The sequence below is a fragment of the Acinetobacter sp. NIPH 2699 genome, from assembly GCF_022549355.1.
Lineage (GTDB): Bacteria > Pseudomonadota > Gammaproteobacteria > Pseudomonadales > Moraxellaceae > Acinetobacter.
In genome coordinates this window covers 115,343-230,685 of record NZ_JAKZGL010000005.1, presented here as the reverse complement: position 1 = coordinate 230,685, position 115,343 = coordinate 115,343, and the positions used below count along the sequence as shown (strand labels likewise).

Annotated in this window: 107 protein-coding genes, 6 tRNA genes, 2 other RNA genes and 1 riboswitch (1 of these 116 cut by a window edge); of the genes, 46 read left to right on the top strand and 69 right to left on the bottom strand. The window is 40.7% G+C overall.

Features of this window, described 5'->3' with window-relative positions:
- The 7 genes from MMP72_RS07575 to MMP72_RS07545 form a co-directional block, all read right to left on the bottom strand.
- On the bottom strand, positions 1–1,490 hold the beginning of the coding sequence (locus MMP72_RS07575; RefSeq protein WP_277606345.1) for a TonB-dependent receptor. 1,684 nt of this gene lie to the left of the window's left edge; 1,490 of the gene's 3,174 nt are visible here — the first part of the coding sequence; it begins with the start codon at positions 1,488–1,490; its stop codon lies off the left edge, out of view.
- Between the two features lie 127 nt (positions 1,491–1,617).
- Positions 1,618–2,631, bottom strand: coding sequence for a FecR domain-containing protein (locus MMP72_RS07570; RefSeq protein ID WP_241316008.1), 1,014 nt, complete (start codon positions 2,629–2,631; stop codon positions 1,618–1,620).
- A complete protein-coding gene (locus MMP72_RS07565; protein ID WP_241316006.1) occupies positions 2,632–3,153 on the bottom strand; it encodes a sigma-70 family RNA polymerase sigma factor in 522 nt (173 codons plus the stop codon). It lies immediately after the preceding gene.
- 78 nt (positions 3,154–3,231) lie between these two features.
- Positions 3,232–4,647: an efflux transporter outer membrane subunit gene (locus tag MMP72_RS07560; RefSeq protein ID WP_241316004.1), complete on the bottom strand. Its 1,416-nt coding sequence runs from the start codon at positions 4,645–4,647 to the stop codon at positions 3,232–3,234.
- Between the two features lie 9 nt (positions 4,648–4,656).
- Positions 4,657–7,764, bottom strand: a complete 3,108-nt coding sequence (locus tag MMP72_RS07555) for an efflux RND transporter permease subunit (protein WP_241316002.1) — start codon at positions 7,762–7,764, stop codon at positions 4,657–4,659.
- Positions 7,761–10,847 carry a multidrug efflux RND transporter permease subunit gene (locus MMP72_RS07550; protein WP_241316000.1) on the bottom strand — a complete coding sequence of 1,029 codons (3,087 nt, stop codon included), beginning with the start codon at positions 10,845–10,847 and terminating at the stop codon, positions 7,761–7,763. The genes MMP72_RS07555 and MMP72_RS07550 overlap by 4 nt, the downstream gene beginning before the upstream one ends.
- Positions 10,848–10,851: 4 nt before the next feature.
- Positions 10,852–12,063, bottom strand: a complete 1,212-nt coding sequence (locus MMP72_RS07545; protein ID WP_241315998.1) for an efflux RND transporter periplasmic adaptor subunit — start codon at positions 12,061–12,063, stop codon at positions 10,852–10,854.
- A gap of 238 nt (positions 12,064–12,301) precedes the next feature.
- On the opposite strand from MMP72_RS07545, the gene MMP72_RS07540 reads away from it, so the two are divergent.
- The 3 genes from MMP72_RS07540 (at position 12,302) to MMP72_RS07530 (ending at position 16,410) form a co-directional block, all read left to right on the top strand.
- A complete protein-coding gene (locus tag MMP72_RS07540) occupies positions 12,302–12,817 on the top strand; it encodes a sigma-70 family RNA polymerase sigma factor (protein ID WP_241315996.1) in 516 nt (171 codons plus the stop codon).
- 23 nt (positions 12,818–12,840) lie between these two features.
- Positions 12,841–13,797 (top strand): FecR domain-containing protein, encoded by a 957-nt coding sequence (locus tag MMP72_RS07535; RefSeq protein ID WP_241315994.1) that lies wholly within the window; start codon positions 12,841–12,843, stop codon positions 13,795–13,797.
- Positions 13,798–13,863: 66 nt separating this feature from the next.
- Positions 13,864–16,410: a TonB-dependent receptor gene (locus tag MMP72_RS07530; protein WP_241315992.1), complete on the top strand. Its 2,547-nt coding sequence runs from the start codon at positions 13,864–13,866 to the stop codon at positions 16,408–16,410.
- Between the two features lie 85 nt (positions 16,411–16,495).
- On the opposite strand, the gene MMP72_RS07525 is transcribed toward MMP72_RS07530, so the two are convergent.
- The 6 genes from MMP72_RS07525 to MMP72_RS07500 all read right to left on the bottom strand — a co-directional run bounded on the left by MMP72_RS07525 (position 16,496) and on the right by MMP72_RS07500 (position 20,947).
- Positions 16,496–16,831 carry a DUF3325 domain-containing protein gene (locus MMP72_RS07525; RefSeq protein WP_241315990.1) on the bottom strand — a complete coding sequence of 112 codons (336 nt, stop codon included), beginning with the start codon at positions 16,829–16,831 and terminating at the stop codon, positions 16,496–16,498.
- Positions 16,831–18,525, bottom strand: coding sequence for a PepSY-associated TM helix domain-containing protein (locus MMP72_RS07520; protein WP_241315988.1), 1,695 nt, complete (start codon positions 18,523–18,525; stop codon positions 16,831–16,833). Before MMP72_RS07520 ends, MMP72_RS07525 begins: the two co-directional genes overlap by 1 nt.
- A gap of 4 nt (positions 18,526–18,529) precedes the next feature.
- The gene (locus MMP72_RS07515; RefSeq protein WP_241315986.1) at positions 18,530–18,877 is read right to left on the bottom strand and encodes an iron transporter; all 348 of its coding nucleotides are present in this window, start codon (positions 18,875–18,877) and stop codon (positions 18,530–18,532) included.
- Positions 18,878–19,300: 423 nt separating this feature from the next.
- Positions 19,301–19,501, bottom strand: a complete 201-nt coding sequence (locus MMP72_RS07510; protein WP_241315984.1) for a WHG domain-containing protein — start codon at positions 19,499–19,501, stop codon at positions 19,301–19,303.
- Positions 19,502–19,898: 397 nt separating this feature from the next.
- Positions 19,899–20,257, bottom strand: a transfer-messenger RNA (tmRNA) gene (ssrA, locus tag MMP72_RS07505).
- Between the two features lie 192 nt (positions 20,258–20,449).
- The gene (locus MMP72_RS07500; RefSeq protein ID WP_241315982.1) at positions 20,450–20,947 is read right to left on the bottom strand and encodes a thioesterase family protein; all 498 of its coding nucleotides are present in this window, start codon (positions 20,945–20,947) and stop codon (positions 20,450–20,452) included.
- A gap of 172 nt (positions 20,948–21,119) precedes the next feature.
- Here MMP72_RS07500 and hemB point away from each other — a divergent pair, with 172 nt between their 5' ends.
- Together hemB and thiO are read left to right on the top strand one after the other, a co-directional pair.
- Positions 21,120–22,133 (top strand): porphobilinogen synthase, encoded by a 1,014-nt coding sequence (gene hemB / locus MMP72_RS07495; RefSeq protein ID WP_241315980.1) that lies wholly within the window; start codon positions 21,120–21,122, stop codon positions 22,131–22,133.
- Between the two features lie 222 nt (positions 22,134–22,355).
- The gene (gene thiO, locus MMP72_RS07490; RefSeq protein ID WP_241315978.1) at positions 22,356–23,477 is read left to right on the top strand and encodes a glycine oxidase ThiO; all 1,122 of its coding nucleotides are present in this window, start codon (positions 22,356–22,358) and stop codon (positions 23,475–23,477) included.
- Here thiO and MMP72_RS07485 read toward each other — a convergent pair.
- Positions 23,463–24,371: a TIGR01777 family oxidoreductase gene (locus MMP72_RS07485; RefSeq protein WP_241315976.1), complete on the bottom strand. Its 909-nt coding sequence runs from the start codon at positions 24,369–24,371 to the stop codon at positions 23,463–23,465. The genes thiO and MMP72_RS07485 overlap by 15 nt on opposite strands.
- A 74-nt stretch (positions 24,372–24,445) precedes the next feature.
- On the bottom strand, positions 24,446–24,892 hold the full coding sequence (locus tag MMP72_RS07480; RefSeq protein ID WP_241315974.1) for an ABZJ_00895 family protein: 447 nt from the start codon (positions 24,890–24,892) through the stop codon (positions 24,446–24,448).
- 535 nt (positions 24,893–25,427) lie between these two features.
- Here MMP72_RS07480 and MMP72_RS07475 point away from each other — a divergent pair.
- The gene (locus MMP72_RS07475; RefSeq protein WP_241315972.1) at positions 25,428–25,805 is read left to right on the top strand and encodes a VOC family protein; all 378 of its coding nucleotides are present in this window, start codon (positions 25,428–25,430) and stop codon (positions 25,803–25,805) included.
- Between the two features lie 97 nt (positions 25,806–25,902).
- Here MMP72_RS07475 and MMP72_RS07470 read toward each other — a convergent pair whose 3' ends face one another.
- Positions 25,903–26,685 carry a crotonase/enoyl-CoA hydratase family protein gene (locus MMP72_RS07470; RefSeq protein ID WP_241315970.1) on the bottom strand — a complete coding sequence of 261 codons (783 nt, stop codon included), beginning with the start codon at positions 26,683–26,685 and terminating at the stop codon, positions 25,903–25,905.
- A gap of 165 nt (positions 26,686–26,850) precedes the next feature.
- Here MMP72_RS07470 and MMP72_RS07465 point away from each other — a divergent pair, with 165 nt between their 5' ends.
- The gene (locus tag MMP72_RS07465) at positions 26,851–28,101 is read left to right on the top strand and encodes an exonuclease SbcCD subunit D (protein WP_241315967.1); all 1,251 of its coding nucleotides are present in this window, start codon (positions 26,851–26,853) and stop codon (positions 28,099–28,101) included.
- Between the two features lie 9 nt (positions 28,102–28,110).
- The gene (locus MMP72_RS07460; RefSeq protein WP_241315966.1) at positions 28,111–31,707 is read left to right on the top strand and encodes an AAA family ATPase; all 3,597 of its coding nucleotides are present in this window, start codon (positions 28,111–28,113) and stop codon (positions 31,705–31,707) included.
- Between the two features lie 207 nt (positions 31,708–31,914).
- On the opposite strand, the gene MMP72_RS07455 is transcribed toward MMP72_RS07460, so the two are convergent.
- Complete coding sequence (locus MMP72_RS07455) at positions 31,915–32,607, bottom strand: YggS family pyridoxal phosphate-dependent enzyme (protein WP_241315963.1); 693 nt, start codon at positions 32,605–32,607, stop codon at positions 31,915–31,917.
- Between the two features lie 127 nt (positions 32,608–32,734).
- Between MMP72_RS07455 and MMP72_RS07450 the strand changes: the two genes are divergently transcribed.
- Together MMP72_RS07450 and MMP72_RS07445 are read left to right on the top strand one after the other, a co-directional pair.
- The gene (locus MMP72_RS07450) at positions 32,735–33,772 is read left to right on the top strand and encodes a type IV pilus twitching motility protein PilT (RefSeq protein WP_241315961.1); all 1,038 of its coding nucleotides are present in this window, start codon (positions 32,735–32,737) and stop codon (positions 33,770–33,772) included.
- A gap of 27 nt (positions 33,773–33,799) precedes the next feature.
- The gene (locus tag MMP72_RS07445; protein ID WP_241315959.1) at positions 33,800–34,918 is read left to right on the top strand and encodes a PilT/PilU family type 4a pilus ATPase; all 1,119 of its coding nucleotides are present in this window, start codon (positions 33,800–33,802) and stop codon (positions 34,916–34,918) included.
- A gap of 95 nt (positions 34,919–35,013) precedes the next feature.
- On the opposite strand, the gene fur is transcribed toward MMP72_RS07445, so the two are convergent.
- Positions 35,014–35,451: a ferric iron uptake transcriptional regulator gene (fur, locus tag MMP72_RS07440; RefSeq protein WP_241315957.1), complete on the bottom strand. Its 438-nt coding sequence runs from the start codon at positions 35,449–35,451 to the stop codon at positions 35,014–35,016.
- 111 nt (positions 35,452–35,562) lie between these two features.
- Here fur and bamE point away from each other — a divergent pair, with 111 nt between their 5' ends.
- The gene (bamE, locus tag MMP72_RS07435) at positions 35,563–35,961 is read left to right on the top strand and encodes an outer membrane protein assembly factor BamE (RefSeq protein ID WP_241315956.1); all 399 of its coding nucleotides are present in this window, start codon (positions 35,563–35,565) and stop codon (positions 35,959–35,961) included.
- 62 nt (positions 35,962–36,023) lie between these two features.
- Here bamE and MMP72_RS07430 read toward each other — a convergent pair whose 3' ends face one another.
- From MMP72_RS07430 to MMP72_RS07385, 10 genes are all read right to left on the bottom strand, one after another.
- Entirely contained in the window at positions 36,024–36,338 is a 315-nt protein-coding gene (locus MMP72_RS07430; RefSeq protein ID WP_241315955.1) for an RnfH family protein, read from the bottom strand.
- A complete protein-coding gene (locus MMP72_RS07425; RefSeq protein WP_241315954.1) occupies positions 36,338–37,420 on the bottom strand; it encodes a hypothetical protein in 1,083 nt (360 codons plus the stop codon). The genes MMP72_RS07430 and MMP72_RS07425 overlap by 1 nt, the downstream gene beginning before the upstream one ends.
- Positions 37,421–37,665: 245 nt before the next feature.
- Positions 37,666–38,121 (bottom strand): bacteriohemerythrin, encoded by a 456-nt coding sequence (locus tag MMP72_RS07420; RefSeq protein ID WP_241315953.1) that lies wholly within the window; start codon positions 38,119–38,121, stop codon positions 37,666–37,668.
- Positions 38,122–38,402: 281 nt separating this feature from the next.
- Entirely contained in the window at positions 38,403–39,251 is an 849-nt protein-coding gene (locus MMP72_RS07415) for a class II glutamine amidotransferase (protein WP_241315952.1), read from the bottom strand.
- Positions 39,252–39,348: 97 nt separating this feature from the next.
- Positions 39,349–40,125 (bottom strand): GNAT family N-acetyltransferase, encoded by a 777-nt coding sequence (locus MMP72_RS07410; RefSeq protein ID WP_241315951.1) that lies wholly within the window; start codon positions 40,123–40,125, stop codon positions 39,349–39,351.
- A 125-nt stretch (positions 40,126–40,250) separates the two neighbouring features.
- Positions 40,251–41,153 (bottom strand): acetylglutamate kinase, encoded by a 903-nt coding sequence (gene argB, locus MMP72_RS07405; RefSeq protein ID WP_241315950.1) that lies wholly within the window; start codon positions 41,151–41,153, stop codon positions 40,251–40,253.
- Positions 41,154–41,166: 13 nt separating this feature from the next.
- Positions 41,167–42,588 (bottom strand): phosphomannomutase/phosphoglucomutase, encoded by a 1,422-nt coding sequence (locus MMP72_RS07400; RefSeq protein ID WP_241315949.1) that lies wholly within the window; start codon positions 42,586–42,588, stop codon positions 41,167–41,169.
- 192 nt (positions 42,589–42,780) lie between these two features.
- Positions 42,781–43,233 carry a dUTP diphosphatase gene (gene dut / locus MMP72_RS07395; protein ID WP_241315947.1) on the bottom strand — a complete coding sequence of 151 codons (453 nt, stop codon included), beginning with the start codon at positions 43,231–43,233 and terminating at the stop codon, positions 42,781–42,783.
- Between the two features lie 23 nt (positions 43,234–43,256).
- The gene (locus MMP72_RS07390) at positions 43,257–45,296 is read right to left on the bottom strand and encodes a UvrD-helicase domain-containing protein (protein ID WP_241315945.1); all 2,040 of its coding nucleotides are present in this window, start codon (positions 45,294–45,296) and stop codon (positions 43,257–43,259) included.
- A gap of 451 nt (positions 45,297–45,747) precedes the next feature.
- The gene (locus MMP72_RS07385; protein ID WP_241315943.1) at positions 45,748–46,401 is read right to left on the bottom strand and encodes an OmpA family protein; all 654 of its coding nucleotides are present in this window, start codon (positions 46,399–46,401) and stop codon (positions 45,748–45,750) included.
- A gap of 396 nt (positions 46,402–46,797) precedes the next feature.
- Here MMP72_RS07385 and MMP72_RS07380 point away from each other — a divergent pair, with 396 nt between their 5' ends.
- The 6 genes from MMP72_RS07380 (at position 46,798) to MMP72_RS07355 (ending at position 51,175) form a co-directional block, all read left to right on the top strand.
- Entirely contained in the window at positions 46,798–47,730 is a 933-nt protein-coding gene (locus tag MMP72_RS07380; protein WP_241315941.1) for an acyltransferase, read from the top strand.
- Positions 47,731–47,734: 4 nt separating this feature from the next.
- Positions 47,735–48,793, top strand: coding sequence for a preprotein translocase subunit SecA (locus MMP72_RS07375; RefSeq protein ID WP_241315938.1), 1,059 nt, complete (start codon positions 47,735–47,737; stop codon positions 48,791–48,793).
- A 106-nt stretch (positions 48,794–48,899) separates the two neighbouring features.
- Positions 48,900–49,619, top strand: coding sequence for a septum site-determining protein MinC (gene minC, locus MMP72_RS07370; RefSeq protein ID WP_241315936.1), 720 nt, complete (start codon positions 48,900–48,902; stop codon positions 49,617–49,619).
- A 59-nt stretch (positions 49,620–49,678) separates the two neighbouring features.
- Positions 49,679–50,491 (top strand): septum site-determining protein MinD, encoded by an 813-nt coding sequence (minD, locus tag MMP72_RS07365; RefSeq protein WP_241315934.1) that lies wholly within the window; start codon positions 49,679–49,681, stop codon positions 50,489–50,491.
- A 2-nt stretch (positions 50,492–50,493) separates the two neighbouring features.
- Complete coding sequence (gene minE / locus MMP72_RS07360) at positions 50,494–50,766, top strand: cell division topological specificity factor MinE (RefSeq protein ID WP_004670120.1); 273 nt, start codon at positions 50,494–50,496, stop codon at positions 50,764–50,766.
- Between the two features lie 121 nt (positions 50,767–50,887).
- On the top strand, positions 50,888–51,175 hold the full coding sequence (locus tag MMP72_RS07355) for a PA4642 family protein (RefSeq protein ID WP_005150979.1): 288 nt from the start codon (positions 50,888–50,890) through the stop codon (positions 51,173–51,175).
- 34 nt (positions 51,176–51,209) lie between these two features.
- Here MMP72_RS07355 and rhtC read toward each other — a convergent pair whose 3' ends face one another.
- Positions 51,210–51,827, bottom strand: a complete 618-nt coding sequence (rhtC, locus tag MMP72_RS07350; protein ID WP_241315932.1) for a threonine export protein RhtC — start codon at positions 51,825–51,827, stop codon at positions 51,210–51,212.
- Positions 51,828–51,954: 127 nt separating this feature from the next.
- Positions 51,955–54,996, bottom strand: a complete 3,042-nt coding sequence (locus MMP72_RS07345) for a DNA translocase FtsK 4TM domain-containing protein (RefSeq protein ID WP_241315931.1) — start codon at positions 54,994–54,996, stop codon at positions 51,955–51,957.
- Positions 54,997–55,298: 302 nt separating this feature from the next.
- Between MMP72_RS07345 and trxB the strand changes: the two genes are divergently transcribed.
- The 4 genes from trxB (at position 55,299) to MMP72_RS07325 (ending at position 59,580) form a co-directional block, all read left to right on the top strand.
- The gene (gene trxB / locus MMP72_RS07340) at positions 55,299–56,249 is read left to right on the top strand and encodes a thioredoxin-disulfide reductase (RefSeq protein ID WP_241315929.1); all 951 of its coding nucleotides are present in this window, start codon (positions 55,299–55,301) and stop codon (positions 56,247–56,249) included.
- Positions 56,250–56,361: 112 nt separating this feature from the next.
- Positions 56,362–57,918 carry a class I SAM-dependent methyltransferase gene (locus MMP72_RS07335; protein WP_241315927.1) on the top strand — a complete coding sequence of 519 codons (1,557 nt, stop codon included), beginning with the start codon at positions 56,362–56,364 and terminating at the stop codon, positions 57,916–57,918.
- Between the two features lie 86 nt (positions 57,919–58,004).
- Positions 58,005–58,736, top strand: a complete 732-nt coding sequence (gene aat / locus MMP72_RS07330) for a leucyl/phenylalanyl-tRNA--protein transferase (RefSeq protein ID WP_241315925.1) — start codon at positions 58,005–58,007, stop codon at positions 58,734–58,736.
- 28 nt (positions 58,737–58,764) lie between these two features.
- The gene (locus MMP72_RS07325) at positions 58,765–59,580 is read left to right on the top strand and encodes an arginyltransferase (protein ID WP_241315923.1); all 816 of its coding nucleotides are present in this window, start codon (positions 58,765–58,767) and stop codon (positions 59,578–59,580) included.
- A gap of 292 nt (positions 59,581–59,872) precedes the next feature.
- Here MMP72_RS07325 and rimI read toward each other — a convergent pair whose 3' ends face one another.
- From rimI to MMP72_RS07285, 8 genes are all read right to left on the bottom strand, one after another.
- The gene (gene rimI / locus MMP72_RS07320; RefSeq protein ID WP_241315921.1) at positions 59,873–60,331 is read right to left on the bottom strand and encodes a ribosomal protein S18-alanine N-acetyltransferase; all 459 of its coding nucleotides are present in this window, start codon (positions 60,329–60,331) and stop codon (positions 59,873–59,875) included.
- A 93-nt stretch (positions 60,332–60,424) separates the two neighbouring features.
- Positions 60,425–61,309 (bottom strand): metal-dependent hydrolase, encoded by an 885-nt coding sequence (locus MMP72_RS07315; protein ID WP_241315919.1) that lies wholly within the window; start codon positions 61,307–61,309, stop codon positions 60,425–60,427.
- A 304-nt stretch (positions 61,310–61,613) separates the two neighbouring features.
- Positions 61,614–62,495, bottom strand: coding sequence for a metal-dependent hydrolase (locus MMP72_RS07310; RefSeq protein ID WP_241315917.1), 882 nt, complete (start codon positions 62,493–62,495; stop codon positions 61,614–61,616).
- 267 nt (positions 62,496–62,762) lie between these two features.
- Positions 62,763–63,953, bottom strand: coding sequence for an elongation factor Tu (gene tuf, locus MMP72_RS07305; RefSeq protein ID WP_241315915.1), 1,191 nt, complete (start codon positions 63,951–63,953; stop codon positions 62,763–62,765).
- A gap of 92 nt (positions 63,954–64,045) precedes the next feature.
- Positions 64,046–66,184, bottom strand: coding sequence for an elongation factor G (fusA, locus tag MMP72_RS07300; protein ID WP_241315913.1), 2,139 nt, complete (start codon positions 66,182–66,184; stop codon positions 64,046–64,048).
- Between the two features lie 178 nt (positions 66,185–66,362).
- Positions 66,363–66,833: a 30S ribosomal protein S7 gene (rpsG, locus tag MMP72_RS07295; RefSeq protein ID WP_003653285.1), complete on the bottom strand. Its 471-nt coding sequence runs from the start codon at positions 66,831–66,833 to the stop codon at positions 66,363–66,365.
- A gap of 160 nt (positions 66,834–66,993) precedes the next feature.
- Positions 66,994–67,368 carry a 30S ribosomal protein S12 gene (gene rpsL, locus MMP72_RS07290; protein WP_004648013.1) on the bottom strand — a complete coding sequence of 125 codons (375 nt, stop codon included), beginning with the start codon at positions 67,366–67,368 and terminating at the stop codon, positions 66,994–66,996.
- A gap of 170 nt (positions 67,369–67,538) precedes the next feature.
- Positions 67,539–68,888, bottom strand: a complete 1,350-nt coding sequence (locus MMP72_RS07285; protein ID WP_241315911.1) for an EcsC family protein — start codon at positions 68,886–68,888, stop codon at positions 67,539–67,541.
- A 290-nt stretch (positions 68,889–69,178) separates the two neighbouring features.
- Here MMP72_RS07285 and MMP72_RS07280 point away from each other — a divergent pair, with 290 nt between their 5' ends.
- Positions 69,179–70,408, top strand: coding sequence for a beta-ketoacyl synthase N-terminal-like domain-containing protein (locus MMP72_RS07280; protein WP_241315909.1), 1,230 nt, complete (start codon positions 69,179–69,181; stop codon positions 70,406–70,408).
- A gap of 18 nt (positions 70,409–70,426) precedes the next feature.
- Positions 70,427–70,879 (top strand): protoporphyrinogen oxidase HemJ, encoded by a 453-nt coding sequence (gene hemJ, locus MMP72_RS07275; protein ID WP_241315907.1) that lies wholly within the window; start codon positions 70,427–70,429, stop codon positions 70,877–70,879.
- 17 nt (positions 70,880–70,896) lie between these two features.
- On the opposite strand, the gene MMP72_RS07270 is transcribed toward hemJ, so the two are convergent.
- Positions 70,897–72,210 carry a hypothetical protein gene (locus MMP72_RS07270; RefSeq protein ID WP_241315905.1) on the bottom strand — a complete coding sequence of 438 codons (1,314 nt, stop codon included), beginning with the start codon at positions 72,208–72,210 and terminating at the stop codon, positions 70,897–70,899.
- Between the two features lie 129 nt (positions 72,211–72,339).
- On the opposite strand from MMP72_RS07270, the gene MMP72_RS07265 reads away from it, so the two are divergent.
- Entirely contained in the window at positions 72,340–72,852 is a 513-nt protein-coding gene (locus MMP72_RS07265) for a hypothetical protein (RefSeq protein ID WP_241316081.1), read from the top strand.
- A gap of 55 nt (positions 72,853–72,907) precedes the next feature.
- Here the strand turns inward: MMP72_RS07265 and MMP72_RS07260 are convergent, their stop codons facing one another.
- Positions 72,908–73,072, bottom strand: coding sequence for a hypothetical protein (locus MMP72_RS07260; protein WP_241315903.1), 165 nt, complete (start codon positions 73,070–73,072; stop codon positions 72,908–72,910).
- A gap of 867 nt (positions 73,073–73,939) precedes the next feature.
- On the opposite strand from MMP72_RS07260, the gene MMP72_RS07255 reads away from it, so the two are divergent.
- Both MMP72_RS07255 and MMP72_RS07250 read left to right on the top strand, forming a co-directional pair.
- The gene (locus MMP72_RS07255) at positions 73,940–75,565 is read left to right on the top strand and encodes an NAD+ synthase (protein WP_241315901.1); all 1,626 of its coding nucleotides are present in this window, start codon (positions 73,940–73,942) and stop codon (positions 75,563–75,565) included.
- Positions 75,558–76,589, top strand: a complete 1,032-nt coding sequence (locus MMP72_RS07250; RefSeq protein ID WP_241315899.1) for a hypothetical protein — start codon at positions 75,558–75,560, stop codon at positions 76,587–76,589. Before MMP72_RS07255 ends, MMP72_RS07250 begins: the two co-directional genes overlap by 8 nt.
- 112 nt (positions 76,590–76,701) lie before the next feature.
- Here MMP72_RS07250 and MMP72_RS07245 read toward each other — a convergent pair.
- The 5 genes from MMP72_RS07245 to coaD all read right to left on the bottom strand — a co-directional run bounded on the left by MMP72_RS07245 (position 76,702) and on the right by coaD (position 78,317).
- A tRNA-Met gene (locus tag MMP72_RS07245) sits at positions 76,702–76,778 on the bottom strand.
- A 261-nt stretch (positions 76,779–77,039) separates the two neighbouring features.
- Positions 77,040–77,116, bottom strand: a tRNA-Met gene (locus MMP72_RS07240).
- A gap of 62 nt (positions 77,117–77,178) precedes the next feature.
- Positions 77,179–77,534, bottom strand: an RNA gene (rnpB, locus tag MMP72_RS07235) — RNase P RNA component class A.
- 26 nt (positions 77,535–77,560) lie between these two features.
- On the bottom strand, positions 77,561–77,824 hold the full coding sequence (locus MMP72_RS07230) for a YfhL family 4Fe-4S dicluster ferredoxin (protein ID WP_241315897.1): 264 nt from the start codon (positions 77,822–77,824) through the stop codon (positions 77,561–77,563).
- Position 77,825: 1 nt separating this feature from the next.
- On the bottom strand, positions 77,826–78,317 hold the full coding sequence (gene coaD / locus MMP72_RS07225) for a pantetheine-phosphate adenylyltransferase (RefSeq protein WP_004670066.1): 492 nt from the start codon (positions 78,315–78,317) through the stop codon (positions 77,826–77,828).
- A 130-nt stretch (positions 78,318–78,447) separates the two neighbouring features.
- Between coaD and smpB the strand changes: the two genes are divergently transcribed.
- A complete protein-coding gene (smpB, locus tag MMP72_RS07220; RefSeq protein ID WP_241315895.1) occupies positions 78,448–78,924 on the top strand; it encodes an SsrA-binding protein SmpB in 477 nt (158 codons plus the stop codon).
- Between the two features lie 57 nt (positions 78,925–78,981).
- Here the strand turns inward: smpB and MMP72_RS07215 are convergent, their stop codons facing one another.
- The 3 genes from MMP72_RS07215 to rluD form a co-directional block, all read right to left on the bottom strand.
- Positions 78,982–79,548: a flavodoxin family protein gene (locus MMP72_RS07215; RefSeq protein WP_241315893.1), complete on the bottom strand. Its 567-nt coding sequence runs from the start codon at positions 79,546–79,548 to the stop codon at positions 78,982–78,984.
- 83 nt (positions 79,549–79,631) lie between these two features.
- Complete coding sequence (gene pgeF, locus MMP72_RS07210) at positions 79,632–80,372, bottom strand: peptidoglycan editing factor PgeF (protein ID WP_241315892.1); 741 nt, start codon at positions 80,370–80,372, stop codon at positions 79,632–79,634.
- Positions 80,373–80,396: 24 nt separating this feature from the next.
- Positions 80,397–81,446, bottom strand: coding sequence for a 23S rRNA pseudouridine(1911/1915/1917) synthase RluD (gene rluD, locus MMP72_RS07205; RefSeq protein WP_241316079.1), 1,050 nt, complete (start codon positions 81,444–81,446; stop codon positions 80,397–80,399).
- Positions 81,447–81,517: 71 nt separating this feature from the next.
- Between rluD and MMP72_RS07200 the strand changes: the two genes are divergently transcribed.
- Positions 81,518–82,507: an outer membrane protein assembly factor BamD gene (locus tag MMP72_RS07200; RefSeq protein ID WP_241315890.1), complete on the top strand. Its 990-nt coding sequence runs from the start codon at positions 81,518–81,520 to the stop codon at positions 82,505–82,507.
- Positions 82,508–82,640: 133 nt separating this feature from the next.
- A complete protein-coding gene (locus MMP72_RS07195; RefSeq protein WP_241315887.1) occupies positions 82,641–84,521 on the top strand; it encodes a CHC2 zinc finger domain-containing protein in 1,881 nt (626 codons plus the stop codon).
- Between the two features lie 9 nt (positions 84,522–84,530).
- Here MMP72_RS07195 and hemA read toward each other — a convergent pair whose 3' ends face one another.
- Positions 84,531–85,814, bottom strand: a complete 1,284-nt coding sequence (hemA, locus tag MMP72_RS07190; RefSeq protein ID WP_241315886.1) for a glutamyl-tRNA reductase — start codon at positions 85,812–85,814, stop codon at positions 84,531–84,533.
- 79 nt (positions 85,815–85,893) lie between these two features.
- On the opposite strand from hemA, the gene MMP72_RS07185 reads away from it, so the two are divergent.
- From MMP72_RS07185 to MMP72_RS07130, 12 genes are all read left to right on the top strand, one after another.
- The gene (locus MMP72_RS07185) at positions 85,894–87,612 is read left to right on the top strand and encodes a tetratricopeptide repeat protein (RefSeq protein ID WP_241315883.1); all 1,719 of its coding nucleotides are present in this window, start codon (positions 85,894–85,896) and stop codon (positions 87,610–87,612) included.
- 4 nt (positions 87,613–87,616) lie between these two features.
- Positions 87,617–88,201, top strand: coding sequence for a lipoprotein insertase outer membrane protein LolB (gene lolB / locus MMP72_RS07180; protein ID WP_241315879.1), 585 nt, complete (start codon positions 87,617–87,619; stop codon positions 88,199–88,201).
- A 16-nt stretch (positions 88,202–88,217) separates the two neighbouring features.
- Complete coding sequence (ispE, locus tag MMP72_RS07175) at positions 88,218–89,051, top strand: 4-(cytidine 5'-diphospho)-2-C-methyl-D-erythritol kinase (protein ID WP_241316077.1); 834 nt, start codon at positions 88,218–88,220, stop codon at positions 89,049–89,051.
- Positions 89,050–89,124, top strand: a tRNA-Gln gene (locus tag MMP72_RS07170). The genes ispE and MMP72_RS07170 overlap by 2 nt, the downstream gene beginning before the upstream one ends.
- Positions 89,125–89,154: 30 nt before the next feature.
- A tRNA-Gln gene (locus tag MMP72_RS07165) sits at positions 89,155–89,229 on the top strand.
- Positions 89,230–89,245: 16 nt separating this feature from the next.
- Positions 89,246–89,320: transfer RNA gene (locus tag MMP72_RS07160), tRNA-Gln, on the top strand.
- An 84-nt stretch (positions 89,321–89,404) separates the two neighbouring features.
- A tRNA-Gln gene (locus MMP72_RS07155) sits at positions 89,405–89,479 on the top strand.
- A gap of 157 nt (positions 89,480–89,636) precedes the next feature.
- Positions 89,637–90,590, top strand: coding sequence for a ribose-phosphate pyrophosphokinase (locus MMP72_RS07150; RefSeq protein WP_004670043.1), 954 nt, complete (start codon positions 89,637–89,639; stop codon positions 90,588–90,590).
- A gap of 97 nt (positions 90,591–90,687) precedes the next feature.
- Entirely contained in the window at positions 90,688–90,984 is a 297-nt protein-coding gene (gene rplY / locus MMP72_RS07145) for a 50S ribosomal protein L25 (RefSeq protein ID WP_241315877.1), read from the top strand.
- A 17-nt stretch (positions 90,985–91,001) separates the two neighbouring features.
- Positions 91,002–91,583 carry an aminoacyl-tRNA hydrolase gene (pth, locus tag MMP72_RS07140; protein ID WP_241315876.1) on the top strand — a complete coding sequence of 194 codons (582 nt, stop codon included), beginning with the start codon at positions 91,002–91,004 and terminating at the stop codon, positions 91,581–91,583.
- A gap of 147 nt (positions 91,584–91,730) precedes the next feature.
- Positions 91,731–92,111, top strand: coding sequence for an aspartate 1-decarboxylase (panD, locus tag MMP72_RS07135; RefSeq protein WP_004670039.1), 381 nt, complete (start codon positions 91,731–91,733; stop codon positions 92,109–92,111).
- A gap of 185 nt (positions 92,112–92,296) precedes the next feature.
- Positions 92,297–94,081 carry a patatin-like phospholipase family protein gene (locus MMP72_RS07130; protein ID WP_241315875.1) on the top strand — a complete coding sequence of 595 codons (1,785 nt, stop codon included), beginning with the start codon at positions 92,297–92,299 and terminating at the stop codon, positions 94,079–94,081.
- 3 nt (positions 94,082–94,084) lie between these two features.
- On the opposite strand, the gene MMP72_RS07125 is transcribed toward MMP72_RS07130, so the two are convergent.
- Together MMP72_RS07125 and MMP72_RS07120 are read right to left on the bottom strand one after the other, a co-directional pair.
- Positions 94,085–95,263: a hypothetical protein gene (locus MMP72_RS07125; RefSeq protein ID WP_241315873.1), complete on the bottom strand. Its 1,179-nt coding sequence runs from the start codon at positions 95,261–95,263 to the stop codon at positions 94,085–94,087.
- 6 nt (positions 95,264–95,269) lie between these two features.
- Entirely contained in the window at positions 95,270–95,491 is a 222-nt protein-coding gene (locus tag MMP72_RS07120; protein WP_241315870.1) for a hypothetical protein, read from the bottom strand.
- 183 nt (positions 95,492–95,674) lie between these two features.
- A riboswitch (FMN riboswitch) is annotated at positions 95,675–95,852 on the top strand.
- Positions 95,853–95,946: 94 nt separating this feature from the next.
- Here MMP72_RS07120 and ribB point away from each other — a divergent pair.
- On the top strand, positions 95,947–96,606 hold the full coding sequence (gene ribB, locus MMP72_RS07115) for a 3,4-dihydroxy-2-butanone-4-phosphate synthase (protein WP_241315868.1): 660 nt from the start codon (positions 95,947–95,949) through the stop codon (positions 96,604–96,606).
- A gap of 47 nt (positions 96,607–96,653) precedes the next feature.
- On the opposite strand, the gene MMP72_RS07110 is transcribed toward ribB, so the two are convergent.
- Positions 96,654–97,328: an HAD-IA family hydrolase gene (locus MMP72_RS07110; protein WP_241315866.1), complete on the bottom strand. Its 675-nt coding sequence runs from the start codon at positions 97,326–97,328 to the stop codon at positions 96,654–96,656.
- A gap of 99 nt (positions 97,329–97,427) precedes the next feature.
- Here MMP72_RS07110 and MMP72_RS07105 point away from each other — a divergent pair, with 99 nt between their 5' ends.
- Complete coding sequence (locus MMP72_RS07105; RefSeq protein WP_241315865.1) at positions 97,428–98,195, top strand: hydroxymethylpyrimidine/phosphomethylpyrimidine kinase; 768 nt, start codon at positions 97,428–97,430, stop codon at positions 98,193–98,195.
- An 81-nt stretch (positions 98,196–98,276) separates the two neighbouring features.
- On the opposite strand, the gene lysM is transcribed toward MMP72_RS07105, so the two are convergent.
- The 7 genes from lysM to MMP72_RS07070 all read right to left on the bottom strand — a co-directional run bounded on the left by lysM (position 98,277) and on the right by MMP72_RS07070 (position 102,441).
- The gene (gene lysM, locus MMP72_RS07100; RefSeq protein WP_241315863.1) at positions 98,277–98,750 is read right to left on the bottom strand and encodes a peptidoglycan-binding protein LysM; all 474 of its coding nucleotides are present in this window, start codon (positions 98,748–98,750) and stop codon (positions 98,277–98,279) included.
- Positions 98,751–98,948: 198 nt separating this feature from the next.
- Positions 98,949–99,194 carry an acyl carrier protein gene (acpP, locus tag MMP72_RS07095; protein ID WP_241315861.1) on the bottom strand — a complete coding sequence of 82 codons (246 nt, stop codon included), beginning with the start codon at positions 99,192–99,194 and terminating at the stop codon, positions 98,949–98,951.
- Positions 99,195–99,382: 188 nt separating this feature from the next.
- Positions 99,383–99,619, bottom strand: a complete 237-nt coding sequence (gene acpP, locus MMP72_RS07090; RefSeq protein WP_004655272.1) for an acyl carrier protein — start codon at positions 99,617–99,619, stop codon at positions 99,383–99,385.
- Between the two features lie 86 nt (positions 99,620–99,705).
- On the bottom strand, positions 99,706–100,440 hold the full coding sequence (gene fabG, locus MMP72_RS07085) for a 3-oxoacyl-ACP reductase FabG (protein ID WP_241315859.1): 735 nt from the start codon (positions 100,438–100,440) through the stop codon (positions 99,706–99,708).
- Complete coding sequence (gene fabD, locus MMP72_RS07080) at positions 100,437–101,423, bottom strand: ACP S-malonyltransferase (protein ID WP_241315857.1); 987 nt, start codon at positions 101,421–101,423, stop codon at positions 100,437–100,439. Before fabD ends, fabG begins: the two co-directional genes overlap by 4 nt.
- A gap of 197 nt (positions 101,424–101,620) precedes the next feature.
- The gene (rpmF, locus tag MMP72_RS07075) at positions 101,621–101,806 is read right to left on the bottom strand and encodes a 50S ribosomal protein L32 (protein WP_004638135.1); all 186 of its coding nucleotides are present in this window, start codon (positions 101,804–101,806) and stop codon (positions 101,621–101,623) included.
- Between the two features lie 74 nt (positions 101,807–101,880).
- On the bottom strand, positions 101,881–102,441 hold the full coding sequence (locus MMP72_RS07070) for a YceD family protein (protein WP_241315855.1): 561 nt from the start codon (positions 102,439–102,441) through the stop codon (positions 101,881–101,883).
- A 95-nt stretch (positions 102,442–102,536) separates the two neighbouring features.
- On the opposite strand from MMP72_RS07070, the gene MMP72_RS07065 reads away from it, so the two are divergent.
- The 3 genes from MMP72_RS07065 to MMP72_RS07055 all read left to right on the top strand — a co-directional run bounded on the left by MMP72_RS07065 (position 102,537) and on the right by MMP72_RS07055 (position 105,569).
- Complete coding sequence (locus MMP72_RS07065; protein WP_241315853.1) at positions 102,537–103,199, top strand: elongation factor P hydroxylase; 663 nt, start codon at positions 102,537–102,539, stop codon at positions 103,197–103,199.
- Between the two features lie 88 nt (positions 103,200–103,287).
- Positions 103,288–103,905, top strand: a complete 618-nt coding sequence (locus MMP72_RS07060; RefSeq protein WP_241315851.1) for an L-threonylcarbamoyladenylate synthase — start codon at positions 103,288–103,290, stop codon at positions 103,903–103,905.
- Positions 103,906–104,432: 527 nt separating this feature from the next.
- Positions 104,433–105,569 carry a sigma-54 dependent transcriptional regulator gene (locus MMP72_RS07055; RefSeq protein WP_241315849.1) on the top strand — a complete coding sequence of 379 codons (1,137 nt, stop codon included), beginning with the start codon at positions 104,433–104,435 and terminating at the stop codon, positions 105,567–105,569.
- A 49-nt stretch (positions 105,570–105,618) separates the two neighbouring features.
- Here MMP72_RS07055 and MMP72_RS07050 read toward each other — a convergent pair whose 3' ends face one another.
- The 10 genes from MMP72_RS07050 to MMP72_RS07005 all read right to left on the bottom strand — a co-directional run bounded on the left by MMP72_RS07050 (position 105,619) and on the right by MMP72_RS07005 (position 115,328).
- Positions 105,619–106,440, bottom strand: coding sequence for an ABC transporter ATP-binding protein (locus MMP72_RS07050; protein WP_241315847.1), 822 nt, complete (start codon positions 106,438–106,440; stop codon positions 105,619–105,621).
- 46 nt (positions 106,441–106,486) lie between these two features.
- Complete coding sequence (locus tag MMP72_RS07045; protein ID WP_241315844.1) at positions 106,487–106,702, bottom strand: TOBE domain-containing protein; 216 nt, start codon at positions 106,700–106,702, stop codon at positions 106,487–106,489.
- Between the two features lie 198 nt (positions 106,703–106,900).
- The gene (locus tag MMP72_RS07040) at positions 106,901–107,956 is read right to left on the bottom strand and encodes an ABC transporter substrate-binding protein (RefSeq protein WP_241315842.1); all 1,056 of its coding nucleotides are present in this window, start codon (positions 107,954–107,956) and stop codon (positions 106,901–106,903) included.
- A gap of 2 nt (positions 107,957–107,958) precedes the next feature.
- A complete protein-coding gene (locus MMP72_RS07035; protein WP_241315839.1) occupies positions 107,959–108,798 on the bottom strand; it encodes an ABC transporter permease in 840 nt (279 codons plus the stop codon).
- Positions 108,799–108,825: 27 nt separating this feature from the next.
- On the bottom strand, positions 108,826–109,653 hold the full coding sequence (locus tag MMP72_RS07030; RefSeq protein ID WP_241315837.1) for an ABC transporter ATP-binding protein: 828 nt from the start codon (positions 109,651–109,653) through the stop codon (positions 108,826–108,828).
- 94 nt (positions 109,654–109,747) lie between these two features.
- Positions 109,748–110,518 (bottom strand): ABC transporter permease, encoded by a 771-nt coding sequence (locus MMP72_RS07025; protein ID WP_241315835.1) that lies wholly within the window; start codon positions 110,516–110,518, stop codon positions 109,748–109,750.
- Between the two features lie 9 nt (positions 110,519–110,527).
- The gene (locus MMP72_RS07020) at positions 110,528–111,391 is read right to left on the bottom strand and encodes an ABC transporter permease (protein WP_241315833.1); all 864 of its coding nucleotides are present in this window, start codon (positions 111,389–111,391) and stop codon (positions 110,528–110,530) included.
- A gap of 1 nt (position 111,392) precedes the next feature.
- Positions 111,393–112,646 (bottom strand): MFS transporter, encoded by a 1,254-nt coding sequence (locus MMP72_RS07015; protein WP_241315831.1) that lies wholly within the window; start codon positions 112,644–112,646, stop codon positions 111,393–111,395.
- Positions 112,647–112,744: 98 nt separating this feature from the next.
- Entirely contained in the window at positions 112,745–113,833 is a 1,089-nt protein-coding gene (locus MMP72_RS07010) for an ABC transporter substrate-binding protein (protein ID WP_241315829.1), read from the bottom strand.
- A 25-nt stretch (positions 113,834–113,858) separates the two neighbouring features.
- Positions 113,859–115,328, bottom strand: a complete 1,470-nt coding sequence (locus tag MMP72_RS07005) for a DUF3138 domain-containing protein (RefSeq protein ID WP_241315826.1) — start codon at positions 115,326–115,328, stop codon at positions 113,859–113,861.
- Positions 115,329–115,343: the final 15 nt, after the last annotated feature.

Here is a 115,343-nt window from a genome sequence, read left to right as displayed (position 1 = left end):
TTGGTCTCAGGCTTAAGTTTGTATTCCAAACTATATGCTTTGGAGCGTATATCACTGAGTGGCCATTGAGGTACACCTAGATCGGGTGTTAATCCCCAATCAATTCTTGAAGGCATGATTTCGCCGAATCTATTTTTGGTGTCTCGATAAGTCAGCTTTAGGGCTTGGTCATCAGTTGGTCGATAGTTTGCTTTAAATAACCAAGACTCCATTTGACTTGAGGTATTTGGTACTTCATCACCAGGCTTATAGGCATGTGCAAAGTAAGGAATAAAATCTAGACTACCACTCGGCTCCGCTCGTTTATAATAGCCAGCCCCATGTGTACCTGAAAAATAATTTCCACGTTCACGTACAGCATAAACAGCCAATAAATCAAATTTATCCTGTTTCATTGCAAGTGCAAGTCGCCCTGCTAAATCATCCCCTGAAAAATTAGAATTATCATTTCTGGTTCTATTCTTTTTATAAATATCAGGATCATACTTTGCACCATTCACATCAATCCATGGTGTTGTGTCATTATAATTCTTACCGATTTTACTCATATCAGGTAATGATGGATCAATCGAGTTGGTTGAGCCTTCTACTTTTAACTCTGCCCCAAAGGTTTTACCCGGACGAACAATATCATCCGCCTCTAAAGTCTTGACCACCACACCACCGCCCACCGAAGTTGTGGTATTGCGTTCCAGTGATGGTCCTTTAATGACTTCAATACCAGCAATCAGGTTTGGGTCAATATAATTTCGGTTATTCACCCCATTGTAGCCACGCCACACCGCAATCGACTGTTCGGTTCCATCGATGGTCAAAGGCACTCGACCTACGCCCTGCACTCCTCGTACACTTGGATCTAATGCCCCACTATTTCGGGCATCGCCACTGTAGACACCCACCATACCTTGTAATACATCGGCTGGATTCGTCCCTTTAAAACGTTCTACATATTCTTTTCCAGCATAAACGGAGGAATGGTTTGCATCATAAACCTTGTTATATCCTTGCGTATCACGGTCTTCTTGACCATAGACCACAAGCGGGGTCAAACGGACAGAGACCTCATCCATTGGCGCTCGAGATGTATCCGCAATTACAGAACGATTAGGCTGAGTCATCGCAGGTTGTGATGTTTTCTTAGCCAACATATAGCCCTGCCCGACTTTCACAGCATAAAACGCTGTGTTCATCAAAATATGCTGAAAACCTGACTCGACAGAATAATTGCCTGTTAGACCTGAACTATTTTTTCCTTTTAATTGCTGCGCATCGATTGCAATTGAAGTTCCTGACTGCTCGGCAAATTGATTTAAAACATTGGCAAGCGTAGCTGATGAAATATTATAGGATTTAACAGTTAGCGTTTCGGCATAAGCATGCTGCAAAGGTAATGTCAGTCCACCAATACCCATGCTATATATCGCAAGTGCGAGCTTTGAGAGCTGAAATAGATTTCGATTCTGCTTTTGACCATGTCCTAACTTTTCCATCACACCCACCCCAGTAAATAAAAATAAGAATCATTCAATATGCTTGCTTAAAATGATCCAAATTTATTGCTTCTATTTACTATGACGAACAGGAATCGAAAAAGTGGAACCAAAATTTTTAATTTTTTTATTTCTTTGAAGTCACAATCACAAGATAGGGCGTAATTTGATATATCTTTAGCTTTGGAAATGCACTTGCAAGTAGTTTTAGTGCATCTTGTGTTTGATCAAGTGGCAATACCGCATTGACTTGGATATCACGTAGTGCTGAATCATTAAAAATAATTTTTCCTTTATAATTCTGATCCAATTCTTTCAATACCTGATTGAGTGGCAAATTTTCGACCATGAGTTGGTGCTTGGTCCATTTTTGTTGTTCATTATAAATATTAAGCGTTGAAAGCCGTTCTAAACCATTCTGATCTATTCTCATCGCTTGCCCAGCGTCCACAATGGCTTGGCTTGCTCTGTTCTGATGATTCGTTTTCAGATGCGTTGCTTGCACTTTGACCTTGGAATGCAGCATTTTCAACTCAGTTGCAGAAGGTGTATAAGCAACGCTAAACGCTGTACCAAGAGCCTGTATTTGTCCATGGGATGTTTTTACAATAAAAGACCTATTTGGGTCTTTGGCAACATCGACATACACTTGTCCCTGTACCAATTCAACGATTCTTTGGTTTGCTTTAAAATCAATATTGACTGCACTTTTGCCACGGAGAATGATATGGGAACCATCTGGTAATGTTTGGGCTGTCCATTGAGCAGAATCACTCCGAATATCAGCGCTTATGTAGTGCACAGAGGTATCTGATAAGAATAAAACGCCCCCGCCCAATGCCATGAATACAATCGCAAAAGCACTACCAGCCCTTATATTTTTATAGACCTTTCCAGACCCAAGTCCTGCTTTAAGCGCAGATTTTGCAATTTTTTTATGCGGGTTACTATGTGATAACTTTTGAATTGATCCGATGCATCGTTCAATATCTGTCGCGATTTGCTGGTGCTGCGGACTATTTTTCTTCCACTGATTAAACTGTAGCTCAGCGTTGTGCCGAGTATCGTCATCGTCAGAGCTTAGCTGAACAATCCATTGCGCAGCTTCTTCCACAAGCTGATGATTATTATCTGTCGCCATTTATACAAGAACATCCATATCCATACGGGTTTGATAGCATTGCACTAAGCAACTGGCGAGATATTTCTGAATCATCTTTGTAGAAACGCCTAATTTCTCAGCCGTTTCCTTATGTGTATACCCTTCTAGATAATGTAAGATAAAAGCCTGCTGTGCTTTTTCAGATACTGCTTCCAAAGCTTTGCATAGTTGATTAATCGCTTGAATGATCTGCATTTGATCTTCTGGAGATGCAACTGCATCTAACATATATTCCATTTCACTTAAACCATCGAGATAGGCTTGCTCGATTCTTCTTCGTCGGACTTGATCAATCAGTAAATTTTTTGCAATCGAAGTGATATAAGCACGTGGTTCTTTGATCCCAAGCAGTTCATCACGTGTTTGTAAGATTTTAATAAATGTATCTTGAACTAAATCAGCAGCTTGCTCAGAGTTTCCTATCTTTTTTCGTAGCCAATGGTGTAGCCAACCTCTATGGTTTCTGTATAACTCATCAACTAACATAGAGGATTTGTTCACGATCATTCGACTCAAAAACAAGATATGCATAAATGATAATAATTATCATTTATAAAATCAAGAAAGAATAACAGAATCTTATCTCGCTGTGGGTAAATCATGGGCTACAACTCCTCCCCCCAATGCGGCCACCAACTGAGCAGAATTTTTGATATGAGATTGTTGTAGCTCCAATAAGCGCTCTTCAGCACCTAATCGCAAATTCTGTGCGGTTGCCACTTCCAGATAACTGACCAAACCTGCTTTATAGCGTTGGGTTGCAACACGCTCATTTTCAATTGAAAGCTTTAAAAGCTGCTGTTGTTCTTCAAGCTGTAATTGAAAGTTCGTTGCCTGAATCAATCCATCTTCGACTTCTTTCCAACCCGTCAAAACAGCATGTTTATAGGCTGCAAGTTTTTCCTCATAATTGGCTTGTGCCTGTTTAAGCGCTGCGTTGCGTTTGCCACCATCATATATCGTACCCATGGCTTTGATACCAATCGACCATACCGACTGAGGCGATTGAAATAGCGTACTAAATACCTGACTATTCAGTGCAGTATCCAGACCAATGCTAATATCGGGCAACCATGCGGTTTGGGCTAACCCAAGCTGGGCATGGGTCAAAGCGAGTTCCCGTTCACTACGGATCACATCGGGGCGTTGGCTCAAGAGACGACTTGGAATCTGTGTGGGGATCTTCGGCGTATTAAATTGATAAGCAGCTTTATTCAAATTAAACTCAGCCACACTTTTCCCAAGTAAAACAGCCAAGATATTTTCTTGTAAATAGCGGTTACGCTGTACTTCTAGTTGCTGAGTCACCACTTGCTTAAGCTGGGTTTCTGCTTGGATCACATCGGCACGTGCAATCAGGCCAGCTTGATACTGTTGTTGTAAAATGCGTACTGAACGTTCATAACTCTGTTGCGTCTGTTTAAGCACATCAAGTTTTGAATCGTACAAGCGAATATTCCAATAACTATCCGCTGCTAGTAACTGTTGGCTCAGCTTTATTGCAGCCAAATCCGCAGCCGAAGCCTGCACATTAGCCTGTTGCCCCTCAACTGCTTTGGCAACACGTCCCCACAGATCAGGTATCCAACTGGCGGTTAAATTGCTACTAAACTGGCGATTTGTCCCAAGATTTTTGGTTTCACCACGATTTGCAGCAGCCGCCAGATTCAACGTTGGCGAATAAGCTGCACCTTGTTCATCTAGCAACGCAATTGCATGTCGATATCGTGCTTCAGCTTGTTGTACGGTTAGATTCTGCTGATTGAGTTGCTGTACCAATCCTGACAATATTGGGTCATGGTAAATTTCCCACCATGCCTGCTTTTCGGTTGAAAGTGTTGATATCTCAACCCATTTCAAATCTGCATATTTATATTGCTCTGCACTCTGAATCGCTGGGTTTTCATAGATCGTAGGCCTGAGTGTTGAGTGACAAGCGGTCAAGAACATGATGCAACTGAGGCTTATAGAAAGTGTAAATACCATTTTTTTCATAAAGACTTCCTATTTGCTCCAATGAAAAACATTAATTTTCATCATCAAGTTTTTAAACAACTGAGCGATTTTTTCCAAAATTAAATACATCACAGGTGTGGTATACAAGGTTAAAAGTTGTCCCAAAGCCAGTCCACCGACAATGGCAATACCTAAAGGCTGGCGCATTTCAGCACCCTCTCCCCAACCTAATGCCAGTGGAATTGCCCCCAATAAAGCAGCCGTGTTGGTCATCAGGATAGGACGAAAACGTAACGTCGCTGCCGCAATAACGGCATCCATCGCTGTATGACCTTGACGACGCTGTTGGATGGTAAAATCAATCAATAATATGGCATTCTTCACCACAATCCCGATCAGTAAAAACAGGCCTAATAAAGCAATCAGACTAAACGAAATGTTAAACAGCCATAAGCTGAATAAAGCCCCCAAAGCAGCCGTTGGAATGGTCGATAGAATCGTAAATGGATGCACAACACTTTCATAGGTCACACCAAGAACAATAAAAATCAGCATGATCACTGCAACAATCAAAGCAGGTGTACTGAGTCCTGCCTGTAGGCTTTCACTTTCTACATCCCGATCTGTGGTTATAAAAATCTCTTTAGGCAACATAATCTTGGGCAATACGCTCCGAATCGCGGCATCAGCCTGTTCATAGCTATAACCGTTCTTCACCACATACCCAACACCCATTGCTGCATATTGATTACGACGATAAATACGGTCATTACTGATCCCATAAGACCATGTGGTGAAATTACTTAAAGGCACGGACTCACCTTGCTGATTGGGTACTTTGACATCTGCCAATGCTTCGGGATGTTCGGTAAAACGACGATCTACTTCCATCACCACATGAAACTGATCATTCTGATCATAAATGGTGGAAATCTGACGCTGTGAAAAGGAGTTATTGAGTACACTGGCAATACCGTCAATATCGACACCTAAACGCTTTGCTGCTTCACGATCAATATCCAGCGTGACATGCTGTGCTCCCTCATCGCCCTGTGTCTCGACTTCGTCTAATTCAGGCAGTTTTTTCATGGCTTCGGCAACTTTAGGCGCCCATTCACGCAGCAAGCTCACATTATCCGATTGCAGCAAGAGTAAATATTCCTGAGCATTGCCACTGGCAAAAGGATCATCCAACTGTAAATCCTGTTCTACACTGGCAGAAAAAACGGCACCTGCCTGCCAAGGTGCATTGCGCTTTAACCGTTCGACAACTTCTTTGGAGCTTAATCCATCTCGTTCGGCTTTCGGTTTAAGACTCACCATCAGGAATGAGTTGGTCATCCCGCCACCGCCACCCGAGGTACCCACCACATCCTGAACCGCAGGATCAGCAATCAGGGCTTGAGTAAAAGCAGCGATTTTGGGCTGCATAACTTGAAAAGAGAAACCATCATCACCTCGAATAAATGCCCCAACACGCCCTGTATCTTGTTCGGGTAACACACGTTTGGGCAGTAAATCATATAAATAGACCGAGGCAATGATTGCGCCTAACCACAACACCACGATGAGATAGCCATGCTTTAACACCCACCTTAAAGAACCAATATAAGACTGGGTTAGCTTTTGAATAAGGTCATGACTATAGCGATAAAGTTTTTGCGGTTGATGCTTGCTTAAAGGCTTTAAACAACGTGCCGATAAGCTCGGGGTTAAAACAAGAGAAACAAATACAGAGAGCACAATCACAAAGACCAAGGTCAGTGAAAATTCTCTAAACAAACGTTCAATCACACCACCCATGAACAAAACAGAAAGGAAAATCACCATCAATGCCAAGTTCATGGCGATCAAGGTAAAACCAACTTCCTGAATACCTTTTACAGCCGCTTGGAGTGGAGCACACCCCTGTTCGATATACCTTTCAATATTTTCCAGTACCACAATGGCATCATCTACGACCAAACCAATCGCGACAATCATCGCCATAATCGAAAGATTATTGAGAGAAAAACCAGCCAGATAAATCAGACTACAAACACCAACCAAGGTGACCAGCAATGCCATCGCTGGAATCACGGCACTTTGCAATCGGCCTAACATCAATACCACCACGATCACAACCAACAACATGGAGAAAATCAAGGTATCCCGTGCTTCACTCAAACTGGCACGAACAATATTCGAGCCATCCATCACCACGGTTAATTTCGTATCACTGGGAATTAACTGGCTTAATGCAGGCAATCTGGCCTTAATCTGATCAATGGTAGCAATGGTATTGGCATTCGGTTGACGACTGATTTTTAAAATAACAGCAGGTTGACCATTATGAAAACCACTGACATAACGGTTTTCAACTGAGTCCGTCACCTCCGCAATATCTTTTAAACGTACCACGCCAGCATCAGTTTGCTTAATCACCAGATTGGCAAAATCCTGAGCTGTTTTTAACTGGGTTGAGAGCGCCACTTGCCAACGCAATTGTTGTTGCTCAACCACACCCAATGCTTGCACCACATTACTGTTCGCAACCGCCTGTCGCACCTGCTCTAAAGAAACGCCCATAGAGATCAGGGCATTTGGATTAATGGTAATACGCACGGCAGGCATGGAGGCGCCATCAATCTCCACTTCACCGACACCACTGATCTGTGCCAGATTAGGCTGTAATTGATTGGATGCAATCTCATATAGCTTACCCGCTGAAAGCTGTGGTGAACTCAGCGCCAAATAGAAAATGGGGCTTTGGCTCGGGTTAATTTTGAAATATTCGGGCGGGCTTGGCATACCTGACGGTAACTGCGACATTGCCACATTAATCGCAGCCTGAACCTCACGTGCCGCTTCATTGATATCGGTATTTAAATCAAAATGTAAAACCACCTGTGTCGAGCTTTGATTACTGGATGAATTAATTGCTTTTACCCCAGATACCCCCATCATGGCACGTTCCAAAGGGGTCGCCACCGTTGCGGACATACTTTCGGGGCTTGCGCCTGGTAAATTAGCCCGTACCACAATCGTTGGAATATCTGCCTGTGGTAATGCTGCAACAGGCAAGCGCCAATAAGCCAATACCCCAAGTAAAATAATGGCAGTTGCAAGCAAGATACTGGCAACAGGGCGATGAATAAAAATAGACAGCAGGTTCATTCGAATGTGCCTGCCTGACCTGATACAACAGGTTCATCTTGATTCTGCTTTAGACCATCAAAGAACAGGTACACCACAGGCGTAGTAAATAAGGTGAGAACCTGACTCACCAATAAACCGCCTACCATCACAATCCCTAAAGGCTGGCGTAACTCAGCGCCTGAACCTGAAGCCAACATCAACGGAATTGCACCAACCAATGCGGCCAGTGTGGTCATTAGGATGGGGCGAAAGCGTAATAGTGCAGCCTGATAAATCGCCTGTTCAGCAGATAGGCCCTGATTGCGCTGGGCAGCCAAGGCAAAATCAACCATCATAATGCCGTTCTTCTTGACCAGACCAATCAATAAAATAATCCCAATCAGGGCAATCATATCCAGCGGTTGATTGACCATAAACAGTGCCAGCAAAGCACCAATCGCCGCGGAGGGCAAAGTAGAAAGAATAGTAATCGGGTGAATAAAACTCTCGTAAAGCATTCCCAAAACAATGTACATGGTCACAATCGCGGCAATCACTAACCATAAGGTATGTTGCTGAGAATTTTTAAATGCTGCTGCCGCGCCTTGTAATTGCAAATCTAGCTCAGGAGGCAAATCAAGACTTTGCTGAACCTGCTCAATCGCCTGAATTGCCTCACCTAAGGAGACATCCTTGGCCAAATTAAACGAAATCCCAACCGTAGGAAATTGAGACTGGTACTGTAAAATAATCGGTGCATGTTGTTGCGCAATAGTCGCAACCGAACTCAACAAGATTGCCTGTCCCTGTTTGTTATGAATATAGGTTTGATTAAGCGCTTCAATGCCTTGAGTTAATTTAGGGTCTAGTTCCAGTACAATTCGATATTGATTTGACTGGGTATATAAAGTCGCTATTTGGCGCTGCGCAAATAAATTCTGCAAAGCCAAACTAATGTCTTCAACGCTGAGACCTAGACGTGCTGCTGCATCACGATTGACCTCAATATAAGCTTGTAAACCCTGCCCCGAATCTTCACTGGTGACCTCTACAAATGCAGTATGTTGTGTCAATGCCTGTACCAGTTTAGGTGTCCACTGCTCTAATAGCTGGGCTTTCGGTGCAGTCAAACTCAGTTGATATTGGGTACGGCTAATTTTGTCTTCAATACTCAACTCTTGTACAGGTTGCATCCAACCTTTGATCCCCTGAACTTGAACAAAGTCTTCACGTAACCGAGCAATCACTTCAGCGGCTTGATCACGTTCAGCATGCGGTTTTAAATTGATCAGAATACGTCCATTACTTAACTTGGGATTATTGGCATCTACACCAATAAATGAGGACAAACTGGCCACCGCAGGATCTTTTAGAATGACCTCTGCCAACGCATGTTGACGTTCACTCATCGCCTGAAAAGAAATCTGATCTGGTGCTTCAGTTACCACTTGAATCACACCATTGTCCTGCACAGGGAAAAAGCCTTTAGGGATAAACCAGTATAGAAGTCCTGCCAAAACCACCGTTGCAAACATTACCATTAGGGTCAAGGCTTGATGTCGCAACACCCATTGCAGTAATTTTGCATAGTGCCCAATCACACGATCAAGATTCCATCGACTCGTTTTCTCTGTATGCTTTGCCGAGTCTTTGAGTAGATAGGCGCACATCATTGGGGTGAGTGTCAGGGAAACCACCAGCGAAATCGCAATCGCAACGGCCAATGTCACGGCAAATTCATGAAACAGCCGACCAACCACATCACTCATAAACAATAAAGGAATCAAAACTGCAATCAGGGAAATCGTGAGTGAAATCAGGGTAAAACCAATTTCTTTAGCGCCTTTTAAAGCCGCCTGTAACATACTCTCCCCTGACTCCCGATGTCGTGCAATGTTCTCTAGCATCACAATGGCATCATCTACAACAAAGCCTGTGGCAATGGTCAGCGCCATTAAAGTCAAATTATTGACCGAGAAACCGAGGAAATACATCAGCACAAAAGTGCCGATAATCGACAGTGGCACGGCAACACTGGGAATCAGGGTTGCGGCAAAATTGCGTAAGAATAAGAATGTAACCAGCACCACCAAACAAACGGCGAAAACCAATTCTTTTTGTACGTCTTTAATGGAGCTACGAATGCTTTCGGTGCGGTCAGTCAGCACACGGATATGCACGTTATCTGGGAGGTTTTGTTGCAGCTCGGGCAATATTTTTTTAATTTGATCTGCCACTTCGATCACATTGGCATTCGGCTGGCGCTGTATATTCACCAAAATCGCAGATTGGCTATCTGCCCATGCCGCCATATAACGATCTTCACTGCCCTCAATCACTTGCGCAACATCTTTTAAGCGAATCGGTGCGCCATTATTCCAACGTAAAATTAAATTCTCATAGTCTGCAACGGAACGCATCTGATCATTGGCATCGAGCATGGTAGAACGATAAGGCCCATCAAAACTGCCTTTGGGTTGATTGGCATTGGCTGCCGAAATCGCAGCACGGACATCTTCTGCACTCAGCTTAAATGCTGCCAATGCACTCGGATTCATCTGTACCCGAATCGCTGGACGCTGCCCGCCAGCCAAACTGACCATGCCCACACCTGAAAGTTGTGACAGCTTTTGCGCCACTCGGGTATCAACCATGTCGTAGACTGTGGTTAATGGCAATGTATCTGAACTAATCGCCAATGTAATGACAGGCACATCGGCAGGATTGACCTTGCGATAAATCGGCGGTGTCGGTAAATCATTTGGCAATTTGCTGCTGGCGGTACTTAGAGCCGATTGCACTTCTTGCTCAACAATGCCCAGTTCAGCACTCAGCTCAAATTGCAGGGTAATCACCGATGCACCGACTGAACTACTGGATGACATTTGCTTTAAGCCAGCGATCTTGCCCATTTCCCGTTCTAAAGGTGAGGTCATTGTGCGCTGGACGGTGTCTGGGTTTGCCCCAGGTTGAAAGGTATAAATCTGAATAATGGGATAATCGACCTGCGGCAAGGCAGACACAGGTAATAAACGCCAGACCAATAAGCCACTGAAAAACAGTGCCAACATCAATAATGTGGTGGCTACGGGTCGCAGGATAAAGAATCTTGAGATATTCATTTGATTATCCAGTCACAGTTTTTGCTAGCGCTGGATTTGCATGATCATCCTGAACAACTTGGACTTCCTGCCCCTCTGAAAGTCGATCAATGCCTTCTAAGACAACACGCTCATTGCCTTGTAAGCCCTCAAAAATTTCCGTTTGTCCTTGTGAAACCATACCCAGCTTGAGCATCCGAACTTCGGCTTTATTTTCTTTATTGATAATATAAACATAAGTCCCTTTTGCCCCATACTGAATGGCATCACTCGGCAAATGCACAGCATTATGCAGTGTCTTGGCATTTAAACGGACATTGACGAATTGATTCGGAAATAACGCATCATCAGCATTGGCAAAGACGGCTTTAACTTTAAGCGTCCCTGTATTGAGATCAATTTGATTATCCAATGCCTGTACCGAACCTGTCGCCAACTGTTTTTGTTCTGCACGATCCCAAGCACTCACACGGATACTTTGTTTATTTTTAGACGCTTCACGAACAATATCAAGATAGTTTTCAGCTACGGCGAACTGAATATAGATGGGATGAACCTGAGTAATACTCAACAAACCTGTTGCGTCATTGGCCTGTATCAAATTACCTGCGTCTTTCAGACGAAATCCGACTCGACCATCAATCGGCGCATAAATTTGAGTGTAAGACAGTTGCAATTTGGCTGCATCGACCTGTGCCTGATTGGCCTGTATTTGTCCTTTGAGCTGATTCACTAAAGCTTGTTGTTGATCAACCTGTTGCTTGGCAATCGAGTCCTGTTTATATAGCAATTGATAACGTGCCAATTCAGTTTGGGCATTGTGTAACTGGGCTAAGTTTTGTTGTTGTGTACCCTGAGCTTGAGCCAATGCGACCTGAAATGGTATAGGGTCAATCTGTGCCAGTAACTGCCCTTTCTTAATGTATTGCCCCTCTTGAAAATAGATTTTTTGCAGTACACCTGAAACTTGGCTTTGCACATTGACCATATTGGCAGGAACAACCGTACCAATCGCTTTAATCTCAAGTTGCAGGTCACCCCGCTGTACACCCACCACACGCACAGGAACAGGTTGACGCCACTGACTAAACGATTCTTGTTTTTCAGCTTGAGATTTTTTCCAATAATTCCATCCCCATGCCATCAGGATCATCAAGAGGATGAACCCAATCAACCATTTGATTTTGTTACGCTGAGAATGTGGTTTCGGTTCTAAATTAATGTGTTGTTCACTCATTACATTCTCTACTTGGTCAAACGAAAAGCATCGATAAGGTGGAATCGGGTATAGAAAACAAAAAATGTTCCCTTATATTTGGATAGTCGAATGGCAATCAAAATCAGCTCATCTCTTTATGTAAAAGTTTGTATACAATTTTATTGATATTAAGAACAATTATCATTATTATTTAAACTTATTTTTAAATATTTCCTTTTAATTGCACATCTCCTATCCAATTTGTGGACTTCCTGCTATGAACCTGAATGTAGAAAAACAGTTATGGTTTAGTGAAATTTATCGGTCTCAACAAACGACGCTCTTGTCATGGTTTAAACATAAACTCCAACACCACCATCAGTCCGAAGACCTGAGTCAGGAAGTTTTTTATCGCGCCTTAAAAAGTGAATATTGCTTTGAAAAAATTAAGGAGCCTCAAGCGTGGCTAATGGGGATTGCCAAACATGTGATTATTGATCATTGGCGACGTCAGCATGTGGAGCATCTTTATCTAGATGCCGTGGCACAACTGCCCGAGGAATACTTTCCATCTGCTGAACATGAAGTGTGTATCAGAGAAACCTTGTATCAGGTTCATTTAATGTTAGAAAAACTTCCAACCCGTACAGCGCAAGTCTTTTTAATGTCGCAACTGGATGGGATGACTTATCGGGCAATCGGTGAAAAAATGAATATTTCTGAAGCGACCGTTAAAAGAGATATGAAACAAGCTTTCTTGGCCTGCATAAGCCTTTATAATCAGGTCAGTTAAACGCACTGAAATTGCTGCCCCTTATGTCTCACCCATCTAAAATTCCTCCTCATGTCTTAGATGCAGCCGCAGATTGGCTGGTGTTATTGCATTCAGGAGAAATGACAGAAATCCAGCAGCAACAATTTGAACAATGGAAAATAGAAAAAAAACAACACGCTTTAGCCATTCAGCAGATTGAAAAATTCACCCAAGGCTTAACAGGGCTTGCAAATAACTTCCCCGCTGAATCTTTAGTCCAGTCCAATCAAAAATTTAACCAGATGACAAAACGGAATATGCTGTTCGGTCTTTCAGGACTATGTGTACTGGGTTTTGCTGTTTATTTGATGCCTTGGACAAAATGGCAATCTGATTATCATACTGAGGTCGGTGAAATTAAAACCATTCCATTAAAAGATGGTTCCCAACTGATTCTGGCAAGTGATAGTTATATTCAGGTGAATTTTTCCCAGCAGCTTCGACAAATTAAACTGATTGAAGGTGAAATTTATATTCAAACTGCAAAAGACCCTCAGCATCGTCCATTTATGGTTGAAACCAAAGATGGTTCTGTTGAAGCATTAGGCACCCAGTTTACCGTTCGCCAAGAGCATAATGACCAAACCAAAGTAAAAGTATATCAACATGCTATCGCCATCCAGCCACACACTTCTCCCCAACGTCAGATTCTGCAACAGGGTCAACGTGCGTTCTTTAATGGAAATAGAATTTCAAAGCCAATCCCACTTGAAAATGATCAACCTTATTGGACGCAACAATTGTTAGTCGTCGAACAGTGGCCGTTGCAAAAAGTGCTGGATGAACTGTATCGTTATAAAAAAGGAACCTATCTCATAGATTCTGAGTTGAAAAACATCCATATTTCTGGGGTATTTTCACTGAATAATACTCAACAAAGCCTCGAAACACTTGCTTATACCCATCAACTTGAACTGAGCTATTACAGCCCTTATCTGTTAAAAATAAAAAAAAGATAAAAACTTGATCCTTTTTTCGATCTTATCCGACTTATAGAGAAACACACTCCCAGTTGAGAAGACCACATGAAGGATTATCAGGCAAAAAGTAGATTGGCTTTGGCGATACGTGCAATATTATGGGGGATGCCTCTCGTTGTCAGCAGTATCGCAACAAGCGCTACCTACGCTGCAAGTGTACACAGTATTAGCATTGCACAAACCACGCTGGATCAGGCACTGAAGCAGTTAGCCATTCAGACAGGTACAACGATTAGTTATGACACTGCTGCGCTCTCAAAAATAAAGAGTGTTTCACTCAAAGGAAATTACGCTGTAGATGAGGCTCTGGCAATACTGCTTAAACCATCTACATTTGAAGCAGTCAAAGTTGACAATGCTGGATATAGCATTCAAGCCAAAGAAACTGTGGCTGCTGTTGAACCTAAAGTGGTTCAATTAGAGACGATTCGTACCAAGGCAAATGCGACCGAAGCGAATACCAACAATCAATCTGGCGCAGCGCAATTACCAACCATTCATTTGAGTGCTGATAAAGGTAACAACCTCACCACAGAGGGTTCTGGATCATATACAGCACAAGCAACAACAGCTTCTACGGGTTTAGCCTTGAGCTTAAAAGAAACACCACAATTGGTCAGCGTGATCACCAATCAACAAATGAGAGATCAGAATCTCACGCAACTGACCGATGTCATTACACAAGCTGCAGGTTTAACCATTAACCAAATGGGGAACATCGGCAGTGATAACTCACCTGTTTATGCACGCGGCCAAACGGTTGATAACTATTTGCTCGATGGCGTAAAGCTTATGAGTTCGTATACCAGTATTTTTCAAAGTCAGGATACTGCTTTATTTGACCGTGTTGAAGTGGTACGTGGCGCCAATGGTTTAATGACGGGGGCAGGCTCTGCCAGTGCCAGTATCAACATGGTGCGAAAGAAACCGTTACAAGATTTTAAAGCATCTGTGAGCGCAAGTGCTGGTTCATGGGATACTTATCGTACTGATGTCGATGTCTCAGCGCCATTAAATGCCTCGGGCAGTGTTCGTGGTCGTACCATTTTAGCCTATCAAACAGGTGACTCTTATCTTGATCGTTATAGTGAAGAGCGTGAAATTGCCTATGGTGTTGTTGAAGCAGACCTCACAGAAAAAACCAAAGCCAGTTTAGGAGTCAGCTATCAAAAAATGGATATTTCAGGTATTGCCCGCGGTGGTTTACCTTCATTTTACACAGATGGCAGTCTAATTGATTGGTCACGTTCGGATTCAAATGCTGCTGACTGGACCTATTCAAATCGTACAACAACTGCATATTTTGCAGATGTAGAGCATCAATTTAACCAGCACTGGAAACTCAAAGGTACTGCCTCAAGAACAGTTACAGCCTCTGATGAAGTCGTCGGTTATATCTATTCAAACGGTATTGATAAACAAACGGGCGCGGGAGCTTTGATCTATGCAACCCGCTGGGATTATAAACCAACGCAAGATCTATTTAACTTAACTTTAAATGGTTCTTTTGACTTATTTAGCCAAACACATGAAATGGTTTTAGGTACAACTTACGCTAAAAGTAAAAATAAACGTCCAACCTATTCTGGCTGGAACAATGGCATGACATGGGATGGCGATCTAGATAATATTTTTGCTTGGGATGGACATAATCCAACTCGCCCAGCGACCATAATTGATGGCGCTTACAGTGGTGATGATCAGAGCCAATCCGTATTCGGTGCATTACGTCTAAAACTGACTGATCCACTGGCGGTGATTTTGGGTACTCGCGTAGAAAACTGGCAACGCGTTACTCGCAACTTTAATACCGCAGATGAAGTCACATCATATAAAAAACAGCAAGAAAATGGCGAAGTCATTCCATATTTCGGTATCACTTATGACTTCACAGACCAATGGACAGGCTATGCCAGCTATACCACCATTTTCTCTCCACAAGATAAAGTAGATATTCAAGCAAACTATTTAGAGCCTCTGATCGGGAATAGTACCGAACTGGGGATTAAAGGTGCTTTCTTTGACAATCAGTTAAATATTGGAGCTGCCATTTATCAAACCCAAGAAGACAACAAAGCGGTAGAAGTTATTGACGCCAATGGCAATAAAGTAAAAATCATCGGTCCAAGCGGCAGTGAAGTTCAAGCTTATCGTACCGAATCTGGAACAAAAAGCCGTGGTTTTGAAATCGAAAGTACAGGAAAACTGACAGATGTATGGCAAGTCTCTGCAAGTTTTTCACGTAATCTCTCTCAGGACAACAAGGGCAAAAATTTAAATACCAGCATCCCGAATAATACGGCCAAACTATTTACCACTTATACCCTGCCTTATCTCGATGAAGCACTGACAATTGGCGGTGGCCTTCGTTGGCAAAGTGAAATTTATCAAGATGGCGGACCAAATGGTGCTCGGTTCACACAAGACAGCTATGCTTTAGTTGATTTAATGGCACGTTATAAAATCAATGAAAACCTGTTGGTTAACTTCAATTTAAATAACCTCTTTAATGAGAAATATCATTTGGCTACGACCAATAGCTATTATGGTGCGCCAACCAATTTTAGAGTGGGTTTGAAATATGATTGGTAAGCCAAACTAGCCTTATATTTCATTCACAAATAAAAAGAGGAAACTTTCGTTTCCTCTTTTTATTTAACGTCGATATAACGAAAGCTTAAATCAAAGTCACAATCAACAGCAGCCCAAATAAAACAGTCACAATCACATTCGCCTGAAAAAGTTTTTTAGGTTGATACGTTAATAATAACCCCACCGCCAAAGCAGCAAAGGTGATACACCCCAACCACTCAGATAAACCGACCGAAGCACCTTTAAAATAAATAGTGACCACCGCAGAAATAAATAGAATCACCCAGCCTGCAATTTCAAAGCGTCGGCTGTTTTTAGCAGAGATTTGAACAGTAAAAATATCGCGCTGATGCTTACTCATTCCACAAGCCAAACTCGACAAGGCCGCCACAACAACACACCACAACATCAATGCTGCCATTATGCTTGCTCCTGTGTAATCTGTGCTTTAGGCTGTTTTTTCTGCTTCACAGCTAAACCTTGGTAACGCTTTAACTTGTAGTAAGAATAGATAAAAATCAGACCCAAAATAATACACACCAGATCAAAACTGGCGATCATCCATTGTCCATGATAGATACTCATCCAAAGTGCCTGCCCGCCTGTAAGGAAATTGAGAATCGGCATAAACAGGAACAGTACGGCTGCTAAAGCCAGTTGTTCCAGCCATGCAGGACGATGGGCTCGGATAGCCGCATGAATTAAACACACAAGCCATACGATAAAGAACACATTAATCTCTAGCGGAGAACGTTCTGCGAGTTGGGCTGGGATAAAACGATTGGCAATAAAATAAGCTGCACAGGCAATCGGTAAACCTGTGATTGCCGTAATATTTAGCGCCTCAACCACACGGTGACCAAAAGGCTTATAACCAAGTTTTTGTACATCTGGAATCCGTTTTACGACCCATAAGATCAGACCAGAAGCCACCATCATGGTGCCCAGCACCCCTGATAAAAATAATAACCAACGCAATACCGAATCTACCCCATGTGCCATATGTAACCATGTCACTAAGGTATAAATGGCCTTCGATGTTGAATTAACAGGTTTGGCTTCATCAATCAGTTGTCCTGTCACAGCATTAAACTTTAATGAAGGAATACTTTCTCGATCAAGCAATGTGGTGGTACGGGTTGCATTAAATTGCACGTCTGCTTCAACCGTATTTGGTTTATTCACTCGAATCGATGCAATCGGATTATCTCCCCAACCTTGCTGAACCTGTTGACTCAATGTCACCAAATTCACCATTGGTGCGGCTGTAAGCACTGGCACTGATTGTTCAGATTCACCGCGACGGCCACCGCCTCGATTGCCACGCCCTTCTGCTGCTTCTTTTTGTTTTTGCTCTGCGAGTAGACGTGCTTGCTCAGGCGTTTTGGCAACAGGTTCATTCAGCATTTGATAGAAATTCTGACCATTTCCATAATGACTGTTCATCGCCCATGGCATAAACATAAACATCAACAGCAACAAGCCACTAAAGGTGATCATAATATGGAAAGGTAAGGCAAACACTGCTGTTGCATTATGTGCATCGAGCCATGAGCGCTGACCTTTGGCTGGACGGAAGGTAAAGAAATCTTTGAAAATCTTTTTATGGGTGATAATACCGCTGATAATCGCCACAAACATGAATAAAGTTGCGATACCAACGATCCAACGTCCCCAAATACGAGGCATACCATACAACTCAAAATGGAAGCGATATAGGAAGCCTCCGCCACGCGTTTCACGGGCTTTAATTTCCTGCCCGGTTTGTGCATCTAAATATATTTCACCACCACGACGGCGACCTTCACCTGGCTTACGAATATTGAGCATAATGGCGGGTTGGCGTTCATTGGCAAAACGGATATTCCAGCTTTCGGCAGGTTGTCCATTTTGATGCAAATACTGTAATGCATAGCCCAGTTGTTGTTGCTGTGAAGTACTATTCACAGACTGATGCAATTCAGGTTTCATCCAAACCGTAATTTCATTTTGGAAAAAACTAAGCGTACCCGTAAGAAAAACCGCGTAAAGCAACCATCCTAAGAGCAAACTGATCCATGTATGCAACCATGACATCGACTGGCGTGGACCTTCATTTTTACCATCAACACGCATCACATTACCCTTTTAAAAACCAATAGATCACAGTCATCAATACACTTGGAAAAATGATCCCTAACCAGACTTTCAAAGTCGAGTTGACCAGAAATACCCAAATGAACACGGCACAATGAATCACAAAAGCCAGCATGGTTGCAGCAAAGACGGCATTGGCTTTGGATGGTTCAGTTGAGAACAAGAAACCAATCAACGTTGCAGCAATCGCAGCAAAGTAATAGCCACCAAAAATTGCCAAGATAAAACGTGAAAAAATCATCAATCGATATTTAATCAATGATGATTGTTCAACCTTCTTTTTCGCGACCCTTTTGGCGGAAGCCAAGGGCACAGACGCTTCAATATTCATAGAAATACCGAGAGAAATGATGATTAGAGAGAATAGTCATTTCTATTTAAGGGAGAGATTTGAAAGAAGACTTAAGACAGAAATAAGATTGATAACCACAAACATCACTAATTTTTTAAGTCATCTCCTCTTTGACTATGATCAATTCTCAATTGTTAGAGAACCTAAGAGATAAATTTCGCGCTTAAACATGAAAACCTTAATTCATTATTAAAAACTCTGTGAATAATATATAAAAATAGCATCAATAACAATAATGATAATTATTATCAGGTTTAATCTGATTAAAAAGTTAGCAAAGTAGCTTAGGCAAGCTAAACCAGCCAAAATCACATTGGAGGATATTTGAAATATCGACAGTTATAAAATATCAATTACGCACTTCACATCTCTGCTAATCGTTACAACTAACAATTTTATTACTCAAACCAAAGTCATTTGATTTTTAAAAATAGAATCAATCAATTCACCAACATTTTCAGTAATATGCTGAAACTGTCCATTTAATAACAACACACTCACGCCATGCACCAGACTCCATGCTTGGGCAGAAAATGTAATGACACGAACATCATCGATCCCAACATCTGATCTCGGTTTAAAAATTGTTGCTTCAAGCTCCATTGCTCCTCGAAGTACAGAGAATGGAAGTGGTAAACCGCGGTCAAGTTTAAAACTAAACTCTTAGCTCAGCTTTTACAGAGATTTCTGACACCTGATCGATGACTTTATTCTGAATCATATTTTTCACTCACTGCCCCATCTTCATTCCGAATGCGGTACTAACTCGCTTTTTGGGTATTGAGATTCTGAACATCCGCCTTAAACCCTGCTTCCGTACTCTTTTCATCAAACTGCTTGGCTAGGGTATACGCGTATAACATACGTATAACAAGTATATTTGATTAGGTGTGATCAATTTTACTGAGTTATAGGCAACAAAAAAGCCTTGAAACTATTACGTTTCAAGGCTTTCATGCTTAAACTTCATCTAACTTTGATTAAGTTTAATTTACAATTTTGGTGGAGATGGCGGGAGTTGAACCCGCGTCCGCCAGCACTACACTCGAGAATACTACATGCTTAGATATCGTCTACTATTTTAACTCTTTGTGACCCGACGAACAGGGTACAAATCGCGATCCTCTTAGTTTGGTATAAAGCCCCGAGGCTTGGCTCTATACGGACTTGTGTGCGTGCGCTACAGTCGGGTTCACTAACCACAAGTATTCAGTGAAGCGGACAAGCTGCCCTTAGGCAGCTAGAGCGTAAGTTTCGTCGTTTGCGACTAAAAAATGCAAATTTGATTTACGAGAGAAAATGCGCTCTCGGCATGCATCTATAAGTTTCATCACCAGCGTCGAAGCCAATAACATCCCCATAGTTGAGCGCACATCATAGCATAGATGATTGAAATTAAAATCCTAATTTCTAACCAATCAGCAAAATATACACTCGCTCCTTGTATATAGTGTCTTAAGTAACGATTTCAAGCCTAAAACCCAATTTTATATTGCGTCAGATTCCGACACGTTAAAAAGCAGCTCAGAAATTTAGTATTCAGCAGATGAATTAAAATGCATAAGATGCGATTGCGGTTGCGATGGGTTTATCTTCATCATTGACCATAGTCATTCGCATGGTACAGCCCTTGCGCCCTAAACGAAGCGTTTCTGCACGTGCGATAAAGAATTTCCCTCGACCAGGTGCAAGATAATCAACACGCATATCAACTGTTGCCAAGCGAGAGACTTTTTTAATGGTATCTGGGAGATCTTCTGGTGTTGCACGACGATACAATTGTTCCATCGCCACCACACCACCAATACTATCCAATAAGGTTGCTGCAACACCACCATGTAAAATCTGAAATGCTACATTCCCCACCAATTCTGGCTGCATTTCAAAATAGCCTTCAATTTGATCATCAACAACACGCATGACCATGCCGCAGTATTTAAAAAAAGGACAGGCATTAAATGCTTTACAAAGTTGTTTCAAGACCACGTCATGGTCTGCTTTCGCACCTAACTGAATATTACCCGTCCAGTTTCTCTTTACATCATTCATACGCTGCCAACATCCAAAGGAACGATAAACATCCCATTATTTTGTACAAATCTAAAAATATGGGGCTACAATAGCGAGGTTCTTTAATTGACCTAAGCTGCTAAGTTCTCCCCTAGCATGACTTAATTCGTTCAATTATCCCTATAGTGTAATACTGAACACCGAGATTGTTATGACTTATACGTTCAATCGTCCAGCTTTTCCTGCGACTCGCATGCGCCGTATCCGTAAAAATGACCAACTTCGTGCGATGGTCAGTGAAACACAACTCACCGCTAATCATTTGATTTATCCAGTATTTGTATTACCGGGACAACAACAAACTCAAGACATTCCAAGCATGCCAAATGTGCAGCGCTTATCTGCTGATTTATTACTCAAAAAAGCCGAAAGCTTATTAGAACTGGGCGTATCAAAACTTGCTTTATTCCCTGTTACCCCACAACAAGATAAAAGTTTAACGGCAGAAGCGGCATGGCATGAAGATGGTTTAGTTCAAACAACTTGCCGCCTGCTCAAAAAAGAATTACCAGAAATGGTGCTCATTACCGATGGCGCACTTGATCCTTATACCACGCATGGTCAGGATGGCATTATTGATGATACAGGTTATGTCTTAAACGATGAAACGGTTGAATGCTTAATTAAACAAGCCCTCAGTCATGCAGCAGCAGGTGCAGATGTGGTTGCACCAAGTGACATGATGGATGGACGTATTGGGGCGATTCGTCAAGCACTTGAACAAAATGGTTTCATTTACACCAATATCATGGCCTATTCAGCGAAATACGCATCGAGCTTCTATGGCCCATTCCGTGATGCAGTCGGCTCAGCAAGCAACCTCAAAGGTGGCAATAAATACAACTACCAAATGGATGTTGGCAATCGTGCCGAAGCCTTACATGAAATTGCACTGGATATTCAGGAAGGTGCAGATATGGTGATTGTAAAACCAGGAATGCCTTATCTGGATGTGGTCCGTGAAGTGAAAGATACTTTTGGCGTTCCAACTTTTGTTTATCAAGTTAGTGGTGAATATGCCATGCTGGCGGGTGCAATTCAGAATGGCTGGTTATCTGATAGTGTAATTTTAGAATCATTGATGTGCTGCCGTCGTGCTGGCGCAGATGGGATCTGGACCTATTTTGCTGAAGAAGCAGCACGTAAACTGAAAGAGATGAGATAGGATTTCTCCTGACAAGTCCCTTTAATAAAGGTAAGACTGTCAAGCTTAACCTCTCCCTAACCCTCTCCTAAAAATAGAGGGAAATTTAAAAATCCTATTAAGGTATTGAATTTGTCGAAGTCTCTCTACTCTTAAGAGGGGGATTTAGAGAGAGGTAAAATAACAACTTGACGACCCTACTTTTTTAAAGGGAAATTAAAAATATACTGGTTTAACTTTATTATGCATATTGCCATCATTGGTGCAGGGATTAGCGGCTTAATGACTGCACTTGAGCTTGCTGAACAAGGCTGTTCTGTCGATATTTTTGATCAACAACAAGCGGGTCAAGCCGCTTCGTGGGCGGGTGGTGGTATCCTCTCCCCGATGTATCCTTGGCGATATGCGCCTGAAGTCAATCAACTTGCTCAATATGGCAAATCTCTATATCAGATGTGGAATGAAAAACTATACCCCATCACAGGGATTGATTTTCAAATCCACGATACAGGTATGTTGATTTTTGATCAGGATGACTTCCAAATAGGTTTGGAATATGCTGAAAAATATCATGAGCCGATGCAACGTTGTGAATACTTAACAGGCGATGACATCCAACAGGTAAATCAGCATATCTCTGCGGACTTCGAACAAGCAATCTATTTCCCAGAACTGTCTAATATCCGCAATCCTCGCTTACTCCAATCACTGATCAGCTATTTAAAACAACACCCTTCAGTTCAATTCTTTGAACATTGTCCAATTGAAAAACTGATCATTAAAAATAAAAAGATCCAAGGTGTACAAACAGAAGATGGTCAAAGCTTTTTTGCTGATCATGTGGTGCTTAGCTCAGGTGCATGGAGCCAGCACTGGGCTGAACAAATACAGCGAAAAATTCCTGTGCACCCTGTACAAGGTCAGATGCTACTGTTTAAAACCCCTGAAAATTGGCTACCCACCATGTGCATGAATCAAGTGATGTATCTGATTCCGAGACAAGATGGGCATATCGTTTGTGGTTCAAGTATGGCGGAGTGTGGATTTAGTACCGCTATTGATCAACACACGCAACACGATATTTTAACGGCTTGTTTAGAAATGGTTCCTGAGTTGGAACAGTTCCCAATTGTAAAACGTTGGGCAGGTTTACGCCCAAGTTCACCACATGGTATCCCTTATATTGGTGCGATGCCTGACATAGAAAATCTATGGGCTAACTTCGGACATTTTCGTAATGGACTATGTATGGGCGCTGGATCAGCGCAACTTTTACGCCAGTTGATTTTAGGGCAAGAAACCATTGCCAATCCAACTGCTTATTCTCCTCAACGATTACAGAATCTAGCCTTAGTCACGCATTAAAATTTGTTGTAATGCCGATTCCAGATTGGGATAACTAAATTCAAAACCATGTTCTAACAACGCGCTTGGTTGTACATATTGTCCATTTAAGATCAGTTGTGACTGTTCACCTAAGCCCCATTCAAAGATACATTTTGGCATATGCATAAATGGTTTACGTTTTAAAACGTAAGCCGCAATACGGGCAAACCGCTGTTGATTGGATTGCTCAGGAGCAACAAAATTATAAACCTTTTGCACACTTTCCAATTTCAATAAAAACAAAATGGCGCGCAGCACATCCTCAATATGAATCCAGACTACAGGTTGCAGCCCAGTGCCAATTTTACCGACCATATTCAATTTAATCGGTAAAAGCATCTGCGGTAAAATCCCACCATCACCCGCAAAAACAACACCTAAACGAATGATCTTGGTGTTTTGATTGGAAAATTTTAATGCTGCCTGTTCCCATGCTTGGCATAGTTCCGACATAAAAATATCCTGCGGAGGTGAATTTTCATCAGACACAGTCGCCCATTGTTCAGTCGGATCAATCCCGTAATAACCGATCGCTGAACCTGAAATAATACATTTAGGATAAATCTGTTTGCGCTCTAACCATTCATAGAGCTTTTCAGTCATGCCAACTCGGCTTTCAATGAGTTGCCTTTTGCGTTGCTCGCTCCAGCGTTTTTGTCCAATATTTTCCCCAGCCAGATTAATCACATAGTCTATTTCTAAGCGCTGAATCTGTTCTAAATCACTCACCCAAGTTAAATGTGGGTGCTGAGAATGCTTTTGTTTTTGTCGAGTTAAGGCAATGACTTGATATTGTTGTTCTAATAGGAACGGTAAAAGATGAGAGCCAATGAAACCACTCGCTCCAGTGACCAGTACAGTCAATTTTTGCATGGCGCTACCTATCAAAAACGATATGTATAAGTAGCTATAACAGAATAAAAATGAATTACAAGATAACTGTTAAACTATCCAAACATCTTATATGCCATTCGCTGTGCTTGCTTGCCATAAAACCAATAGGTAATTAAAAATAATGGAATCGCCAGCATTAGCCACATCGCTAGGACAGTCAGCAAAAATTTAGGCTGTTGCAAATACAAGAGGAAGTTCTGCCAGACCTCAGGATCTTTACGGGCAAAGAAGAATAGACCCAACAACAAGCCCAATACGTTATATCCCCAAAAAATCAGGGTAAAAGCGAGTGTTAAACGTTTTTTCTCTTGAGCAGTTGGTGCACGTTGTTGTTGTTTTAAAAATTTGAATAATACAAAAATGATTGCAATCAAATAAGGGAGTGCTGTGAGTATACCTCCTATACTATTTGGTAAAATCGCAGCCAGCACACCAGCCAATAAAGTCGAAACGAGGCAAATGACAAAAAACCATAAATAATACAAACGCAATGAAATCATAAACATATAACCAATCAAGTCGACCCTAATAAATGATTATAGATTTTTTTTACTTTTTTTTCATTTTTATGTCAACCAATCTGCATTTAGTCTCGTTATATAGAGTACAAGGTCGCAGCAACCGAATCTACATTGCACGGCATCCGCAACGTTCGGTGACCTTTCATTATGACTTTCCTCTTCGGAATTGGTTTTGTTAGCAGCCAAAACTTATGATGAAGATTTGACCGACGATTTATCATCACTCGAATCGTCGGTTTTTATTTGCCTAAAATTTGTGTTTTAAATCGCATCGACAACGTAGATTTTAATCTGTTCAGCATCACCGCTTTGCTCTTAGAGTTCTAGTTTATTCGCTAATTTGATTACTTCATCAATTTTCAATACGTTTATCTGAACATCATTAAGCTAATAAAATTCACTTTTTCAATCAAGTGATACTCAGCCACAGAACATACTTACATAAACCGTTATGTTTACATCACGAGATATATTTAGAATGATTCAACCAAAATAAAGACAAAGGAATAAAGACATGAATGCAATTATTTATTTTGAAATCCAATCTTCAAATCCACAACGAGATACAGCTTTTTATGAATCGACTTTTGGCTGGAAGTTTGAAAAAGTAGAGGATTTACCGATTGAATATTATCGTATCGAAACCGATGGCATTCATGGCAGTTTATTACAGCGTCCTGTAGCAACGCCACCCACTGAGTGTGGCACCAATGCTTTTACCTGCACCATCGAAGTAGCGAACTTCGACGAAACTGCCGCCAAAATTTTAAGCCTAGGCGGTATCATCGCTATGGATAAATTTGCTATTCCAAACCGTTGTTGGCAAGGCTATTTTTTGGATTTAGACAACAATGTTTTTGGGATTTGTGAAATGGATGAGAATGCGCAATAATTTTTCCAATACCGTCTCAAATTGGGTTTATTGATACAAAAACCCTTAATAAAAATTTCAACCGACGACTTGAATTGGAATCGTCGGTTTGTATTTTCTAATGACCTTTAAATTGAGGTGGACGTTTTTCTAACATGGCACGCACACCTTCTTGTGCATCTTGCGATACAAATAGTGGCATGAGATAGCTGTTCATTTTTCCAAATGCAAATGTCTGGCCTTGTGTAACGGCATCTGTAGCAGAAGCCAATAAAGCTTGTACTGCAAGTGGTGCGGATGTACAAATCTCTGTGGCAATTTCGATTGCACGTTCAAGCTGTTTGCCTTGTTCAACGATCTCAGAAATAAGATTCAGTTCATACGCGATTTTGCTATCAAAGGTCTTACCTGTTAACAAATATGGCATGGCTTTTTGCCAACCAGCAGCCTGCACAAATCGCACAGTTGCCCCACCAAAAGGCATGATGCCGCGTTGAACTTCGAGCTGTCCAAATACGCTATTGTCACTGGCAATCACCACATCAGCATTGAGCATCAACTCCACCCCTGCGGTATAACAGATCCCTTGTACAGCCACCACTACAGGCTTGGTTCGTTGTCTGCCCCCCGTTCCCCAAGGGTTAATTTGATTTTCATCAAAATTGAAAATTCCCTGTGAAATTTTTGACTGTAATTCAACGAGATCTAAACCTGCGGTAAAGTGATCACCATGGGCAAAAATCACGGCGCAGCGTAATTCAGGATCATTTTCATATTCAGTTAAGGCTTGTGATAAATCTGAAATCAGATGGCTGTCAAAGGCATTGCGTTTTGCTGCTCGGTCTAGCCCAATTAATATGATATGGCCAATAATTTCGCGGCTTACTTTACCTAAGCTCATTTTCTATTTCCTCATTTTTATATGATTGCCTGATTACCAAACTAGATGATCGCTTAAAGATGATCAATGATTATCTTGTACAGCATTTTCTGCTCCGTAAAGACTCTACTTTCACATTGAATACGTGCTACCTTATTCTGGTTAATTTCATCTTTAGACTCATTTATGACTGTGCGTTTTTTTCATACTTCTGACTGGCATTTGGGGCAGTTTTTTTATAACCATTCCCGCCATTACGAACATGAACAGTTTCTGACATGGTTACTTGAACAAATCAAACTAAAACAGCCACATGCTTTGTTGATTGCAGGTGATATTTTTGATGTGATCAATCCAAGTTCACAAGCACAAAAACAACTCTATCAATTCCTAGCCGATGCACATGAAATTGCACCTCAGATGCAAACCTTGATGATCGCAGGCAACCATGATTCAGGTTATCGCATCGAGCAAGTTGAACCCCTTTTAGAAAAATACAATGCCAAAACAGTCGGGGTGATCCGTTGGAATGATGATAAAACACTTGATCTAGAACGTTTAATTTTGCCAATTTTTGATGAGCAAAAACAGATTGTGGCATGGTGCATTGCATTGCCCTTTTTACGTTCCGCTGAAATCACAGGCTTTAATGAACACACCACGCAGAGTCAAAGTGCGATTGCCTACCTACATCAACAGTTAATCGCTGAGGCAAAACGCAGAAAAACCGATGAGCAAGCCTTAATCCTGATGTCACATGCACATATGCAAGGCGGCGAAACCTCAGATTCAGAACGCCCGATTATCATTGGAAATGAAGAAGCCCTTTCCACCACACTTTTTGATGACGTGATTGATTATGTGGCGCTCGGACATTTGCATAAACCACAAAAAGTACAACATCCACATATCCGTTATAGCGGTTCCCCAATTCCACTTTCTTTCAGTGAAATCAACTATAAACATCAAGTGGTTGAAGTAACCCTTGACCCATCTAAAGATGAAAATAAATTTGAGTTTGAAGCCATCGCCATCCCGCGATCCATACAACTACACAAGATTAAAGGCGAACTCACGGAAGTAATGCAACGACTTAAAAATCTGCCCAATGCAGTCATCAAAAATATTGACCACCGAGAATATGTCGATATTGAATATCACACTGCTACCCCGCCTCAACCCAATTTAAGACAACAATTTGAAGATGCCTTACCCAAAGATCGCTATCGTTTGGTAAGGATTTCAAGACAATATTTATCCAATGAAAATAGTGCTGAGCACAAACAAAATATTAGCCTTGAGCCGCCCACACCTGAAAAGCTATTCCAGCAAATCTGGGAGAAAAAAGGTTATAGCACTGATAATGATGTCACCCAAGACTTTTTGTGTTTGGTTGCCGAAGCACAAAAACAACTTGAAGATGATCACCAAAATTAAAGAGCTGCCATGAAAATTTTATCGATCCGACTTAAAAATTTGGCATCTCTTGCAGGTGAACATTTTATTGATTTTGAAACTGAGCCTCTAGCCAATGCTGGACTGATTGCCATTATAGGTAAAACAGGCGCTGGTAAATCCACCATTTTAGATGCGATGTGTCTTGCGCTATTCAATAAAATTCCACGTCTCAAAGACAGTGATGGAAAATTATTGGATGTCGATGGTTCAGAACTTCTTACCAACTCCCCACTTACGGTTTTGCGTCGTGGTACAGGACATGGCTTTGCTGAACTTTGTTTTGTGGCACAAGATCAAAAGCATTATCTAGCGCGGTGGGAAATCAAACGTGCCCGTGAAAATGCCCATGGTAAACTGCAAAGCGTACAGCGCTCGCTGAAATGCCTCACCGATGGTGTGGTGATTGCCGATAAAACCAAAGCAGTCGAAAACCATATTCAGCAAATCACGCAACTCAGTTTTGAGCAATTCACACGTGCGGTACTTTTGGCACAATCAGAGGTCACCGCCTTTCTCAAAGCACGGGATAATGAGCGTGGTGAATTGCTTGAGTATCTGACCAATTCCAGTATCTTCGCAAAAATTGGGCAATTGGCATTTGAGAAAACCAAAGAAATTACCAATCAACGCAAACAGTTGGAAAACGTTTTAGGTCATATTGAAATCCGTTCAGATGAAGAAATCGCAGCACTACACGGCCAATTTCTAGAAGTGCAAAAACAATATCAACAGCTTGAAACAGAAAAAAACCAACTCAAACAACAACAGCAATGGTTTGAACAGCAACATAAGCTGGAAAGTGAGATTGTCTTAAAACAGCAATATCACGACATTCAATTCAAAGCCCATGCAAGCTTAGCCGCAGATCGTCAACGGCTGGTACAACTTGAGACGTTCTCTGGTATACGCCCAGTGATCTTTCAACAGCAGCAAATTCAAAAAAATCAACAGCAGCTCGAACCACAGATTCAGCAAAAGCAAAATAGCTTCACTGCTTTGACGACTCAATTCCAACAAGAGAAAACGCTTTATACCCAAGCAGAAACAGCACTACAGCAGTTCCAAGCCTTTGAACAAATGCATCAAAATGAACTGACTCAATTGCGTAAATATATACAAGAGCGTGAGTATATCGGTGAAGAATATAAAAAGACCAAAAGCAGATTAATCCAAATTGAAAACCAGCAACAACCGTTACAGGCTCAGCAGCAACAGTTTGAGCAAAACATTCAAAACCTAGTACAACAACAAAGCATTTGCACTGAGCAACTACAACAAAGCACGCAATTTTCGGCTTTAGATAAAGGTTTAAATGCACATATCCAACAGCTCCAACAATTTATTCAGCAATACCAAAAAGCCGAAAATACGTTAGGCAATATTCAACGAGCGCAGACCAAACTCGATCAAGACAAAATTGTGCTAAATGATTTAGTTCAACAATTCGGAACAACACAGCAAATCGAAATGCAACTTGAGCAAAAACAAAAATTAAGAGAACAACAACAGATTCGACTGAACCAGCTCGACCTTATTCAGCAAAAACTACAGCACTATTTTGAGGTGAAAAATGAAGTTGTAGGGTTGAATCACAAACTCAATACCACACAACAGCAATATCAGCAGTTTGAGAAAAATACGCAAAAATCAGAAATTGAGTTTCAAACTGCGAAAATTGAACGTGAAAAACTACAGCTAATCTTGCAACAACAACGTTTATTACATGCTGAAAATATTGAGCATTTACGTGCTGAGTTAAAGCAAGGAGAAGCATGTCTCGTCTGTGGTAGTACCGAACACCCTTATCGCGATGATGAAAGCCAAGTTTCTAAAGCATTGTATGAATTACAACAACAGCAAGAGCAACAAGCGATTCAACACGAACAACAATGCTTCCAACTTTGGCAAAATGCACAACAGCAATTGACTCAGACTCGGGCTGAACAAATACAGCTACAAAACACTTTGCAACAACTCAGTGAAAAATTAAAAACTCAGGATCATCAATTACAGCAACATTTAGTACAATCAAACATTCAACTGGATTTCAATTTAGCTCAGAATGAAATCACCGCATCAGTGCAACTTTTAGTTGCCGAATCGACACAGTCCAAACAACAAATTGAAATAGAGTTACAACGACTCGGACAAGCCAATAAAGATCAACATAACTTAACACAGATCATTCAAAATACACGCCATCAACTTGAATCAATACAGCAATTACAACAACAAATTCAGCATATTATTGCTTGCCTGAATCCTGATGAGAAAATATCGTGGTCTACACAAACCTTGTCATTTTCACAGCATATCTTGCAAAGTTTGCAGCAACGTCAGCAGCAACTCGATCAAGCTGAAAATACAATCAAGCTGAAGGACAATGCTGATCAACAACTGAATTTATTAAAATCAAATTTGGCTGGATTAACCACACAACACACCGAATTGAAGCAACAATTACAAGATACCGAAGCCAAAGGTAAACAAAATACTGAAGCAGCAAACCAACTCATTGTGATCATGACGGGCTTAACTGAGCTAAAAGCCAACGAATGGTTAAATCAACACGATCAACAGCGTCAGCAATTGCAAAGTCAATATCAGAAAATTAAACACAGTTTTGAACAAGCTCGTCAGCACTTCGAACAACAGAAAAATGAACTCGAACTACTCAAAGCTCAATATCAGCAGAATCTAGACTCACTTAAACAATGTAACGCTGAAGTAGCAACATGGTTAAATCAACATCAACATTTTGAAGAAAAGCAGCTCAGTGAACTGCTGGCAATTTCATCGACACAAGAACAGCAGATTCGTTCAGCGATACAAAATGCAGATCGTGGATTAAATGAAGCCACTTCAGCGCTTAAGACGATTCAAGAACAGCTAAATGTACATCTACAACAGCAACCGACTATTCTAGCTGAGCAACTGATTGAGTCGATTCGTTTCAATCAAGAAAATTTACAGCAATGCACGGAACAGCGGGATCAATACAAAGTTCAACTGGAGTTGCACCAGCAAAATCTTGCCAAGCAAAAACAGTTTGCAGATCAAATTCAACAAATTCAGCAACAAGAACATCGCTGGAATAAGATTTCCAGTTTAATTGGTGATTCTAAAGGGAAAGATTTTCGTGATTTAGCCCAGCAATATAATCTCGATATCTTACTGGAATATGCCAATCAACAATTGGCGATGCTATCGCAACGTTATACTCTCAAACGTTTGGATAACTCACTGAGCCTTGCCATTATTGATCATGATATGGACGGTGAAACTCGATCTGTTGCATCACTTTCTGGCGGAGAATCCTTCCTCACTGCCCTTGCGATTTCTTTAGCGATCGCCAATATGGCTTCTGGTTCGATGAAAATCGAATCATTATTTATTGATGAAGGTTTTGGAACACTCGATGCCTCATCTTTGCATATGGTGATGAATGCATTGGACCAATTACAAAGTCAGGGTCGTAAAGTCGTCTTGATCTCGCATATTCAGGAAATGCATGAGCGTATTCCTGTACAAATTCAAGTACAACCAATTGGATCGGGTTCAAGTCGGATTGAAGTGGTGGGATAAACACTAAAAAGCCCCGACATCCTGTCGAGGCTTTTTTAGATTCTGCTAAGGTAAAACTCCTGTCGTACCTGATTCCATTCAACACTCATTATTGTTCTTATACGAAACATCCTGTTCCTGATAAAGCCATATTAGGTTAAAAACTAAAATGTACATAGCCGCTAAATGGAGCATCTCTCGTAAGCCAAAACCTACAAAAGTAGATATTCAACTTTTTGCAGAATAGTCTCGTTCCCCAAATAACGCCGTACCAACTCTGACCATGGTTGAACCTGCTGCAATCGCAGCCTCTAAATCAGCAGACATCCCCATACTCAAAGTATCCCAATCTTCTGGACGAACATGTTGAGATTGCACCTGTTCAAATAAGATTTTCGCATCAGCAAACGCTGCATGATTTTCAGGTGCTGGAATCACCATCAGACCACGTAAACGCACATTTGGAAGTTGGCTGATCTGTTGCACCAACTCAGCAACTTCATCAGGCTGACAACCATCTTTAGAATCTTGACCATCAATATTCACTTGAATACAAATATTTAAAGGGGGTTGACCTTCTAAACGTTGATTGGATAAACGCTCAGCAATAATGAAACGATCTACCCCATGTACCCAGTCAAACTTTTCAGCTAAGTGTTTGGTTTTATTGCGCTGTACATGCCCAATGAAATGCCATTCTATTTCCAAATCTTGTAATTCATCGATTTTCGCTAAGGCTTCCTGTAAATAGTTCTCCCCAAAACTGCGTTGTCCAGCCGTATACATTTCTCGGAGAGTACTACTCGGATGCGTTTTGGAGACAGCCAATAATTGTACAGATGCTGCCGTTCGATTAACCCGCTGACAAACCTGTTCAATTTGGTTAAATACATGTTGGCGCTGCTGTTGGAGTAAATTCATTGACACAGTTCTCATTCACGACATCTTTTTTTGTATATCAACAATCAGAGGTCTTGGTAAGCTTCGGGGAAAGTCTTATATTATTCTACAAAATAATGAATTACTTTTTAATTGTTTCGGGGATATTATGGATATCACAGAGTTACTCGCCTTTTCAGTAAAAAATGGTGCTTCGGATTTGCACCTTTCGGCGGGAATGCCACCGATGATTCGTGTAGATGGTGAGGTTCGCCGCATTAATCTACCAGCCTTAGAGCACAAAGATGTCCATCGTCTAGTCTATGACATCATGAATGATAAACAACGTCGTGATTTTGAAGAAGACCTTGAAACCGACTTTTCATTTGAAGTCCCAAATATTGCTCGTTTCCGTGTTAACGCATTTAACCAAAACCGTGGTGCTGGTGCTGTCTTTCGTACCATTCCATCCAAAGTGTTAACGATGGAAGACTTAGGTTTAGGCACCATTTTTAAGCAAATTTGTGATTACCCACGTGGTATTGTACTGGTAACAGGGCCAACAGGTTCAGGTAAATCCACTACCCTTGCGGCGATGATCGACTATATCAACGAAAATCGTTATGACCATATTTTAACTGTTGAAGACCCAATCGAATTTGTACACCAGTCTAAAAAGTGTCTGATCAACCAGCGTGAAGTACACCGTGATACGCATGGCTTTAATGAAGCACTACGTTCTGCACTGCGTGAAGATCCTGATATTATTCTGGTCGGTGAGATGCGTGACTTAGAAACCATTCGTCTTGCATTAACCGCAGCGGAAACAGGTCACTTGGTTTTTGGTACGCTGCATACCACCTCTGCTGCCAAAACCATTGACCGTGTGATCGACGTGTTCCCTGCTGAAGAAAAAGACATGGTTCGTGCGATGTTATCCGAATCATTACAAGCGGTTATTTCCCAGACCCTATTGAAAAAGAATGGCGGTGGTCGTGTGGCTGCGCACGAGATCATGATCGGGATTCCTGCAATCCGTAACCTTGTCCGTGAAAATAAAGTGGCGCAAATGTACTCTGCGATTCAGACTGGCGCTAACTACGGCATGACGACACTCGATCAAAGTCTGAAAACACTGGTTGCTAAAGGCATGATTAGCCCTCAAACGGCACGTACGGCCGCTAAACAACCAGAATCATTCCTATAAAAAATACAAAAGGATTAGAGAAATCTCATGGACTTTAATGACTTGCTCAATTTGATGATTCAGCAAAATGCATCGGACTTATTTGTCACTGATGATGTAGAACCATCAATGAAAATTAACGGACAAATTATCCCTGTAGCCAAAACAAAATTATCAGGTGAAATCGTCGGTCAGTTGCTACATTCAATTATGAGTGATAAACAACGTAGAGAATTTGCTGAAACACGTGAATGTAACTTCGCGATTATGAACCGTGAAAAAACAGCGCGATTCCGTGTCAGTGCTTTTCAACAACGTGATATGCCAGGGATGGTATTACGTCGCATTGAAACCGTCATTCCAACGATGGATGAGCTAAAACTTCCGACCGTACTCAAAGATCTTGCCATGACCAAACGCGGCATTATTATCTTTGTCGGCGCAACAGGAACAGGTAAGTCAACTTCTTTGGCTTCGATGATTGGCTTCCGTAATCATAATTCAAAAGGTCATATTATTACCATCGAGGATCCAATTGAATTTGTACATCAACATGCAGGCTGTATCGTGACTCAACGCGAAGTCGGTATTGATACAGACTCATTTGAGGTTGCCTTAAAAAATACTCTACGTCAGGCACCTGATGTTATTTTGATTGGTGAGATTCGTTCTCGTGAGACCATGGACTATGCGATTGCCTTCGCAGAAACGGGACACTTAGTACTCGCAACCTTGCATGCGAACAATGCCAACCAAGCACTAGATCGTATCATTCACTTTTTTGAAGCTGATCGTCATACGCAGTTATATATGGATTTGTCGCTGAATTTAAAAGCCATGGTTGCGCAACAATTGATTCCAACACCAGATGGCAATTCACGCCGCGCGGCAATTGAAGTATTAATCAATACACCATTATTGGCTGACTATATCCGTAAAGGTGAAATTCATGAGATTAAAGATCTGATGAAACGTTCACGTGAGCTCGGCATGCAAACCTTTGACCAAGCATTATTTGACCTCTATAAAGCAGGTGAAATTACCTATAAAGATGCACTCAAACATGCAGACTCACCAAACGATTTGCGCCTCACCATTAAACTTTCCGAAGAAGGTGCAGATCAACTCTTAAATGCCAGCAAAAATATTACCTTTGATGGTCAATAGTTTTCTGAAGCCCATGAAAAAAGGAAGGTTTTTGTAACCTTCCTTTTTTTAATTGTTCATTTTTAGTGAACTCATCAATTTTAACCGAATAAAACTTATTTTTTACGATAAGCCTCTTGGCATTCAGTATCTTTGCAATAGCCATATAGATTCAGAGAGTGTCCAGTTAAAGTAAAACCATGATTTTCTGCAACTAAATGCTGCTCTCTTTCAATAATATCATTTGTAAATTCAATCACTTTATTACAGTTCAAGCAAACTAAATGATCGTGATGATCTTCTTGCATGATTTCAAAAACGGAATGATTATTTTCAAAATGATGGCGCTGAATGATACCTGCAGCTTCGAATTGTGTTAACACACGGTAAACAGTCGCTAAGCCTACATCTTCACCTTGTTCAAGCAAAGTTTTATAAATATCTTCTGCACTTAAATGGTGTTGTTTTGAATTTTCTAATAATTCCAAAATCTTAATACGAGGAAGGGTAACTTTAAGTCCAGCTTTGCGTAAGTCTTGATTGGAAATAGGCATGAAAAAAGGTCTCTCAACAAATTTTAAGTTGGAATAGGAAATAGAGTTTAGATGCAGTATGATCTATCCTCGGATCAAATGCATCATCATTTATCAGGATAGTGTAGCAAAATGCAAAAAATCATGCTGACGTTATTCGTCACTTCAGTACTAAGCGGTTGTTCTGTCTTTGGTGTTTATAAAGTCGACATTCCACAAGGAACGCCCTTAACCAAGGCACAAGCAACTCAGGTACAAGTCGGCATGAGTTTCCAGCAAGTCCGTTTCTTGCTCGGAAGCCCGACCGTTTCAGATCCACTGAATCCTCAACGTTGGGACTATATTTACAACTATATCCCAGGCACTTATGCAAAAAAAGCAAAAATACCTGCAGCACACGGTCAACATCTAAAAATTTACTTTGATGCAAATGGAAATGTAGAACGTATCGAAGGTTTAGATACGATTCCAGAATCACAACCGGGTTTACCCGCATCAAAAGAAGCGATTTTGACTGCACCGCCACTATAGTCACTTTGCTATAAAATAAAACCCCTCATCGAAGCATTCCTGAGGGGTTTTATTTATTAAGCTCATAGTTTGAAACGATTACCTTTGGCAAAACGTCCTACTGGGTTTTTAGCCGCTCGTTTACGTCGAATATCGTTTGGATTAATCGTCAACGCACGGTAAATTTCAACCCGATCGCCAACTTGCAATACGGTTTCAGCTTCAATCTTTGTCCCAAAGATACCTAGCTGTAAAGGTTCAGGTAAATTGACTTGATCTGCTAAACCACTGTTCTGAATGGCTTGTAATGCCGTCATTCCTTCAACAAATGCAACCGCAATATGAAACTGTTGCTCAGGGTTGCTAAAGGCAACCCAAACTTGCTTCACCTGTTCCATTAAAGACTCTGTCCGATCACAGCGATGGCAGCAACAAGAATTGAAAGCGGTAAGACTACACGTACAGCAATACGCCATAAGTTATAAAACAACTCATTGCTAAAACCCATCGCTTTACGTAAATGACTGATCTTCATAATCCAGCCAGCGAAAACAGCATAAATCAAGCAAATTGCTAAGCCCCATAGCATCAACAGTGTATTAAAGATTTGCTCAACTTGTGGCAGCGCCCACACTGCGATCGCAGCAACAATAACCGCCCATTGGATGACAGGTGCGAGTTGACGTTGTGCTAACTGTTCTCTTGTCAGTTGAATCAGCAATGCCGCTGTCATGATCGCAGCGAAGACCCATGCCAATGCTGGCAACTGAACCTGAACAGAGAAGAAACCAAAAGCAATCACTGCAACTAACTGAGCAACCCAGATAGGTAATACTGCTGTGGTTGCTGCTGTTTGATTTTTCACCGCAGATAAACTGCTCTGCCAATACAAACCCAGGCCTAAACCACTTGCGACTAACGCAAGAACAGTGGCATTGCCCCACTCTTTGAATTCAACACCAGTCCAATGCCATGCTTGCAACTCAGTTCCCAGTACATTGGCAAGTACAAAAGCAGCGATAACACCCAGTGTAGTCAGACCAATGAGGAACTGGCGAGGAATAAAAGACAATCCAAGCGCGACCACAGCAAATATCGCAAATAAGATTTGGTTAGGCGTATCTAAAACAAGTTGTTGCTTCACAATCCCTGTGACTGTGCTTAAAACACTACCAGCAAAAAATGGGACAAAAACAACAGCCAACCAACCCACAATTCGCCATCTTGGCGATGCATCAGCATCACGTGTCAGCGTGGACAGTGCCTGCAATGCAGTGGTCTGTGAACGCTTTGCTAAAGCAATTTCAAGATAAGCAATGGGTAATGCCAATAAAAACATTGTGCCTAACCATAACAACCAAAAATCCAATTGACGGTCAATTTGGACTCCAACTGTAGGGGCTAAAGTGGTAATCATGACAAAAGATAAGCAAAACGCCATCACTGGAGCCAACCAGCGTGACAGAGTTGTGTCCTGCATAATGCATTCCTTGAAAAATCTTTGAACTCATTGCACTTTATGGTGTTTGCAATGAAATATTCAATCTATTTTGCCTTTCTCAAGCCTGAAAATCAAAATAAAAGATAGCAAAAGAAAAAGGCAAACCACCAGCGAGATGATTTGCCGCGCATGAATTATTATTTTACTCATTAGACCCCTTATTTACACTGATACTCACCTTATTATTTTTCTATGATAAAGGGTCTTTTTTTATTATCTTATTTTTATGAGAAAAATCTAGAAAACCAGTTTTTCCCTTTTTTCTTTTCATTGTCTTTAATGATACCAAGCATATTTTCTTTGACTGCTCCTACATAATCAGCATCATCATGACGGATATGATTAATGAGCCATTTCGAGAGTGCTTCATGCAACTCATTATCTATTTCCTGTCCCAATTCAAAGCGTTCTCGATATACTTCTATCTTTTTGATAAATAAGTCATGTACACGTTTATGAGGTACACGATATTTATAGTTCGCTTCTTCTTGTAAGCTTTCTTCAAAGGTAAAATGTGATTGGGTATAATCAATAATATTATCCAAAACACCTTTCATTTTTACCCGATCATTGCCATGTTTTAACTCATTTATTTCATTAATATAATCTAGAATACGACGATGTTGATCATCAATAACCTCGATACCTGTATTATATTCAACAGACCATTTCATCCCCAAAAATCCCCCAAGATCAATATTATTTATTGAATAAGAGAATACTAGCGAGAAAATAAACAAATAAAAACAAAGTGTTTTTGTCAGATTTTACATATTTTTCAAACAAATAAATTAACCTATTGTTTTATCTTTATTTTAATTTCTTTACCTATCAAAACACTCAAGTATTTTTTAACCAATTAGAAAAATTAACCCTATAATTTAATTAAAATATAGCTGAGATATACACCTTTAAATTTAAAAAAGTGTCTATTTTCGTCAAGTATTCTTTTATTTAGAGATTAATACTGATCAGCTTTAGTCACACGTTTTAGGGCAGGGTTTTCAGCTTCACGAATAAGGCGTTCAACTCGCGTTAAGGCATGCTTAATCGGCTTACCATGCTGAAATAAAATCATTTCACCCGCTTGGTATGCTGTCCATGCTTCATTATGCGTCAGCGGCTCTGTAGTGATCACAGCAACACGATCCTCTGGTGTGGTGACCTCACTGAAATCAACCGCAACATCTAGGTCAATGAGATGTGCATTTTGAAATGGGTACTCTCGTACCAACCAATGCAGCTTCGTCGTGGCATAACTAAATAATGCTTGACCATTGGATAAGCAGAAATTAAATGTGCCATGTTCAGCAATTTGTGGCGCAACACGCTCTAACAGAGAAAAAATATCTTCTAGACTCGGCTCTGTATATCCAAACGCTTCGACCATTTGATCTAATAAATAGCAAAATGCACGTTCGCTATCGGTATTCCCGACTGGCTCAAACCGTCCGCTTAGCTCAGGTTTAAACTCATGCAAATCGCCATTATGAGCAAAAATCCAATGTCTTCCCCATAACTCGCGCAAAAAGGGATGAGAATTTTCGAGATTGATTTTACCTTGCGTGGCTTTTCGAATATGTGCAATCACATTACGAGATTTAATCGGATAGTTACGAATCAAATCTGCAATTGGAGATTCCACTGCTGATTGGTTATCGACAAATAAGCGGCAAGCTTTATCTTCAAAAAAAGCGATGCCAAAACCATCACAATGATCAGACGTGACCCCTGCTCGTTGTGAAAAACCACGAAAAGAAAACGTAATATCTGTCGGGGTAGCGCAATTCATTCCTAATAGCTGGCACATATCTTTTAACTATCTAACATCTGCACCTATTGTGCATGAGGTATTGATCGCTTGTAAATCTTAATATGTGCTCACTATTGGATTAAGAATGATATAACTAACGCTGAACCATCTTGTTCATCACAAAAGAAGTTGCAATTTTATTCACTTCTAAAAATACAAAATAATCTAGGCACTTAAAATCTTCATCATAAAACGCTTGTTTGGATAACTTCGACTGCATCCCTAAATAAGTCTGAAATAGTTTAGGCATACGTTCGTCTTGCGGAAAACTATAGTCAGGACGTTCTGGTTCAAAGGCACGTTTTGAACGAATATCAATGCTCTGATGTTCAGCAAGTTGTTGAACTTGACGGTGCGTATAATAGGCACGAGCCAAATTATCTTCAAGATGAATACTGACGCAACCCATTAAATACTTGGCACGCATTGACCAAAGGACTTTTGGGGCTAAATTCAGCCATAACATTGATAAAGCTTTACCTGAGCGAAATTGTGGATGAACACAGGTCCGTCCGATTTCTAATACATTCGGTAAATGCGAAAAATGTGGAACCACATCAAACTCTTTTGCACTATAACTTTGTCCGATTTCATGACCTTGGAACAATTTAAGACGTGTATAAGCTACGATCTCTCCTGTCCATTTCTCACGTAACACGGCATGTTCACAACCAAAATCATAAAGATCTTGATCAAGTCCATCTTCAAAAGTCATCCCAAATTGATGACTAAATTGTGTTGCTCTAAAGCGTTGTACTTGTTGTAATTCTTTTAGATTATCCACCCATTCAAAACGGAATTGGGTTTGTGAAGGTTTCTGGCGTAAAGGTAAAGTCAAATTTTGACGATATTGGTTTAATTTTTCTAGCATAATGAAAGCTCCTTATGACTAGAATTACCTTAAATCTCTTAAATGACATTGCCATGACTAAAACATGAACAGGTGATGACAAAAAAGAGACCTACATGAGGTCTCTTTGATCTTTGTTTGAATATTTAATGCTTAGCCCGATTGGTAATCAACGTCCCAACCCCATGATCGGTAAAGATTTCCAATAAAGTTGCATGTGGTACACGACCATCGACGATATGCGCACTGACAACACCACCTTTTACCGCATCCAGCGCACAACCGACTTTAGGAATCATACCACCATAAATCACACCTGTTTCGATTAAACGATCAACTTCTTGCGTACTTAACCCAGTCAACAAGTTTTTGTTTTCGTCTAATACACCAGTGATATTGGTGAGTAAAATAAGCTTCTCAGCACCTAAGGCTTCTGCCACTTTGCCTGCAACAAGGTCAGCATTGATATTATAAGTATTACCTGCGTCATCAACACCCAACGGCGCAATCACAGGAATAAAATCACCTTGGGTAAACATCTCAAGCACGTCAGTTTTAACACCAGTGACTTCACCAACCATGCCCAAATCAATTTGAGAAATTGAACCATCCGCTTCTTGCTTTTCCATTAACAATTTACGCGCGCGAAGTAGATTACCATCTTTACCTGTTAAACCGATTGCACGACCACCATGTTGATTAATCAAATTCACGATCGATTTGTTAACACTTCCACCCAAAACCATTTCTACAACTTCCATCGTCGCTTGGTCGGTTACACGCATCCCATCAATACGATCGGACTCTTGTCCTAAACGCTTTAATAATGAGTCAACTTGAGGGCCACCACCATGTACTACAATTGGATTCAAACCGACTGTTTTTAATAGCACGATGTCACGAGCAAATGAACTTTCCAACTCTGGATCAGTCATGGCATTGCCACCATATTTCACCACCAAGGTTTTACCAGCAAAACGTTGGATGTACGGCAAAGCTTCAATTAAAATTTTAGCCTTATCAACGCCGATATGCTCGTGAGGTGGCATGTATCTCTCCTTATTAAGCCTGTGCGAGTTCTTGTGCAATTAAAGGATATTGGTCTTGCAACATAGAAACAAATTCTTGGCGAATTTCAATTAATCGATCTGGATGATCTGCATCAAAACGAACAGTAAAATATTCACCCGTATTGGATGCTCGAATAATGCCAAAACCATCGTCAAAATCAAGTCTTACACCATCAATTTTACTTAAACGGGCATCTAAACCACGGCTTAAAATCTCAATATCATTTAAAACCTGTTTAGGATTCGCCTCGTGCGTACTAATATAAGTATCTTCTGTACAATATCGTTCAGGATAAATGGCGAATAATTCCGAAAGGCTGATGGCATTGGATTGGATAAAATATTCCATCACACGGAGTGCAGCATATAAACCATCGTCATAACCAAAACCACGACCATCATTGAAGACATAGTGACCCGCAAACTCCCCGCCAAATACAGCTTCACCTTGTGATTGCGATAAATAGGCACGTAAAAAACTACTGCCAGTACGAATCATTTTGGCGTGTCCATCGAGTTGCTGCACAGTATCAGCCACCATACGAGAACACTTCACATCAAATACGATTTCTTTATGCGGATGCTGTAACAAGCACATTTGTGCAAATAAAGACAGTAACCGATCAGGGCTAATAATATGCGCATGTTCATCTAGCAGAACCACACGATCCCCATCCCCATCTAAAGCGATCCCGATATCTGCTTTTTCAGAAATAATTGTGGTTTGTAATTGTGTTAAATGTGCTGCATGTGATGGATCAGGTGCATGATCTGGAAAATGTCCATTTGCCTCACAACGTAATGCGATCACTTCACAACCTAACTTTTCTAAGACCCGCTTTGCACAACGACCTGCCGAACCATGTAAAGCATCTAATACCACTTTTAAAGGACGTGATAACTGAATATCACTTAATAATGATTGCTGGTATTGCAAACAATATTCAGGCATAAATTCATGTAAAACATCCTCTAAATCATGCGCTTGTTGCAAGCTAGGCAAAGAGACTTCAGCCAATTGGGCAATATGTTGTATTGCATCTGGATTTGGTGGTTCACCTGTTAAAATCCACTTAATCCCATTATCCGACTTTGGATTATGACTTGCAGTAACCATAATGCCATTGCCACCATAATCACGAGCAAGATAGTACATCATCGGTGATGAACAACAACCAATATTGGTAACGCTAAAGCCTTGTTGTTCAAATATTTGCTGAATAATATTGGCATAAGTTGGACTGGTTAAACGCGCATCGTACCCTATTACGATTTGGTTTTGTTCAGCTTTTTTATACTGTAGTACTAAAGCGTGGGCGATTGAATGAATAATATGAGGTGTAAGATTACTCAGTTTGCCACGGATATCATAAGCACGAAAAATATTCAGAGGAAATGTATGTTTTATATTCACAGTAAGCCCCTATTTTTTATAATCGCAAGACTATTCAAAAAATAATACTATTAAGAAATTAACGCACCTTTATTGAGAAAAATTAAAATAAATCGTCAGCTGCTTTTTAATATAAATTTAAGTAACAATCAACATGAGAAATGCAATGTTTTTCAGCAAAACATTGCATTTAAAGTGATAATTACCGAAAAATTACTGTTGCCCTGTATGCCCAAAACCACCAGCACCACGCTCAGTTGCAACAAATTCACTTACTTGCTCAAACGCTGCTTGGACCACTGGTACAAGCACATATTGTGCTAAACGCTCACCTGGCTCTAAACGGAATGTATTCTGTCCACGATTCCAAACAGACACCATCAACTCACCTTGGTAGTCAGAGTCAATTAAACCAACCAAGTTACCCAATACAATACCATGCTTATGACCTAGACCTGAACGCGGTAAAATCAAACCTGCAAAATTTGGATCTTCAATATAAATCGCCAAACCAGTTTTGACTAAAACCGTTTCACCCGCGGCAATGTCAATGGCTTCATCTAAACAAGCACGTAAATCTAAACCTGCTGAACCCGTCGTTGCATAAGCAGGCAATGCCCACTCTTGACCTAAACGTGCATCTAATACTTTAACTTGGACTTTCATTCCGACTTCCTACTTACAATTTCTTAACGTTTCAATAAAGCTTTTAAATTGGCGAGATAATGTTGTGCCTGTTCTTTCGGATCAACATTTGGCGCAAGCTTCTTCTTGCGACCATGCCATTCCAACTCATCTTGCGGTAACTCATCCAAGAAACGACTTGGTGTCATTTGACGCATTTGTCCACCATTTTTACGCTGCTCTGCAAGTGTCAGCGTCAAACCTTGACGAGCACGAGTAATTCCCACGTACATCAAACGGCGTTCTTCTTCGATGGTTTCGGCTGCAATTGAGTTTTTATGTGGCAGTAACTCTTCTTCCAAACCAATCATATAGACATAAGGAAATTCCAAACCTTTTGCTGCATGTAGCGTCAATAGGTTCACTTTATCTGTATCTTCTTCCTCTTGTTGCTGTTCCAGCATATCCAACAAGACCAGTTTACGAATCACGCTTTCGATATTTTTCTCATCGACATCGTCAGCACGATTGATCAGGTTTTGGATACTGGTGTAGAGCGTCTCAATATTATCGATCTTGGTTTTTTCTTGTGCAGGTGTTGCCGCTTGTTCACGTACATAATCAATATAGCCAGCTTCATTGATCATCTGACGAACCTTCGGTACAGGTTCATCATCATCTAACAGTTCACGCGTGAATGTTGCAATAAAATCTGCGAATTCATGTAATTGTGTTGTTGCTTTCTTTGGCAATACCATCGACAGACGTTGATCTGATGATGCTGTCAGCAATGACAAGGTATTTTCTTGCGCAAATAATCCGAGCTTTTCTAAGGTGACAGGACCAATGGCGCGTTTGGGCGTATTAATAATCCGTAAAAAAGCACTGTCGTCTTCAGGATTGATGATTAACCGTAAATAGCTCATCACATCTTTGATTTCAGCACGCGCAAAGAAGGATTGACCACCTGATAATTTATACGGAATTTGTAGCTGACGCAGTTGTGTTTCTAAGACACGTGCTTGGAAATTTCCACGATAGAGCACCGCATAATCTTTCCAGCTTTTACCATTCATGAGCTTATGTGTGATTAAGTCTTTCACCACACGCTCGGCTTCATCATCATCATTTAAACAGGTAATAATACGAATGGTTTCGCCATGGCCTTTATCACTCCACAGTTTCTTGTCAAAAATGTGTGGATTATTTTCAATCACGGCATTGGCCGCTTTTAAAATACGGCTGGTTGAGCGATAGTTTTGCTCAAGCTTAATCACTTTTAAGTTATGAAAATCCTCTTTGAGTAAAGCCATGTTCTCAGGCTTTGCTCCACGCCATGCATAAATGGACTGATCATCATCCCCCACCGCAGTGAACTGTCCCATCACCCCGACCAAGAGCTTGACTAAAGTATATTGCGCTGTGTTGGTATCTTGATATTCATCCACCAATAAATAACGGACACGGTTTTGCCACTTATCTCTCACCTCAGCATTTTCCTGAAGTAAGCGGGTTGGCATCACAATCAAATCATCAAAATCAACCGCATTATAAGCACGCAAGTTTCGCTCATACAGTTGGTATAAATGTGCAAGCTGAACATCATCCACCGTTTCACAGGTTGAATGCGCATGTTCAGGCAAAACCAGATCATTTTTCCAATCTGAAATTTTTCTCATGGCCTTTGCGATCAAATCTTTGCTTTCAGCACCGGATAAATTGTCACGCTGCATCAAATCCATCAAAATTCGTTTACAGTCATCTGCATCTAAGATCGAGAAATTGGCTTTAAGCGGCAAATTTTTTAATTCTAAACGTAACAAATTTAAGCCAAAGGTATGGAAAGTCGAAACAGAAAGTCCTTTTGCTTCTTCACGAGAAAGTAGCTTACTCACACGCTCTTTCATTTCACGTGCAGCTTTATTGGTAAAAGTCATTGCCGTGATACGGTAGGCAGGAATACCACACTGCTGTACCAAAAAAGCAACTTTCCTCGTAATTACTGAGGTTTTACCTGAACCTGCACCTGCAAGTACCAACAAAGGCCCTTGAACATATTTCATGGCTTCAAGTTGCTTGTCATTCAATTGACTGGCAGATGACATCGTTGTAATACCTCTCACGTTTCCGAGCATGATTATAGACATCTCTGTTTTATAATCCCAATAATAAATCTTGGGATATGTATAAATTATGATGTCTTGCCTGAGGGTCTGTTGACATTTCAGCCATGCATTGCGTTATCGACTAAAACGACTCAAACAAGGCATGAAACGCAGACAATGGCGATCCCCTTGTCAAGTTTCATAACGAAGTTTGGGGAAGTTTTAGCCATAACCCTGCGGGACAGGGACATTTTTTGCCGCTACTTCGTTATGCTTTGCTCATTTAGAATAGCTAAATCTCGCAAAGCATGTCTTGCATCGTCTAAAAAATGGCCTCTGTCGCAAGCATCTGTGAAATGCCAACAGCCCCTCTATTACGCCACAGCTTGTCGCAAGAATTGTAGGCAATAAAAAAACCACCCGAAGGTGGTTCTTTAAAAATCAGTAGAAATTACTGTTTTGCATAAATGCTGATTTCAACACGACGGTTTTGTTCACGACCTGAAGCAGTACTGTTGTCTGCAATCGGATTTGATGAACCATAACCTTGTGCATCAATACGACCACCCGAAACACCTTGACCAGCTAAATAGTTTTTAACTGATTGAGCACGTGCTTGAGATAAAGGAATATTGATAGAATCATTACCTGTGTTATCTGTATAACCTGTTACCAAAATTGCGCTTTGGTTATCTTCACCTAAAACTTGTGCAACTTTGTTTAAAGTCGCATAGAAGTTTGGCTTGATATTTGATTTATTGGTATCAAAAGTGATGCTACCAGGCATAATCAATTGAACAGAACCATCTGGATTACGACCAACGTCTACACCAGTACCCTGCATTTGTTGACGTAGTTTTTTCTCTTTATTGTCAAGGTATAAACCGCCTGCACCACCAAGCACCGCACCAATCGCCGCTGCACGGTTGTTTTGTGAAGATTTGTTTGCATTACCTTTTGATACGCCATAACCTGCTGCTGCACCAATCAATGCACCTAGAGCAGCTTTATCGTACTCTACGCCGCCAATGTTATTACCAGTAGTTTGGCAACCAGAAAGTACCAATCCAGCCCCTACGAGTGTTGAAATCATTAATGCACGCATTGCGTAGCTCCTGTCTATGTATTTTGTTGTCTTGATGAATAATGAATGAGAAAACGATGCCATACCATTGCTATTTTGTTAATAATAAACAGTTTATTTATATTTTTGTAATACTTTGATGCACTTTACTTGAATAAAGCAACACATTTCCTTCATCGTTATAACGTCACTGCTACTCTCAAAAAAGAATATCACCATTTTCATTGTTAAGTTTACTGCATACCCATGTTTCATTCCTAAGTAAAAGCTTTAATATTTTGTAGCAACACACTCAACTCAATTCATCTAAATATATAAAAATTGTCAAGATCCTCAATTATACGGTTGTATTTCAATTTCTGTTGTTTATAGTTGGATCATCTATTTTTTTTAAACATTTGCACTCAAGGTTTGATTATGTCTACCGCCAAAAAAAAAGCATCTTTATTGCAAAAAATTAGTAAAGGATTAACCGTTAGTTCAGTCATTACTGGAAGTACCTTTTTACATGGTCCTCCAGTGCTTGCGTTAGGTTTGACAAAATTATTCAAAAAATCTGCAAAAGTTGATGAAACCAACATTCAACTTGCAAATAGCTGGATCGGTATTAATAACCAGTTAATTGAACATGTACTACCAAATTTAAAATGGGACATCAGTATTGATGAAAAACTCAATCTGACGTTACAAGGTCGCTATTTGATGATGTGTAATCATCAAAGCTGGGTCGATACCACTGTGAATCAATATTTTGGTTTAACCCGTATGCCACTCACCCGCTTCTTCACCAAGTGGGAGCTGATCTTTATTCCTTTTGTTGGTCAAGCCTTTAAAATTTTAGGCTTCCCAATGATGAAGCGTCATACCAAAGAACAAATTGCTAAAAATCCTGAGCTTAAATCTCGCGATATGCTCGAAGCACGCAAAGCCTGTGAACAATTATTGAGTCAACCTTTTACTTTATTAAATTATTTAGAAGGTACACGTTTTACACCTGAGAAACACGCTCAACAGCAATCACCCTATAAAAATCTTCTTAAGCCTAAAGCAGGTGGTTTAGCATTGGCGTTAAATATCTTGGGTGATAAAGTAGATGCCTTTGTTGATATGACCATTGTTTATCCTGATGGTCCGCCCGAATATAGTGATTTTTGGTTGGGTGATGTTTCACGGATTGCCGTCGATTTACGTAAAATTGAGATACCTGACTGGGTGCTTGGCGGCAACTATGAAGATGATGCAGAATTTCGTGAGCGCTTCCAAAAATGGGTCGATCAGATCTGGACTGAAAAAGATCAGCTCATTCAGCAAATGAAAGAAAAATATACAACGACATCGGACATTAAGTAAGTTTATGACTCAGCAGAATAATAAACCAAAATCTAAATATCACAGCGTTGATCGAAATAGTTGGCCCTTTCGACTATTTTTGATTTATGACGCTTTTATGGTGTTTATTATTGTATTTAATTTATTCTGTCTGGGAATGAACCTATTCCTGATGAGCTCTCTTGGGGAATGGTTATTTCAACAAATTCATCTCCTCAGCGTTCTTGATTTCTATCGAACTCACTTACATCCTTGGGTCATCACCACTGAAGCTTGGTTTATTATTTTTCTGATCTCCGAACTGATTGTGCGTTGGATCTTTGCGATTATCAACAAACATCATGCGCGGTGGTGGTGGTTCCCATTTGTCCATTTTTATGAAATTCTAGCCATTATTCCTTATTTACGTTTCCTACGTTTATTTCGGGCTGGGATTATCGCCTACCGCTTATATGAAATGGGCTATCAGGTCATTCCAGAAAAGATACAGCGCACGCTTTTATTTTATTATCGTGTGGTGATGGAGGAACTCTCTGATCGAGTGGTACTGACTGTTCTTGATGGTTTAAAGCATGAGTTAAAAACCAATAATAGTCATCAACAAACCATTCATAATTTGGTTGATCATCACCGTCAGTTATTTGTGACTACACTCTCCTCGCTATTGCAAGAGTCTTTGGCCACCGCGTTACAACAACAACGACCTGCTATCACACAAAAAGTGGGGATTATTGTCAACCAAGCCATCGAAGATACACCTGAACTGACTCAGCTCTTACGCCTTATTCCAATTGTCGGTGGGCGGATTGAGCAACAAATTCAAAGTATCGGTCAACGCTTAGGGGAAAATATTAGCGCGGGTTTAATCGAACCTTTTACAGCAGGTTCACCTCAGCAACCCAATGAAAATTTTCAACTGATTGCGCAAAAAATCAGTGAGCTAAATATTGACAATCAATATTTGGAAGAGCTGGTTAAATCTGTCGTATTTGAAAGCATTGAAGCCATAAGCAAACAAGTCCGAGTCAAGCAATGGCAAGAAATGCTGGATGAAAATGGTCAATTGAACAAAAAAGCAGAATGATTACAAGAAAATTTACTATTCAAGCTAGAGAATTGATGTAATTTGTTCTAGCATTTGCTTTTATTTATAACACACTAGAGTGCTTAAAAGCCCTGAAGGATACATTATGGCTGATATACGGATTACGGGCAGAATGGTGAATTTTAGTCGATTAACTTTCGACACAAATGACCATAATGCAATCCGACAGCAATTGACGAGCACACTCAATGAAGGTTCTTATTTAGGAACTTTGGTAATTATAGACAGTACCGTTGAACAAGAACTTATCGCTTTGATTCAAGTGCTAATCGATTTAGGCCTGCAACCTATGGCTGTGATTGATGGCCTGTTAGGTGATGAGGCTAGAGCGATTCAATTCCCTGTTTTACCTGCAGATCAACCCTTACAGCGAATTAAAGCCTCTAAAGAACAAGTGGTGGCTCACCCAACTGCAGATCAAACCAAAACTACTGCAATACAAACACCACAAAAAAACACATCGCATACGCATATCACCTCTTATCATGATGAGATTTTGCGTACTGGACAATGTTTGGTACAAGATCTGGGCGATATCATCTTAAATGCAGGTATGAACAGCGGCTCTGAAGTGATTGCATCTGGAAATATTCACATTTATGGTAATGCACGTGGTAGAGTCATTGCAGGTGCAGGTGGACATACTTCAGCACGCATTTTTTGCAATTCTCTCGAAGCAGAATTGGTCTCTATTGCTGGGACATATTGTGTTGCAGATGATATTCCTAAAGATCTGATCAAGAAACCTGTACATATTTATTTAAACACCAAGCAAGAGCTTGAATTTGAAACCTTGCAGTTTTAATTTATAAACACCAAAAAAGCCCTTTTAGGGGCGTATGACCATAAATAGGAGTGGATTCGGTGGCCAAAATTGTTGTCGTAACGTCAGGCAAAGGTGGTGTAGGTAAAACTACGACCAGCGCATCTTTTGCAACAGGATTAGCCCAACGTGGTCATAAAACTGTTGTGATCGATTTCGATGTAGGTTTACGTAATCTTGACTTGATCATGGGCTGCGAACGCCGCGTCGTCTATGACTTTGTAAATGTCATCAATAACGAAGCTCGCTTACAACAAGCACTCATTCGTGACAAAGAAATTGAGAACTTATACATCCTACCTGCATCACAAACCCGTGATAAAGATGCCTTGAGTGATGAAGGTGTTCAACGCGTGATTGATGAACTATCACAAGAGTTTGATTACATCATTTGTGACTCACCCGCAGGGATTGAGCGTGGTGCAATTTTAGCGATGTATCATGCAGATGAAGCAATCATTGTAACAAACCCTGAAATCTCGTCTGTTCGCGACTCAGACCGTATCATTGGTATGCTAGATAGCAAAACTAAAAAAGTTGAACAAAACGAAGGTCGTATCCGTAAGCACTTGTGTATCACACGTTTCAACCCTGAGCGTGCAGATCGACAAGAAATGCTAACGATTGATGACATTTCTAAAGATATTTTACGTGTTCCGACTTTGGGTGTTATTCCTGAGTGTCCGAGCGTACTTCAAGCATCGAACGAAGGTAAGCCAGTTATTCTTTATTCAGAAGAAAAAGCGGGTCAAGCCTATGATGATTTAGTGGCTCGTTTTCTTGGTGAAGAACGTCCTTATCGACACATTGTGGTACAGCCAAGAGGTTGGTTAGCTAGACTATTTGGAGCGTAATGATGGCAGGATTCTGGAGTAAACTATTTAGCAGTGATGAGAAGTCATCAAGTGCACAAACTGCCAAAGATCGTCTAAAGGTAATTGTTGCATCTGAACAAGGCTTAGGTCGTCGTTTAAGCCAAGACAAAATTGACCAAATGAAAAAAGAAATCATGCAGGTCGTTAGTCGTTACGTTCGAGGTGTGGATGAACAGCATATTCAAATGCAAGTTCGTTCAGAGGCAAATATCGAAATGTTAGAAATGAATATCAATTTACCTGAAGATCGATAGTAGTTTTTTCATTAGCGATTTTTCGCAAATAAAGGCAAAATACGCGAGTGGATTCGGAAAGCATGGCTTTCCCCCACTTCAAGGATTTTGCCTTTATTATTTTAAGACTGAGGAGACTGTCATGGCATTATCACAGCCAGCAACTTTCAATGAAGAATGGTCAGATGAGCGTGTTTTTGCCTACCTCAACCAGCTTCCACCTACAGGTGTCAACGCGGACTTTCATGTCCTCTACCATGCATTTAAACACATGCGTCCAAATGACTATGAGCGATTGATTACTCAGTTTTTGGCTGATGGTCGTGACTTGAATGCAACTAATCCTGAAGGACAGCGTATTCATGACGTGATTGCACAGTTTCCACGTCAGAAAGATGGTTTCTTAGAAGTCTTAGCAAAATTTGCATAAAAAAATGCCTGCATGATGCAGGCATTTTTTTCGACTATCGACTACCAATCAAATAAACACCTAACAAGGTGAAAATTCCGCCTGAAACACCATCAATCCATTTTGCAAAGTTTTGATAAGCATTGCGAAATGTAGGTAAAGAAAATACAAATGCGACCAAGGTAAACCACAAAGCAGTTTCAACTGAAACAATAATAAAAAGTAATGAATGATGCTGATCAAATAAAGGATTGGTTAAAAATAGAGAAAATACACTACCAAAATAGATAATAGCTTTAGGATTAGAAAGATTGGTTAGCAATCCTTTCATAAAGAATAAATAAGGTGACTGAGGTAAGACAATAGAGTTTACCGTCTGATCCCCTTTGGAGAAAGCCGAGCGCAGCATTTGAAAACCAAGCCAGCACAAATATAAGCCACCTGCAATCAAAAGTCCTTGTTTAAGCCAAGCCATTTTCTCAAAAATGATATTGAGTCCCATCAAAGCCAAAAGTGACCAAAGCATTGCACCGATGCAAATTCCTAAAACCACTAATACCGCTTCTTTACGAGAACGACTAATCGCCGTTTGCGAGACCAAAAAGAAATCTGGTCCGGGTGTAATTAATGCACAAAAATGAATAAAGATTAGCGTACTCAATGCGACTAACATAGCTCACCCTAGCAATGGGATTCCAAAGCGTAAGCTTAAATAAAAAATGTGATTATTACCATATAAAAATAGAGAAATATAAATAGAAAAGCCTCAAGATAGAGGCTTTCTTATTACACTTTTATCGTTAAACGAGAATATCTCGTTTGCCATTTGCACCCATGGCACTGACGATGCCATTTTCTTCCATCTGGTCGATAATACGTGCAGCTCGGTTATAACCTAAGCTGAATTTACGCTGTAAAGAGGAGGTTGAAGCTTTGCGTGTTTCCAAAACAAAGGCGACACATTGATCATAAAGCGCATCACGATTTGGATCACCATCTCCATCTTCAAAACCACGTGAAGAAGACTCCTCATCAAAAGGTGTCAAGATCTCATCAACATAGTCAGGCTCACCACGTTCGCGCCATGCATCACAAATACGATTGACCTCATCATCACTAATAAATGCACCATGAACACGTTCAGGCTCAATTTTACCCGGCCCTAAGAACAACATATCACCATGACCAAGCAAGTCTTCTGCCCCACCCGCATCCAAGATCGTACGAGAGTCAATCTTACTGTTTACACGTAATGCGACACGCGTTGGGATATTGGCTTTAATCAAACCAGTGATCACATCTACAGATGGACGTTGCGTTGCGAGGAGTAAATGAATCCCAGCCGCACGAGATTTTTGTGCTAAACGCGTAATCATTTCTTCCGCTTTTTTACCGACCTGCATGATCATATCGGCAAACTCATCCGCAACAATCACAATCGAAGGTAACGGCGTCAAACGAGATGCACGTTCTTGTGTTGCAGAATCACTTGGCTTCCACGTTGGATCGATTAAATCCTCACCATTGGCAATCGCCTCTTCAACTTTGCGGTTGTAGTCACTGAGCTTACGAATTTTCAGAAATGACATCAGTTTATAACGACGTTCCATTTCATTGACACACCAATTCAATGCGCTCACTGCATCTTTCATGTCGGTTACAACAGGCGTTAATAAGTGCGGGATATCATTATAATTGGCTAATTCAAGCTGTTTCGGATCAATTAAGATCAAACGCAATTGGTCAGGCGTATATTTAAGCAACATCGACAAAATCATCGAGTTGACCGCAACTGATTTACCTGAACCAGTCGTCCCTGCGACCAACATGTGTGGTGCTTTACCCAAATCTGCAATAACAGGATTACCTGAAATATCTTTCCCCATAGCCATAGAAAGAATGCTACTTGGATCGGTAAAAGCAGGAATGGTCAATAACTCAATCAAACGCACCATTTCACGCGTGCTGTTTGGAACTTCAATACCAATATAAGGTTTGCCCGGAATGACTTCTACCACCCGTACAGATGCCATCGACATTGAACGCGCTAAATCACGCGAAATATTGGTCACTTTAGATGCTTTAACACCAGGGGCAAGATCAAGTTCAAAACGCGTAACCACAGGTCCAGGTTGAGCTTCAACCACCTGTGCTTTTACATTGAATTCTTGTAGCTTAATTTCCAACAATTCAGAAAGTCGCGCCAATTGCTCCGCTGTAAAATTTACCTTTTTGTTTGGATCAACCTTATCCAACAACTCTAAGCCCGGCAACGTTGGCAAGTCACGGCGTTTCTGCGCAACTTGCATCGCACGTGACATTGGACGCCCAAATGTATCGGTTAATGGCGCATCCAAATCAAAATCTTCGTCTAGATCTAAATCTGTTTCTGCCTTACCTGCTGTTTCTTGCCATGCTTCAATAAAGGCTTCTTTGGACAGCTTTTCTTTTTGCATCTCGGCTGAGGCATTAACAGTAGCCGCTTGTAAATGAGAGGTACTGCTCGTTGGCGTTATTATTTTGTCTTGCTCACTTTCAACTAAAAGATCATTAAAATGATCGAAATCATCTTGTGCATCTAGATTTGTATTTTGGCTAGATGGTGTAGGCGAATAAAGATTTTTTGTCGCTGTTGATTCACTTACAACTGAACCGACGTCCGTATCCACTTCCACTGTGCGATGAGCAGTTTGTTGGATCTCATGCGTAAATGGCGTGTGTAAATCCGTCGCTGTCTTGGTATTCGGTACTGCGGCCAATAGCTCGTCAAAAATTTGATCATCATTCCAATCTAAATGGCTATGATTACTTTTCTGCGTCACAGATTCTGGTTGCGAATGCTGTACTGCTGTAGAAGAATTTACATCATCCGCAGCTCTGAGCAGTGCATCAATTTCCTGCTTATGATTGGCATCATCACTTTGTAGTGCACGCCATACCTCACCTGTTTGGACTAAGCGCTGACTTTCTGTCTCAAATTGATGTGCTCGTTGTAAAGTTTGCTCAAAATCTTCGGTTTGCGAAGTCTGTTGTGGTTGAATACTTTGTTGCTCTTTCGCAACTACATCTGCAAATAACTTTTCAGCCAAAAACTGGTGATGTGAGTCATCGACTTTTGCTGTTTTAGCCTGAACATCATCTGCCATTTGACTGGCTATATTTGCTTGCTGAGCTTCAGATTCGGCCTGTGCTGCGACTTTATTTTTGATTACAGGTATTTCTGATACCGCCAATTGCTCGGTACGGTCATAAGCAGACTCATGCTGTGGCACATTTCTATAAAATAAATCTTGTAAATAAGCCGGTGTCTTTTTCAACATCAACCATGTTTTATTCCATTGAATACCAAAAGCCAAAGTAATCAATAAAATACTAAACGCCAGTAAAAACAAGGTCGCACCATAAATGGTAAGCAAATGAGATAAACTTTGTCCTAACTCATAACCAATAATGCCGCCAGCAGCATTATCAAGCGTGTCCGCAGGCGTATTCCAGTGTAAATACAATAAACTCGAGATCGATAAAATCAGAAAGAATTGCGCAGCATAACGAAAAGGTAAGTTTAGGAAGCTTCTTGGCCACCAAACCTGTACTGCCTCTATAAATAAAAATAAAGGAATAAGTAAGCTTGCCCAGCCCAAGAAACCAAATAATAAATCTGCGATCCAAGCGCCAGCGACCCCACTTGCATTTGAAACATGCTGGGTATCACTGGAAATATGCATCCAACCCGGATCAAAAGGTGTGTAGGTCACTGTGGCAAGAAATAGATAAATGCCAAAAGAAATTAAAAATAATGTCATTAAAAAGCGTTGTGCATAAACACTTGACACCGCAGTCATATACAGTCCTGTAACCCAATTCGTTATTTGTTAGTATCTTTTAAGGTCTAACTTACCTTAATCAATAAGTTTTATATTATGCACTCGTTATAAAAAAAAAGATGCACGATTGTTTACTGTTGTTGTTAACATCGACGGGCTATTGCCATTTCCAACACATGATTTTTGGAACAATCAATTCACCAAACATGATATAGCCTATTTCGATTGAACTTATCAATATTATCCACACGGATTTGCCCCCAATTTGTGCGGATTCACGTATAATTTTAGCATTTTCAATATAAGAAGGATGTTCTTGAATGAGCGCTCGTCACTCACGATTAATTATTCTGGGTTCTGGTCCTGCAGGTTACAGCGCTGCAGTTTATGCTGCACGTGCTAACCTCAAACCAACGCTCATCGCTGGTTTACAACTGGGTGGTCAATTGACCACGACCACTGAAGTAGATAACTGGCCGGGTGATCCTGAAGGATTGACTGGCCCAGTACTGATGGATCGCATGCAAGCCCATGCAGAACGTTTCGGTACAGAACTTGTCTATGATCATATTAATGAAGTTGATCTTAAAACTCGCCCATTCGTGTTAAAGGGCGACATGGGTGAATACACCTGTGATGCGCTTATTATTGCGACAGGTGCGACTGCACAATATTTAGGTCTTGAATCTGAAACTGCATTTATGGGTCAAGGTGTGAGTGCCTGTGCAACATGTGATGGCTTCTTCTATAAGAACCAAAATGTGATGGTTGTCGGTGGTGGTAATACCGCTGTAGAAGAAGCACTTTATCTTTCTAACATCGCTGCACATGTCACTTTAGTTCATCGTCGTGACAGCTTACGTTCAGAAAAGATTTTACAAGACCATCTTTTCGCAAAAGAAAAAGAAGGCAAAATCAGTATTATCTGGAACCATCAGATCGACGAAGTTCTTGGTGATAAAACAGGTGTTACCGCTGTTCGTATCAAATCAACTCAAGACTCAAATACCCAAGATGTTCAAGTTCAAGGTCTATTCGTTGCAATTGGCCATAAGCCGAATACAAGTATGTTTGACGGTCAATTGAACTTACGTGATGGCTATATCCAAGTTCATAGTGGCACCGCTGGTAACGCGACTGCGGCATCGATCGAAGGTGTATTCGCAGCGGGTGATGTAGCAGACAGTATTTATCGTCAAGCGATTACTTCGGCTGGTTCAGGCTGTATGGCAGCTTTAGATGCTGAGAAATATCTCGACAATTTGAACTAATTTACAATTCATGAAAAAACCACCAATTTTTTGGTGGTTTTTTTTATAAACCATCAATACAATCAAAAACATGAGGAATTTTTAAACAAAAATTGATGAGTGGATTATATAAATGACAACAACATGGACCAATGGCTATCAAACTGAAGTAAATTACACCTATGGTTACTATCGAGACCTAAGCCCAAACTTTCAAAAGTTCTGCTTACTACTCAATGGCATTGCAAGTCCTGATTTTCAGGAAAACCACAACCATTGCGAACTCGGTTTTGGACAAGGGGTTAGTATAAATATCCATGCCACAAGTAACGAAGCTAAGTTCTACGGTACTGACTTTAACCCTGCTCATGCAGCACATGCCAATCAATTAGCAGAACAAAGCCATGTGGAACATTTTTTTTACGATGATAGCTTTGAAGAGCTTCTTAATCGCCATGATTTACCGATGTTTGACTCTATCAGCTTACATGGCATTTGGAGCTGGATTAGTTATGAAAATCAACATATTATTTTAAAATTTATACGCAAATTTTTAAAGCCAAACGGCATTGTATATATCAGTTATAACTGTGTAACGGGTTGGGCTGCCAATATGCCGATTCGCGAGCTATTCCATAGCCATTTTAAGTTTAATAGTAAAAGCACGAATCCAATTCAAAAAGTGAATGAAGCATTAAATTTTAGTGATGAGTTACTTAAACAAAATCCTGTTTTTGCTCAACGTAATCCTAATGCATTACAAAAAGTTGCAGAATTAAAGCAACAAAATCCAAACTACTTAATTCATGAATATTTAAACCAAGATTGGCAATGTTTTTCATTCCAACAAATCGTTCGTATACTTGATGAAATCAAACTGTCCTACGCTGGTTCTACTGATCTAGGTTCTCATTTAGACAATATTAATTTCTCTGACGAACATCAACAGTTTTTAAATGCAATTGAACATCCAGTATTTAAAGAACAATGTCGAGACTATTTCGCAAATACACAATTTAGACGTGACCTATTTATTCGAGGAAAAAATAATTTAACGCCATTACAAGTCCAAGAAAAATTGCGTAAAACAGCTTTTGTTCTGCTTACTGCGAAAGAGCAATTGCCAGCCAGTATCAATGGGCTATTAGGCACATTCAATTTAATTGAAGAAATATATCAACCTATTGGTAATAAATTTGCTGAAAGTCATTATCAACCATTAACAATTGCTGACTTAGAATCAAGTTTTCCTGAATTAAACTACGCAAAAATTTTAAATGCATTGGTTATTTTGTGTCATCTTGGACTGGCTCAACCATGTCAGAATCTTGAACCAACTGAAAAAACAATCTTACATTGCCAAAATTTAAATCACTATATTTTAAAACAAGCAAGTTTTCATCAAAACTATAGTGTTTTAATCAGCCCAATCACTGGAATTGGTATTCCTACAGAACACTTCCATCAATTATTTTATCGTGCACATTTTATTGATGGCTTAGAAACTGCAAGTGATTTTGCCAATTATGTTCAAAGTGTTATTGCTCAACTCGGATGGCTCGTTTTAGATAAAAATGGTGCGACAGTCTCTGATAAAGTAAAAAGTCTTGAAATTATTCAAGCTAAAGCACAAGTCTTTATCGACAGTAAAAAAATAGAAATTGCTAAACAACTTCGTTTATTTAAATAATCTATTACTTGAATGGTAGTCTTCAATGATTGCCATTCTATTTCACTTACGTTAGTTTAGAATCATTCTTATTTGCTTTTTTGATCATGCAACTGCTCCCCTTATCTCAATACACTTTTCCAGATCCAATAGAAGCAGATCCTGACGGACATGGATTTATCTGTATTGGCGCAGATCTATCCCCTTCTACTTTATTCGAAGCATATACCCACGGATTGTTTCCTTGGTTCAATGAAGATGAGCCAATTTGCTGGTGGAGTCCCGATCCCCGCTGCATTATCGAACCACAAGCATACAAGCCCAGCAAATCCTTAATCCGTAATATGAAAAAGCATGATTATCGGATTACCGTTAACCATGCTTTTGAAGATGTCATCCGCTCTTGTTCAATGCCTCGTAGCTATGCCAATGAAACGTGGATTAGCGAAGATATTATTCAAGGCTATTGTACTTTATTCGAAGCGGGCTATGCTTATAGTGTGGAAGTCTGGAATCAACAACAACTTGTAGGTGGCTTATATGGCGTCAGCATTGGCAACGGCTGTTTTGGTGAATCCATGTTTAGCACTGAAACCGATGTCTCTAAAATGGCATTTTATGCACTGATGTTGATTGGACAAGAAAATCAGTTGCCTTGGATTGACTGTCAACTGGTCAACGAACACCTGATAAGTTTAGGCGCGCGTACACTTTCTCGCCAAATATATCTAAAATCGTTACAAGATGTAATTATTGCCCCCCCTATCAATTGGAAAAGCTATCAAGAACGTGTATTTTCAAGTAAAACAATAGCAGTTAATGCAAAATTAGACGGTTAACGGATGAACACCTTGGAGGGACAGATTCATGAAATCATACCAACCCAAGTCCCTTTTAAATGACTTACAGTATTACATCACGCCACCGCATGACTGTAGCTATTTAGATAGCAAATCTGCTCGGATGGTATTTTTAGATCCAATTCACCGTATTGACGTGGTGACTTTGTCAGAACTTTCTCGCGTCGGTTTTCGTCGTAGTGGTGATTTTGTGTATCGCCCTGAATGTCACTTGTGTCGCCAATGTTTATCTTGTCGCGTTCCTATTCAAGAATTTCAAATGAATAGCAGCCAGAAAAAAGCATGGAAACGCAACCAAGATTTACAAATGAGTATTTTGCCTACCTCTCAGGCCACGCAACAACATTACGATTTATATGAGCGCTATATCAATGAACGTCATGCAGATGGTGATATGTATCCAGCCAACCTTGACCAGTTTGAAAAATTCCTTGTACATAGCTGTACTGAAAGCTTCTTTCTTGAACTATGGAAAGATCAAAAGCTGATTGGTGTTTCAACCTGCGATCTAATGGATGATGGGCTATCTGCCGTTTATACTTTTTTTGATCCAAATGAACAACGCCGCTCTTTGGGTGTCTTTGCGATCCTTAAACAAATTGAATATGTCCGCACCCTGAACCTCGATTATCTCTATCTCGGTTACTGGGTCCCACATTCACAAAAAATGAATTATAAATCGCAATATACACCACTCGAATTATTACTCGATGGACAATGGCGTAGACTCAACCGCCCCCTTTCAGATAATGAAATTCAACAACTTGGAAATTCGTTAATGAGCACACTGCCATCTGAATGGAATAACCTGATTATTAAATAATCCAAGTTCGATATAAAATCCTTGATGAAACATGATACTAGGAAACGTCATTCGCAATTGTTTAAGACAGGACTTGATTAATAAAGTGCTGTTTCTGCGATGAATTAAACGAAGTGATGGTAGTCAACGAGTTTTGCGGATGACAATGGATTTGCTTACTTTTGCCGAAACAAAAGTAAGTCCAGCTGAAAGCTTATCCTGAAATTGGATGAGAACTCAGCAAGACTCCGTCAAGATAATTATTTTTCAATAAGTTAAAGAAATATTTAAGTCGAACTCAGGTTAAATAGCCTTATTGAAATAAAGCTGCAAAATCATCAGTGCATGTTTTGACCATAATCACAGCATGCTCTCTTGAACCATCACCATTTGGATAATAATTTTTGCGTAAATCAATTTGATGGAATTGCGCTTTTTCATATAAACTAATCGCGGCGGTATTACTTTCTCTTACTTCTAAGAAAATCTGAATCGGATTGTTTTTTAATTGTTCAATTGAATGATCCAATAATTCATAGCCCAGCCCCTTCCCTTGCTGACTTGGGTGAATGGCCATCAGTAATAAATTTGCTTCATCCAACACAGGCTGTAAGATGCAAAAGCCCACAATTTGGTGTGCCTGCTCATATACAGTGCATTGATAAGAAGCTAATGATTCTTGAAACTGTTGCTTAGACCATGGATGTGTTTGTACCAAACGCTCAATTGCAACCACACTATCCAAATCGCTTTCTTGCATCAAACGGATCAAGATGTACTACTCTATAAATATGATGCTGTGATTATCAGCAATTTAATACAAAATTTGAATAAAAAAATGGACAGTTTTCACTGTCCGTTGAAGTTAACTGGGATTAAAACCTAATTCAGTACGCCATTTATTCAATAGCTCAGTGGTATCATCATCATTCGGATGAAACCGAGGTCTTAGGAAATCGAGTAAAGTCGGAATCTGACGCGATATAAAGCCTTTGTAACCATACATAAATTTGATCATGTATTTGGTATCACGCCAAGTGAGCTTGCCATCCGTTTTCAGTAATTTTGCTGTGAAATAAGATTGAGTAATAAAGATTAAGCCCATTGCAATCACCAAAGCCAGTGAACGCATGAAATAAGCTTTTGGACCTCGCCCATACATGGCTTCATATACATCAAAAGCAACCGCCTTATGTTCATTTTCCTCTACTGCATGCCACATCCAAAGGTGATACATGGTTTCATCTTGGAACATTGCCTGAATATTTGGGTTGCTCAAGAGTTCTTCTGCAATCGTCGAAGTAAAATGTTCTAAGGCACATGTTCCTGTCAAACCAATCATTTCTTTACTAAAACCAAAAGGTTTAAGCAATTTGGTGGTGATACCAATGGTACGGTTAATCAAACGTCCAGTCTGCGCTTCCATTTTCCGCACATCATATCCATACGATTGAGCAGATGCATTAAAAGCCAAATGTTCTTTAGAATGCATAGCCTCTTGGCCGATAAAAGCACTAATTTCTTTTTGTAGTTGAGGATCAGATAATTTAGGATCATTTCTCACGGCACGCGTACTATTAACAAAGAATTGCTCACCTTCTGGAAACAACGCGGATAATGCCGTCATAAAATGAGTCAAAGCAGCATCACCATTTGCCCAATAGCGCGGTACTTCACCAAACTCAAAATCCATTCGGCGTACAGGAAAACTGGCACCAGCTCGGTTTGAAATATTGACTTTAGCATTCATACCTTGTTCTCCTATAATGTGAATATTCTTTTTAATCGTTCTCTATTTATTAGTTATACTCGCTTTTATATGCATTAAATAAGTGCTGATAAGGTCATAAAAGCATCATCTTAGGACATGAGGAGGAAAAATTAATTAAGTATTAATTTTTCCGACGCAAGGGAAATAAAGCATCGCTTTTTTTCCAACGCAAGGAAAACTTGTCTAATAAGAATATAAAATCCAGTTTTCATGAAATAAAAAACAAGAAAGGACAATAAAAATTGTCCTTTCTTAACATACAGTTAATAGGTGAAACTAGAAATTACAAGCCCAGCTTTGCTTTCCAATCTTTAAGTAACTGCACAGTATCCAAGTCATTCGGATGGAAACCTGGTTTCAAATAGGCGAGCATTTCCCCGACCATACCTGCAATAATTCCTTTTGATGGACTATAACCATATTTATAAATCATACCCAATTCTTTTAGATTCAATTTGCCATCTTCTTTAAGCAAGCGGAATACAAATGATGATTGAGCCAAGAAAATAAGTACCATTGCCACCACTAAAGCGCTATTACGCAATGCATAGGCTTTGATACCACGACCAAAAATACCCTCATAAACATCATAAGCCACTGCTTTATGTTCATTTTCTTCAACTGCGTGCCAAAACCACATATATGACATGGTGTCATCTGTCATCAATTCTTGAATATGTGGATTACGCAATAACTCCGAAGCAATGGTCGCTGTAAAATGTTCTAACGCTGTCGTTGCAGTTAGATCAACCATTTCCTGCGTCATGCCAAATGGCTTAACCACTCTAGCAAAATTCTTACGCGTAAATTGAATCAGTTTAGCTGTACGTTTTTCCAAAGTCGTCACATCATGACCATATTTCTGTGCAGACTGGTTAAAGCCAACATGCTCTTGCGTATGCATGGCTTCTTGACCAATAAAAGCACTGATTTCTTTTTGTAGTGCTTCATTATCTTTGATTGCAGGATGATGGCGAACTGCACGAACAGAATCAATGAACAGCTTTTCACCATCTGGAAATAATGCAGATAGAGCTGTCATAAAATGAGTTAAACCTGCTGAACCACTCATCCAATATTCAGGAACTTGGTCAAAATCAAAATTCATGCGACGTACAGGAAAACTCGCACCTGCGCGATTAGAAATATTTACTTTAGCATTCATACAGCCTACTCCTTTTAAGTGAAATATCTCACTGAGTACTTTTGTTCATTTTCTTGAGTTTTATCTTACTGTTTTATTGGTATCAATTAAGTGCAGTTTAGGACAGTGAGGTATCAGTTTGGGACATGAGAAGAAATAAAGCATCGCTTTATTTCGAAGCAAGAGGAAAAAATAATCAAATATAAATTTCCGGACACAAGAAAATAAAGATTAGACAATAGGCATAAAAAAACACCCCAGCGGGGTGTTTTTTTTTACTCTAGATGATTAGAGAGTTACTTTCGCAACAACACCAGCACCTACAGTACGACCACCTTCACGGATCGCAAAACGTAGACCTGGGTCCATTGCGATTGGGTGAATTAATTCTACTGACATTTCAACGTTATCACCTGGCATAACCATTTCAACGCCGTCTTGTAATTGGATTGCGCCAGTTACGTCAGTTGTACGGAAATAGAACTGTGGACGGTAACCATTTAAGAATGGAGTATGACGACCACCTTCTTCTTTAGAAAGTACGTATACTTCTGCGTCGAATTTAGTGTGCGGCTTGATTGTACCTGGCTTAGCAAGTACTTGACCACGTTGTACGTCTTCACGCTTAGTACCACGAAGAAGAACACCACAGTTCTCGCCAGCACGACCTTCGTCAAGCAATTTACGGAACATTTCAACGCCAGTTACAGTCGTCACAACAGTGTCACGAATACCAACGATTTCAACTGATTCGCCAACTTTAACGATACCAGATTCTACACGACCAGTTACAACTGTACCACGGCCTGAGATAGAGAATACATCTTCGATTGGCATTAAGAATGCTTTGTCGATTGCGCGTTCTGGCTCTGGAATGTAAGAGTCAAGCGCAGCAACTAATTCGATTACAGCAGATTCACCATAAGGACCTGCATCGCCTTCCAACGCTTTAAGCGCAGAACCACGGATCACTGGAGTATCATCACCTGGGAAGTCATAAGTAGAAAGAAGTTCACGAACTTCCATTTCTACTAATTCAAGTAATTCTTCATCATCAACAAGGTCACACTTGTTTAAGAATACGATGATGTACGGTACACCAACCTGACGTGAAAGTAGGATGTGTTCACGAGTTTGTGGCATAGGACCATCAGTCGCAGCACATACAAGGATCGCGCCGTCCATCTGAGCAGCACCAGTAATCATGTTTTTAACATAATCGGCGTGGCCCGGGCAGTCTACGTGAGCGTAGTGACGGATTGGTGAATCGTATTCTACGTGTGATGTATTAATGGTAATACCACGTGCTTTTTCTTCAGGTGCTGAGTCGATTTGTGAGTAATCTTTCGCTTCACCGCCGTAAGTTTTTGCACAAATAGTTGCAATCGCAGCAGTTAAAGTTGTTTTACCATGGTCAACGTGACCAATTGTACCCACGTTTACGTGTGGTTTATTACGTTCAAACTTGGCTTTAGCCATGATGATCTTCCTTTATAAACTGCTCATGAGGGTCACCCATGAGCACTTGGTTTTTAACTAAATTTTAGTTGGGTAATATAATAATCGAAAGATTACTCGTCGTCACCTTTTTTACCGCCAGTCTGGAACTTAGCGATGATGCCTTCAGCCACGTTACGTGGGGTTTCAGCGTATTTAGCGAATTCCATAGAGTAAGTCGCACGACCTTGAGACATAGAACGCATTTGAGTCGCGTAACCAAACATCTCAGCAAGAGGAACTTCTGCTTTAATTGCTTTTGTTCCACCAGGAAGATCGTCCATACCTTGAACCATACCACGACGACGGTTTAAGTCACCCATGATATCGCCCATGTAGTCTTCTGGAGTTTCAACTTCAACTTTCATGATTGGTTCAAGAAGGATCGGATCAGCTTTCATGAAACCATCACGGAAAGCGTAAGAACCCGCCATTTTGAACGACAATTCATCAGAATCGACATCATGGTAAGAACCATCGAATAATGTCGCTTTGATACCCACAACAGGGTAACCAGCCAAGACACCATTCTTCATACGTTCTTGAATACCTTTATCAACTGCGCCGAAGAATTCTTTAGGTACTACACCACCAACAACTTCTTCAACGAATTGGTATTCTTTACCAGCTTCTTCAACATCAAGCGGTTCAAGACGGACATATACATGACCGAACTTACCTTTACCACCCGTTTGACGTACGAATTTACCTTCTTGCTCAACAGTCTTTTTGATTGTTTCGCGGTAAGCAACCATTGGTTTACCAATGTTCGCTTCAACGTTAAATTCACGCTTCATACGATCAACAAGAATATCAAGGTGAAGCTCACCCATCCCGGCAATAATGGTTTGACCAGATTCTTCATCTGTACGAACGCGGAATGATGGATCTTCCTTCGCCAAACGACCTAAAGCGATTGACATTTTTTCTTGGTCAGCTTTAGTTTTTGGTTCAACAGCCAATGAAATTACTGGCTCTGGGAATTCCATACGCTCAAGTGTAATGATGTTTTTCTCATCACATAGTGTATCACCCGTAGTCACGTCTTTAAGACCTACACACGCTGCGATATCACCTGCACGAATTTCATCAAGATCTTGACGTTCGTTCGCATGCATTTGCACGATACGACCGATACGTTCACGCTTAGATTTAACTGGGTTATAAACCGGATCACCTTGTTTAAGCACACCAGAGTAAACACGTACGAATGTTAAGTTACCTACGAACTTATCGTTCATGATTTTGAACGCAAGTGCAGAGAACGGAACATCATCAGATGCTTCACGAGTCGCTTTAGTTTCAGCTTTGTCGTCAAGAATACCTTCAATTGCTTTAACTTCTGTTGGAGAAGGTAAGAATTGAATGACAGCATCCAACATACGTTGAACACCTTTGTTCTTGAACGCTGAACCACAAAGCATCACTTGGATTTCAGATGCCAATGTACGAGCACGAAGACCAGCGATGACTTCTTCTTTAGAAAGATCACCTTCTTCTAAGTACTTGTCCATTAACTCTTCAGATGCTTCAGCCGCAGCTTCAACCATCTTAGTACGCCATTCGTTTGCAGTATCAACGAGGTCAGCAGGAATCTCACCGTATTCAAACTTCATACCTTGAGATGCTTCATCCCAGATAATCGCTTTCATTTCGATAAGATCAACAACACCTGCAAACGTATCTTCTGCACCAATTGGTACAACGATAGGCACAGGATTACCGCCTAAACGAGTTTTAACTTGCTCAACAGCACGGAAGAAGTTTGCACCAGTACGGTCCATCTTGTTCACGAATGCTAAACGAGGCACTTTATATTTGTTTGCTTGACGCCATACAGTTTCAGACTGAGGTTGTACACCACCAACTGCACAGTAAACCATACATGCACCGTCAAGAACACGCATAGAACGTTCAACTTCAATTGTGAAGTCAACGTGTCCCGGGGTGTCAATTACGTTAATACGGTGTTGTGGAAATTGGCTACTCATACCTGACCAGAAACAAGTCGTTGCAGCAGAAGTAATGGTAATACCACGCTCTTGCTCTTGTTCCATCCAGTCCATTGTTGCTGCACCATCGTGTACTTCACCAATTTTGTGAGATACACCTGTGTAGAACAAAATACGTTCTGTTGTAGTTGTTTTACCTGCGTCAATGTGCGCAGAAATACCAATGTTACGGTAATTACTAATTGGAGTTTGGCGAGCCATGATGTCTTACATTCCTAAATGTTATATTTAAAACAGGGCGCATCAATGAAATTGATGCGCACGAATATCCAAGCAGGCAACTTAAATACCCGCAAAGCCCCCACTTTGATAGAGAGCGATGTTGAATCGAGCTGCTGTACGCATGAATATTCTCCTGATAAGGGACTGTTTTATCCGTTTAGAAACGGTAGTGAGAGAAGGCTTTGTTGGCTTCAGCCATACGATGCACGTCTTCACGTTTTTTGATCGCAGAACCTTTACCTTCAGCTGCATCAAGCAACTCACCAGCAAGACGTAAAGCCATCGTTTTTTCAGAACGCTTAGCAGCAGCATCTACTAACCAACGCATTGCTAAGGCAGTACGACGGGATGGGCGTACTTCCATAGGTACTTGATAAGTAGCACCACCAACACGGCGTGCTTTTACTTCGACCATAGGACGAACTTTCTCAAGAGTAGTCTCGAAAAACTCAACTGGGTCTACTTTGTTTTTTTCTTGAACACGTTCTAAAGCACCGTAAACGATACCTTCAGCAACAGATTTTTTACCATCTTGCATTACGTGGTTCATGAATTTAGCGATTGTTTGGCTGCTAAATTTTGGATCTGGAAGGATCTCACGAGCAGCGACTACGCGACGTCTTGGCATTTTAATACACCTAATAATATGACACTTCAGGATAATCCAGCAGTTTGTACAAGTGTCATGTACTCTACGCTGGCCTTACTATACGTCGCTTGAATTACAAATCTATGAAGAATTCAAACAAGCGAAACGCTAAAGGATTGCTTGTGCGAGTTTCCTAGAATTACTTCTTAGGACGTTTCGTACCATATTTAGAACGTGACTGGTTACGATCTTTAACGCCAGCACAGTCTAAAGAACCACGAACGGTATGGTAACGTACACCTGGTAAGTCTTTAACACGACCACCACGGATAAGAACAACACTGTGCTCTTGTAAGTTATGACCTTCACCACCGATATAGCTAGATACTTCAAAACCTGAAGTCAAGCGAACACGGCAAACCTTACGCATTGCTGAGTTTGGTTTTTTAGGTGTAGTCGTGTAAACACGTGTACATACACCACGACGTTGTGGACAAGCCTTCAACGCAGGAACTTTTGATTTTTCAATCAAAGTTGTACGACCCTTACGGATCAACTGATTTGTTGTTGCCATTTGGCAATTCTCCCGTTATTAAACAACCTCAAAAAGAAAAACACCTCTTTTCAAGGGCACATAATTGTAAGCTAAGAAGCACAAATGGTCAACATTGCAATACACAGCAAATGTTGACCATTCTTAGAATTAAATTGTTTTTTGAGCCTATAAATACGCGATCAAAAAAATTAACTGTGTTTCGTAGAAGCAGGCTCTATATCAATGGTTTTTTTCTCACCCACAACCTCTTGATCTTCATCCGTAAACGACTCATTTTGCTCTACTTTTAAAGCTGGCTGTTGCTCAGTATGCTCATGTTCTACAACATATTGCTCAGCAAGCTGCTGAATGCCGTGCTCTACTTTGTCATTAGTTTGTGCTTGCGTCGGCACGTCTTCTTTCAATTGAACAGTTACGTTGGTAATCACATTATTTTTCACATCATCCGATACGATTGCTTGATGTGATTCCCCCCCTGTAGCGTTCAGCAATTTTGGACTGGCCTTTCTCAACAAAGCTTCAGCCTTATAATAAGCCTCTAATGGTGAAATCTTTTCCGTTGGATGTTCAGTTAGATAGAAACGCGCTGCACCAAACACCGATTGAGATTTATGTCCAACATCTTCCAAAAATCTCCAACTATAAAAACCGCCCAATACGGCACCAGCAACTGGAGTCAATTTACCAATGACCGACACTTGAGGAATATGATTCAACCAGCCCCATTTAAATTGCCCTTGTTCATCCACCAACCATTTCTTGACGAGTTCAATATCATTATTTGAACCCAATAGTTGTTGAAATTGCTGCAAATCATGAGTTTCCAGCATAGATTTAAGTGCTTTTAAAGCGAGTAATAATGTCTGTTTCTCGGCAACGATGCCCAAATCAATTTCTTTAAAAATAAAAGCAACAACGTCTTGATCAATTTCCTCTGTCAGGTCAAACCCATGAGAACGGCCTGTTTGATAAATTGTTCTAAGTGCCAAAACGATTGAAGCAGGAATATCAATGGCTGCACCCCATATACCAGTAGCCCCGGTTACGAAACCCTGAGCAGTAGCCAACAATTTATTTTGTTCAATCAATGCCTGACTTAAACGCTGTGAGCGACCCGTATCCTTCGTCAACTCCGCGACTTCTGTTACTCCAGCTTCCTCAAGGATTTTTTCAGTCATTGAGCTATTTGAACTAAATTCATTTAACCACTGAAACAAATAGTCTGAAACTTTTTCACTTAAATCAGGGGAGATAAAAGAGGCCACATTGTTGACCTTGGTGTAATGACGGCCCAACAATTGATGCGATAACTTGGGAAATTGTTGACGCAACATTTGTTGTGGACTTTCATATTTTTCCACCTCAAACGGACTCTTCAAACGTGCATTTCCTTCAATCACCTTGGATGAATCAAGACCTGCCGTACCAGAAGTCGTTGGGGCAACTTGTAATTTTTGCAATTCCGAACTGAGCTTTTTAGCCACTCCAAAGGCTTGTGCAAATAAACCCGAAGATGGTTTGTTTTTAGATTTTGTCATCAAGTACCTCTGTTCTATATTCTGTGCATTTCTAGGTAAATACTAGGTTGAATACAGATTTATCTCAATGTTTATCTGTATACTTTCATCATGTTTCTGTTCAACATCCCTGACCATTACGAATATTTACACAATCGAAAATAGACATAAAATTTGCCATAAGAAATAAAAAACCTTTCTGTTATCATGATGTCATTCACTCATAAGCCGTTTTAATCATTATATTCTCCTCGTTATTGTTCATAGCGATGATAGACAAGGCTTAGTATTACCATAAAAGGGATCAGTAAATGAAACGTGTTGTAATCACTGGTATGGGCATCAATTCATGCATCGGTAACTCTTTAGAAGAGGTCACTCATTCGTTAAAAAATGGAATCTCTGGGACACGTTTTAACCCAACTTATGCCGAACTAAACTTTAAAAGCCATGTCAGCGCAGCCGCAGAACAAGATTTTGATGGTATTGACCGTAAAGTAAAACGCTTTATGGGCGTTTGTGCGATGTATGCCTACAATGCCGCTGTGGCAGCAGTAGAACATGCAGGACTTAAACAAGAAGATTTAGCCAACAACCCTCGCTATGGTATTGCGGGTGGTAGTGGTGGCAACTCAACAGCATCTGTTGTTGAAATGACAGAACTGCTTAAAGAAAAAGGTGCTCGTAAAATTGGTCCGTTCTTCGTACCACGTAATATGAGTAACACCATCACAGCCAATGTCGGCGTTGCATTTAAATTACAAGGTGTTGCCCACTCAATTACCAGTGCATGTGCAACATCTGCTGATGCAATTGGTTATGCCTACAACCTCATTCAATTGGGTAAACAAGATCTGATGCTTGCTGGTGGTGGTGAAGAAGATCACTGGTCACAAAGTTTACTCTTTGATGCAATGGGTGCGCTGTGTTCAAAATACAATGACACACCTGAAACTGCTTCACGCCCCTACTCAAAAGATCGTGATGGCTTCGTGATCGCGGGTGGTGGTGGTTTTGTAATATTAGAGTCACTCGAACACGCCCAAGCACGCGGTGCAAAAATCTTAGCTGAAGTCGTTGCTTATGCCGCAAATAGTGATGGTGCAGACATGGTTGCGCCAAGTGGTGAAGGTGCAACGCGTTGTATTTTGATGGCACTTGAAGAAGCAAAACAACATGGCGTAGATCAAGTGAATTACGTCAATACCCACGGTACCTCTACCCCAGCGGGTGATGTCACGGAACTTAAAGCTATGGAACGTGCTTTTGGCGCAGGGCAAGTTCCACCATTAAGTTCAACCAAGTCGATGACAGGTCATAGCTTAGGTGCGGCTGGCGTTCAGGAAGCAATTTATTCGGTATTGATGATGCAAAATGACTTTATTGCACCAAACATCAATGTCACAGAGCTTGATGAAGGCGCTCAAGGTTTCGATATTGTACTTGAAAAACGTGATGCAAAACTGAATACTGTAATGAGTAACAGTTTTGGTTTTGGCGGCGTTAATGCTTGCCTTATTTTCAAGAAGTGGGATGCATAATCCCACCTAGGATTATCGATGGATGCACCTTCTGATGCTTTCTTGTGGGTAAAAGCATTACATATTATTGCTGTGGTATGTTGGTTCGCTGCTTTGTTCTACTTACCACGTCTTTATGTTTATCATGCCATGAGTGAAGATGCGATCAGTCACCAGCGCTTTGAAGTGATGGAGCGCAAGTTATATCGTGGCATTATGTGGCCCTCTATGATTGCCACATTAATCACTGCCCATTTCCTTGTGGATTGGGGAGATGCAACCAGACATTACCATGAGGCATTATGGTTTTATCTGAAAGTAGGTTTGGTTGGTTTATTGGTGATTTACCATTTTGTGTGTGGTTATTACCGCAAAAAGCTGATTGGCAATGCTCACTACAAATCGCATAAGTTTTGGCGCGTCTTTAATGAGATGCCAACCCTACTTTTATTTGCGATCATCATTTTAGTTGTTGTAAAACCTCAGTTCTAACTGAGGTTTTTTTTGCTTCATTGAATAGTGAGGCAACTATCCTGATTCCAATCTATCTTCTTCAAATAAGGACTACGGATACAAAGTTCATGCTGCGTTTGATAAAACGTATACCCATCCTTATTTAAATTTAATTGCTCTAAATCCCACTCTTTTCCGCCATGTAATACATTAAAAACACGTATTTTATGATCTAGAAGTCTTGATCTCACAATATAGTCAACAAAACTTGGACTCCCGATATTCACAAGAATATTGCCGATATAGTTTTTGAGCTTAAATAGCTGTTGCTGATCCTGTTCTTGCTTCCCAATTAAATTCACTTCTGCTTTAAATTTCAGATACGGAGACTCAGACAATGCAATATAAGGTTGATATTGACGAGCAAACTGATTGATCGTCATGTTTGGTAGAAAAAATAAATTTGATTTTCCAATGAAACCCATAGCGGATGAATTATCAATAACCTCACTATGACTAGAAGCATTTTTTATATCATTTTCATAGCTCGGTAAACCTGTTGTTATGAACCGTAGCTCACCAGCAAAGACCTTTCGATAAGAAAATTGCTGCTTCGTCATTGGCATCACATTCACCTGAGAATCGACTTCATCCACTAAAAAATGAAGGAGTGTAAGTGATGAATCAATCATTCTGTATAATAGCATTTTATAAATCAAACTTGTGGTATCTGCATAGATCAACATCAACTGATCAATATAGCTTTTTAACAATACTGCATCCCGATCCATCGCTAATTTTGAAATATATAGGTAATGAATATTCATCATATTCGAATAATCCAGCAGGGCTGAGTTTGCTGGCAATGACAAATCACGATAATTCTTTTGATGTATCAAATTTAGATATCTTTGAACCAAATATTGATTCTTTTCAAAGCTTAAATTCAATTGCTGTTTATTCTTCGCTAATAATTCTAGATCAATCCCCTTATCTCGATCCTTAGACAAATTTGCTAACAGTTCTTTGCTATGCCCATCAATACCTGAACCTTTAAATTTTTGAGCAATGTTTAATTCCAGACGATTCTGAGCATCCCATTCACTCAAAGGCGCTGTAAAATAATATGCCCAATACTGATGATAACGCAGCCGCCCCAAAAGCATAGGATCAATATTCTGTTTTGCATCAAGTCCCAAAGCAAGAAAATATGGATGCTCCGTCAAATCAGATTGATAATCCTGCTGTAAAGCAAACAACTCATGAGTGGTATCATTGAGTGGTTCATCATGTTGCAACCACAGTATGAAAATAGTAATGAACAATACCCCAATCATAGCAACAAATAAAAATGGCTTTAATTTTTTCAAAGAATCCCCCATATTGAATAATCGTCATTGCATTTCGCAAACGCTAAGAAATAATTTTTATGAATATTTTAATAATATCATAGGCATATAAAATATATAGGAGATGAGTAAAAGACCATGTTCAACAAAATGTATCGCTTTACTCAAGACCTATATTTTCAATTCATCTTCTATATGGCTAAAATCCTGAAAGTAGATCAATTTCAATATCGTGGATTGACGCAAGCTGAGATCGAGATGGCACGACCGATCTTTGGCAATCTCATCGACTATTCACAAATTAAAATCTTTAATATCCCCTACCTGCCTTGGCAACCCATCAATATTTTTATTGCGCCAAATGGCAACTTATTTGTACATCAACAATATTTTTATCCTGATTATTCAAACTGCCCTATTCATTTACAGGCAATCTTTATCCACGAACTTACCCACATCTTACAACATCAACAACATACCAATGTCATCGTTAAAGGTGCAATTTTACAATTGGGCTATTATTTAAGCTTTAAAAAATACAATCCCTACCGCTACCAATTTATATCAGGCAAAGACTTTAGTGATTACAACATTGAACAACAAGGTGATATTGCCCGCGATATTTTTCTGAAGAAAATCCCCAATATTATTCTGACAAAATAAAAAGCCCTGTCATTTTATCTACAGGGCTTTTTATTTGAGTAAATCGCAATCAACGTTATGCAATAGAGCCTTTGCGAGTTTCAGATTTGAGTTCATGACTATCATCCATTTCAGTCGTAAAATCCACACGCATAGCATCTTTAACAATTGTGCCTACACGTCCTATACCAATTGCTAATCCAAACGCAACGACAGGAAATAAAATTACTGGAACTATCATTGTTGTTACCTCTCTAATTTAATTTATAGGTGACAGCTAAAATCGTATTAATTCGATTCATCTTGCTTTTGCAATATAACTGTCCCGACACGCCCAACAACAATTGCTAAAGTTGCTGCCACGACTGGAAATAATATAATTGACATACTCGTCTCCTTAAAAATGGTTAAACAAGATCAAACTTGTTGTTCTTTAGATTGCAATAAAATCGTACCTAAACGCCCAACAACAATCGCTAGAACTGCTGCGATGATCAGAAAAAATAAAATTGACATATGTGTTACCTCTCTTTTGTTTATTCACCACATGCTAGGACTTTCATCACAGTGTACATGTGTTCACATTAATTGGGATAATAGCAGTGCACGGATGTACACTCAAGTGTCGCAAAGAGATTCCCGACGAACGGTATAAAAAATAAACACAAACCAATAAAGCATTGAATAAATTAAATTAATAATTTTATAAACTTACATATAAATAATAATTACACTCATTTTCTTATCATTTTTTATTTTTAAAAGAATTTAAAGCTGATTTTTTCTCGTCATTGATATGTCATTTGCACCTGAGAAAATGGCATGAAAAAACTCAAGGTGCATAATTAAAGCAATTCACAATCACACGGCATAATCACAAAAACGCTCAAAAATGCGAAAATCCACCAATATATCTTCGTATTTTATACAGAAAAACTTGTTATTTTTACGCAGAAAAATGTGCATTTAGTATATATTAGTGAACTTATGATTTCTCTTTTAGATATAGAATGTTTGGCGCTATGATATGCACATGTTTTTAAAACTATACTTATATAAATCAAAAACTTGTATATCAGCATCTGTTAAGACTCAGGATTAGGTTTGAATGAAAAATTTTAAAATTGCCCTTGCTCAATTCTCTCCGCATATTGGCAATATTGACGCAAATACTCAAAAGATGGTTGAGCAAGCTCATTTAGCGAAACAACAACAGGCTGATTTAATCATCTTCCCTGAACTATCAACACTCGGTTACCCTGCCGAAGATTTGATACTTCGCCCAAATCTACAAAAACGCACCCAAAAAGCATTTGCTCAATTAAGTGAAGTCAAAGATATCGTGATGGTATTCGGTTTTGTACATCAAACTGAAGACGGCCATCGTTATAACTCTGCCGCAGTCATGAAGAATGGACAAGTTTTAGGCATCTACAATAAACACAATCTCCCAAATTACGGTGTGTTTGATGAGCGTCGCTACTTCCAAGAAGGTCATCAACATCTGGTGTTTGAATATCTGGGACATAAATTTGGTGTCCTGATCTGTGAAGATGTATGGTCATTGAATACAGTAAAGCAACTCAGCCAACTCAATGTTGAAACTGTACTCATCCTCAATGCCTCTCCTTATGAAGTCGGTAAACCACAACATCGCATTCAAACCTTGAATGAGCTTGCAAAACAATTAAGCTTAAATATTGTTTATGTAAACCAAGTTGGCGGACAAGATGACTTGATTTTTGATGGTTCAAGTTTTGTTAGCAATAACAATGGACAACTGGCACTACAAGTTCCAAGTTTCCAAGAAACCGTTGCTTTTGCCGAATACGATGCGGAACAAAAGCAATTTAAAACCACAGATGCGATTCCTGCATTAGAAACTTTTGCTGAGATTTATCAGGCTTTGGTCATGGCAACCCGTGACTATGTGCAACGTTCAGGCTTCCCAGGTGTGATTTTAGGTTTATCGGGTGGAATTGATTCTGCGTTAACGCTTGCCATTGCGGTGGATGCGATTGGTGCCGATAAAGTTCAGGCAGTGATGATGCCTTATACCTACACCTCACAAATGAGTGTAGAAGATGCAACAGAACAAGCGCGTCGTATGGGTGTGACATTTGGTATCGCTGAAATTCACCCAATTGTAAACAGCTTCATGCAAACCTTATTTCCATTCTTTGGCAACTCACCTGCCGATGCAACCGAAGAAAATCTACAAGCCCGTACTCGAGGTACCTTGTTGATGGGCTTATCCAATAAATTTGGTAATCTCGTCCTTTCTACAGGTAACAAATCTGAAATTTCAGTCGGTTATTGTACCTTGTATGGCGACATGGTTGGGGGCTTCTCTGTACTAAAAGACGTCTATAAAACCATCGTATTTGAACTTGCAAAATATCGTAATACATTAAGCGAAACACCTGTTATTCCAGAACGTGTGATCACTCGCCCACCATCAGCAGAGTTACGTCCAGATCAAAAAGATCAGGATTCATTGCCTGCCTATGATGTACTTGATGCAATCTTATATGCTTATATAGAAGAAGATCTCAGCCAAGCAGACATTATTGCGAAAGGCTATAAAGCCGAAGTGGTAGAACAAGTCATTCGCTTGGTCGATCGTAATGAATATAAACGTCGTCAAGGCGCGATTGGACCACGTATTAGTTCGCGTGCTTTCAATCGTGAACGACGCTACCCTATCGTCAACGGATGGACCGCGAATGACTGAACAAATTGTTTCTGAAAAGTCACAATTACTTGCTCAAGCGCTTTTGCTTGAGCAAGTTACATTTTATAAAACCCAACTCACCACGCAACTGTCTGCTGATTTCTTTCAGCAATTCATTCAACTATTTTTACAACATGCACCCAATATTCAACTCAAAGAAGTCATTGAGTTAGAACAAATCCAAGCAGTTGTTAAACGCTACGCCTTTGAAATGCAGTTGGGTGCGGGTTTATTAGAATTTATTGGGGAAATCGCACAAAAACTTCATGTTTTTTCGCTACAGTCATCCGCACAATTGCAGGATGTATTTTCTGATCAACAATTTGAGATCTGGCTCTCTAAATTTCTAGAACTTGAAAATATTCGCCATTATCTGAATCACTTCTTAAAAGAAAGTCCATCTATTCAACAGCTATGCCAATACATCGCAACCACCACACTGCAAAATAAATTACCGAAACTCTTTACGCATACTGACGATGAAAATATCTCAGAAAGTAAATATGAATGGCAACAAAAACTTAAAATCTTCTCTCATCGTCAACAACAACGCATCGAGCATAAAATAGAAGAAAGTATTGCTCGTTTCATTCAAGAGCAACTTGTCGATCTAAGCCTCCTTTCAAATGATGATTTAGAAAGCCTTGCGCGTAATATTTGGGATGACAACAAAGCTAAACCGCTATCAGAGTATACCAAGCAAGTCACACCACTCGATGTCGAAGAATTCTTTGTCATGATCTATGAATATTGGAAAGAATTACGTCAATCCTCATTCCTTCAAGATCTCATTTTATATGGTGTAAAAGTCTTTTATGACTTCTATAAAGATGAAAGCTTAGCAGATGTTTTCATTGCGATTGGACTAGAAGAAAGCGATCTTCAAAATGAGGCTGTTCGTTTTTATCCAAAGGTCGTGGCTGCTTTAGACGAACATGGTGTTTTGGAACCGATCATCACCATGATTTTAAAACCTTTCTATGAAAATCCTCAAACTTTAGCCAGCATCGAAAAACATCTATAAAATTAAAGCCTGTTAATAAATCGCTTATTAACAGGCTTTTTACACAACGCATTCATCGTCTGTATATAAAATAATAGATAAAAAAAACCACGCAGGAGCGTGGTTTATAAAATGGTGGCTATGACGAGACTTGAACTTGTGACCCCCGCATTATGAGTGCGGTGCTCTAACCAACTGAGCTACATAGCCGTAAACTGTGAGCGCATTATCTAGTGTTCCTTATAGCTGGTCAAGCCTATGATCTTGAAAATACGAAGTATATGCACATTTTTTACGCGCTTAATTTTCAATTGTTCATTTTTCAGCAGATGCAGCAACCCATATTAAAATTCAGTCAATATTTCAAATAGATTGATTTAAAAAAACAAGAAATTAACGATTAGAATAACGGATTAAATCTTACAAAAGCAGCAGATAAAAAGAGACCACGCAGGAGCGTGGTCTATAAAATGGTGGCTATGACGAGACTTGAACTTGTGACCCCCGCATTATGAGTGCGGTGCTCTAACCAACTGAGCTACATAGCCGAAAACTGTGCGCGCATTATCTAAACTTTTACTACACACGTCAAGCACATTTTTCAAAAAATCTGGGAAGTGGGCCTGTAAGCCGGGTTCTGTCGAGGACGATCATTCCTCTAGGCGTACAATCACTCATACGCTCAAGCGACCTACCCGAATCCAGCACGGGCCGTGCCTCAGGATTCCTATTTGGTCTTGCTTCTGGTGGGGTTTACCTTGCCGTGAACTGTTACCAGACACGCGGTGCGCTCTTACCGCACCCTTTCACCCTTACCTCACGAATGAGGCGGTCTACTCTCTGCTGCACTTGCCGTCGGTTTTCACCGCCCAGGCGTTACCTGGCACCCTGCCCTATGAAGCCCGGACTTTCCTCCCCTGTTTCAGTCACGGAGACCTCCACAGCAGCGACCGTCCAGCCCACTTCGTCGCGCATATTATCAAAGTTCGAACTTAATTGCTCGATTTTTTTTGCGCTGTTAATTTTTTATATTTCTGCATGAGATCATCATGTGATTCGACATGCTGAGGATCCAATGGAATGCAATCCACTGGACAAAATAATTGACACTGTGGCTGATCAAAATGACCAATACACTCTGTACAAAGTGCAGGATCAATCTCATAAATCAGCTCGCCCATATAAATTGCTTCATTGGGACACACAGGTTCACAGACATCACAGTTAATACATTCATCTGTAATATATAAGGACACGTTACCAGCCTTGTTGATGTTTACGTTCAAAAGCCTCGACTACGACAGGAGGCACAAATTTAGCCACATCACCTTTTAAACGCGCAATCTCTCTGACCAAGGTCGACGAAATAAATGAATATTGCTCAGAAGGCGTTAAAAATACGGATTCAAATTGCGGATCAAGTTGACGATTCATATTTGCCAACTGAAACTCATATTCAAAGTCTGAAATTGCTCTTAAACCACGCAGTACCGCTGTCGCACGCTGTTCACGGAAAAAATTCACCAACAAACCATCAAAACCCACAAACTCCACATTATTTAAGTGACTTAATGATGTTTTGGCTAATGCCACACGCTCTTCTAAGCTAAACACTGGATTTTTATGATGACCAATCGCAATTGCAACAACCACTTCATCAAACATTTTTGATGCTCTTGCAACCAAATCAACATGTCCATTGGTAATTGGATCAAACGTCCCTGGATAAATCACACGTGTTTTAGACATGCGTTGTACTCTGCGTCAATGAGATAAGTTGGGTATTTTAACAAAAGTTCAGCATAAACGCGAAATTCCTAAATGATGGAAAAAGATTACGTTTTACGGCACAATAAGCACAATTGTGGAAGTTTGAATTATGGCGAAAGCAACAGTTGTAAAAAAACATAATGGTGGCACGATTGCTCAAAACAAAAGAGCACGCCACGATTACTTTATTGAAGAAAAATTTGAAGCAGGTATGTCTCTACAAGGCTGGGAGGTAAAATCTCTCCGCGCTGGTCGTATGAGCTTAACTGAAAGTTATGTGATTTTTAAAAATGGTGAAGCATTTTTATTTGGTGCACAAATTCAGCCGTTATTGTCTGCATCAACGCATGTCGTTCCAGAAGCAACACGTACGCGTAAGTTGCTCCTGTCTCGTCGTCAATTAGAACACCTCTTAGGTGCAGTCAACCAAAAAGGTTATACCTGTGTTCCTTTAGCCTGTTATTGGAAAGGTCATTTGGTCAAGCTAGAAATTGCACTGGTAAAAGGTAAGCAATTGCATGACAAACGTGCCACGGAAAAAGACCGTGACTGGCAACGTGATAAATCGAGAATGCTGCATAAGTAATAAAAAAGCCTTCAAATCATAATGATTGGAGGCTTTTTTATTACTTAAAAATTAAATTTATAAATGCTTTAACTTCACTTCCACTAAGTATTTTCCAAACTTTCGTGCCGTTTCCAAGTCACCTTCGGGTGGTGTGATTTCTACACTGGCATTATCCGACTGCGTCATTAACCCTAAGAAACTGGACATACGGTTAATATCTAATGGACTTCTTCCTGTTGGCATAAACGGTAGACCCGCCCATAACATGCCATGCTGCATCGCAAATAAATTAATTTGTTGTAAAACAGCTAACTTATCGCCACTCAGTCCACCACCATTGGTAAAGCCCGCAGCAAGTTTGCCCTGCCATGACCGTGCCAACCAACGCTTAGAAGAATCTTCCATAAACTGTTTTAATGCAGAGGTCAGACTCCCCATATAAGTCGGACAGCCCATGACCAGAATATCTGCTTGATCAAGCAATTCCCATTGTGGAGCAGCAACAGAAATCAGATGCACTTCTGCACCTGCTTGCTCTGCACCTTGTGCAATATATTGCGCAACTTTAGCCGTATGACCATACGGACTATGATAAATCACACAAACTTTAACTTTAGGAGTGTCTTGATCAATAACAAACATGGAAAATTTAAAAACCAATGAATTGAATCAAGTTTAACATTTTTCTCAGATGCTAGGCGAATCAACAATACAAAGGATGCGATTTATTGCATAAATACAAACGTCGCCATTCGTCCTGTTTTCGCATCACGGCGATGAGAAAAATAGTCTTGCGCTTGTTGGTAAGAGCATTGATCTCCCCCCACAATCGTTTCAACCCCCAAACCTTTGAGAATAAATCGCGCAATTGCATATAAGTCGGCTTGGTATTTACCATCAACTTGACCAGCAATAAAAGTGCTTTCCAATTCAGGATATTTTTCACAGAAAGCGGCTTTTACTTCCGCACCTACTTCAAAACAAGGTTGGCTAATCGCAGCACCTAACCATGCCCAAGTCGGCGGTGATTGCATTGCATTGACTGTATTTTCAACAATACCACTGGCCAAGCCACGCCACCCTGCATGGAGATTGGCAACTTCACTGCCCTCTGCATTGCCCAATACCACAGCTAAACAATCGGCTGTCATCATCATCAAAGCATGACCAGTACGCTGCGTTACCAAGCCATCCCCCTCAAGTGCGATAAATGGAATTTGCTCATTAATGGTATGACAGATGGTGCTATGCGTTTGGGTCATCCATGTCAGTTTATCCACCCCGAACTGTGACAACTCACGCAACAACACCATACGATGCTGTTGAACACGCTGTACATCATCATTGACATGCAACGCCAAATTAAATCCATAAAGATTTTTATTGTCTGTTGCAATCATTTGAGGATGTTCAATTCGTGTTTGCCCAACGTATACACCTCTAGGCAAACCTTGTACAAATTCCATGCCTTAACCCCTCAACACCGTTGCTTAATACGCCTCATTTTCACTACGAAGGACTTCGAGTAATTTAATAAAGTCTTCAGGCCATGGTGCTTCAAACATCATGTCTTCGCCCGTGCGTGGATGAACCAAACCAAGTTTAGCTGCATGTAAAGCTTGACGCTTAAAACCACGAAGCATATCAACCAATGTCTCTGAGGCACCCGCAGGCAAACGTACACGGTTGACATAAACTGGATCCCCGACGAGCCCATGTCCAATATAGCTAAAGTGCACACGAATTTGATGGGTGCGCCCTGTTTCCAATTGCGCCTGTACGCGAGTAAAATCTCGGAAACGCTCTTTCACATTGTAATGAGTAACAGCTTCACGCCCACCCGGTAAGATCGCCATTTTGACACGATCAACAGGATGGCGTTTGATTGGCTCGTCAATGGTTCCACCCGCAATGATATTGCCATAGGTAACAAGATCATAAATACGATAGACCGTTTTCTTTGCAAGTTGTTTACTCAGTGAAAATTGCGCTTCTAAGGTTTTCGCAACCACCAATAAACCACTGGTATCTTTATCAATACGATGTACTAAACCAGCTCGAGAAAGTTCCGCAAGTTTAGGGCAATGATAAAGCAAGGCATTGACCAGTGTTCCAGATGGATTACCCGCACCTGGATGAACCACCATGCCAATCTCTTTATTGATGACAATAATATCGTCATCTTCATAAACAATATTCAGTGGAATATTTTCAGGTTGGTTAGAAGTTTGCGCCTCAAGTTCAACTTCGAGGGTGAGCTGCTCATTGCCCTCACAGCGGTATTTGGGTTTAACCGTGTTACCATTTACCAACAGATGCCCGTCTTTCATCCATTGTTTTAGTTTTTCACGAGAAAACTCACTCCAAACCAAGGCTGCTACTTGATCTATACGTTGACCTAAATAGTCTTCATCAAGTTGAATTTGCAACGATAAACGTGTTGCAGTTGAGTCAGAAGTATGATTATCTGCATCGACAGATTCTTCGAGTAAGAAATCTGTTTCAGATAAGTTTGAATCGGAAGATTGTGCTGAAGTCATTTGATGATCGGTACAAAAATGGTTTAATACAACCATTGTAGCTCATTGCCCAGAATAACAGAGGAGTTTTTATGTCGCTACCACGTTATAAAATTACGATGCTTGCACTATCTTTAGGTGTAGCGTCTGCATTTGTGGGCTGTAGCAGCAATCCAAGCAAGAAAGAAGTGGTTGATCAAGGACCACAATCGAGTGAACAAATTTATTTTGAAAAAGCGCAAAAATCGCTAGATCGTAATCAATACACTGATGCTGTAAAATCGCTAGAAGCTTTAGATACCTACTATCCGACTGGGCAATACACGCAACAAGCGCAACTCGAACTGCTCTATGCAAAATTCAAACAAAAGGATTATGAAGGGACAATCGCACTTGCAGATCGTTTCATTCGCTTAAATCCTCAACATCCAAATATTGATTATGCTTACTATGTTCGCGGCGTTGCGAATATGGAAATGAATTACGATAGTTTGATTCGCTATACATCACTACAACAATCTCATCGTGATGTGAGCTATGTTAAAGTTGCATATCAAAACTTTGTCGATTTAATCCGTCGTTTTCCAAGCAGCCAATACTCAGTTGATGCGGCTCAACGGATGAAATTTATTGGTCAAGAACTTGCTGAAAGTGAAATGAATGCAGCACGTTTTAATATCAAACGTAAAGCATGGCTTGCTGCGGCTGAGCGTGCGCAATGGGTCATTGAACACTACCCTCAAACACCTCAAACACCAGAAGCGTTAGCAACACTTGCATATAGTTATGAAAAACTTGGCGATAAAGCAACGTCTCAACAATATATTGAAATATTAAAACTCAACTATCCAAACTTGGTCAAATCGAATGGTGAAGTGAATTTACGTGCTGCACGTAAAGAAGGCAGTTGGGTCAATCGCGCGACATTAGGTTTATTGGGACGTGAATCTCAAACGGTAGATACTGAAGAAAACAATGAACCCAAAACGGAACAACAACGCAGTTTAACCAATCGCTTGAGTTTCGGTTTATTCGACAAACCAGAAACTGAACAGATCAGCGAAGAAGATGCTGCAAATTAATTCTGAGATCATAATCTGATTCAGCAAACAGGCAAGTCACCCCTTGCCTGTTTTTCATTTTATGCAACAATGATTCATCACTTTATTGTTTTTACAAATACGTCCTACCCCAGTTTTAGATGGTTAAACACTCATGGCAATTCCACAGCATACGATTGATCAAATCTTAGATCGAACCGACATTGTCGATTTGATCGGTCAACGTGTGAAGTTAAAAAAGACAGGAAGAACCTATTCCGGCTGTTGTCCATTCCATCAAGAAAAAACACCATCTTTTCATGTTTACCGAGACAAGCAGTATTATCATTGCTTCGGTTGCCAAGCCAATGGCAATGCGATTCGATTCTTGATGGACATTGATAGTCGTAACTTTGTCGATGTGATGAAGGACCTGTCCAATAAAACAGGCGTCGAATTACCCAAAGACAATCATGATAATAAAAAACTTTCCTATAAGCGCAGTGCTCAAGTCGCGGTGAATCCACCAACACAAACACAAAATAATCCAACACCTGATGCAGTCGTCATTAATGATCCAACGGATGCTCATTTTGTCGATATGGATCGCTATATGGATGATCCTTTTGCCCAATTTGATCCATCATTTCACATGGATGAATATGTGCAGGAAGGAAATCTATATGACCTTTTGGAAAATGTGGCACAATTTTATGAACGCCAATTGCCAAACAGTCAAAAGGCACAAAATTATTTCAAACAACGTGGTTTATCTGCTCAAACCATTCAATTTTGGCGTTTAGGTTATGCGCCAGAAGATTGGCAACATCTTGAAAAAGCCTTCCCACAAGATATTGAAGGTTTAAAACAACTGGGCTTGATTCGTTCCAGTGATAGTGGTCGAGACTTTGATTTATTACGTGAACGGGTGATTTTTCCGATTCGCGATCATAAAGGACGTGTGGTCGGATTTGGTGGTCGTGCCTTAAATGACGACATTAAACCCAAATACATCAACTCGCCAGACTCCGAAGTCTTTCACAAAAACCAATTACTCTATGGTCTATACGAAGGACGTAAACTCAAAGCCAATGACTGGTTCATGGTTGAAGGTTATATGGATGTGATTGCCCTACAGCAGTATGGTATCAATGGCGCTGTTGCAACACTAGGAACTGCAAGTAACGCAGACCATTTAAATACCCTGTTTAAACAAAACTCTCGAATCACTATCGCCTTTGATGGTGATGCAGCAGGACAAAAAGCAGCACGACGCACCTTAGAAATTGCACTCCCACTACTCAATGATGGCCGTGAGTTAAAATTCTTTGTGCTGCCCAATGACCATGACCCAGACTCTTTAATTCGTCGTGAAGGCTTGGAAAACTTCCAGAAATTATTGCAACAAGCACCGCTCTTATCAGACTTCGTGTTTGCTCATTTGACTGGGCAACATGACGTCAGTACACCCGAAGGCAAAAGCTTGGTGATGGGTGAACTACGTGAGCTAACAGAATTGTTACCGAAACATGGATCATTCCGTTATTTGCTGACGCAATCTTTCCGTGAAAAGCTCGGACTTGGTAAGCGTTTTACCCCACAAATCAGTCATGATGCTTCTTTATCTTTTAACATTCATACCAAAGATGAAGATTTTGCGATTGCTATATTGATGCATCACCCATATCTCTATATTCACTTTGAAGAACTCCGCGCAGTGATTGATCAAACTGAATTATTAGCCAAAATTTTGGCGGCGCTGAATATTGTGTTTGATGATTTACCTGATGATCAAGAGTTAGCAACTTATTATGTACTTGGCGCGTGTAGTAGTTATAGCCATGAGCTTGCAGATATTATGCAGCGTACCAATATTCAATCACTCACTGAAGCACCTGAAATTGCAGATAAACTGGCGAAAGAATATGCTTTGAGCCTACAAGAAAAATATTTAAGATTAAAGCTTAAATCACCGATTTCTTTAATTGAATCGCGCAACTTACGCCAACAACTCAATGAACTGACGAAACAAATTAGCTTACGTTTATTGTCTTAGAAAAAGGTCTTACTGTCTCGGCTTACGTTCATGCTCAAAGACATCGTGCAGATGTTGTTGCAACCATTCGAAGTAGTCTGGATTTTCAGCTTTGGCAGCCTCTCTTAATAAAATCGAAGTAGGATGCATTAACTTTTGACTTAAACGATGTGCAAATTCTTGTAAGACCTGTTCAGGTGCATGACCATGTTGTAATAACTCTAATGCATGTGCCAATTCATGCTGACTCATTTCTTCGCTATGTTGGCGATAAGCTTGAATGGTTCCGCTCGCCTCTTTGACTTTTTGTTGGGTCATCAATTGCGTTGCCAATTGATTGACCATAATCTCAGCTTCAACAGCCGCCTGACGTCGTTGCGCTAAATTTTCTTCAATGACGCTTTGTAAATCATCAACACCATATAAATAAACGTTATCCAATGATTCTACTTTCGGATTTATATCACGTGGAACAGCTAAATCAACCATCAACATTTGCTGATAACGACGTTTTTTCAATGCGACTTTAACGTCATTATATTCAATCACTTGATGCAAGCTACCCGTACAACTCGAAATAACATCAGCTCTATGCAAATTTTGTGCTAATTCTTCAAAAGAAATAATTTCAACATCAGCTTGATGTGCAAGTTCCTGTGCCAATTGATCAGCTCGTTCTCGGCTACGATTGCAAATAATGATTTTTGCCACCCCCATTTCAGCCAAATGTTTTGCAACAAGGCTATTCATTTCACCGGCCGCAACCACCATCACTGTTAATTTTTCTGGATGACTAAACACCTGAGAAGCCAACTGGGCAACGGCATATCCCATTGAAACAGCATGGCTACCAACAGAGGTTTCTGAGCGAACTCGTTTCGCTGCATAAAACGCGTATTCAAAAATGCCATTTAACTCAGGAGAAATCGTTTCGGCACCTTTTGACAGGGCCAATGCACTTTTCACTTGTCCTAGAATTTGTGGTTCACCCAACATTAAGGAATCCAAACCACTTGCTACGCGCATCAAATGTGTAACAGCTTGAGCATTTTCATAACGATAAACATGATGAATCAACTGTTTAACATCAATATTATTCACTTGAGCAAGCCAGTTCAGGACGCTATCAGCATCCTCGGTCATGGCATACACTTCCGTCCGATTGCATGTAGACACCACCACCATATCGTTAAGCGCTGGATGTTGGTGCCGTTCAAGCAATAGCGTGGCTAATCGCTCTGCATTGAAAGCAATTTGTTCACGGAGTTCGACAGAAGCTGTCTGATGGTTGACACCCAGTGCAAAGAAAGACATATCAGATCATCATTTCGCTAAATTTATGTTATTGTGCAACATCGGTGTCATAAAAAGCATTACTTTGGATCAATAAAAATTGCGTCAGCTATATCGCCGTATCCACTTTAACGGCAAGACGATTAGACGGTATTCTACCACAATCTTATTGTTAGGTAGTATGAGCACTTACGTCTCTGCACAAGCAATACACGACATGTATGCAGATCAGAGCTTTGAGTATGCACTGCAACAGAGTATGGTTGCTGAGTTTTCGCTGGCCTACGATGATATTCCAACAGCACTGCATAACTATACTGTGCTTGCGATTCGCAGCAATTCAACCACAATCAAACAGCGTGCCCTTGACATTGCACTTGAATACGACGATTTGCAAGCCGCTTTAGATATTGCCACTCATTGGGTTGAACAAGAACCAGAAGATGTTCCTGCATTATTCTACTTATCACATATTTCGCTCAAAACCCATGAGTATGATCTTGCCGCAAAAACACTGGATAAGATCTTAAATATTGATCCAACTGCGGATTTAGAACAAATTTTAGCGGGGATTGCACCTGAAGAAGCGCAAGATCGGAAGGTTTTATTAAATGCACTGAGTGCAAGTAAAGAAAAAAATAATCCATCAATCTTGGCACTTATTGCAGGATTAGAAGCGCAAGATGGTTTATATGAACAAGCACTCAAAAACATTAACCGAGCGCTACGTAAACGCTCAAAATCCACAAGCTTCATTTTAATGAAAGCCAATCTACTGATGGCTTTAGGTGATGAAACTGAAACTCAAAAATGGCTAGCTCAAGCCAGTCGGAAAAATAAGAGTAATCTGGATATTCGCTTAGCTGAGGCGCGCTATTACATTCAGATCAATCAACAGCAACAAGCTTTTGATAAACTTACAGCGATTATTAAAGATTACCCACAAGCCGAAGAAGCATTATTTATTGCAGGTTTGACCAGTATTGATCTCAAAAAATATGAATATGCTGAACAATATCTGGTTGAGTTGCGTCATTCTGAAAAATACCAAAATGAAGCCTATTATTACCTCGCGATTAATGCGCAACGTAAGCAACATTATGAAACTGCCAAGGCCTATTATCGTCTTGTTGATGGCAGTCTATACATTGTTTCTCGACGGAACATGATTTCTATTTTTGAACAGCAACAACAGCTCAATGATGCGTTGCGCTTTTTAACCCAAGAACGAGTGAATTATCCACAACACGCCAGTTTCTTATATCAAGCTCAGGCAGATATTTTAAAGAAAATGGACAATAAAAAGGCAGCCTTGGCATTGCTTGATGAGGCGATCAAGAATATTCCAGATGATCCTGAGTTGATTTATGCTGAGGTTTTATTGCTCGACCCTTATACCGACCGAGATAAGCTCGATAAAACCCTAAAACAACTGTTATTGATTGAGCCGAATAGCCCAACCTATCTCAATGCTTATGCCTATACACTTGCCTTACAGAATCGCCGTTTAAAAGAAGCGCGAAAATATGCGGAATTAGCACTTGAATACGCGCCTGAGCAAGCGTCTATTTTAGATACGCTCGGTTATATTGCCTTTTTACAAAATGATTTTGATACGGCTGTCGATGTCCTTGAGCAAGCTTATAGCCTGAGTCAAAACATTAATATCGGTGTTCGCTACGCAAAAGCACTGTATATGCAAGGTTCACTCACTCAATTTAGCGATGTGTTACAGCAATTGAAACAAAAACATGCGAATGCCCCACAATTACAACAACTTGATAGCTTAATCTTACCTGTCACTGTGAATAAGAGTTAAATCCATGCGTTTTTTTCCAAAATTATGCGTTGCAATCTGTAGCAGTAGCGTGCTGTTTTTAACAGGCTGTCAGCATTTAAGCCAACCTAAAAAAGTCATTGCGTCACCGCAACTACAGGATGAAAACAACTTCAGTTTGCAAGGAAAAATTGGCGTACGCACACCACAACAGTCTGGCAGCGCATTTTTCACATGGATACAACAGCAAGAACAATTTGATATTGAACTGACTGGCATACTCGGCGTTGGTAAAACACAGATCCAAGGTAAATCTGGCGAGGTTACGCTCAATAGTGCCAAAACTGGATTAATTACAGCAGCATCACCAGAAGAATTATTGGAAAAAGCGACAGGCTGGCAAGCTCCTATTATGCATTTAACACATTGGGTACAGGCCAAACCTGCCACCATACATGCACAAGTTACAAAAGATGAAAACCAACGCTTAACACAGCTCGTTGAAGATGGCTGGACAGTCGACTTTAGTTATAACGATGCCCAAAAAACGCTGCCGAATAAGCTGTTGTTGAAACAAGCGCTTGCCGAAGATCAAGAAAACCGTATTACAATGGTCATTCAAAACCGATAGCCCAGATTATTCTATTATGATGAGAGTTCCTTCCCCTGCCAAATTGAATTTATTTCTTCATATCACAGGTCGTCGAGAAAATGGTTATCATGAATTACAAACCATTTTCCAGCTCATTGATTTATATGACTGGATGACATTTGAGCCAATCTCCGAAGACATGATTCAAATTGAAGGATTAGCTGAAGTCGCACTCGAACAGAATTTAATCTATCGAGCAGCTCAGTTATTACGACCTCATGCCAAAAAACCATGCGGTCTCAACATTCAAATTGAAAAAAATATTCCAATGGGCGCAGGTCTAGGTGGCGGTTCATCCAATGCTGCAACCACCCTGATTGTACTCAATCAGCTTTGGCAATGCGGGTTAAATAACCAGCAACTTGCTGAGTACGGTGTACAACTGGGTGCCGATGTTCCGATCTTTGTTTTTGGGCGGAATGCATGGGCTGAAGGAATCGGTGAACATTTATCATTCATAGACTTAGCACAAAAAAAATTCATAATTTTAAAACCTGACTGTTTTATCAGCACTCAACTGCTATTTTCGCAAAAAACATTGACAAGAGACGCTAAGATCACTAAATTTTGCGCCTATCAGTTAGAACCTTCCAATTTTGGAAATAACTTTGAACCTTTGGCTCGACAGTTATATCCTGAAGTTGAAGAAGCAATGCAATATTTAGATCAGTTTGGTCTAGCAAAGCTTACAGGTACAGGTGCTTGTGTTTTTATTGAAGTAACCCAAGAGATGGACATAACGTTGATCTTGCAAAACGCGCCATGTAAAGCTTACGTGGTCAATAGTTTAGCAGAATCACCTTTATTAAATTTCTCAGTTACACGTTAGGGGCGTCGCCAAGTGGTAAGGCACCGGGTTTTGATCTCGGCATCCGTTGGTTCGAATCCAGCCGCCCCTGCCAATTTTCACCTGTAGATATATGTAATACATTAGGGGCGTCGCCAAGTGGTAAGGCACCGGGTTTTGATCTCGGCATCCGTTGGTTCGAATCCAGCCGCCCCTGCCATTACATTATCAAATTTAGGGGCGTCGCCAAGTGGTAAGGCACCGGGTTTTGATCTCGGCATCCGTTGGTTCGAATCCAGCCGCCCCTGCCATTCCTTTAGTCAGGCTTGTTTTATATTGATATTGCTCAAACATATTGACAATACCGTATAAAACCATTAAAGTTCTGCCGCATTAGGGGCGTCGCCAAGTGGTAAGGCACCGGGTTTTGATCTCGGCATCCGTTGGTTCGAATCCAGCCGCCCCTGCCATATAATAGATTGTTTCTAAACTACCCGTTGGAAAAATTTAAAATTTTTCCCTTGCGCTCGGTCGAAGCATTGCCTAACCCGTCTTTGGAAAAATCATAGATTTCTCCCTTGCGCTCGGGTGAAGCGTCGCTTCACTTAATCCTCGCTCAGGTGCTTCATGCCCAATCTTGTCGTTTTTAGTGGAAGTGCTCATCCACAGTTCGCCCAAAAAGTCGTAAGTCATTTACATATCCCACTAGGAGCTGCTTCAGTTAGCAAGTTCTCTGATGGTGAGATTTCAGTTGAAATTACTGAAAATGTACGTGGCAAAGACGTTTTTATCGTCCAATCTACTTGCGCCCCAACCAATGATAACCTAATGGAAATCTTGGTGATGGCAGATGCTTTGCGTCGCGCAAGTGCAGGTCGTATCACAGCAGTCATTCCGTACTTCGGTTACGCACGTCAAGATCGACGTCCGCGTTCTGCTCGTGTACCTATTACTGCTAAAGTTGTTGCAGATATGCTAACAACTGTAGGTATTGACCGCGTTGTGATGATCGATCTGCACGCAGACCAAATTCAAGGTTTCTTTGATATTCCTGTTGACAACATCTACGGTACGCCAGCTTTGTTAGCTGATTTACATCAGCAACAACATCACAACTTAATGGTGGTTTCACCTGACGTTGGTGGTGTGGTTCGTGCTCGTGCTGTTGCAAAACAACTGGGTGATATTGATTTAGCTATCATCGATAAGCGCCGTCAAAAAGCAAATGAATCTCAAGTGATGCATTTGATTGGTGACGTCAAAGATCGTGACTGTGTCATCGTAGATGATATGGTTGATACAGCGGGTACGCTTTGCAAAGCGGCGGATGCACTCAAACAATTTGGTGCGCGTCGTGTGATTGCTTATGCAACCCACCCTGTTTTATCTGGCAAAGCCATTGAGAACCTTCAAAATTCTGTTATCGACGAACTTGTTGTAACCGACACGATTCCTCTTTCAGATGAAGCAGCAAACATTGGCAAAGTTCGCCAAGTGTCTGTTGCTAGCATGGTTGCTGAAACAATTCGTCGTATCAATAACGAAGAATCTATTAGCGCAATGTTTGATAGTTATCTATAATAGCCCAGCTTTTTTCTTAAACCCTAGCTTAGCTAGGGTTTTCTATCACTAAACTGGTCGCAAGTTTAGTCTCTTAAAACTCAATGAGGATATGCCCATGGCAAACTTCGTATTAAATGCTCAAGCACGTGAAGCTGCACTACAAGGGAAAGGTTCGAGCCGCCGCCTTCGTCACGCAGGAAAAATTCCAGCAATCATCTATGGTGGTAGCGCTGAGCCTGTAACAGTTACTTTAGAGCTTCGTCAAATCGTTAAAGCTTTAGAAAACAACGCTTTCTTTGAAGAAGTGATTGAGATCCAAATCGGTGATCAAGTTGAAAACGTTAAAATCAAAGCGTTACAACGTCATCCAGCAAAAAATACACCTATGCACGCTGACTTCATCCGCGCATAAGTGTTAAAGGCTAATTAGTGTCAAATATTTCGCTAATTGTTGGTTTGGGCAATCCTGGAAAGGAATATGCCCAAACTCGCCATAATGCAGGTTTCTGGTTTGTAGAACAGCTTGCAGATCGTTATGGTATTCATTTAAAAACTGATCCAAAGTTTCACGGATTCAGTGGTCGTGGTCAAATTGAAGGTCATGACGTACGTCTATTACTCCCAACAACGTTTATGAACCGTTCTGGTCAAAGTGTTGCCCCTTTCGCTAAGTTCTATCAGATTTCTCCTGAATCGATCTTAATCGCTCATGATGAACTGGATATGGATCCTGGCGTGATTCGTTTGAAAACAGGTGGTGGGCACGGCGGACACAATGGTCTACGTGATATCGTTCCTCATCTTGGTGCTAATTTCCACCGCTTACGGATTGGAATTGGACATCCTGGCTCTAAAGAGCGTGTTGCAGGTCATGTACTAAACAAAGCCCCAAGCAGTGAACAAGATTTAATGGATGCAGCAATTGATCATGCTTTATCTAAAGTGAAAATACTTGTTGATGGAAAAGTTTCACTGGCGATGAATCAAATTAATGCTTACAAACCCGCTTAAACTTACGACTATATTGTTGAACAATCATACTTGCCATATTGCATTTTTAAGCGCAAAATGCGCATCGAACCGCCAAATAGCCCGCGGAAAACGTGAAAAGTCAACCATAAGATATTCATCTTAGGTCTTACTCAGGAGACGCTAGCCATGCTATCTCGTTTATTAAAATGTAAAATTCACCGTGCAGTTGTGACACATGCTGAACTTCATTATGAAGGTTCTTGTGCAATTGATGGTGTATTAATGGACTTAGCAGGGATTCGTGAATACGAAGAGATCCACGTATGGAACGTCACTAACGGCAAACGTTTCACAACCTATGCCATCCGTGGTGAAGATGATTCAGGCATTATTTCAGTCAATGGTGGCGCAGCACACCAAGCTGATGTCGGCGATTTGGTGATTATTGCGACCTTTGGTGACTTCACTGAAGTAGAAGCAGATCTACACAAACCACGTTTAGTTTATGCCAACCCAAACAATACAGTGAGCCACACCGCTAACTGTATTCCTGTGCAAATTGCATAAGCTTTAAAAAGATTTCGAAAAAGCCAGTCAAAAATGAACTGGCTTTTTTATGCCTAAATAACAGTATTTCCCCAAAGCATACATACAAAAAATGCCTAAACAAAAGCCCTATTTAACGTAACCATACTTGTAAAACAGCTCAATGCTTTATTAAATGAATAGAAAATAAAGATAATTTGAAAAATATGGATATTATAAAAACGCTGAGTAAAGTCACAGTATTTGCAGAGTTGGATGCTGACCCACTAAACACCTTAGCCAGTTATTGTCGTGTTTTGCATTTACAAACAGGGCAAATGCTTTATCAGCTCAATGACTGTGCCGATCATGTTTATATTATTGCCTATGGACGGGTTAAACTCACCACCGCTTCAGGTTTATCAACCTATTTGGGCCGTCACGACATCGTGGGAGAAATGGGGACAATTTCCAAACAACCTCATCACGGTACAGTTCATGCCATCCGAGATACCACCCTATTTGCAATTCCGCAGCAACCATTTTTAGACTTCATTCATCAATATCCAAACGTTTTACTGACCTTGTCCCGACTCATCATTACTCGTTCACAACCCGATCTCCAGCATACCCATGCCATGAGTCATAACCGAACGCTATCAGTTATCCCTGCCACACCGCAGATTCCCGCCATTCATCTCGCAGAACAATTAACTGAGCATTTACAACGCTGGCCACATGTTCGCTTAGTCACAGCCGCACATGTTGATGCACTATTTGGCATTGGATTTAGTCAAACCCCACTCGACTACGGTGCGGATGATCTAAGATTACGTCAATGGTTAGCAAGTTTAGAAGAAAAGCACTGTTATGTCCTCTATGCTGCACACAGCCATGACGATGAATGGTCAAAACGCTGTTTACATCAAGCAGATCGAATCTTAATTTTAGCCGAAGCCAATCACTCACCTGTTCAAACCCAACTTGTCGATGTATTAAATCAATATGATTGGCAAAGCCCGATTGAATTGGTGCTATTACGCTCTGAGGGAGATCCCTCACCACATACATTGATCTGGAAACAGCTCTATCGTGCTCGTGCTCACTATTTTATCCATCCTTGGGCACAGGCTGATATCAGTGCTGTTGCTCGGCAGATCTCAAGTCAAGGTTTAGGTTTGGTACTTGGTGGTGGCGGTGCACGTGGTTTTGCCCATATTGGTCTAATTCGCGCATTGGAACAATTACATATCCCGATTGATATTGTAGGTGGAACCAGTATGGGCGCATTCGTTGCGGCATTGGTCGCATGTGGATTTGATAGTGTTGAAATGACCCATATCGCTTATGAAACCTTTGTTGCCCGAAATTACCTAAATGACTATACCATGCCTCGAGTGTCTTTAATCCGCGGACAAAGATTCCATAGTCGGCTACAAGCTATTTTTGGACATCAGCGCATTGAAGAACTGAAACGAACTTATTATTGTATTTCAACCAATCTATCAACGGGGCAAGCCGTCATTCACGATCAAGGTGAACTGGCAACGTGGGTCGGCACCAGCATGAGCGTTCCTGGCGTTGCGCCACCTGTGGCATGGCATGAGAATTTATTATGTGATGGTGGAGTCATTAATAACCTGCCCACTGATGTCATGCAAAATCTGGAAAGAGGTACCATTATTGCCAGCAATGTCAGCTTGCATGATGATATTCGTATACCGGGTATTGGTTTAAATGAGCCGGACCAAAGTGCCTTGCTCAACTGGAACAAATTGATTAAAGATAAGCTCCTGCCTGCACCACGACTGGCTGAGATTTTAATGCGTACTGCAACACTCGCCAGTGATACCATGATCCAAGCAGCCGCGATTGAACGGGCAAATTTACATATTCGTATGCCAATTGAGGGTATCGGCATGTTTGATTGGCATAAGCTAGATGAATTAGTAGAACGCGGTTATGAACATGCTTTAGCAACATTATTACCTATCCGCGATACGCTACCTTGATCCTCAATATACAGCGAGATCAATCTGATAATGATCCAATAAAGCATCTAAATATTGATAAGTCTCGGTGTCCAATTGCTGCATATAAATATTGAGAATTTTTCGACATTGTCGCTGTTTCTCTATAGGCATACGACGCACGATATCGAAGGTCACTTCCCATTGCGAACGTAACAAAGATGCATAGGCAATGTGATGTAACACCTGTTCATCAATTTGTGCAATTGCTGTCGCAACCACTTCTCTTGCTTCATCTTGCATATAATTCACCACCACCAACATATCAGGCCATAAGTGACGATGATCTGCGGCCGCCACGATACTTTGAATAATCTCGACTCGTCGTAATGCAGGCAAATTTGCAACATAATGCTGGGCCTGAACAGATAGAGCAGCAACAACAGGCAACATATCTTCCCAAAGTTGATCCTCCTGAGCAGCTTGGATAATGGCATTGATCACCGTTTCACCTTGCTGTACGGCTAAATCACCAAGTTCTTGTTTTAATTCATATCCAATATGGCTCATTAATGCCAATAATTTGGGCCAGACCAAACGTTGTGTCGGATCACAAATAATCAATAATGCCTGTTCTATACGCTCTTTCGGTAACACATGAACCAAATGATCAATACGTTCTCTGGATTCAATATAAAAAGCGATTTCCAACAGGTCACTTTCTTGCTCAACCATCTGAGCAACATCTTGCACCACAACATCAGACAACATGCTCACGAACCGCCCCATAGTCACAAAGTCACGTTGTTGCAAAAGAACCTGTGCAATCTCCATAATTTGATGCGTCGTTAAAAATACGAGTAGTTCTCGTGCCAATCGAGGATCAAGATGAACTGAAATCGCAGCAAGTGTTTCGGCAGGTAATTTTTTAGCAATTCGATATAAATTTTCAGTCGATAGATGCACCGCAATTTGTGCCACGATCAGCGGATCTAAAAATCGTTTCACCATGAAAACATTTAACCCATTTGGCAACCAATTGACCCAAGTTGCCAAATATCGAAATCGTGCTTTTTGTTGATCTTGTAATAATTCAATTACTGCAAAGCGAAATTGTCTCAGGCTTTCTGGTGCTATTGTTTGCAAGAAGACCAGTTGTTGTTCTGAAACATTTAGGGTCCGTGCAAGCTTTATAATTTCAGCATGTACTGCTAATCGAGTCATTTGTACTCACCTCTCCGTTTTATTCTTGAAAAGGAAGCGTAGAAAAAATGGGACTTGAAATAAACGCTGGTTAATTTTTCGATTTTCGTCTAGAACCGTTTGCTGTAATTGCTGATTTAACCAAGCCAACTCTTGTGCGGATAAATGAGAAAAATCTTTAAGATTAATCACGGGTCTGTGTATTTGTTGTGCAAGTTGTTCCAGATCAGTCTGAACTGCTTTTTCCATGGGCGATCCCCTTACTTTATTGTTGTTCTCTATTTTGAGTTTATGCTCAATGATGACCGATTACCAATTTCACTGATTAATGGAAAATAGTATGGTCTCTCGGAATTATTCTTGATTTTTATAGAACAATTCATTCTATAAAAAATTCTTTTTCTCTTAAAAAATCTAGTTATAATCAGGACACATCGCTTCAGGGCGGGGTGAAATTCCCCACCGGTGGTAAGTTAGGCTTTGATCATCAATGACCTAATCAGCCCACGAGCCTGTATATTGAGGGACAATGAAAATATTCCCCCGATATATTCGCAGATTTGGTGAGATACCAAAGCCGACGGTATAGTCCGGATGAAAGAAGACGAAACCACTGGAACAACTTCAGCTTGTTTTAGTGCACGCTTATTTTTACATCAGTCCTGAAATGTTCAACCGTATCCTATTTACGAGAGCGTTTCATTATGTCCAGTTTAATTCAACCTGAACTTTTCTTTTCAGCCCTTTCTCCTGCTGAACAACGTATTCAACAAGCTTTAGAAGATATCCGCCAAGGCAAACCTGTGTTGGTGATGGATGATTTTGATCGTGAAAATGAAGCTGACCTCATTATTGCAGCCGAAACATTGACCGTCAAAACCATGGCTCAAATGATCCGTGATGGTTCAGGTATTGTTTGTCTTTGCTTAACGGAAGAATTGGCAGACCATTTACAGCTTCCACCAATGGTCGTGGACAATTCCAGTCAGTTTAAAACCGCGTTTACCGTGACCATTGAAGCTGCGCATGGCGTGACCACAGGTGTTTCTGCCAAAGACCGTGTCACTACTGTATTTGCAGCCACTCAAGAAGGTGCTGTTGCCAGCGACCTCAGCCGTCCGGGTCATGTTTTCCCATTACGCGCACGTAATGGTGGTGTACTCACACGTCGTGGACATACCGAAGGAACGATTGATCTAGCGCGTTTAGCAGGTTTAAAACCGTCTGGCGTACTCTGTGAGTTGACCAATCCTGATGGTTCGATGGCTTCGGGCATTCAAGTTTTAGCGTATGCTCAAACCCATGGTTTAACAGTGATTAGTATTGAAGAACTGGTGCAATATCGTTTAAAGCATAATGTTTAATTTAAAAAATAGCCTCGAATGATCGAGGCTTTTTTATCAATCAATTTTTAAGAAACCTTTCGTTCTGCATTTAACTGATCAACACACTCAATTAATTCATTAAACTGGGAAATCTGTACAATCGGCTGTGCTTGGGCTAATTCCTCTACGGTGCCATAACCATAGTTTACGGCAATGGTTTCGATCCCATGGGCACGTGCGCCAATCACATCATATTGACGATCACCGACCATAATACATTGCTGCGCATCTAACTGCTCTTTTTCAAGAATATAAGCAATCAAATCCGCTTTATTGGTGCGCTCGCCTGTGAGTTCACTGCCATACATTTCAGTAAAATATTGATCTAAGTTGAAATGAACCAAGATTTGTTTTGCATAAATCGTTGGCTTCGCTGTAGCTAGAAATAAGCCATATCCCTGAGCTTGCAGTTGTTGTAAGGTCTCAGCGACCGTTGGATAGACTTTGTTTTCAAATAGACCTATAACAGAGAAACGTTCACGATAAGCAGCCAACGCCTGTTCAGCCAGAGCATCATCCTGCGTATTCAATAGTTTTGCCAATGAAGCTTTGAGCGGAGGACCAATAGTCCAATCTAAATCAAACTCATCTGCTAATGGTTGACCAAGCTGTTCTAAAGCAAAACGAATAGAACCATGAATCCCTGCTTTGGGATCAGTCAACGTACCATCTAAATCAATCAGAATATTTTTGATCGTCATTCACTCAATCTCTTCAAGCCTTACACAACATAGTCGAGAGTTTCCCGAAACTTATCTATACTTATACTAACGTAAATTAAAACATAAAAGGAAATTGCAGTGCGTCCTACCGTACTTTGTTTTTCAGGTTTAGACCCATCAGGCGGCGCTGGTTTACAAGCGGATATTGAAGCAATCGGGCAAAGTGGCACTCATGCTGCAATTGCCTGCACAGCGCTCACCATTCAAAACTCGCAGCAAGTGTTTGGTTTTGAAGCGACCTCAAAAGAGTTACTACTCGCACAAGCCAATGCCGTGGTTGATGACCTCCCGATTAAATGTGTTAAATCAGGCATGTTAGGCACCACAGATAATATTGCGGCTTTGGCTGAATTTTTACGTGCTCATCCAGATTATTTATATGTACTCGATCCTGTTTTAGTTGCAAATAGCGGTGGCTCATTGGGAGATCAGGCAACATTAGTCAAAGCATTTGTTGAACTGATTCCACTAGCAACCGTGATTACGCCCAATACCGTTGAGTTAAGAGCGTTAACAGGCGTAGAAGATATCGAACAAGCCACAGAAAAACTTTTTGAAATGGGTGCAAAAGCGGTGCTGGTTAAAGGTGGACATGAAGATACGCCTGATCATATCCGTAATGTACTGTATGCTGATGGAAAAATGATTGCAGAAAGCCGTTGCCCTCGTTTAGAAGGTCAATATCATGGTTCAGGCTGTTCTTTAGCCAGTTTTATTGCTGGACGTTTGGCATTGGGCGATTCGTTAAAAATTGCGGTTCAGCATGCCGAAACATGGTTATTTGGTGTATTAAAACATGCGGAAACACCCGTCCTGAATGGGCAAAAGATTCCAAAACGGTTTTAAGTCGCTTATAACAAGATCAATATTTCTCTACATCATTCATTAAAAAAAGGCGCATTCAGCGCCTTTCTTAGTACCCACAGATTATTGCGGAATACGCAACACCTGACCAGGGAAAATATCATCTGCATTTTTTAGTAGTGGTCGATTCGCTTCAAAAATTTTATTGTATTGATTTGGATCACCATAATACTCTTTTGAAATCTTAGATAAATTATCACCTGATTTAACCGTATAGAACTTACTTTCAGGTTCAGCTGTCTCAACCGTCATTTGATCATCAACTTGTGCCACATGGTCAGTATTACCAACAGCAAGTACAATCTTTTCTTTATCGGCTTGGCTCTTTACCTGCCCTTTAATCACAGCAGTATCAGTCGTACCATTATAAGTCACTGCTAAACCTTCGATACCTAGACCTAAACTTTTGATTAAACCTAATAATTTATTTGCAATTTCCTGAGCCGAAGGCTCAGTTGATGATGCTGGCGTAGCTTGTGGTTCTGCTGGAGCTGTATTCTTCTTACCAATACCTTTAACAAAATCAAAAAGACCCATTGTTTTTTCCTCTGTAATTATTGATGATGCTTGGTCAAAGTCGACCTAATTTCTAGTTATACCTAAAAAAAATATTTCGCTGGTTTCAATTTAAGCAAGTCTTGTAACTCTATGTATATTTTTAAGTTAATTCTCCAAAATGAGCTACAAAAAAGCGACTGCATGGTGGCTTTCGATCAACTCAAAGCATTAGGCAATTTAGACATCTTCTCCCACGTTATTAGTCACATAATCAATTGCAGATTGGACTGTTGTAATTTTCTCTGCCTCTTCATCTGGAATTTCAATGCCAAATTCTTCTTCAAAAGCCATAATAAGCTCAACGATATCCAAAGAGTCAGCACCTAGATCATCTGTAAAAGTTGCATTAAGCGTAATCTCATCCTCATCTACACCAAGTTGCTCAATGATGATTTCTTTAATACGTTCTGCTATATTTTTCATAAAGTTTCCTTTTGTTGTTATGATTTAATACGTTATTTTGAATAGCACAAATTTTATACACCCAAATAGATTCTATTGGTATTCCAAACCGATTTCTTTCTTGTAAAAATATGTATATTCTCTACGCTCTTCTAAAATTTAGATCATAAAAAAGCCACCTTACGGTGGCTTTCGATCATGCAAGATGATTAACCAAGTTTCTTGGTTACATAATCAATTGCAGATTGGACTGTTGTGATTTCATTTGAATCTTCATCTGGAATAGTGATGTCAAAGTCATTTTCAAAAGACATAACAAGTTCAACCAAATCCAAAGAATCAGCACCTAAATCATCCATGAAAGATGCTTCATTTTTGATCTCTTCAGCACGCATACCTAATTGTTCAGCTACAGCTTGCTTGATGCGTTGTTCGATATCGCTCACAGGAATTCTCCTCATTGCTTGTGGCGTTTTAATTTGCCACTAGTTTAATTGAATATTAAAATTTTTAAAAGTTTATCCATCGCCACTTAGGCCATGTATAAACCACCATTTACGTGTAAAACTGTACCAGTAATGTAACTAGCATTATCGCTTGCAAGGAAACTCACTGCATTTGCAATATCTTGGGGTTCACCTAGACGATTTAAAGCTACTTGATCGATCATTTTTTTACGAACATCTTCGCTTAACTGATCAGTCATTTCAGTTGCGATAAAACCAGGTGCAACACTGTTCACCGTAATCTGACGGCTCCCCATCTCTTTCGCTAAGCTACGACTGAATGCTTCAATCCCTGCTTTTGCTGCTGAGTAATTGGCTTGTCCAGGGTTAGCAAAATGTGCAACCACTGAACTGATGTTAATAATGCGTCCAAAGCGTGCTTTGGTCATGCCTTTCAATACCCGCTTGGATAAACGGTAAACGGCTTTAAGATGGATATTGAGAATGTCATCCCAATCCTCTTCAGACATACGCAATAACAAATTATCTTTGGTGATTCCCGCATTGTTGACCAACACCAGAACCGAACCGTATTGCTGCTCGATATGTGAAACAAGTGCATCAATTGCCGTGCCATCACGAACATCGAGTACCGCACCTGTTCCATGCTCAGCAAAACTGTCTGTCAGTTTTTGCGCGCCTGATTCAGAGGTCGCGGTGCCAACCACAAAAAAACCGTCTTGAATGAGTTGCTGTGCAATTGCTGCGCCAATACCTCGGCTTGCTCCTGTCACTAACGCAACTTTTCGTTGTTGTGTCATGCAATTTTTCCTTCTGCCACTAACACTGCGTTTAGGGCATCTTCCATACGTGCTTTGCTATCAATGGCAAATGCTTTTTCTATGTTCGGTAATCGCTTGGCAAGATTACTCAGTACTGTACCCGGTCCACATTCGACCACATACTGAATACCCTGATCTTGTAGATATTGCATCGTACGCGTCCATTGTACCGATTGATACAATTGAGCAGTTAATGCCTGACGTAATTGAGCAACATCCGTAGCGATTTCCGCGTTGACATTTTGTATTACAGGAAGGTGGGGTAGCTCAATGGCAGTTTGTTCCAAAGCATCAGCAAACTGTTCTGCTGCTGATCTCATCAATGAACAATGCGAAGGTACAGAAACAGGCAATGCAATGGCTTTACCCGATTGTTCTTTTGCCTCAGCCATCACTTGCTGAACCAATGCAGTACTGCCCGCAATCACGACTTGACCTTGCGCGTTATAATTTGCAGCCTCAACCGAACCCTGACCTGTGGCAGATGCATTTTGACAAAGCTCAATCACTTTTTCATCAGCCAAACCAAGGATTGCAGCCATCGCACCTTCACCTTGAGGGACGGCACTTTGCATAAGCTTGCCACGTAAATTGACCAACTTCACTGCATCACCCAGCGTCATTGCTTCAGCTGCAACTAACGCACTGTATTCCCCTAAAGAGTGTCCAGCCAAGTATTTCGGTACGATCCCCCCTAGCTCTAACCACACACGCCACAACGCGATACTTGCGGTGAGTAACACAGGTTGGGTATTTTCAGTTTGGTCTAAACCTTCACCACTTTGAGCAATCTGCCAAAGGTCAAAACCAAGCGCTTCCGATGCTTCAGCAAAGGTGTCTTGAACAACACTAAACTGCTCTGCAAGTTCAGCCAACATACCTACTTTTTGCGAGCCTTGACCCGGAAAAACAAATGCTGTTTTTGTTGCTTGAGCAGCCTGCTCAAGTCGTTTAGTCGACATATAAAAATCCTTAAATTAGTCTATTGCCAATTTCATCAACACTCATGATTCTACATGAGAATGACGATAGACTCTTTAGCGATGCGGCAATTTAACATTGATTAAATCTTTTTATAATTGCGAAAAACAACAAAAAAGGGAGCTTTCGCTCCCATTTTTTCTATACTTTAAGCTAACGCTTAATGCATATGATTCAATTATTCAGCATCAGCTGCTTTAGCGAATAATTGACGACCACGGTAAATACCATCTTTAGTCACGTGGTGACGACGATGAGTTTCACCCGTAGTTTGGTCTACAGATAATGCATTCTCGGTTAAAGCGTCATGTGAACGGCGCATGTCACGGCGAGAGCGACTTTTACGGTTTTGCTGAACGGCCATGATGGCTCCTTACAAAGATCGAAAAAATGGATCAGAACAAATTCGGTTGTCTTAACTCAACATTATAACATAAATTATGAGCTAAGTTTACCCTTCAGGCCTGCCAAAACATCAAACGGATTATCCCGCTTTTCTTCGACATCATCCTGAGTGGCAGGTCGATGCTTATGCTCACAAGCATCATGCTTAGGAGATAAAGGCATCAACAATAACAGTTCATCTTCTAGTAATGCGAGTAAATTAATCGATGCGGGTGTATCAAAATCACCTTTTTTCGAAGATTCACTTTCACCTAAAACGATGAAATCAGCATCCTCATCCAATCGCTCTATCAGTGACTCATCATCAATCAAAGCTAAATGAACGTCTGAAACCAATTCAATTTCAACAGTTCCCAAACAACGTTGGCATTCCATTGGAACTTTAGTTTCAATATGTCCATCTAACCATACAATACGATGATAGATATCCATTGATAGCTTACAGTCTATGTTGGTCAATTGATCATCAATTGAACCAACAGCTTCTCGAGCAATACGAGCAAAGCGAGACAATGGCAGTGTTCCTGACCATGTAAAGCCCTGTTCAGCCCATTTAAATGGCTCGATTTGGCTTGGAAAAGTATTTGCTGACATAATTAAGGCGGCAATTCTACAAATTCATCGGTACTCTGTCAAAGATTAAGATACAATTTTGCACTTCTTTCGACAGAACTCAGGGTAACACAGCAATGCACCTGTTGCAGCCGCAACTTGAAGTAACAACTTTATTACTTGTTAGCACCCATTCAACCTCTGTTCCTGTGTTAATGCCAGATCACGTGCAACATGTATCATGGCAAAACTTAACGACAGAATCAGAACAGGTCGATTGGCTTATTTTACACTTTAATTCTTGGTTTTCCCACCATAATGTCACTTTAGTCAAAGGAGATTTTGAACCTGAATATTTCCCTGCCACTTTGATTGAACCTGCCAAGATTCAATTTGCACATGGTTTTTTTAATAGTGCCTTGCATGAAATCAGCCATTGGACGATTGCGGGTGAAAAACGCCGTTTACTCCCTGATCTTGGATATTGGTATGCACCTGATGGGCGGACGGCAGAACAACAGGCTTTATTTGAACAGGTTGAGATTAAACCACAAGCGATTGAATGGTTATTTGCAACTGCATTTGGGCGAAAATTCCGTGTGTCTTTAGATAATTTGACAGGCGATAGTGGTAACGGAAATCAATTTAAAGATCATGTTTTTGCACAAGTACAACGTTATTTTTCTGGCGAAGCAAAGTTACCACGTGATGCAGCGCATTTTATTGATTGCATTTGTCTTTGTACACGCAACGGCTCACCATTACAACTCAATGAATTTAAACGTGAATACCTTGATTAAATGACAAAATTATCACAGCAAAGACTTGCAACATGCCCACAACACGTTTCATACTAAATTCAGCCATAAAGATCAGGGAGTTATAATAATGTTGCATTTACATATTCATCCTGAAAACCCACAGGCTCGTTTAATCACTCAAGCCGTCGAGCGTATTCGTGCGGGTGATGTTGTCGTCTACCCGACTGATGCCGCCTATGCGATTGGCTGTCAGATTGGCAATAAAAGTGCGATGGAACGGATTGCTCAAATTCGTGGTTTAGGTCCAAAACATCAATATGCGATTATGTGCTGCGATTTGTCTGATATTGCAACCTATGCCAAAGTCGATAATGCGATGTATCGACTGTTAAAAAACAATACCCCTGCTGTAACAACCTTTATTTTGCCTGCGACCAGTGAAGTACCGAAACGTTTGATGCATCCAAAGAAAAAAACCATCGGTCTGCGCATCCCAAGTAATCCAATTGCCCAAGCATTATTAAAAGAGTTAGATGAGCCGTTACTGACCAGTACCCTGATTTTACCTGATCAAGCTGACCCTTTGGATGACCCATTTGATATTGAAAATCAGCTTGGCAAGCGTATTGATGTATTTATTGATGGTGGTTTTGGAATGTTAGCAACGACAAGTATTGTGGATTTATCTGGTGAAAACCCAGAAATCATCCGACGTGGTATCGGTGATGTCAGTGCTTTTGAATAATCTGAAACAATAAAATCGAGTCATAAGTAGAGCTTAATATCAAACCATTGCTTCAATAAACCTGTAGATAATACGTGATGCACAGATGTTTTAATAACAAGTGCATCCACTGTTTCAATTACAACAAGCTCATCCCGCACCTGCTTTACAAGTCGATTAGGTTGGTTTTTTTCCAAAAAATTTATTTTTTCATATATATAGCACAACTTAAACCACAGCCAATTGATCATAAAATCATAAGCGTATTATTCAATAACGGAATGAAATAAATATAATCTGATTATTTATTTTTAGAATCATTTATTTATGATGAATATAGTCTTTTTTTAGCTAATAAAATAAATAGCTCAATTTAACAAAAGTTATATTATTTTTATAAAATATCATCATAGCCCTATTATAAGCATAGATTTATAGATATTTCATCTAACTAAACCTGCATAACTAAGAACGATAAATGATTTTTGTCACTAAAACTATTCATGCAATATTGTACGCTTAATTCACAACCAGTCGAGAAGATAGCGATGTCTATTTTAATCCATCCAGAGTCACGACGATTATCTAAGTCTGAACGTGCGATGGCTGTCGTTTATGAGGACAGTAAATCTCGTGCCTTATTACATCGAATTGAACAAATTGCGCCGAGTGAAGCCAGTGCCTTGATTATTGGTGAAACAGGTACAGGCAAAGAATTGGTTGCCCGACATATTCATATGTTGAGTCATCGCAAAAATGCGGCTTTTATTGCCGTGAACTGTGGTGCCTTGACTGAAAGTTTGGCAGAAAGTGAACTCTTTGGACATGAAAAAGGAGCATTTACAGGCGCAATTCAAAATAAAATCGGTTGGTTTGAAGCCGCCAATGAAGGCACTTTATTTTTAGATGAAATCGGTGATTTGTCACCAACCCTGCAAGTCAAACTGTTACGTGTCTTGCAAGAGCGAGAAATCTACCGAGTGGGTTCATTAAAACCGATTAAACTGAATATTCGGATTATTGCTGCCACCAATATTCGACTTGAAGCTGCGGTGCAGGCAGGTAAATTCCGCGAGGATTTATTTTACCGTTTAAATGTCGCTCGTTTGCATGTACATCGTCTGGCAGATCGTCCTGAAGATATTTTGCCTTTGGCAAATCATTTTATTGAAGAATATTGTAATCGTCTAGGTTATCCCTATGCCAAGCTGAGTGCAATCGCTATACAAAAGTTATTAAAATACAACTACCCTGGCAATATTCGTGAACTGGAAAATGCCATTCACCATGCCCTGTTGGTCTGCAAAGATAATATCATTCAGCCCACTGATTTTTGTTTTGCAACACTCAATGCACAGGCAAAAGAACGTCCTATGCATTCATCACATTCATTCGATGATATTGCGCATCGTTACACAGATCATCCTGCAATTTCTCAATTGCCTAAACAACATTTACAACAAGCCTTACTGAAACTGTTTGAATCAGATCATCATCATGTCGATGAAAATCTGGATGCCTTGATTGAAGAAACAACGATTCGGGTGGCTTATGAATATTGCCATCGTAATCAAATGCAAACAGCAAAATTGTTGGGTGTCAGTCGCAATGTGGTGAGAGCTCGTTTACTTAAATATAAACTCATTGGTGATGAGGCGATACCTGCGTTCGATATTTCACTTTAGTTTTTATATAAATGCCTAACGGGCAACAGCCCGTCTATAGGCAATATTTTTACCATGCAAATTGATAATGTCCCAGCGGTTCCGCCACCAGATCCAATAATTGTTCTGGTTCCGTTTGGCTAAAATCGGACAGAATATCATTGCGAATAGCAGTCAATCGTATATCTTCCCGATGACGAGGATGTGGCAAGGTGACAGGAAGAATACGTTTAATTCGTCCAGGATGCGGCTGCATAACCACCACGCGATCCCCGAGAAAAACCGCCTCATCAACATCATGCGTCACGATAATCATGGTGATTTTTTCAGTCTGCCAAATACGCTGTAATTCCTGTTGTAAATTGGCGCGGGTCAAGGCATCCAGCGCACCAAATGGCTCATCCAGTAATAGAATATCAGGACGATTGACCAATGCTCGAGCAATGGCAACCCGTTGACTCATCCCACCTGACAATTGCGATGGATAAGCATTTTGGAACGCAGTTAAGCCCACCAATTCCAAATGTTCATCAATGGTCTGATCTTGTTCAGCACGGCTCAAATGACTATTTTCCAGTGCTAAACGGACATTCTCCCGTACTGACAGCCACGGAAATAAACGATGATCCTGAAACACAATCCCCCGTTTTAAACTGGTTCCCACCACAACTTGGCCATCAACTTCTATATTGCCCTGAAAGGATTGTTCCAGCCCTGCCAACAGTCTCAGTAGGGTTGATTTTCCACAGCCGCTACTGCCGACAATACTGATAAATTCTCCAGCCTGAATATCGAGCGAAATATCTTCAAGTACTTGCAAATCCTGATCATTTTTCTGCTGATAATATTTATTGACCTGCTGAATCTTTAATGCGCCAGTTATATACGTCATCAACGTCCCCCTGTTGTAAAACAAATATAATAAAACCTGAATTGCATTAGAATGTAGCAAGTGCCACTTCAGTCGATTTAATCAAAACTAAAACCTCTGAACCAACCTGTAAATTTAAACTTTTTACTGAACGGGTGGTAATCACTGATGTGAATAAACCCGCTGGTGTTCTGACATCAACCTCAGTCACGACTGAACCTTCGATAATTTCTTCAACCACACCTTTAAACTGGTTACGCACATTAATCACAAGTGAGCTCATATTCTAAAACCTATATAAAACAAAAAAACATTCAATTCATATTAATCACTTTATATTTATATTAAAACCAATAATAAATGATTTTCATTGCATAAAAAATAATATTTATAAATAATAAAATAAAACCCAACTTAACCACATTAATCTCCAAAAACAAAAAATCACCCTCATATTTAAATATATCAGGATGATTCATCATTATTTTTTGATTTGATCATAAGCATTATATTGATTGGTATAGACCTGATCAGCCTTAATCTGTTCTGGTTTTAATTGTCCATCCTTTTCTAGCCAGTCAATCCAGAGTTTAAAATCTTCCTCTTTTAATTTACCGCCATCAGCAACGCCCCAACCATAAAAATATTTTAAGGCGTCAGAATTTTCCATACGCTGACGTTTTTCGATAATCTTTTCAAAACGAGCAATCACTTCTTCCCGAGGATGTGCATTTGCCCATTCAAAGGCTCGACCGATAGCAGTCACAATATGGGTTGCAGTATTGGGGTTTTTATCTAGATAACGTTTGGACATGGCATAAGCCCCTAAAGTTTTATCTCCAAACATTTCCCAGTCACGATACAGCACACGTACATTACCACGCTCAATCGCTGGTCCTGTCAAAGCTGCAACCTGTACATGCCCCTGACGTAATGCCTGCTCACCACTACCAGGCGGAACCACCACTAAAGTCACCTGTTTAATTTCGTCAGCCGTTAATCCTCCACGTTTTAGCCATTCTTTGAGCATCACCTCTGCCTGTGCCCCTAGAATATTCACTGCCACTTTTTTGCCAATCAGATCACGAGGCTGTTTAATCGAACTATTTTCAAGGACATAGTAGCCTTTGTTATCATCTGGCGGAGAACCATAAGCAGCGACAACTGCGACCATTGGCGCCTTACCAGCAACCACATTGACAATCGAACCGACAAATGAAGAGCTACTAATATCCACATCTCCAGTTAAAGCTGCCTGCAAACCTTGTGGGCCTCCTGTTGCAATCCCAACATAGTTCGGTTTCACAGGCGCAAGATAACCTAGATCTTCGGCAAGTGCGATCGGCCCAACCACACCTGCTGCCCCCATATAATTAAAACTCAATGTCTCTAAGGGTTTCCCCACAACATTCAATTCACCTTGTGCTGGGTTTGGATCTTGTTTGCTACACGCAAATAAAAATACACTGACACAGATCAAAATCGAACTTTGGATAAGTTTTAAAATATTTGAAGCATGTTTATATTGCATATTCATCTTCATCCTGTTCTTTTCCATGCGGTAAACCGTTTTTCAATGGCAAGTAATAAATAGTTAAATGAAAAACCAAATGTAGTGATACTGATAATCCCCACAAACATTTCAGGAATCTGGAAGTTATATTGAGAATAAATAATCAGATAACCTAATCCTGCTTTAGCACCAATCATTTCAGCCGCAATCAATAATAAAATACAGCCTGTCCCTGCCAAACGAATGCCCACAAAAATTGTAGGAATAGCTGCGGGTAAAATCACTTTAGTAAACAGTTTTAAATCATTTAAACCCAGTGTACGAGCCGATTTAATCAGTAATGGGTCCACATTGCGTACCGCTGAAATAGTACTGAGTAAAATCGGGAAAAAGCAGCCAAAAATAATCAGTCCAATTTTAGAAGCTTCACCAATTCCTAAAAACAGCATAAATACAGGTAATACTGCCAATGCACTGGTATTACGCAGCAGTTCCAGTAATGGATTTAAATAATCAGAAAAACCACGATACCAACCAATCGCAAAACCCAATGGAATGGCAGTAAATAGCGAAATAAAAAATGCCCCCAAAGAACGCGTTAAACTGGCTTGTAAATGCACAAAAAGTTGACCATTTACAATCAGATTCCAACCTGCTTCCAATACTTTACTAATCGGAGGTAAAAAAGCAGCATCAACAATATTTAAACGCGGTAAGGCTTCCCATAATGCAAAAAACAGAATCAGTACGATGCTACGTTTATAAAGCAAGAATACCCATTGCCAATCATAATATTTGCTCTGAACAAGCGCTAAAGGGTTTGAAATCTGTTTAGCCGTTACAAGGGCTGTTTTTGAACTACTCATCTGAATCACTCCTTATCATTTTATTCTTCAAGCGACGGCAAGTTGACTGTGTTTTTCTAAAGCTTGCGCTTTGTCCACTTCTTCACGCAGTAAAGTCCAGATGTGATGCCGTAGTTGCCCAAACTCCTGATTAGAGCGCACATCCTCCTGTTGATTTTTTAAGCTTTCAGGCACATCAATCACGGTTTTAATTCGTCCCGGCCGTGACGTCATAATGGCAATGCGTTGCCCTAAATAAATGGCTTCATCAATGCTGTGCGTAATAAAAATCACGGTCTTGCCCGTTTGCTGCCAAATACGCAGTAGCTCACTCTGTAAAGTTTCCCGTGTTTGGGCATCAAGGGCGGCAAAAGGTTCGTCCATCAACAACACATCAGGGTTATAAGCCAGCGAACGAGCAATGGCGACACGCTGTTTCATACCTCCTGACAGTTCACTCGGATAATGCTGTCCAAAATCTGTCAGACCTACCAATTGCAAAAAATGTTGTGCAGTTTGACGACGTTCTGCTTTGGCAATGCCTTTGGCTTCCAAGCCAAACTCGATATTTTGTAATGCCGTCAACCACGGAAATAATGCGTATTGCTGAAAGACAATGCCACGATCTAAACCCGGTCCAGTGATCGTTTTGCCATCAATGGTGATCTCTCCACGACTCGGTGTGGTCAAACCAGCCAATAAATCCAGTAAGGTCGATTTACCACAACCACTTGGCCCAACAATCACCAAAAACTCACCCGCCTTGACCTGAATGGAAATATCATCGACTGCGACAAAATCGGCAGTAATCTCTCCTTTTACTTTCTTCGCAGGAAAGGTTTTATATACATGTTCAATCTTTAAATGACTACTCATTGTTGTACTCCTGTTTTGCCGTTTCCCACGTTTTTCTGGATGCTCGACAAAAACCTAATCTTATGATTTAAAATAATTTATGTTTTGAAAATCACTAACGCCGCCAAGCCAGCCAGTGTCGTTCAACAGCTAAGGCGATACTGTTTAAAGCCACACCAATCAGTCCAATCACCAGCAAGCCAAACACAATCAAACTGACATCCAATGCCGCACGCCCTCGAATCACAATATTGCCCAGACCAATGCCATAATTAGCCAATAGAAACTCTGACCCGATGGTGGCCAACCACGCAAAAATCAGTCCCAACTGCAAACCGACAAAAATTTGTGGTGCAGCCGCAGGTAAAATCAATTTGCGTAATTGCTGCCAACGACTAAACTCATAGACTTGTGTCACTTCGTACTGATTAAGAGACACACTACGGATACCCTCAATGCTATGCAGTGCCACTGGATAAAATACGGATAGTGAAATAAATAAAATCTTGGCGCTGTTGCCATAATCTAAAAAGGTGGAAATCAGTGGCAACCATGCAAATAACGACGCTTGACGCACGACATTAAAACTTGGTGCAAACAAATAATTGGCAATTTTGGATGTCCCTACCAAGACACCAAAAGCAATCCCCAAGACACTACCAATCACAAAACCACTCAAATCACGCGCCAAACTTGCAGCAACACTTTGCCAAAACTCGAGCTGAAACAAATGAACCCAAGCGGTATGCAACACCGCAAGTGGAGAAGGAATCAATTTCGGATTGACCCAATTCAACCATGAAGCGAGACTCCACAGCCCAATAAAGCCAATGGGAATCACCAGTCCACGCCAGTTTAAGCTTTGCAATTTATTTAAAACTGTCATATCAACCTCCTAAAATGCCTGCTTCTGCCAACGGTTAAAACGCTGCTCAATGAATTGCAAGATGCTATCCAGCAAGTACCCCACCACACCAATCACAATAATTGACATATACACAATATCGGGTTGAATCAATTGCCGTCCCCAGACGATCAGATAGCCAATGCCCTCACTACTGGCAAGCAGTTCCACAAAGACCAATGCCAACCATGCCTGCATCACGCCTTGTCGTAAGCCACCCACAATATTGGGTAATGCCGCAGGAATAATGACTTTGCTAAGCGTTTGCCACCGACTAAATTCATAAACCTGCGCCACTTCAAGCAGTTTGGAAGAGACATTTAAAACACTTTTATAGGTTGCCACCATCACAGGCACCACCACGGCCAAAGCAATTGCCACGATTTTTAGACTTTCCTCAATCCCTAAGAAAATCAGCAATAAAGGAATCCAGCCAATCACAGGAAACTGGGCGATCAAGTTAAAGGTCGGATACAGATAGTCATAGGCTTTACGTGATAAACCAATCGCAAAACCCACCACTAAACCAATACCTCCGCCAAGTAATACGCTCCAGCCAATCCGCTGAAGACTGATCAGTAAGTTCTCACTCAGCTCACCTGTACCCAGCAACTCCCAAAAGGTCTGCCAAACCAGTTGTGGACTGGGTAAAATCTGTTCCGCCAACCATTGGCTTTTATAAAGAAAATGCCAGAGCACCAACACAACGAACGGTACAATGAAGCCAATCAGTACACGTCCGCCCCACTGCCCCAAATGGATGAGTCCATGACGCACCGTTGCCCAAAGCGGCAATACATCAAATTGATCAGCTTCGGTGGTCTGGATATTTTTGTGTTGATGAGAATTTGTCATATTAACCATCCACATTTGTTAAAATATCTATTTTTGAATCATCGGCTTGTTCTGCATGGCTGCTGCCGAAGGGATGCTTTAAATGCGTTAATACAATTAAGCCCACAAACACCGCAGCCAGTGGAAAAAATAACATTTGCAATCCCCACACATGACCAAACAAACCACCTAAAATACTGCCCAACAGACTGCCGACAGGTCCGATGAAAGAAGACAGTGCCGAGACATTTGCCATCCCAACACGACGACCCACCGTGGCAAATGCAGATAAATTCACCACATTGACCACACCTAGACCCAGTCCAAATAATGGTGCACCGACCCATAACCATTGTTCAGTCAATGGCATGGCTAAACACAACAAGCCACCAGCAACCAGAACAAAACCGAATTCATACAGTCTCTTTTCACCAAAATGCTCCAGCAATATCCCCGCCCCGAACAGCGCAACCATGTACACCACGCCATACAATGAAACTAAACTCGCTGCCGCCACTGCACTAAAGTCATAATGGCGAATCGCAATCACTACGATAAAAAAAGTGAAGTACATCATGGCAGCACTACTGGCAAACTCGATCAGTGCGGTATAACGCAATGCCAATCCCTGTTTAAGCAAATACACAGGTTGCAATAATGCTTGCCAACTCAAACGCGGTGCAGTCTGTCGATCCACCTTGTAGTCTTTAAACATCACAGGGGCAATCAGCACAGGCACGAGAAACAAGGTTGCCAATGCCCAGAAACCACCAGCAAAGCCCAGACTATGAATCAGCCAAACTGCCAACATGGGCCCCAACAACATAAAGCCAATCATGTGCGCGCCACGAAACCATCCCGCTTTAGCTGCACCAATCTGATGTAACTGGCTCATAAATACGGTATTCAGCGAGACAAAACGCAATGGCATACAAAAGCTCACCAACGTACTGCATAAAATCAGAAACCACGCTTGTTGCACCAATGGAATAAAGGAATACCAAATGCCTGCCAACAAACTACCTGTACTAAATAAAATCAAAGGCCCAAAACGTTGAATCAATGCACCTGTCGGTAAACCCATAAACAGAATGCCAATAATCTGGGAAGCAGCGATCAATCCCATTTCAAACTCTGAAGCCTTTAACTCGATGGCAAACAGTGAGATTGCCACTTTAGCTGTGCCAATTCCCAGACCAGCAGTTGAAGCAACCAAGATAAAACTCAACATAAATCGAGTTTTATCAGAATATTTTGGTAGCACGGGGCTAGTCATAAATCATCATCCAACAACAGCAAAACCACACAGCGATTACCTAGGTAAAAGCTATCTGTGGACAGCGGCTCATGACCACTGTCATCACAAATCAACATTTATTGAAGCCCAGTGCCTGTACCAGCGATGTGCTTACCATTGGCATCATATTTCGGCCAGTAGTTTTCTAGATTTAGCTGTTTCAATGCGTTATCAAGATATTTACGTTCAATCCAGCCATTCAGAGAGACATCTCGACGGATCAATTTATAATCTTTGGCTTGACCAATGGCACGAGTAAGCGCTGCAACGTAATAGTCATCAATGACTGGATTGACACGCTCAATCAGCTTGTAACCGTTAAAGTCACGGCGATATTCGTCGTAGGGGTTACCACTTTGTGCCCATATCTTGAATAGACCATCACGATTTGCCTCTTGCGATGCCCAATGCGCTTCCTTGACTAAGGTCGTCACAACACGTTGCACAATATGCGGATATTTTTTCTCAAACTCTTCACCGACCCACAAGGTGCTTGGGGTACTTAACAACGGGTCACGACGAATCTCAACAATCGGTTTAGCCACACCACGTGCCGCCAGTGCCCACGGGGTAATCACGGCTGCATCGATATCCCCAGTAGACAGTGAGGTACGCTGTGAATAAGGGTCCTGACTGATCAGACGAATATCTTTTTCTTCCAGTCCGTATTTACGTAGTACACGACCTACCGATAACTGTGTCGCAGTACCTTTGTGTGTCGCCCAAGTTTTACCCTTCAGATCCGTAACCGATTTTGCAGAAGAATCCGCAGGTACGGTGACATACACTGGCCCAAATTTGTTGGTGGTTAAAATGATCTTGTGTTTTAGACCAGTAGAACGCCCGACAATCAATGGCAAATCCCCATGCAGACCAAAATCAACTTTCTTATTGGCAAAAGCCTCATTTGTTGCAGGGCCAGCGCCTGGGAATAAATTCCAGACCACCTTGATCCCGTCTTTTTTAAATTCATTTTCCAACACACTACGTACCTGTGCATTCGCGGTAAAACCACCACCCGTTCTCGGTTTGCCTCCCACGCCCGCAGACGATACGCCTATCCGAACTTCTTTGGGATTTTCCGCAGCAAAAAGACTGGATGAAGCCACAGCAAAAACAGCACTTGCACTGGCAATAATCAATAAACGTTTACTTAACTCTTTCATGTTGTAATCACTCATTCAAAATAAATTAGAAGCCGTATTGGAACTGGGCCAATACTTCGGTGTAGTCTTTCTGGGTCGCATTGGCAAAGTTCCAGCGACTTAAACCCAGTTGAAATTTGGTGGTCTGAGCGAAAAAGAAGTTCAAGCCTGCCGAATGAATGTCGAGTTCACCGACTTCTTTTTTGCTTGAGGTATTGGGATCAAAGGTGTCATAGCGGTAATAGGCCTGAATGGATTTTGGCCAGAAGTCATCGAATTTTGCTGATGTTTTAATACTGTTATAGAACTGATCACCAACGGTATAGAACAGGGTGGCGGTTTGTCCTTCCGATTTCACTTCGGCAATATTGCCGCTAGCCACCTGCAAGGTATCGCGTATGCCCTTGTAATATTCATAGGTCACGCCAAACGGTGCATGGTTATAATAAATATCCAGACCCAGCACATCGTTGCGGCCTTTATCGGTCAGCAAATCGGTCGGTGTACCGCCAACAATATTGCTCTCGCCTTTCTTATAGGACGCACCAAACTTCAACTCACGGAAGATGCTGGCATAGTCCACCGGCAGGGTGAATGCCAGACGACCGACATAATCCTTATTATTGTTGTCATCGGTTCTGTTAAAACCATTCCCGTTGGTGACACCCAATGCATATTCCAGTAATGGTGCACGATAGTTCGCGGCATAGTCGGTATAAGGTTTAAGATCGCCACGTAAAACCAGACCAATCTGACGCGTACCCAGACCCAACTGCCCAATGGCACGCGCCTGAGTAATAGTCGGACGTAAATCTTCCGGAGATTGTGCTTCTTGACCGAATGGAATCTGCTGTTGACCGAATGCCAGTGTCAGCTTCGGATCTTCCAGCCCGCCATTGGTTGGAGCAAAGCTATATTGTAAGAAGGCATCTTGCAGGTTGAGATCACTGGTGTTGCTGCCATTACGTTTGGCATAACCAAAGGACAATTGGTAGGTCAGATTCTTACCTTCCTTGTAATCACGATACAAGTTACCGCGTACACCAAATTGTGCCAGTGGCACTTCAAAATTCAGCTTACGTGATTCCCATGCATTGGTATTGCCAGCCGATATGGGTGTAGAAGTATTCTGAATACGGGTTTGCACTGTACCAAAGAAGGTGGTATCCCGCGCTGACTTGACCGTGTTACGCTCACGTAAACGCTCCTGATCGTATTGATAATTCTCAAACTGAGCACGTAGACCATCGACATCACTTTTGGTGGCAATAATGCCCGAGGTATCTTCCTCGACATATTCATCACTGTCCGCAGCCCGTTCTGCTACAGCAGCAGAAAATCCTGAGGGTGGTGCGGCTGTCTGATTCTGCTGCAAGCTATTCACTTGTTGCTGCAATACTTCAAGCTGTGCCTGTAATTTTGCCAATACTTGATCATCCGCTGCCCATGCGTTCTGACCTGTTGAGAGAAATAACGTTGCTAATGCAACTGATGTTGCCAAAATATTTCGTTTCACTATACGCCCCTAAAA

Coding starts and splice junctions, on each gene's coding strand:
- MMP72_RS07570 (WP_241316008.1), bottom strand. CDS start 2,631: ATGGCGACAGATAATAATCATCAGCTTGTGGAAGAAGCTGCGCAATGG.
- MMP72_RS07560 (WP_241316004.1), bottom strand. CDS start 4,647: ATGAAAAAAATGGTATTTACACTTTCTATAAGCCTCAGTTGCATCATG.
- MMP72_RS07555 (WP_241316002.1), bottom strand. CDS start 7,764: ATGAACCTGCTGTCTATTTTTATTCATCGCCCTGTTGCCAGTATCTTG.
- MMP72_RS07550 (WP_241316000.1), bottom strand. CDS start 10,847: ATGAATATCTCAAGATTCTTTATCCTGCGACCCGTAGCCACCACATTA.
- MMP72_RS07545 (WP_241315998.1), bottom strand. CDS start 12,063: ATGAGTGAACAACACATTAATTTAGAACCGAAACCACATTCTCAGCGT.
- MMP72_RS07540 (WP_241315996.1), top strand. CDS start 12,302: ATGAACCTGAATGTAGAAAAACAGTTATGGTTTAGTGAAATTTATCGG.
- MMP72_RS07535 (WP_241315994.1), top strand. CDS start 12,841: ATGTCTCACCCATCTAAAATTCCTCCTCATGTCTTAGATGCAGCCGCA.
- MMP72_RS07530 (WP_241315992.1), top strand. CDS start 13,864: ATGAAGGATTATCAGGCAAAAAGTAGATTGGCTTTGGCGATACGTGCA.
- MMP72_RS07525 (WP_241315990.1), bottom strand. CDS start 16,831: ATGGCAGCATTGATGTTGTGGTGTGTTGTTGTGGCGGCCTTGTCGAGT.
- MMP72_RS07520 (WP_241315988.1), bottom strand. CDS start 18,525: ATGCGTGTTGATGGTAAAAATGAAGGTCCACGCCAGTCGATGTCATGG.
- MMP72_RS07515 (WP_241315986.1), bottom strand. CDS start 18,877: ATGAATATTGAAGCGTCTGTGCCCTTGGCTTCCGCCAAAAGGGTCGCG.
- MMP72_RS07510 (WP_241315984.1), bottom strand. CDS start 19,501: ATGGAGCTTGAAGCAACAATTTTTAAACCGAGATCAGATGTTGGGATC.
- MMP72_RS07500 (WP_241315982.1), bottom strand. CDS start 20,947: ATGAATGATGTAAAGAGAAACTGGACGGGTAATATTCAGTTAGGTGCG.
- hemB (WP_241315980.1), top strand. CDS start 21,120: ATGACTTATACGTTCAATCGTCCAGCTTTTCCTGCGACTCGCATGCGC.
- thiO (WP_241315978.1), top strand. CDS start 22,356: ATGCATATTGCCATCATTGGTGCAGGGATTAGCGGCTTAATGACTGCA.
- MMP72_RS07485 (WP_241315976.1), bottom strand. CDS start 24,371: ATGCAAAAATTGACTGTACTGGTCACTGGAGCGAGTGGTTTCATTGGC.
- MMP72_RS07480 (WP_241315974.1), bottom strand. CDS start 24,892: ATGATTTCATTGCGTTTGTATTATTTATGGTTTTTTGTCATTTGCCTC.
- MMP72_RS07475 (WP_241315972.1), top strand. CDS start 25,428: ATGAATGCAATTATTTATTTTGAAATCCAATCTTCAAATCCACAACGA.
- MMP72_RS07470 (WP_241315970.1), bottom strand. CDS start 26,685: ATGAGCTTAGGTAAAGTAAGCCGCGAAATTATTGGCCATATCATATTA.
- MMP72_RS07465 (WP_241315967.1), top strand. CDS start 26,851: ATGACTGTGCGTTTTTTTCATACTTCTGACTGGCATTTGGGGCAGTTT.
- MMP72_RS07460 (WP_241315966.1), top strand. CDS start 28,111: ATGAAAATTTTATCGATCCGACTTAAAAATTTGGCATCTCTTGCAGGT.
- MMP72_RS07455 (WP_241315963.1), bottom strand. CDS start 32,607: ATGAATTTACTCCAACAGCAGCGCCAACATGTATTTAACCAAATTGAA.
- MMP72_RS07450 (WP_241315961.1), top strand. CDS start 32,735: ATGGATATCACAGAGTTACTCGCCTTTTCAGTAAAAAATGGTGCTTCG.
- MMP72_RS07445 (WP_241315959.1), top strand. CDS start 33,800: ATGGACTTTAATGACTTGCTCAATTTGATGATTCAGCAAAATGCATCG.
- fur (WP_241315957.1), bottom strand. CDS start 35,451: ATGCCTATTTCCAATCAAGACTTACGCAAAGCTGGACTTAAAGTTACC.
- bamE (WP_241315956.1), top strand. CDS start 35,563: ATGCAAAAAATCATGCTGACGTTATTCGTCACTTCAGTACTAAGCGGT.
- MMP72_RS07430 (WP_241315955.1), bottom strand. CDS start 36,338: ATGGAACAGGTGAAGCAAGTTTGGGTTGCCTTTAGCAACCCTGAGCAA.
- MMP72_RS07425 (WP_241315954.1), bottom strand. CDS start 37,420: ATGCAGGACACAACTCTGTCACGCTGGTTGGCTCCAGTGATGGCGTTT.
- MMP72_RS07415 (WP_241315952.1), bottom strand. CDS start 39,251: ATGTGCCAGCTATTAGGAATGAATTGCGCTACCCCGACAGATATTACG.
- MMP72_RS07410 (WP_241315951.1), bottom strand. CDS start 40,125: ATGCTAGAAAAATTAAACCAATATCGTCAAAATTTGACTTTACCTTTA.
- argB (WP_241315950.1), bottom strand. CDS start 41,153: ATGCCACCTCACGAGCATATCGGCGTTGATAAGGCTAAAATTTTAATT.
- dut (WP_241315947.1), bottom strand. CDS start 43,233: ATGAAAGTCCAAGTTAAAGTATTAGATGCACGTTTAGGTCAAGAGTGG.
- MMP72_RS07390 (WP_241315945.1), bottom strand. CDS start 45,296: ATGTCATCTGCCAGTCAATTGAATGACAAGCAACTTGAAGCCATGAAA.
- MMP72_RS07385 (WP_241315943.1), bottom strand. CDS start 46,401: ATGCGTGCATTAATGATTTCAACACTCGTAGGGGCTGGATTGGTACTT.
- MMP72_RS07380 (WP_241315941.1), top strand. CDS start 46,798: ATGTCTACCGCCAAAAAAAAAGCATCTTTATTGCAAAAAATTAGTAAA.
- MMP72_RS07375 (WP_241315938.1), top strand. CDS start 47,735: ATGACTCAGCAGAATAATAAACCAAAATCTAAATATCACAGCGTTGAT.
- minC (WP_241315936.1), top strand. CDS start 48,900: ATGGCTGATATACGGATTACGGGCAGAATGGTGAATTTTAGTCGATTA.
- minE (WP_004670120.1), top strand. CDS start 50,494: ATGGCAGGATTCTGGAGTAAACTATTTAGCAGTGATGAGAAGTCATCA.
- MMP72_RS07355 (WP_005150979.1), top strand. CDS start 50,888: ATGGCATTATCACAGCCAGCAACTTTCAATGAAGAATGGTCAGATGAG.
- rhtC (WP_241315932.1), bottom strand. CDS start 51,827: ATGTTAGTCGCATTGAGTACGCTAATCTTTATTCATTTTTGTGCATTA.
- MMP72_RS07345 (WP_241315931.1), bottom strand. CDS start 54,996: ATGACTGCGGTGTCAAGTGTTTATGCACAACGCTTTTTAATGACATTA.
- trxB (WP_241315929.1), top strand. CDS start 55,299: ATGAGCGCTCGTCACTCACGATTAATTATTCTGGGTTCTGGTCCTGCA.
- MMP72_RS07335 (WP_241315927.1), top strand. CDS start 56,362: ATGACAACAACATGGACCAATGGCTATCAAACTGAAGTAAATTACACC.
- aat (WP_241315925.1), top strand. CDS start 58,005: ATGCAACTGCTCCCCTTATCTCAATACACTTTTCCAGATCCAATAGAA.
- MMP72_RS07325 (WP_241315923.1), top strand. CDS start 58,765: ATGAAATCATACCAACCCAAGTCCCTTTTAAATGACTTACAGTATTAC.
- MMP72_RS07315 (WP_241315919.1), bottom strand. CDS start 61,309: ATGAATGCTAAAGTCAATATTTCAAACCGAGCTGGTGCCAGTTTTCCT.
- MMP72_RS07310 (WP_241315917.1), bottom strand. CDS start 62,495: ATGAATGCTAAAGTAAATATTTCTAATCGCGCAGGTGCGAGTTTTCCT.
- tuf (WP_241315915.1), bottom strand. CDS start 63,953: ATGGCTAAAGCCAAGTTTGAACGTAATAAACCACACGTAAACGTGGGT.
- fusA (WP_241315913.1), bottom strand. CDS start 66,184: ATGGCTCGCCAAACTCCAATTAGTAATTACCGTAACATTGGTATTTCT.
- rpsG (WP_003653285.1), bottom strand. CDS start 66,833: ATGCCAAGACGTCGCGTAGTCGCTGCTCGTGAGATCCTTCCAGATCCA.
- rpsL (WP_004648013.1), bottom strand. CDS start 67,368: ATGGCAACAACAAATCAGTTGATCCGTAAGGGTCGTACAACTTTGATT.
- MMP72_RS07285 (WP_241315911.1), bottom strand. CDS start 68,888: ATGACAAAATCTAAAAACAAACCATCTTCGGGTTTATTTGCACAAGCC.
- MMP72_RS07280 (WP_241315909.1), top strand. CDS start 69,179: ATGAAACGTGTTGTAATCACTGGTATGGGCATCAATTCATGCATCGGT.
- hemJ (WP_241315907.1), top strand. CDS start 70,427: ATGGATGCACCTTCTGATGCTTTCTTGTGGGTAAAAGCATTACATATT.
- MMP72_RS07265 (WP_241316081.1), top strand. CDS start 72,340: ATGTATCGCTTTACTCAAGACCTATATTTTCAATTCATCTTCTATATG.
- MMP72_RS07260 (WP_241315903.1), bottom strand. CDS start 73,072: ATGATAGTTCCAGTAATTTTATTTCCTGTCGTTGCGTTTGGATTAGCA.
- MMP72_RS07255 (WP_241315901.1), top strand. CDS start 73,940: ATGAAAAATTTTAAAATTGCCCTTGCTCAATTCTCTCCGCATATTGGC.
- MMP72_RS07250 (WP_241315899.1), top strand. CDS start 75,558: ATGACTGAACAAATTGTTTCTGAAAAGTCACAATTACTTGCTCAAGCG.
- coaD (WP_004670066.1), bottom strand. CDS start 78,317: ATGTCTAAAACACGTGTGATTTATCCAGGGACGTTTGATCCAATTACC.
- smpB (WP_241315895.1), top strand. CDS start 78,448: ATGGCGAAAGCAACAGTTGTAAAAAAACATAATGGTGGCACGATTGCT.
- MMP72_RS07215 (WP_241315893.1), bottom strand. CDS start 79,548: ATGTTTGTTATTGATCAAGACACTCCTAAAGTTAAAGTTTGTGTGATT.
- pgeF (WP_241315892.1), bottom strand. CDS start 80,372: ATGGAATTTGTACAAGGTTTGCCTAGAGGTGTATACGTTGGGCAAACA.
- rluD (WP_241316079.1), bottom strand. CDS start 81,446: ATGACTTCAGCACAATCTTCCGATTCAAACTTATCTGAAACAGATTTC.
- MMP72_RS07200 (WP_241315890.1), top strand. CDS start 81,518: ATGTCGCTACCACGTTATAAAATTACGATGCTTGCACTATCTTTAGGT.
- MMP72_RS07195 (WP_241315887.1), top strand. CDS start 82,641: ATGGCAATTCCACAGCATACGATTGATCAAATCTTAGATCGAACCGAC.
- hemA (WP_241315886.1), bottom strand. CDS start 85,814: ATGTCTTTCTTTGCACTGGGTGTCAACCATCAGACAGCTTCTGTCGAA.
- lolB (WP_241315879.1), top strand. CDS start 87,617: ATGCGTTTTTTTCCAAAATTATGCGTTGCAATCTGTAGCAGTAGCGTG.
- ispE (WP_241316077.1), top strand. CDS start 88,218: ATGATGAGAGTTCCTTCCCCTGCCAAATTGAATTTATTTCTTCATATC.
- MMP72_RS07150 (WP_004670043.1), top strand. CDS start 89,637: ATGCCCAATCTTGTCGTTTTTAGTGGAAGTGCTCATCCACAGTTCGCC.
- rplY (WP_241315877.1), top strand. CDS start 90,688: ATGGCAAACTTCGTATTAAATGCTCAAGCACGTGAAGCTGCACTACAA.
- panD (WP_004670039.1), top strand. CDS start 91,731: ATGCTATCTCGTTTATTAAAATGTAAAATTCACCGTGCAGTTGTGACA.
- MMP72_RS07130 (WP_241315875.1), top strand. CDS start 92,297: ATGGATATTATAAAAACGCTGAGTAAAGTCACAGTATTTGCAGAGTTG.
- MMP72_RS07125 (WP_241315873.1), bottom strand. CDS start 95,263: ATGACTCGATTAGCAGTACATGCTGAAATTATAAAGCTTGCACGGACC.
- MMP72_RS07120 (WP_241315870.1), bottom strand. CDS start 95,491: ATGGAAAAAGCAGTTCAGACTGATCTGGAACAACTTGCACAACAAATA.
- ribB (WP_241315868.1), top strand. CDS start 95,947: ATGTCCAGTTTAATTCAACCTGAACTTTTCTTTTCAGCCCTTTCTCCT.
- MMP72_RS07110 (WP_241315866.1), bottom strand. CDS start 97,328: ATGACGATCAAAAATATTCTGATTGATTTAGATGGTACGTTGACTGAT.
- lysM (WP_241315863.1), bottom strand. CDS start 98,750: ATGGGTCTTTTTGATTTTGTTAAAGGTATTGGTAAGAAGAATACAGCT.
- acpP (WP_241315861.1), bottom strand. CDS start 99,194: ATGAAAAATATAGCAGAACGTATTAAAGAAATCATCATTGAGCAACTT.
- fabG (WP_241315859.1), bottom strand. CDS start 100,440: ATGACACAACAACGAAAAGTTGCGTTAGTGACAGGAGCAAGCCGAGGT.
- fabD (WP_241315857.1), bottom strand. CDS start 101,423: ATGTCGACTAAACGACTTGAGCAGGCTGCTCAAGCAACAAAAACAGCA.
- rpmF (WP_004638135.1), bottom strand. CDS start 101,806: ATGGCCGTTCAGCAAAACCGTAAAAGTCGCTCTCGCCGTGACATGCGC.
- MMP72_RS07070 (WP_241315855.1), bottom strand. CDS start 102,441: ATGTCAGCAAATACTTTTCCAAGCCAAATCGAGCCATTTAAATGGGCT.
- MMP72_RS07065 (WP_241315853.1), top strand. CDS start 102,537: ATGCACCTGTTGCAGCCGCAACTTGAAGTAACAACTTTATTACTTGTT.
- MMP72_RS07060 (WP_241315851.1), top strand. CDS start 103,288: ATGTTGCATTTACATATTCATCCTGAAAACCCACAGGCTCGTTTAATC.
- MMP72_RS07055 (WP_241315849.1), top strand. CDS start 104,433: ATGTCTATTTTAATCCATCCAGAGTCACGACGATTATCTAAGTCTGAA.
- MMP72_RS07050 (WP_241315847.1), bottom strand. CDS start 106,440: ATGACGTATATAACTGGCGCATTAAAGATTCAGCAGGTCAATAAATAT.
- MMP72_RS07045 (WP_241315844.1), bottom strand. CDS start 106,702: ATGAGCTCACTTGTGATTAATGTGCGTAACCAGTTTAAAGGTGTGGTT.
- MMP72_RS07040 (WP_241315842.1), bottom strand. CDS start 107,956: ATGAATATGCAATATAAACATGCTTCAAATATTTTAAAACTTATCCAA.
- MMP72_RS07035 (WP_241315839.1), bottom strand. CDS start 108,798: ATGAGTAGTTCAAAAACAGCCCTTGTAACGGCTAAACAGATTTCAAAC.
- MMP72_RS07030 (WP_241315837.1), bottom strand. CDS start 109,653: ATGAGTAGTCATTTAAAGATTGAACATGTATATAAAACCTTTCCTGCG.
- MMP72_RS07025 (WP_241315835.1), bottom strand. CDS start 110,518: ATGACAGTTTTAAATAAATTGCAAAGCTTAAACTGGCGTGGACTGGTG.
- MMP72_RS07020 (WP_241315833.1), bottom strand. CDS start 111,391: ATGACAAATTCTCATCAACACAAAAATATCCAGACCACCGAAGCTGAT.
- MMP72_RS07015 (WP_241315831.1), bottom strand. CDS start 112,646: ATGACTAGCCCCGTGCTACCAAAATATTCTGATAAAACTCGATTTATG.
- MMP72_RS07010 (WP_241315829.1), bottom strand. CDS start 113,833: ATGAAAGAGTTAAGTAAACGTTTATTGATTATTGCCAGTGCAAGTGCT.